General features: G+C 59.6%; 106 protein-coding genes and 4 pseudogenes (2 of these 110 running past the window's edge). 68 read left to right on the top strand and 42 right to left on the bottom strand.

The features are described 5' to 3' along the window. Window positions 1-1200, bottom strand: partial view of a M20 family metallo-hydrolase gene (locus tag C5B91_RS08740; protein ID WP_115819680.1) — the 5' portion only. Its footprint begins 57 nt before the window's first position; only the first 1200 of its 1257 coding nucleotides appear in the window; the start codon lies at window positions 1198-1200; its stop codon lies beyond the left edge, outside the window. Window positions 1201-1329: 129 nt separating this feature from the next. Next, window positions 1330-2592 (bottom strand): amidohydrolase, encoded by a 1263-nt coding sequence (locus tag C5B91_RS08745; RefSeq protein ID WP_049967498.1) that lies wholly within the window; start codon window positions 2590-2592, stop codon window positions 1330-1332. A 181-nt stretch (window positions 2593-2773) separates the two neighbouring features. On the opposite strand from C5B91_RS08745, the gene C5B91_RS08750 reads away from it, so the two are divergent. The 6 genes from C5B91_RS08750 (at window position 2774) to C5B91_RS08775 (ending at window position 8954) form a co-directional block, all read left to right on the top strand. Continuing rightward, window positions 2774-4516 (top strand): ABC transporter substrate-binding protein, encoded by a 1743-nt coding sequence (locus C5B91_RS08750; protein WP_008096154.1) that lies wholly within the window; start codon window positions 2774-2776, stop codon window positions 4514-4516. A 75-nt stretch (window positions 4517-4591) separates the two neighbouring features. After that, the gene (locus C5B91_RS08755; protein ID WP_008096151.1) at window positions 4592-5551 is read left to right on the top strand and encodes an ABC transporter permease; all 960 of its coding nucleotides are present in this window, start codon (window positions 4592-4594) and stop codon (window positions 5549-5551) included. Window position 5552: 1 nt separating this feature from the next. After that, window positions 5553-6557 carry an ABC transporter permease gene (locus C5B91_RS08760; protein ID WP_115819679.1) on the top strand — a complete coding sequence of 335 codons (1005 nt, stop codon included), beginning with the start codon at window positions 5553-5555 and terminating at the stop codon, window positions 6555-6557. Then, window positions 6554-7630 (top strand): ABC transporter ATP-binding protein, encoded by a 1077-nt coding sequence (locus C5B91_RS08765; RefSeq protein ID WP_008096147.1) that lies wholly within the window; start codon window positions 6554-6556, stop codon window positions 7628-7630. The genes C5B91_RS08760 and C5B91_RS08765 overlap by 4 nt, the downstream gene beginning before the upstream one ends. Next, the gene (locus tag C5B91_RS08770) at window positions 7627-8745 is read left to right on the top strand and encodes an ABC transporter ATP-binding protein (RefSeq protein WP_008096145.1); all 1119 of its coding nucleotides are present in this window, start codon (window positions 7627-7629) and stop codon (window positions 8743-8745) included. Before C5B91_RS08765 ends, C5B91_RS08770 begins: the two co-directional genes overlap by 4 nt. Further along, window positions 8742-8954: a hypothetical protein gene (locus tag C5B91_RS08775; protein ID WP_004976015.1), complete on the top strand. Its 213-nt coding sequence runs from the start codon at window positions 8742-8744 to the stop codon at window positions 8952-8954. Before C5B91_RS08770 ends, C5B91_RS08775 begins: the two co-directional genes overlap by 4 nt. Window positions 8955-9415: 461 nt before the next feature. On the opposite strand, the gene C5B91_RS08780 is transcribed toward C5B91_RS08775, so the two are convergent. Together C5B91_RS08780 and C5B91_RS08785 are read right to left on the bottom strand one after the other, a co-directional pair. Further along, on the bottom strand, window positions 9416-10876 hold the full coding sequence (locus C5B91_RS08780; RefSeq protein ID WP_115819678.1) for an FGGY family carbohydrate kinase: 1461 nt from the start codon (window positions 10874-10876) through the stop codon (window positions 9416-9418). A gap of 346 nt (window positions 10877-11222) precedes the next feature. Further along, the gene (locus tag C5B91_RS08785) at window positions 11223-11984 is read right to left on the bottom strand and encodes an IclR family transcriptional regulator (RefSeq protein WP_008096140.1); all 762 of its coding nucleotides are present in this window, start codon (window positions 11982-11984) and stop codon (window positions 11223-11225) included. Between the two features lie 212 nt (window positions 11985-12196). Here C5B91_RS08785 and C5B91_RS08790 point away from each other — a divergent pair, with 212 nt between their 5' ends. From C5B91_RS08790 to C5B91_RS08815, 6 genes are all read left to right on the top strand, one after another. Beyond that, window positions 12197-12622, top strand: a complete 426-nt coding sequence (locus tag C5B91_RS08790; RefSeq protein WP_004967184.1) for a secondary thiamine-phosphate synthase enzyme YjbQ — start codon at window positions 12197-12199, stop codon at window positions 12620-12622. 2 nt (window positions 12623-12624) lie between these two features. Then, on the top strand, window positions 12625-13401 hold the full coding sequence (locus tag C5B91_RS08795) for a class I fructose-bisphosphate aldolase (RefSeq protein ID WP_115819677.1): 777 nt from the start codon (window positions 12625-12627) through the stop codon (window positions 13399-13401). 28 nt (window positions 13402-13429) lie between these two features. Then, window positions 13430-14107: a triose-phosphate isomerase gene (locus C5B91_RS08800; RefSeq protein ID WP_008096132.1), complete on the top strand. Its 678-nt coding sequence runs from the start codon at window positions 13430-13432 to the stop codon at window positions 14105-14107. A gap of 107 nt (window positions 14108-14214) precedes the next feature. After that, a complete protein-coding gene (locus C5B91_RS08805; RefSeq protein WP_008096130.1) occupies window positions 14215-14511 on the top strand; it encodes a PTS sugar transporter subunit IIB in 297 nt (98 codons plus the stop codon). Between the two features lie 172 nt (window positions 14512-14683). Continuing rightward, window positions 14684-16126 (top strand): PTS galactitol transporter subunit IIC, encoded by a 1443-nt coding sequence (locus C5B91_RS08810; protein WP_049913649.1) that lies wholly within the window; start codon window positions 14684-14686, stop codon window positions 16124-16126. A 115-nt stretch (window positions 16127-16241) separates the two neighbouring features. After that, on the top strand, window positions 16242-16703 hold the full coding sequence (locus C5B91_RS08815) for a PTS sugar transporter subunit IIA (protein ID WP_115819676.1): 462 nt from the start codon (window positions 16242-16244) through the stop codon (window positions 16701-16703). A 64-nt stretch (window positions 16704-16767) separates the two neighbouring features. Here C5B91_RS08815 and ptsP read toward each other — a convergent pair whose 3' ends face one another. After that, window positions 16768-18450 carry a phosphoenolpyruvate--protein phosphotransferase gene (gene ptsP / locus C5B91_RS08820; protein ID WP_115819675.1) on the bottom strand — a complete coding sequence of 561 codons (1683 nt, stop codon included), beginning with the start codon at window positions 18448-18450 and terminating at the stop codon, window positions 16768-16770. Window positions 18451-18578: 128 nt separating this feature from the next. On the opposite strand from ptsP, the gene C5B91_RS08825 reads away from it, so the two are divergent. Then, on the top strand, window positions 18579-18860 hold the full coding sequence (locus C5B91_RS08825; RefSeq protein ID WP_081909148.1) for an HPr family phosphocarrier protein: 282 nt from the start codon (window positions 18579-18581) through the stop codon (window positions 18858-18860). Window positions 18861-19410: 550 nt separating this feature from the next. Here C5B91_RS08825 and C5B91_RS08830 read toward each other — a convergent pair. Together C5B91_RS08830 and C5B91_RS08835 are read right to left on the bottom strand one after the other, a co-directional pair. Next, entirely contained in the window at window positions 19411-19737 is a 327-nt protein-coding gene (locus C5B91_RS08830; protein ID WP_008096119.1) for a hypothetical protein, read from the bottom strand. Next, the gene (locus C5B91_RS08835) at window positions 19737-20084 is read right to left on the bottom strand and encodes a transcriptional regulator (protein ID WP_008096117.1); all 348 of its coding nucleotides are present in this window, start codon (window positions 20082-20084) and stop codon (window positions 19737-19739) included. The genes C5B91_RS08830 and C5B91_RS08835 overlap by 1 nt, the downstream gene beginning before the upstream one ends. Window positions 20085-20366: 282 nt before the next feature. Between C5B91_RS08835 and C5B91_RS08840 the strand changes: the two genes are divergently transcribed. The 3 genes from C5B91_RS08840 to C5B91_RS08850 are packed head-to-tail and all read left to right on the top strand — an operon-like array spanning window position 20367 to window position 23646. Next, a complete protein-coding gene (locus tag C5B91_RS08840; RefSeq protein ID WP_049913648.1) occupies window positions 20367-21833 on the top strand; it encodes a hypothetical protein in 1467 nt (488 codons plus the stop codon). Continuing rightward, the gene (locus C5B91_RS08845; protein WP_008096114.1) at window positions 21830-22507 is read left to right on the top strand and encodes an ABC transporter ATP-binding protein; all 678 of its coding nucleotides are present in this window, start codon (window positions 21830-21832) and stop codon (window positions 22505-22507) included. Before C5B91_RS08840 ends, C5B91_RS08845 begins: the two co-directional genes overlap by 4 nt. Next, complete coding sequence (locus C5B91_RS08850) at window positions 22504-23646, top strand: ABC transporter permease (RefSeq protein WP_115819674.1); 1143 nt, start codon at window positions 22504-22506, stop codon at window positions 23644-23646. Before C5B91_RS08845 ends, C5B91_RS08850 begins: the two co-directional genes overlap by 4 nt. A gap of 105 nt (window positions 23647-23751) precedes the next feature. Here the strand turns inward: C5B91_RS08850 and C5B91_RS22385 are convergent, their stop codons facing one another. Continuing rightward, window positions 23752-23901: a hypothetical protein gene (locus C5B91_RS22385; protein WP_181950676.1), complete on the bottom strand. Its 150-nt coding sequence runs from the start codon at window positions 23899-23901 to the stop codon at window positions 23752-23754. A gap of 156 nt (window positions 23902-24057) precedes the next feature. On the opposite strand from C5B91_RS22385, the gene C5B91_RS08855 reads away from it, so the two are divergent. After that, the gene (locus C5B91_RS08855; protein ID WP_050459383.1) at window positions 24058-24309 is read left to right on the top strand and encodes a DUF456 domain-containing protein; all 252 of its coding nucleotides are present in this window, start codon (window positions 24058-24060) and stop codon (window positions 24307-24309) included. A 184-nt stretch (window positions 24310-24493) separates the two neighbouring features. On the opposite strand, the gene C5B91_RS08860 is transcribed toward C5B91_RS08855, so the two are convergent. Continuing rightward, window positions 24494-25702 carry a nitrate/nitrite transporter gene (locus C5B91_RS08860; RefSeq protein ID WP_008096111.1) on the bottom strand — a complete coding sequence of 403 codons (1209 nt, stop codon included), beginning with the start codon at window positions 25700-25702 and terminating at the stop codon, window positions 24494-24496. Between the two features lie 514 nt (window positions 25703-26216). Between C5B91_RS08860 and C5B91_RS08865 the strand changes: the two genes are divergently transcribed. Then, the gene (locus tag C5B91_RS08865) at window positions 26217-27545 is read left to right on the top strand and encodes a glycerate kinase (RefSeq protein WP_115819673.1); all 1329 of its coding nucleotides are present in this window, start codon (window positions 26217-26219) and stop codon (window positions 27543-27545) included. A 263-nt stretch (window positions 27546-27808) separates the two neighbouring features. On the opposite strand, the gene C5B91_RS08870 is transcribed toward C5B91_RS08865, so the two are convergent. Continuing rightward, complete coding sequence (locus C5B91_RS08870) at window positions 27809-28549, bottom strand: IclR family transcriptional regulator (protein ID WP_004975960.1); 741 nt, start codon at window positions 28547-28549, stop codon at window positions 27809-27811. A gap of 339 nt (window positions 28550-28888) precedes the next feature. After that, window positions 28889-30028: a TAXI family TRAP transporter solute-binding subunit gene (locus C5B91_RS08875; protein ID WP_255409914.1), complete on the bottom strand. Its 1140-nt coding sequence runs from the start codon at window positions 30026-30028 to the stop codon at window positions 28889-28891. Window positions 30029-30204: 176 nt separating this feature from the next. On the opposite strand from C5B91_RS08875, the gene C5B91_RS08880 reads away from it, so the two are divergent. From C5B91_RS08880 to C5B91_RS08890, 3 genes are all read left to right on the top strand, one after another. Beyond that, window positions 30205-31266 carry an isocitrate/isopropylmalate dehydrogenase family protein gene (locus C5B91_RS08880; protein ID WP_049905139.1) on the top strand — a complete coding sequence of 354 codons (1062 nt, stop codon included), beginning with the start codon at window positions 30205-30207 and terminating at the stop codon, window positions 31264-31266. Between the two features lie 3 nt (window positions 31267-31269). Further along, complete coding sequence (locus C5B91_RS08885) at window positions 31270-31692, top strand: universal stress protein (RefSeq protein ID WP_004975953.1); 423 nt, start codon at window positions 31270-31272, stop codon at window positions 31690-31692. A gap of 218 nt (window positions 31693-31910) precedes the next feature. Further along, window positions 31911-33890: a TRAP transporter fused permease subunit gene (locus tag C5B91_RS08890; RefSeq protein ID WP_081605230.1), complete on the top strand. Its 1980-nt coding sequence runs from the start codon at window positions 31911-31913 to the stop codon at window positions 33888-33890. 456 nt (window positions 33891-34346) lie between these two features. Here the strand turns inward: C5B91_RS08890 and C5B91_RS08895 are convergent, their stop codons facing one another. From C5B91_RS08895 to C5B91_RS08905, 3 genes are all read right to left on the bottom strand, one after another. Beyond that, the gene (locus C5B91_RS08895; protein ID WP_008096110.1) at window positions 34347-34991 is read right to left on the bottom strand and encodes an SDR family oxidoreductase; all 645 of its coding nucleotides are present in this window, start codon (window positions 34989-34991) and stop codon (window positions 34347-34349) included. Between the two features lie 75 nt (window positions 34992-35066). Continuing rightward, window positions 35067-36479, bottom strand: coding sequence for a PAS domain S-box protein (locus C5B91_RS08900; RefSeq protein ID WP_115819672.1), 1413 nt, complete (start codon window positions 36477-36479; stop codon window positions 35067-35069). A gap of 32 nt (window positions 36480-36511) precedes the next feature. Then, on the bottom strand, window positions 36512-37951 hold the full coding sequence (locus C5B91_RS08905; RefSeq protein WP_081909217.1) for an ATPase domain-containing protein: 1440 nt from the start codon (window positions 37949-37951) through the stop codon (window positions 36512-36514). A 109-nt stretch (window positions 37952-38060) separates the two neighbouring features. Here C5B91_RS08905 and C5B91_RS08910 point away from each other — a divergent pair, with 109 nt between their 5' ends. From C5B91_RS08910 to C5B91_RS08925, 4 genes are all read left to right on the top strand, one after another. After that, window positions 38061-38744: a transcriptional regulator gene (locus C5B91_RS08910; RefSeq protein ID WP_008096103.1), complete on the top strand. Its 684-nt coding sequence runs from the start codon at window positions 38061-38063 to the stop codon at window positions 38742-38744. A gap of 126 nt (window positions 38745-38870) precedes the next feature. Continuing rightward, window positions 38871-39884 (top strand): NADP-dependent oxidoreductase, encoded by a 1014-nt coding sequence (locus tag C5B91_RS08915; protein WP_115819671.1) that lies wholly within the window; start codon window positions 38871-38873, stop codon window positions 39882-39884. A gap of 157 nt (window positions 39885-40041) precedes the next feature. Then, entirely contained in the window at window positions 40042-41253 is a 1212-nt protein-coding gene (locus tag C5B91_RS08920) for an ABC transporter substrate-binding protein (RefSeq protein ID WP_115819670.1), read from the top strand. A gap of 84 nt (window positions 41254-41337) precedes the next feature. Next, on the top strand, window positions 41338-42573 hold the full coding sequence (locus C5B91_RS08925; RefSeq protein WP_115819669.1) for an ABC transporter substrate-binding protein: 1236 nt from the start codon (window positions 41338-41340) through the stop codon (window positions 42571-42573). Window positions 42574-42586: 13 nt separating this feature from the next. Here C5B91_RS08925 and nhaC read toward each other — a convergent pair whose 3' ends face one another. After that, window positions 42587-44056 carry a Na+/H+ antiporter NhaC gene (gene nhaC / locus C5B91_RS08930; RefSeq protein WP_115819668.1) on the bottom strand — a complete coding sequence of 490 codons (1470 nt, stop codon included), beginning with the start codon at window positions 44054-44056 and terminating at the stop codon, window positions 42587-42589. A 373-nt stretch (window positions 44057-44429) separates the two neighbouring features. Here nhaC and C5B91_RS08935 point away from each other — a divergent pair, with 373 nt between their 5' ends. Together C5B91_RS08935 and C5B91_RS08940 are read left to right on the top strand one after the other, a co-directional pair. Beyond that, window positions 44430-45233: an IclR family transcriptional regulator gene (locus tag C5B91_RS08935; RefSeq protein ID WP_008096093.1), complete on the top strand. Its 804-nt coding sequence runs from the start codon at window positions 44430-44432 to the stop codon at window positions 45231-45233. 246 nt (window positions 45234-45479) lie between these two features. After that, window positions 45480-46805 (top strand): aspartate aminotransferase family protein, encoded by a 1326-nt coding sequence (locus C5B91_RS08940; RefSeq protein WP_115819667.1) that lies wholly within the window; start codon window positions 45480-45482, stop codon window positions 46803-46805. Here the strand turns inward: C5B91_RS08940 and C5B91_RS08945 are convergent. Continuing rightward, a complete protein-coding gene (locus C5B91_RS08945; protein WP_115819666.1) occupies window positions 46784-47542 on the bottom strand; it encodes an IclR family transcriptional regulator in 759 nt (252 codons plus the stop codon). The two genes, C5B91_RS08940 and C5B91_RS08945, sit on opposite strands and share 22 nt — an antisense overlap. Before the next feature lie 267 nt (window positions 47543-47809). Here C5B91_RS08945 and C5B91_RS08950 point away from each other — a divergent pair, with 267 nt between their 5' ends. The 7 genes from C5B91_RS08950 (at window position 47810) to C5B91_RS22390 (ending at window position 55071) form a co-directional block, all read left to right on the top strand. Beyond that, window positions 47810-48835, top strand: a complete 1026-nt coding sequence (locus C5B91_RS08950; RefSeq protein WP_115819665.1) for an alcohol dehydrogenase catalytic domain-containing protein — start codon at window positions 47810-47812, stop codon at window positions 48833-48835. A gap of 60 nt (window positions 48836-48895) precedes the next feature. Beyond that, window positions 48896-50329, top strand: a complete 1434-nt coding sequence (locus C5B91_RS08955; RefSeq protein WP_115819664.1) for a substrate-binding domain-containing protein — start codon at window positions 48896-48898, stop codon at window positions 50327-50329. Between the two features lie 4 nt (window positions 50330-50333). Then, complete coding sequence (locus tag C5B91_RS08960) at window positions 50334-51272, top strand: carbohydrate ABC transporter permease (RefSeq protein ID WP_115819663.1); 939 nt, start codon at window positions 50334-50336, stop codon at window positions 51270-51272. Continuing rightward, the gene (locus C5B91_RS08965; RefSeq protein WP_115819662.1) at window positions 51272-52159 is read left to right on the top strand and encodes a carbohydrate ABC transporter permease; all 888 of its coding nucleotides are present in this window, start codon (window positions 51272-51274) and stop codon (window positions 52157-52159) included. Before C5B91_RS08960 ends, C5B91_RS08965 begins: the two co-directional genes overlap by 1 nt. 121 nt (window positions 52160-52280) lie before the next feature. Continuing rightward, window positions 52281-53450 (top strand): ABC transporter ATP-binding protein, encoded by a 1170-nt coding sequence (locus C5B91_RS08970; RefSeq protein ID WP_115819661.1) that lies wholly within the window; start codon window positions 52281-52283, stop codon window positions 53448-53450. Between the two features lie 107 nt (window positions 53451-53557). Continuing rightward, the gene (gene dgoD / locus C5B91_RS08975) at window positions 53558-54709 is read left to right on the top strand and encodes a galactonate dehydratase (RefSeq protein ID WP_115819660.1); all 1152 of its coding nucleotides are present in this window, start codon (window positions 53558-53560) and stop codon (window positions 54707-54709) included. Between the two features lie 215 nt (window positions 54710-54924). Then, window positions 54925-55071 carry a hypothetical protein gene (locus C5B91_RS22390; RefSeq protein WP_199519520.1) on the top strand — a complete coding sequence of 49 codons (147 nt, stop codon included), beginning with the start codon at window positions 54925-54927 and terminating at the stop codon, window positions 55069-55071. 43 nt (window positions 55072-55114) lie between these two features. Here C5B91_RS22390 and C5B91_RS08980 read toward each other — a convergent pair whose 3' ends face one another. The 4 genes from C5B91_RS08980 to C5B91_RS08995 all read right to left on the bottom strand — a co-directional run bounded on the left by C5B91_RS08980 (window position 55115) and on the right by C5B91_RS08995 (window position 59489). After that, on the bottom strand, window positions 55115-56488 hold the full coding sequence (locus tag C5B91_RS08980) for an ATP-binding protein (protein WP_115819659.1): 1374 nt from the start codon (window positions 56486-56488) through the stop codon (window positions 55115-55117). Between the two features lie 397 nt (window positions 56489-56885). After that, complete coding sequence (locus C5B91_RS08985) at window positions 56886-57686, bottom strand: nucleotidyl transferase AbiEii/AbiGii toxin family protein (protein ID WP_115819658.1); 801 nt, start codon at window positions 57684-57686, stop codon at window positions 56886-56888. After that, entirely contained in the window at window positions 57683-58516 is an 834-nt protein-coding gene (locus C5B91_RS08990) for a type IV toxin-antitoxin system AbiEi family antitoxin (RefSeq protein ID WP_115819657.1), read from the bottom strand. Before C5B91_RS08990 ends, C5B91_RS08985 begins: the two co-directional genes overlap by 4 nt. A 193-nt stretch (window positions 58517-58709) precedes the next feature. Then, window positions 58710-59489 (bottom strand): hypothetical protein, encoded by a 780-nt coding sequence (locus tag C5B91_RS08995; protein WP_115819656.1) that lies wholly within the window; start codon window positions 59487-59489, stop codon window positions 58710-58712. Between the two features lie 310 nt (window positions 59490-59799). Here C5B91_RS08995 and C5B91_RS09000 point away from each other — a divergent pair, with 310 nt between their 5' ends. Further along, complete coding sequence (locus C5B91_RS09000) at window positions 59800-60240, top strand: type IV pilin (RefSeq protein WP_115819809.1); 441 nt, start codon at window positions 59800-59802, stop codon at window positions 60238-60240. 650 nt (window positions 60241-60890) lie between these two features. Here C5B91_RS09000 and C5B91_RS09005 read toward each other — a convergent pair. Beyond that, entirely contained in the window at window positions 60891-61424 is a 534-nt protein-coding gene (locus C5B91_RS09005) for a metal-dependent hydrolase (RefSeq protein ID WP_115819655.1), read from the bottom strand. 210 nt (window positions 61425-61634) lie between these two features. Here C5B91_RS09005 and C5B91_RS09010 point away from each other — a divergent pair, with 210 nt between their 5' ends. Next, complete coding sequence (locus C5B91_RS09010) at window positions 61635-62879, top strand: glycosyltransferase family 2 protein (RefSeq protein ID WP_115819654.1); 1245 nt, start codon at window positions 61635-61637, stop codon at window positions 62877-62879. 86 nt (window positions 62880-62965) lie between these two features. Further along, a pseudogene (locus tag C5B91_RS09015) lies at window positions 62966-63683 on the top strand (IS5 family transposase); the annotation flags it as partial. A 59-nt stretch (window positions 63684-63742) separates the two neighbouring features. Here the strand turns inward: C5B91_RS09015 and C5B91_RS09020 are convergent. Next, window positions 63743-64675, bottom strand: a complete 933-nt coding sequence (locus C5B91_RS09020) for a hypothetical protein (protein ID WP_115819653.1) — start codon at window positions 64673-64675, stop codon at window positions 63743-63745. 114 nt (window positions 64676-64789) lie between these two features. Continuing rightward, window positions 64790-66244: a flippase gene (locus tag C5B91_RS09025; protein ID WP_115819652.1), complete on the bottom strand. Its 1455-nt coding sequence runs from the start codon at window positions 66242-66244 to the stop codon at window positions 64790-64792. A 443-nt stretch (window positions 66245-66687) separates the two neighbouring features. On the opposite strand from C5B91_RS09025, the gene C5B91_RS09030 reads away from it, so the two are divergent. Beyond that, window positions 66688-68301 carry a hypothetical protein gene (locus tag C5B91_RS09030; RefSeq protein ID WP_119712788.1) on the top strand — a complete coding sequence of 538 codons (1614 nt, stop codon included), beginning with the start codon at window positions 66688-66690 and terminating at the stop codon, window positions 68299-68301. A 105-nt stretch (window positions 68302-68406) separates the two neighbouring features. Here C5B91_RS09030 and C5B91_RS09035 read toward each other — a convergent pair whose 3' ends face one another. From C5B91_RS09035 to C5B91_RS09045, 3 genes are all read right to left on the bottom strand, one after another. After that, window positions 68407-69567, bottom strand: coding sequence for a glycosyltransferase family 4 protein (locus tag C5B91_RS09035; RefSeq protein ID WP_115819650.1), 1161 nt, complete (start codon window positions 69565-69567; stop codon window positions 68407-68409). 2 nt (window positions 69568-69569) lie between these two features. Continuing rightward, the gene (locus C5B91_RS09040) at window positions 69570-70826 is read right to left on the bottom strand and encodes a sulfatase (protein WP_115819649.1); all 1257 of its coding nucleotides are present in this window, start codon (window positions 70824-70826) and stop codon (window positions 69570-69572) included. A gap of 65 nt (window positions 70827-70891) precedes the next feature. Continuing rightward, window positions 70892-71101, bottom strand: a complete 210-nt coding sequence (locus tag C5B91_RS09045; RefSeq protein ID WP_006601208.1) for a helix-turn-helix domain-containing protein — start codon at window positions 71099-71101, stop codon at window positions 70892-70894. A gap of 112 nt (window positions 71102-71213) precedes the next feature. On the opposite strand from C5B91_RS09045, the gene C5B91_RS09050 reads away from it, so the two are divergent. The 5 genes from C5B91_RS09050 (at window position 71214) to C5B91_RS09075 (ending at window position 76255) form a co-directional block, all read left to right on the top strand. After that, on the top strand, window positions 71214-72176 hold the full coding sequence (locus C5B91_RS09050) for a LysM peptidoglycan-binding domain-containing protein (protein WP_115819648.1): 963 nt from the start codon (window positions 71214-71216) through the stop codon (window positions 72174-72176). Window positions 72177-72234: 58 nt separating this feature from the next. Then, on the top strand, window positions 72235-73383 hold the full coding sequence (locus C5B91_RS09055) for a glycosyltransferase family 4 protein (protein ID WP_115819647.1): 1149 nt from the start codon (window positions 72235-72237) through the stop codon (window positions 73381-73383). A 69-nt stretch (window positions 73384-73452) separates the two neighbouring features. After that, complete coding sequence (locus tag C5B91_RS09060) at window positions 73453-73983, top strand: hypothetical protein (RefSeq protein WP_233514241.1); 531 nt, start codon at window positions 73453-73455, stop codon at window positions 73981-73983. Next, window positions 73976-74476, top strand: coding sequence for a metal-dependent hydrolase (locus tag C5B91_RS09065; protein WP_115819645.1), 501 nt, complete (start codon window positions 73976-73978; stop codon window positions 74474-74476). Before C5B91_RS09060 ends, C5B91_RS09065 begins: the two co-directional genes overlap by 8 nt. Window positions 74477-74968: 492 nt before the next feature. Next, window positions 74969-76255: an RNA-guided endonuclease TnpB family protein gene (locus C5B91_RS09075; RefSeq protein WP_115819644.1), complete on the top strand. Its 1287-nt coding sequence runs from the start codon at window positions 74969-74971 to the stop codon at window positions 76253-76255. A 47-nt stretch (window positions 76256-76302) separates the two neighbouring features. Here the strand turns inward: C5B91_RS09075 and C5B91_RS22395 are convergent. After that, window positions 76303-76463 (bottom strand): annotated as a pseudogene (locus C5B91_RS22395) (nucleoside-diphosphate sugar epimerase); the annotation flags it as partial. 628 nt (window positions 76464-77091) lie between these two features. After that, on the bottom strand, window positions 77092-77400 hold the full coding sequence (locus C5B91_RS09090) for a hypothetical protein (RefSeq protein WP_115819641.1): 309 nt from the start codon (window positions 77398-77400) through the stop codon (window positions 77092-77094). Between the two features lie 959 nt (window positions 77401-78359). Between C5B91_RS09090 and C5B91_RS09105 the strand changes: the two genes are divergently transcribed. Beyond that, the gene (locus C5B91_RS09105; protein WP_115819639.1) at window positions 78360-79004 is read left to right on the top strand and encodes a hypothetical protein; all 645 of its coding nucleotides are present in this window, start codon (window positions 78360-78362) and stop codon (window positions 79002-79004) included. Window positions 79005-79186: 182 nt separating this feature from the next. Next, the gene (locus C5B91_RS09110; protein ID WP_233514239.1) at window positions 79187-79714 is read left to right on the top strand and encodes a hypothetical protein; all 528 of its coding nucleotides are present in this window, start codon (window positions 79187-79189) and stop codon (window positions 79712-79714) included. A 118-nt stretch (window positions 79715-79832) separates the two neighbouring features. On the opposite strand, the gene C5B91_RS09115 is transcribed toward C5B91_RS09110, so the two are convergent. Next, window positions 79833-80750, bottom strand: coding sequence for an NAD-dependent epimerase/dehydratase family protein (locus C5B91_RS09115; protein ID WP_115819638.1), 918 nt, complete (start codon window positions 80748-80750; stop codon window positions 79833-79835). A gap of 141 nt (window positions 80751-80891) precedes the next feature. Next, window positions 80892-82115 (bottom strand): RNA-guided endonuclease TnpB family protein, encoded by a 1224-nt coding sequence (locus C5B91_RS09120; protein WP_115819637.1) that lies wholly within the window; start codon window positions 82113-82115, stop codon window positions 80892-80894. A 465-nt stretch (window positions 82116-82580) separates the two neighbouring features. On the opposite strand from C5B91_RS09120, the gene C5B91_RS09125 reads away from it, so the two are divergent. Next, window positions 82581-82988 carry a hypothetical protein gene (locus tag C5B91_RS09125; protein ID WP_115819636.1) on the top strand — a complete coding sequence of 136 codons (408 nt, stop codon included), beginning with the start codon at window positions 82581-82583 and terminating at the stop codon, window positions 82986-82988. A gap of 213 nt (window positions 82989-83201) precedes the next feature. Continuing rightward, window positions 83202-84812: a BCCT family transporter gene (locus tag C5B91_RS09130; RefSeq protein ID WP_115819635.1), complete on the top strand. Its 1611-nt coding sequence runs from the start codon at window positions 83202-83204 to the stop codon at window positions 84810-84812. An 80-nt stretch (window positions 84813-84892) separates the two neighbouring features. Here the strand turns inward: C5B91_RS09130 and C5B91_RS09135 are convergent, their stop codons facing one another. Further along, a complete protein-coding gene (locus C5B91_RS09135; RefSeq protein ID WP_233514236.1) occupies window positions 84893-85492 on the bottom strand; it encodes a cupin domain-containing protein in 600 nt (199 codons plus the stop codon). Between the two features lie 99 nt (window positions 85493-85591). Continuing rightward, entirely contained in the window at window positions 85592-86566 is a 975-nt protein-coding gene (locus tag C5B91_RS09140; RefSeq protein WP_115819634.1) for a winged helix-turn-helix domain-containing protein, read from the bottom strand. Between the two features lie 298 nt (window positions 86567-86864). Between C5B91_RS09140 and C5B91_RS22080 the strand changes: the two genes are divergently transcribed. Further along, complete coding sequence (locus C5B91_RS22080) at window positions 86865-87014, top strand: hypothetical protein (protein ID WP_158544183.1); 150 nt, start codon at window positions 86865-86867, stop codon at window positions 87012-87014. Here the strand turns inward: C5B91_RS22080 and C5B91_RS21920 are convergent. After that, window positions 86997-88250, bottom strand: coding sequence for an RNA-guided endonuclease TnpB family protein (locus C5B91_RS21920; RefSeq protein ID WP_147298784.1), 1254 nt, complete (start codon window positions 88248-88250; stop codon window positions 86997-86999). The two genes, C5B91_RS22080 and C5B91_RS21920, sit on opposite strands and share 18 nt — an antisense overlap. Window positions 88251-88615: 365 nt before the next feature. Here C5B91_RS21920 and C5B91_RS09150 point away from each other — a divergent pair, with 365 nt between their 5' ends. Then, window positions 88616-89770 (top strand): Fic family protein, encoded by a 1155-nt coding sequence (locus C5B91_RS09150; protein WP_115819633.1) that lies wholly within the window; start codon window positions 88616-88618, stop codon window positions 89768-89770. 56 nt (window positions 89771-89826) lie between these two features. Here C5B91_RS09150 and C5B91_RS09155 read toward each other — a convergent pair whose 3' ends face one another. Next, entirely contained in the window at window positions 89827-91185 is a 1359-nt protein-coding gene (locus tag C5B91_RS09155; RefSeq protein ID WP_008096046.1) for a Cdc6/Cdc18 family protein, read from the bottom strand. A gap of 626 nt (window positions 91186-91811) precedes the next feature. After that, entirely contained in the window at window positions 91812-93047 is a 1236-nt protein-coding gene (locus C5B91_RS09160; protein ID WP_049967532.1) for an RNA-guided endonuclease TnpB family protein, read from the bottom strand. Window positions 93048-93101: 54 nt separating this feature from the next. Here C5B91_RS09160 and C5B91_RS22400 point away from each other — a divergent pair, with 54 nt between their 5' ends. The 6 genes from C5B91_RS22400 (at window position 93102) to C5B91_RS09190 (ending at window position 98627) form a co-directional block, all read left to right on the top strand. Continuing rightward, window positions 93102-93239, top strand: a complete 138-nt coding sequence (locus C5B91_RS22400; protein WP_008096044.1) for a hypothetical protein — start codon at window positions 93102-93104, stop codon at window positions 93237-93239. 599 nt (window positions 93240-93838) lie between these two features. After that, on the top strand, window positions 93839-94156 hold the full coding sequence (locus tag C5B91_RS09165; RefSeq protein ID WP_049967533.1) for an RPA12/RPB9/RPC11 RNA polymerase family protein: 318 nt from the start codon (window positions 93839-93841) through the stop codon (window positions 94154-94156). Between the two features lie 61 nt (window positions 94157-94217). Further along, complete coding sequence (locus C5B91_RS09170) at window positions 94218-94607, top strand: RidA family protein (RefSeq protein WP_049967534.1); 390 nt, start codon at window positions 94218-94220, stop codon at window positions 94605-94607. A 462-nt stretch (window positions 94608-95069) separates the two neighbouring features. Then, on the top strand, window positions 95070-96344 hold the full coding sequence (locus C5B91_RS09175; RefSeq protein WP_115819632.1) for an RNA-guided endonuclease TnpB family protein: 1275 nt from the start codon (window positions 95070-95072) through the stop codon (window positions 96342-96344). 453 nt (window positions 96345-96797) lie between these two features. Continuing rightward, window positions 96798-98054, top strand: a complete 1257-nt coding sequence (locus tag C5B91_RS09180; RefSeq protein WP_049967536.1) for an RNA-guided endonuclease TnpB family protein — start codon at window positions 96798-96800, stop codon at window positions 98052-98054. Between the two features lie 231 nt (window positions 98055-98285). Then, window positions 98286-98627 carry a sensor histidine kinase KdpD gene (locus C5B91_RS09190; protein ID WP_115819631.1) on the top strand — a complete coding sequence of 114 codons (342 nt, stop codon included), beginning with the start codon at window positions 98286-98288 and terminating at the stop codon, window positions 98625-98627. A 6-nt stretch (window positions 98628-98633) separates the two neighbouring features. Here C5B91_RS09190 and C5B91_RS23080 read toward each other — a convergent pair. Then, a pseudogene (locus C5B91_RS23080) lies at window positions 98634-98750 on the bottom strand (histidine kinase); the annotation flags it as partial. 165 nt (window positions 98751-98915) lie between these two features. Between C5B91_RS23080 and C5B91_RS22405 the strand changes: the two are divergent. From C5B91_RS22405 to C5B91_RS09205, 4 genes are all read left to right on the top strand, one after another. Next, entirely contained in the window at window positions 98916-99059 is a 144-nt protein-coding gene (locus tag C5B91_RS22405; RefSeq protein WP_199519532.1) for a hypothetical protein, read from the top strand. Then, window positions 99034-100314, top strand: coding sequence for an RNA-guided endonuclease TnpB family protein (locus C5B91_RS09195; protein WP_049967538.1), 1281 nt, complete (start codon window positions 99034-99036; stop codon window positions 100312-100314). The genes C5B91_RS22405 and C5B91_RS09195 overlap by 26 nt, the downstream gene beginning before the upstream one ends. Before the next feature lie 495 nt (window positions 100315-100809). Beyond that, window positions 100810-102582, top strand: a complete 1773-nt coding sequence (locus C5B91_RS09200) for a dockerin type I domain-containing protein (RefSeq protein ID WP_115819630.1) — start codon at window positions 100810-100812, stop codon at window positions 102580-102582. A gap of 202 nt (window positions 102583-102784) precedes the next feature. Further along, window positions 102785-104101: a hemolysin family protein gene (locus tag C5B91_RS09205; RefSeq protein WP_049967540.1), complete on the top strand. Its 1317-nt coding sequence runs from the start codon at window positions 102785-102787 to the stop codon at window positions 104099-104101. On the opposite strand, the gene C5B91_RS09210 is transcribed toward C5B91_RS09205, so the two are convergent. After that, window positions 104102-104536: a PIN domain-containing protein gene (locus C5B91_RS09210; protein WP_049967541.1), complete on the bottom strand. Its 435-nt coding sequence runs from the start codon at window positions 104534-104536 to the stop codon at window positions 104102-104104. It lies immediately after the preceding gene. Next, a complete protein-coding gene (locus tag C5B91_RS09215; protein WP_081909167.1) occupies window positions 104537-104788 on the bottom strand; it encodes an AbrB/MazE/SpoVT family DNA-binding domain-containing protein in 252 nt (83 codons plus the stop codon). Between the two features lie 227 nt (window positions 104789-105015). On the opposite strand from C5B91_RS09215, the gene C5B91_RS09220 reads away from it, so the two are divergent. Both C5B91_RS09220 and C5B91_RS09225 read left to right on the top strand, forming a co-directional pair. Beyond that, window positions 105016-105534 (top strand): CNNM domain-containing protein, encoded by a 519-nt coding sequence (locus C5B91_RS09220; RefSeq protein ID WP_049913635.1) that lies wholly within the window; start codon window positions 105016-105018, stop codon window positions 105532-105534. 183 nt (window positions 105535-105717) lie between these two features. Continuing rightward, window positions 105718-107145, top strand: a complete 1428-nt coding sequence (locus C5B91_RS09225) for a transposase (protein ID WP_233514235.1) — start codon at window positions 105718-105720, stop codon at window positions 107143-107145. On the opposite strand, the gene C5B91_RS09230 is transcribed toward C5B91_RS09225, so the two are convergent. Next, window positions 107111-107908, bottom strand: coding sequence for a TrmB family transcriptional regulator (locus C5B91_RS09230; RefSeq protein ID WP_049967547.1), 798 nt, complete (start codon window positions 107906-107908; stop codon window positions 107111-107113). The genes C5B91_RS09225 and C5B91_RS09230 overlap by 35 nt on opposite strands. 388 nt (window positions 107909-108296) lie before the next feature. On the opposite strand from C5B91_RS09230, the gene C5B91_RS09235 reads away from it, so the two are divergent. Then, on the top strand, window positions 108297-109097 hold the full coding sequence (locus C5B91_RS09235) for a TrmB family transcriptional regulator (RefSeq protein ID WP_049913626.1): 801 nt from the start codon (window positions 108297-108299) through the stop codon (window positions 109095-109097). Window positions 109098-109134: 37 nt separating this feature from the next. On the opposite strand, the gene C5B91_RS09240 is transcribed toward C5B91_RS09235, so the two are convergent. The 3 genes and pseudogenes from C5B91_RS09240 to C5B91_RS09250 form a co-directional block, all read right to left on the bottom strand. After that, window positions 109135-109437, bottom strand: a complete 303-nt coding sequence (locus C5B91_RS09240) for a HalOD1 output domain-containing protein (protein ID WP_008095999.1) — start codon at window positions 109435-109437, stop codon at window positions 109135-109137. A 135-nt stretch (window positions 109438-109572) separates the two neighbouring features. Beyond that, window positions 109573-109713 (bottom strand): annotated as a pseudogene (locus C5B91_RS22645) (RNA-guided endonuclease TnpB family protein); the annotation flags it as partial. 49 nt (window positions 109714-109762) lie between these two features. Continuing rightward, window positions 109763-110422, bottom strand: a complete 660-nt coding sequence (locus C5B91_RS09250; RefSeq protein WP_049967548.1) for a bacterio-opsin activator domain-containing protein — start codon at window positions 110420-110422, stop codon at window positions 109763-109765. A 102-nt stretch (window positions 110423-110524) separates the two neighbouring features. Here C5B91_RS09250 and C5B91_RS09255 point away from each other — a divergent pair, with 102 nt between their 5' ends. The 6 genes from C5B91_RS09255 to C5B91_RS09275 all read left to right on the top strand — a co-directional run. Continuing rightward, window positions 110525-110866 (top strand): hypothetical protein, encoded by a 342-nt coding sequence (locus C5B91_RS09255; protein ID WP_115819629.1) that lies wholly within the window; start codon window positions 110525-110527, stop codon window positions 110864-110866. A 720-nt stretch (window positions 110867-111586) separates the two neighbouring features. Beyond that, the gene (locus C5B91_RS09260; RefSeq protein WP_115819628.1) at window positions 111587-112291 is read left to right on the top strand and encodes a heme-binding protein; all 705 of its coding nucleotides are present in this window, start codon (window positions 111587-111589) and stop codon (window positions 112289-112291) included. 913 nt (window positions 112292-113204) lie between these two features. After that, window positions 113205-113345 (top strand): hypothetical protein, encoded by a 141-nt coding sequence (locus tag C5B91_RS22085; protein WP_158544182.1) that lies wholly within the window; start codon window positions 113205-113207, stop codon window positions 113343-113345. A gap of 58 nt (window positions 113346-113403) precedes the next feature. Further along, the gene (locus tag C5B91_RS09265) at window positions 113404-113784 is read left to right on the top strand and encodes a hypothetical protein (RefSeq protein WP_115819627.1); all 381 of its coding nucleotides are present in this window, start codon (window positions 113404-113406) and stop codon (window positions 113782-113784) included. Window positions 113785-113872: 88 nt separating this feature from the next. After that, entirely contained in the window at window positions 113873-114661 is a 789-nt protein-coding gene (locus C5B91_RS09270; protein ID WP_233514234.1) for a winged helix-turn-helix domain-containing protein, read from the top strand. Between the two features lie 110 nt (window positions 114662-114771). Further along, a protein-coding gene (locus C5B91_RS09275) for an NAD(P)/FAD-dependent oxidoreductase (RefSeq protein ID WP_115819626.1) crosses the window boundary here: on the top strand, window positions 114772-115343 show its beginning. 1135 nt of this gene lie beyond the right edge of the window; the window shows 572 of its 1707 coding nt (coding positions 1-572); it begins with the start codon at window positions 114772-114774; the stop codon falls past the right edge of the window.

A 115343-nucleotide genomic window follows, 5' to 3' on the forward strand; every position in this document is an offset into this window, starting at 1 on the left:
GTCCACCCAGTCGGTCCATTCGCGCGGGTTGTGCGAGAGGCCGTCCGCCGACGGAGCGAACAGGAGTACGGCATCGGTGACGCTGGCAACATTTGCAGTATCGTGCATCGCCGCGGAGTGCATCCGTTTCGCGTCGATATCCTCGGTCGCGGCGGCGTCGAGGGCGGCGTCGACGCAGTCGTCGGCCATCCGACTCGGACGCTGGTCGCGATAGCGGTCGAAGCTCGTCTCGACCGGGTGGGTGGTTTCGAGGCGCGCGAGCGCGGCGTCGGCTCGCTCCGCGATGGCGTTCATCGCCCGGTAGTTCACGTCGCGGATGTCCATCTGCAGCGTGACCTCGCCGGGGACGATGTTGCGGGCGTTCGGGGTCACGTCGAACTGGCCGACGGTCCCCACGGCGGTGGCGCTCTGGTTCTGCGCCACGTCGTCGGCCGCGGCCCGGAAGTCGACGACGAACTCGCTGGCGGCGACCAGCGCGTCGCGGCGCTCGTCCATCGGCGTCGCGCCGGCGTGGTCTGCCTCGCCGACGATGTCAGCCGCGCAGGTCGTGATACCGGTGATGGCGTCGACGACGCCGACCCCCGCGCCCGCGGACTCCAGCACCGTTCCCTGTTCGATGTGGAGTTCGGCCCACGCGTCCCACGCCGCGGCGTCGATGGTGTCGGTCCCGCGGAAGTCGATAGCGTCGAGGTGGGTTTCGAGGGTCGTGCCGTCGGCGTCGCGGAACGCGAGCGCGTCGTCGGCGTCGCGCGCCCCCGTCGCCACCGACGACCCGAGCAGGCCGTGCGAGAAGCGCGCGCCCTCCTCTTCGGTGAACGAGACGACGTCGATGGGCCGGTCGAGGCTCACGTCGGCGTCTCGTTCTTGGAGCGTTCGGACCGCTTCGAGCGCCGCGTAGACGCCGAGCGGGCCGTCGAAGATGCCGCCCTCGGGGACCGAATCGAGGTGACTGCCGGCGGCGACGGGGGCTGCGTCGGGGTCGGCTCCCGCTGGGACCCACCGCCCGGCGACGTTGCCCACGGCGTCGATGCGGACCGAGAGGCCGGCGTCGCGCAGTCGCTCGACGAAATATTCGCGGGCGCGTCGGTCGGCGTCGCTTCCGGTCAGGACAGTTCGGCCGCGTCCTGCCGGCGCGTCAATGTCGCCGAAGCGGGCGTTCGCTTCGATGTCCTCGCGGAGTCGTTGCTGGGAGACCTGCATATGCGGCTCAACTCGCAAACGATGTCTAATAATTGTGCGTGTTCGTGGCAGATTCTACGGGACGCTGGCGGCGACGACGGGCGAGAGACGCGGCTGCTCGGGGTCGAACAGCCGGGTCGAGTCGCCGCGTTAAAGCGTTCGAATCGTCTGACACACCACGTCGACGCCGATGTCGAGGGCGTCTTCGTCGATGTCGAACCGCGAGGTGTGGTGGCCGAACTCGTTGCTCGCGCCGATGCCGACGTAGGTCGCCTTCCCGCCGTGTTCTTGGACGCGTCGGATGAGGTAGGAGGCGTCCTCGCTGCCGCCGATGTCGAGTCGCGGGACCGTCTCGGTCACGTCGTCGAGGTCGGCCGCCGACGCGAGGACGGCCTCGACCATCTCGTCGTCGGCCGTGAACGTCGACGTCTTCCCGTACAGCCCCGTCTCGACCGACACGTCGTGCATGCCCGCGGCGTGGTCGAGCACGCGGCGGGCCTTTTCCAGCATGTAGTCGTTGAGTTCGGCGGTCCTGCCGCGGACCTCGACGCGGAGACGCGCCTCTTCTGCGATGATGTTCTGCGGGTTGGGGGACTCGAACTTCCCGACGTTGATGCGGGTCGCACCGTCGGCGTGGCGCGGAATTCCGTAGAGATTCTGGACAGCCGCGGTCGCCGCGTGCAGCGCGTTGCGCCCCTCGTTGGGCGCGTTGCCCGCGTGGCTCGGCGCGCCCTCGAAGGTCGCGTCGAGTTTCGCGTTCGAAAGCGGGTTCTCGTAGGCGGCGATGACCGTCCCCGTGGGGTTGCCGAGGCCGAGGTGGAGCGCGAGGAAGTAATCGATGTCCGCGAGCAGGTCGGTCTCGCTCATCGGCTTGCCGCCGCGGCCGCCTTCCTCCGCCGGCTGGAAGAACAGCCGAAGCGTGCCGTCGAACCCGCCGTCGTCGTCGAGGTCGCGGGCGATGCCGAGGCCGATGGCGGTGTGGCCGTCGTGGCCGCACGCGTGCATCTCGTTGGGGTGCGTGCTCGCGAAGCCCAGTTTCGCGGGACGGTGTGCCTCGTCGCTCGATTCGGTACGTTCGAGGGCGTCCATGTCGACGCGGACGCCGACGGTCGGCCCGTCGCCGAAGGTCTTCTCGGCGACGAGCCCCGTGATATCGCCCATCCGGTCCAGGTAGGCCTCGGGTGCGCCTTCCTCGCGTGCGCGCTCGATTGCGGCCGCGACCGCGTCGTCGTCGGGGACGCCGAGTCGCTCGTCTTCGGCGACGGCGTCCGGGCCGAGGTGGAGTGTGAACTCGCGTTCGTCGAGCGCGGCGGCGATGAGGGCTGTCGTGCGGAACTCCTTCCACCCGGACTCGGGGTGGGCGTGAAGGTCCTGTCGTAACTCTCGCAGGGAGAGCGTGCTGGCGTACGCCATGAAGCCGACATTGCAACCACCCCGTTAAACTGTTTGGGAAGCGGTAGCACAATCTCGCCGGGCTCCACTGAGATATAGTACCAAGATTGTGAGGGGTTGCCAAAGATATAAATAACGGTGTTTCATGAGCTAAGGTATCACGCGTACCGCTACAAGGGTGTGTACGTAGCTCCGAAAAACAATGGCAGACGACAACATTACCGAGATAAACATGGACAGACGGCAATTTATTGCGGCCGCGAGCGCGGTCGGCGTAACCGGGTTTGCGGGCTGTACCGGCGGCGATTCCGGCGGCTCCGACGGAACCGAGACGAGCGGCGGGAGCACCGACGGCGGTTCGTCGGGCGACTCGGGCGAGACCGTCCGCGTCAACGTCGCGCTCGCCGCGGAGCCGTGGAACTTCGACCCCGCGCTCTGGACGGACACCGCGACCAGCACCATCGGCGGCCTCATCTACGACGAGGTCATCGAACTGACGCCCGACTCCGAACTCCAGCCCGGCCTCGTGACCGAGGTTCCCGACCCGGTCGACGGTGGGACGGCCTTCGAGTACACGCTGCGCGAGGGTATCACGTTCCACAACGGCGACGAGGTGACCGTCGAGGACTTCAAGTACTCCGTCGACTGGATTCTTAACCCCGACAATAAGTCGCCGGTCAAGAGCCGCCTCCCGTTCGTCGAGGACACCGAGATCGTCGGTGACCGGACGCTCCGGCTCAACCTCTCCCAGCCGTTCGGGACGCTCAACTGGTGGCTCACGCGCGGGCTGGAAGGTATCGTCCCCGAGGGCTCCCGCGGCGACACCGCGGACGGGAAGGGACCGAGCGGCCTCGCGACCGACCTCACGAAGGACCCCTCCGGCGCGGGCACCGGCGCGTTCAAATTCGTCGAGTGGAAAAGCGGGAGTCACGTCCTCCTCGAGAAGAACGAGGACTACTGGAAGGAGGGCGCGCCCGCCGTCGACGAGTTCAAGTTCGACTTCATCGGCGAGGACTCCACGCGCCTCGCAAACCTCCGTTCGGGCCAACTCGACCTGACGGACAAGGTCCCCCCGAAGGACTTCGAGAGCCTCAGCGGCCAGCCGGACATCACGACCGAGTCCGTCCCCGGCAACTTCACGCAGGTGCTGTACGTGAACATGATGGAGTCCGAGGGTAACCCGATGAGCAACCGGCACAACCGCCGCGCGGTGCTGTTCGGCATCGACCGCGAGGAGATTCTCGACGAGATTTTCTACGGACAGGGCGCGGTCCAAAAGGGACCGTGGTACCCCGACAGCGACTGGACCTCGCCGAAGCTCAAGGAGATGCAGATGTACGACCCCGAGAAGGCCAAGAAAGAACTCGAACTCGCGGGCAACCCCGACGGCTTCGAGATGGACATCATCGCCACCAAGGGCTCGTGGTTCAAAGACGAGGCCGTCGTCATCCAGAACCAACTGTCGAAAATCGGCATCGAAGCCAGCGTCACCGCCGTCGATAAGTCCACGCTCCTCAACCAGGTGTACAGCACGGACACGTGGCACGCCGCGATGGAAGACTGGGCGCAGTCGATTCCGGTCGCCACGTCGTGGCTCGACGCCGGCTACGCCGACAACAACCACAACCACAACAACTGGCACCACCCATCCGACGACCTCGAAGACATCTACGCGCCGAGCGGCCCCGCCGCACCCGACGACGCCGAGGGCGATTTCTCGAACGGTCACGAGTGGTACGTCTCGAAGCTCCGCGAGGCACAGGCCTCGACGGACGAACAAGAACAGAAGGAAATCGTCTGGGAACTGGAGGAGTACCTCGTCGAACACGGCATCCAGATAGACATCGCCTACGTGAACAAGCTCGAAGCGTGGCGCAACGCCGTCAACGACTACGACGTGGGCACGTTCCAGGACAACTACCGCTTCGTCTCGAAGGGTGAGTGAGGAGCCGATGCACACGCGTTCGCGTCAGACTCGTCGACCGCAGACGGCGACCCGGGAGGTGACTCGGCCGTGAGCATGTTCCGGTTCGTCCTCAAACGCCTGCTGTTGAGCGTTCCCGTCCTCCTCGGGGTGAGCGTCGTCGTCTTCGCGCTCGTCCACCTCGCGCCGGGCGGTCCGGTGCGGGTGATGCTCGGCCCGCTCAGCAGCGAGGAGCTCGTCAGGCAGATTCGACTGGAGATGGGGCTCAACCGCCCGCTGTACGTCCAGTACGGCATGTGGGTGTTCGACGCGATACAGGGCGACTTCGGCGTGTCGTGGACGGTCAAACAGGGGACGCCCGTCACCGACATCATCGTCGAGCGCATCCCGCTGACGGTCGAGCTGTCGATTCTCAGCATGATTACGGCGGTCCTCATCGCCATCCCGGCGGGCATCATCAGCGCCGTCCGGAAGGACAAGCCCGCGGACCACGCCGCGCGCATCGCCGCGCTGTCGGGTATCTCGATTCCAGACTTCTGGCTGGGTATCATCCTCATCATGATCTTCGCGGTGCAGTTTTCGTTCCCGTGGGCGACCGGCGGCTGGACGCCGCCGTGGGTCGACCCGGTGGCGAATCTCCAGCAGTTGTTCCTCCCGGTCATCACGCTCGGGACGGCCTACTCCGCGCTCATCGCCCGGATGATGCGCTCGGAGATGCTGGACACGCTCAGTCAGGACTACGTCAAGACCGCCCGCGCGATGGGCATCGGCGCGCGCGAAATCGTCCTCAAGGACGCCTCGAAGAACGCGCTCATCCCCGTCGTGACGGTCATCGGCGTCGGCCTCGGCCAACTGATGAACGGCGCGATTCTGACCGAGACGGTGTTCAACCTCCCCGGTATCGGCAAGCTCCTGATACTGGCCATCGACCGCCGCGACTACCGCATCATCCAGGCGCTCATCCTGTTCATCGCGAGCGTGTTCGTCTTCGCGAACCTCGCGGTGGACGTGCTGTACGCCTACCTCGACCCCCGCATCAGACACGATGGAAACTAACATGGCAACGACAGACCACACGGACGAGGCGGTGCCGGCCGCGCAAGCCCCCGGTACGCACCACAGTCAGTTCGAGATGTTCTGGAAGGAGTTCCGCCAGAACACCCTCTCGCTCGTGGGGACCGCGATTATCCTCACGATGCTCCTGACCGCGCTGTTCGCGCCGTTTCTCGCCCCCCACGACCCGACGACGCAGTTCGAGGCACCGGACGGCGAACACAACCCGATGCCGATGGGCACCGAGATGATCGTCGAGAACGACGCCGGCGAGGTCGTCGGCACGACGACGGCCTACCTCGGCACCGACCACCACGGTCGGGACATCCTCTCGCGCATCATCTACGGGTTGCGGACGCTGATGACCGTCTCGCTCGGCGTCGTCGGCTTCGCGATGGCGCTCGGCGTGACCGCCGGCGCGATTGCGGGCTACTACCGCAACACCTGGGTCGACGAGGTCGTCATGCGCTTCATGGACATCCTGTTTTCCTTCCCGAGCCTCATCCTCGCCATCGCGGTGCTCGGCGTGCTCGGGGTCGGAAGCACGGAGTACGGCTCGTTCACCCTCCCGAACATCGTGAAGGTCATCGCCGTCATCGGCGTCGTCTACATCCCGAGTTTCGCGCGCGTCATGCGCGGGTCGGTCCTCAAAGAGATGGAAGAAGACTACGTCGACGCCGCGAAGTCCCTCGGCGCGAGCGACCGACACATCCTCGTGAAGGACATCGCCGTCAACACCCTGCCGACCGTCGTGGTCCAAGGGACGCTCTACATGGGAACGGCCGTCCTCGCCAGCGCCGCGCTGTCGTTCCTCGGGCTGGGCATCCAGCCGCCGAACGCGAGCCTCGGGTTGATGCTGTCGAACGCCCGCGGCTACCTCTACAGCGGCGAGTGGTGGTACTCGGTGTTCCCCGGCCTCGTCATCGTCGTCACCATCCTCGGGTTCAACCTGCTCGGTGACGGCCTGCGCGACGCGCTCGACCCCCGAAACGACGGAGGCGAGCGATGAGCGCCGAACCGGACGAACAGCCGGTGCTCGAAATCCGCGACCTCGTCACGCGGTTCTACACCGACGAGGGAACCGTCAAGGCCGTCGACGGTTCGTCGTTCGACCTCTACGAGGGCGAGACGCTCGGCATCGTCGGCGAGTCGGGCTCCGGCAAGTCCGTGACCGCGCTGTCGATGCTCCAACTCGTGGACAGCCCCGGTCGCATCGAGCGGGGGAGCGTCCGCTACCGCGGCGACGACCTGCTCGAAAAAAGCGAGGCCGAAATGCGGTCGATTCGGGGCAACGACATCGCGATGATGTTCCAAGACCCGATGACGAGTCTCAACCCCGTGTTCACCGTCGGCGACCAGATTAGCCGGGTCATCAAGACCCACCAGGACGTGTCGGACGCGACGGCCCGCGAGCGGACCATCGAACTCATGGCCGACGTGGGCATCCCAGAGCCGACCTCGCGCGTGGACAACTACCCGCACCAGTTCTCCGGCGGGATGCGCCAGCGCGCGCTGCTCGCGATGGCCATCTCCTGCGAGCCGGACGTGCTCATCGCCGACGAACCGACCACCGCGCTCGACGTGACCATCGAGGCGCAGATATTCAACGTCCTCGACAAACTCCAGGAGAAGTACGGGATGAGCATCATCCTCATCACGCACGACCTCGGCGTCGTCGCCGGGACCTGCGACCGCGTCGCCGTCGCCTACGGCGGCCGCGTCGTCGAGCGCGCCGGGGTGGACGCCCTCTTCGAGAACCCGCGACACCCCTACACCCGCGGCCTCATGCGGTCGATTCCGCGGCTCACCGACGATACCGACCGGCTGACGCCCGTCAAAGGCGACGTGCCGAACCTCACGGACCTGCCGTCTGGCTGTTCGTTCCACCCGCGGTGTCCGCACGCGACCGCCGAGTGCGAGTCGTACGACCCCGAGCTCCGGGAAGTCGAACCCGGCCGGGAAGCCGCGTGTCTCCACGCGCGCGGCTACAACCTCTCGAAGTCGACCATCGAAACCGAAGGCGTGCAAGCTGACGGCGGTAGTCCTGTGACTCCCGCGACCGACGGAGGTGCATCGCAATGAGCGACGACCCGCTGTTGTCCGTCTCGGGGCTCCACAAGTACTTCACGCAGAACGACGGCTTCATCGACCGCCTACTCGGGGCCGACGAGACCGTGAAGGCCGTCAACGGCGTCTCGTTCGACATTGAGCGCGGCGAGACGCTCGGACTCGTCGGCGAGTCCGGCTCCGGCAAGTCGACGACGGCGCGGTCGGTTCTCCGGCTGGACGAACCCACGAAGGGGACGGTTAGCTACGACGGCACCGACCTGACGGCGCTGTCGGACCGGGAGATGACGGAGATGCGAAAGCGCATCCAAATCGTCTTTCAGGACCCCGCGTCGAGTCTCAACCGCCGGAAGACCGTCGGCCAGATAATCAAACAGCCGATGGAGATTCACGGCCTCTACGAGGGCGAACGCGACGCCCGCGTGGACGAACTCATGGAGACGGTCGGCCTGCCGCCGCAGTACTCCAACCGCTACCCGCACGAGTTCTCCGGCGGCCAGCGCCAGCGGGTCGGCATCGCCCGCGCGCTCGCGGTCGACCCCGACTTCATCGTCGCCGACGAGCCCGTCTCCGCGCTCGACGTGTCGATTCAAGCGCAGATACTCAACCTGCTCGAGGACCTCCAAGCGGAGTTCGACCTGACGCTTCTGTTCATCGCTCACGACCTCAGCGTGATTCGCCACGTCTGCGACCGCGTCGCCGTGATGTACCTCGGCGAAATCGTCGAACTCGCGGACGCCGACGAGCTGTTTTCGAATCCCCAACACCCCTACACGCGGGCGCTGTTGGGCGCGATTCCCCAGCCGGTCCCGGAGCTGGCGCGCCAGCGGCAGGTGCTCGAAGGCGAGGTTCCCTCGCCGCTCGACCCGCCGTCCGGTTGTTCGTTCAATCCGCGGTGTCCCGAGGCGACCGAGGAGTGCACGTCGGTCGACCCGACGCTCGACGACGTGGCGGGCGCCACCGGCGGCCACCAGGCCGCCTGCATCCACGTCGACGAGTTCGAAGTCGGTGCGGGCGTCCCGAGCGCCGCGCAAGACGTCGACGAGCGGTTCAGCATCGAGAACTTCGACGCCGAACCGACGCTCGCGACCGATGGCCGGGGTCGGAGCGGGGGTGACGACGACAGATGAGCATCGCGGTCAAACCGATGCTCCGCATCGTCCTGACGTTCGCCATCGTGTGGTTCTACCGCGGGCTGTTGCCGCCGCTGTCGCCCGTCGCGAGCACGGTCGCGCTGGTCGTCCTCGCGGTGCCGACGTGGGTGGTCGTGAGCCGCCTGCTGTTCAACTCCGGCGGGGCGCTGGCGATGGTCGACGACGAGTTCGACCGCGGGGGGTAGCAATCGACGGGGGCATCGTCCGTATCCTGTCCTCGAAGTACGATATAAAAGATAACTGACTATAACTCAATAGTTCAACACAGTAGGTAGTACCACTTGAATTTTTGAAAATTTCTGAATATAGATGTTTGAGGGGCCGAGAGTGGAACATACTGGGATTTCGAATCTATTCCATCATCTAGTACGTTCGAGAGATACCGAACCCCCAAAACGCGATATATCGCAATATTCGCTCGGTACTACGAGATATTGAGAATCACCCGACAACCCACCGAACGAAACTACTCGTTGAATCTGACATGTACTGAGATATGCCAGAACTGTCGTTTGGAATCTGGACGTAGCCACCCCAAGGTCAGAGTCGCTCGCCATCTCGACTCCGCCCGCTCGTTGTGAATCGAGCGCACGACGCAACTGGCCCGCGATGAGGTGTCCGGGCTACCGAACGGCCGCCCTCGGCGTCACTCCCGTTGATAGAACTCCGCGATGTCTCGCCATCGGTCGAAGTACGTCTCTTTTTGGGTATTGAAGTCCGCACCGACCGACGGGTCGGGCTCGATAACGTCGCGCTCGCGGAGGAGGTTTTCCGCTGCCGTCTCGACGTCGCTGTAAATCGACGTGATGAGCGCGGGGGCCATGACCGCACCGGCGGTCGTCCGCGGTTCCATCTCGACGACCGGGCGGTCCCATATCGACGCGCGGAGCGTGTTCCACCAGTCGTAGTTGCCGTCGAGCGTCGGCGTCCCGTCGTTGATGACGAGCACGCGGTCGATGTCAGTGTTGAAGTGTTCTTCCACCAGCGAGATGTAGGTCCACTCGGTCAGGATGATGCCGGTAATGAGTCCGCGCGCCAGTCGGCCGTGGACTTCCTCGGTCGACAGGGAGTTATCGTAGTTGAGGCCGAGGAGCGACCCCGCGACGTCGGCGTCGAAAAACGGGCTTCGGTTGCCCTTGAGAAACATCTCGTAGCCGTGGCCGCTCGGGACTTGTCGGGCAAGTTCGAGCCCGCGCTCCGGCGTACAGTTGAGGATGCGGTCGAAGAACCACCGGAGGAGGTTGCCGGTGTCGAACGACGCGCCGGGCAGATAGCCGTCGATGGGATGACGGTGGTAGTACAGCGCCGGATGCGGTGAGACGGATTCCGAGACGTACTTGACGACGCTCGACGCGCCGAAGGTGATGCTGAAATCCCCCGGTTTGACGCCGCCGTTCGCCAGCACCGACGCGTTGCCGTCGGTGAGCCCCTGAAAGAGTTTGATGCCCTCGAAGTCGGTCCGCTCGGCTAACTGACCGTCGGCGACACCGATGAACGACCCCGGGGGTCGAATCGCCGGAAAGAGCGACCGAGGCAGGTCGAGCGTCTCGAACAGCGACTCGAACCACGTGGGAAGGGGCGTCGTCACGTCGGCACCGAACTTCAACGCGTTCGTCCAGTCGGTCTCGATGTCGCGCCACGGCGTCGACGCGTCGAACCGGAGCCGATACAACAGCCACGTCGTCGGACTGAGAATCCACTCCACTCGCTGGAACTTTTCGGGGTGTTCCGCGCGAAGCTTCAGAATCTTCGGCAGGGGGCTGGTCGGAGAAAACGCGATGTTCTGGTTAATCGAGAGGCCGGACAGGTCGAGGTCGCGGAGCTTCGACGCCTGTTCGGGCGCGGAATCGAAGTACATCTGCGGTGGGAACACCGGCTCGCCGTACTTATCGACGAGTACGGCCGTCCCCGACGTACTCGCAACCGAGCCGATACCGGTCTGTGGCAGCGCCGGTGCCGCTTCGTGGAGCGCTCGCTCCCACGCGAGCGTCGTCTGCTCGGCGACCGGCGCCTCATCGCCGGCGAGACGTTCGCCGTCGGTGCTGTACACATCGACGTGCACGCTCGCAGTACCGAGATGAACGCCGACTAGTTGCGGGCTCTCCATACCACGGGGTCACGTAGGACGCAGTTAAGTCCTTCCGAGGGTAGTGACCCGTCGAGCGCCCGAGCGCGCAGTTTGGCCGACTGACCGCAGCGGAGTTCATTTGGTGGGTGTTAGCATACAATCTGGTCGAGAGCACGTTCAATTGACATCCGTTTCGATGACGTTGTCATTCCGAGAGTTGACACCGAAATATGCGCGATAAACGAACAAACACGAACTATCGTCGGCATTCTCTCTATTCTGTATCTAAGAACAGCCGTTCACCCCGTCTGAACCGCATCGTCAGGGCCGGCGGCGGCCTGCAAGCGTAGTCGAAACGAGCATTACAAAAATATACATGTAATCCCTAGTGATTCGCGTGGAGTTCGATGACGTTGGCGGCGCTCTGGACGATGTCGGGAACCTCGTCGGTGAACCGTTCGTTATTCATGCGGCTGACGGGCTGCGAGACGCTGATTGCACCCAGGACGGTCCCGTCTTTTGCGATGATGGGTGCGCCAACGCACCGGAGCCCTCGGATGAGTTCCTCGTTGTCCACGGCGTAGCCCCGGTCACGGACCGTCGCCAACTGTGCGTCGAGTTCCGCTCTGTCGGTGATTGTCTGGTCGGTTTCCGCGGGAAGGCCGTGTTCGTCGATGATGTCGTCGACGCGCTCGGGAGGGAGGTGCGCCAGTATCGCCTTTCCGAGTCCGATGGCGTGAAGCGGCCGTCTGAGGCCGGGATAGATGTCTAAATCGACCGCCCGCTCACCCTGTTCGGAGGCGAGATAGACTCCCTGTCCGTACTCCTCGACCATCAGGTTCGCGAGTTCGCCCGTCTGGGACGCCAATCGGTGGACCTCGCGCTTCGCCACCTGATACAGCGGGTGGCGGTGCTGTACGTACCCCCCGAATCCGAGCAGGCGGAGACTCAGATCGTAATCGGTCCCGTCGCGGACGACGAACTTCTCGGCTTCGAGCGTGCTGAGATGGTTGTGGACCGTGCTCTTGTTCATATCGAGTTCCCGAGCAAGGAACGTCACGCTGCTTGACCCGTGTTCTCGGAGCGCGTCGAGCACCCGAATCGTCTTCCGACTCGTTTCGACCCGGTGGGGCGCGTTCTCTGTCATGACTGCGTGTCGTCGAGGCAACCCTAAATAGTTTGTTCCATTGAGTAGAACAGCTGTTCGACTCGGCGAGACAGCGGGGCGAACCGTCGACACCGTTCGAACGGCGGAGCAAGAAGCGTGGAACCGAGGTATTTGGTGTCTAAGGGCCGCTGTGCGGTGTTCGGAAAACTGTCGGCAAAAACTATTTACGCTCACTCTCTGAGCTACGGTGTATGGAGATACAGACAGAGAGCTTCTCCATCGAGAGCCACAGCAGGTTCGAGATTCTGAGCGTCACTCCCGAGGTGGAAGCGACCATCGAGGACCTCGGCGTGACCGATGGACTCGTGTACGTGTCGACGCCGCACACGTCTGCGGCGCTCTCGACCAACGAGTACGAAGAGAAGCTCCTCGACGACATGATTGACAAGTTCAAGGAGATCGCCCCCCCGGACGAGGGCTACTACCACGACCTCGACCACATCACCGCGGGCGAGCAGCCGAACGCTCACGCGCATCTCATCTCCGCGATGATCAAGCGACCGGTCCTTCTCGTCCTCCGCGACGGAGAGCTCGACCTCGGGACCTGGGAGGAGGTCATGTTCTTCGAACTGTGCGGCCCGCGCGAGCGAACGATTACCACGACGATTCTACAATAGCCATGACGGACCAACCACTCGGACGATCGGTGACTGTCGCTATCGACCACGGCCTCCATTGGGGTTCCCTCGAGGGGTTCGAGGACCCCGCGGCGCTCCTCGACACGGTGTTGGACGCCGGCCCCGACGGTATCCTGGCGAGCGTTCCCTTCCTGAAGCGCTTCGAGGACCGAATCGCCGCCGCCGACGTCCACACCATCGGCACGCTCGACCTCCTGTACGACTCGACGATGCCGGGCGATATCGAAAACGCCGAAATCCACTCTCAGGTGTTCAGCGTCGAGGACTGCGCCGACGTGGCCGACGCCGCGAAGGTCGCGCTCGTCTTCGGCCGGGAGGACCCCGACGTGCTGAAGGAGAACGCCGAGTTTGTCGCGGCCGCGGCCGAGGGCTGCGACGACGCGGGGATTCCGCTCATCGTCGAGCCGACCCTCTGGGGGCAGCGCGCTGACGACGAGTTCGACACCGATTACCTCGCCAACGCCAACCGCCTGGGCTTCGAACTCGGCGCGGACATCCTGAAGACGCCGTATCCACCCACGGGCTTCGAGCGCATCGTAGACAACGCGCCGGTGCCGACGTACATCGCCGGTGGCCCCACCGTCGAGACGGACCGAGAGGTACTGGAGATGGTCCACGGTGCCGTCGAAGCCGGCTCGCAGGGCGTGATGTTCGGCCGCAACGTCTGGCAGCGAGACGACCCTGCCGCCATCATCGACGCACTCTCGGCTATCGTCCACGAGGGCGCGACCATCGAAGAGGCGGAGACGTTGCTATGACCCGCCGAACCACCCCTCAAACCCACTGATGAACCTTCCGTACCCCCACTTTCAGGTCAACTTCAAGGTGTACCCGGACACGAGCGGCGAGGACGCGCTCTCGTTCGCGCGGATGCTCGAAACGATAGAGGCGGAGACCGACGCGCGCTTCGTGTTGACGCCCCAACTGCCGGACATCCGACTGATAACCGAACACACTGACCTCGCCGTCACCGCGCCCGCGATGGACGCCGTCGAGCCCGGTCGCGGGATGGGGAAAATCCTCCCGGAGACCGTCGCGGACGCGGGGGCCGACGGCGTCGTCATCAACCACGCCGAGAACCGCGACACGCTGTCCGACCTCGTGTGGAAAATCGAGCGTTGCCGCGACCTCGATCTCGACTCGGTCGTCTGCGTTGACAGCATCGAGATGGGTCGCGCGGTCGCGGAGTTCGACCCCGACTCGATGATATACGAGATGCCCGAAGACATCTCGTCGGACCGCGCGATCACGCAGACCCACCCCGACCGCGTTCGCGACTTCATGTCGATGGTCGAGACGGAGAACCCGCGCACTCGCGTCCTCGTCGGCGGCGGCATCTCGACCGCCGAGGACGTCCGCCTCGCCTTCGAACAGGGTGGCCATGCGACCGGTGCAGCGTCGGCCGTGTCGCTCGCGTCGGACCCGGAGTCGCTCCTCCGCGACATCGCCGCGAGTTTCCCCTGAGACGACCGCCGACAGCGGGCCGCCCCGTCTCGCTCCGCTCGGTGACTGCGGCGCGTCAGACCGGCGCAATCTTTTTAGTGATCATCGATGATGTGCAATACACGTCAATGACAACGAAAAACATCCTCGTAGTGTGTGGCACATCGGTCGCAACGTCGACGGTCGTCAAGGAAGCGTTGAAAGAGAAGCTCCCGGAGCGTGGTCTCGACATCGGGACCATTGCCAAGGCGAAGGCGACGGAAGCTCCTGGTAAGGTCTCCTCGGGGAACTTCGACCTCATCGTCACCACGACGCAACTCAACAAAGACAAGTTCGACATCCCGGTCATCCACACGACGGCGTTCATGACCGGTATCGGTCAAGACGAGGTCCTCGACGACATCGTCGCGGCGCTCCAAGACTGATTGATACGTCGCCGACGCTGATTTTTCACGAACGATAGCAATGTTTATGTGGGATCACTCTCATCCTGAGACAGGGTTGTGAGTTAATAGCATGGCAGTACCAGAAGTACTCTTACAGAGTGGTGTGAGTTCCCTGTTGAATTCTATCAACAGCGTAATCCAATCGTTGGGCGTGAGCGTCCTCCTTCCGATAATCATCTTCCTCATCGCGCTCGCGTTCCGGGTGGACGTGTTGAAGGCGGCGCGCTCGTCCATCCTCATCGGCATCGGCTTCATCGGCATCAATCTCGTCATCGGGCTGTTCAGTGAGAACATCAGTCCGCTGGCCCAACAGATGGTCGAGGTGACCGGTATCACGCTGCCGGCGGTCGACGTCGGCTGGCCCGCCGCCGCAGCCATCGCCTTCGGTATCGCGGAACTCGGCGTCTGGATGATTCCGCTGTTCGTGGCGATGAACCTCGTCCTCTTCGCTATCGGCTTCACCTACACGCTCAACGTGGACATCTGGAACTACTGGCACTTCGCCTTCATCGGCGGGCTGGTCTACATGAGCACGAACAACTGGCTGTACTCGGTGGCAGTCGGGCTGACACTGGGGCTGTTCGTCCTCGTGGCCGCGGACTGGACGCAACCGGCCGTCGAAGAGACGTTCGACACGCCCGGCATCTCCATTCCGCACGGGACCTCGGCACCCTACGCCGTCGCCGCGATTCCGATTCACTGGGCGGTGGATAAGACGCCGCTCGGGAACATCGAAGCCGACCCCGACGCGATTCAAGACCGGTTCGGCATCCTCGGTGAACCAATCTTCGTCGGTCTCGCTATCGGACTCGTCATCGGTATCGCCGCCTACAGTAACGCGCTCTTCGTCGCCGAGAGCTGGTACGCCATCCTCACCGCCGGCATCTCGTTCGCTGCGGTGATGCATATCCTCCCGATGATGGTCGGCATCCTCATGGAGGGGCTGACGCCGCTTTCGGAGTCGATTCGGAACTACATGACCTCGCGGTTCGAAGACCGCGACATGGCGATCGGCCTCGACTCGGCCATCCTGATCGGCCACGAGTCAGTCATCGCGTCCAGCCTGCTCATCGTTCCCATCGCCATCGTGATGTCGATCATCCTCCCCGGCAACGACGTCCTGTGGGGAATCGACCTGGCGACGTTCCCGTTCTTCTTCGCGCTGATGGTTCCCATCATGAACGGCAACATCGTGAAGATGGTCGTCACGGGGACCATCCTGCTCATTCCGCTGCACTACATCTCTTCCGCGGTGGCTCCCCTCCTGACGCAGGCGGCGGGAAGCGCGGGCTTCGACCTCGGTGGCCGCGGGCTCATCACGTCGCCCGTCGCTGACGCGGGGTCGCCCGCGACGGGCATCCTGGCCCTCATCCCGGCACCGGTCGCCCTCGCGGTCGGACTCGTCATCGTCCTCGGCATCTGGGTCGCACTTCGGACGTGGCCCCAGCGGATGTACATGGTCGCCGGTGCGTCCGAAGAGAAAGCGCAGGAGACCGTCGAACGTCGTCACACCGGCAAGGGCGGTGGCCTCCTGCCCAACAAAATCGGCTCGACTGTCGACACGGCGGGCGCAGAGGGTCGCTCCGACGACTAACCGCGCAGTTCCCCGTTGACGTCCGCGGCCCGACCGCGACGAGACACCGTGCTTCGCCGAACCGTCGGCGAACCGGTACCAACACTTTTCTCGGAGACCCGCGTACGACTCATCGATGCGAACCGAAAGCCTCGAACTGACTGGCGAGACGGACGAAGCGGTCCTCACGGAACTTGGCGCGTACGCCTACGACCAAGGCTGGGCCGACGAGAGCTACGCCGACGCCCTTCTGGCACGCGAAGCCGACTACCCGACGGGACTCGATATTCCGACGATGGGATTCGGCATCGCCATCCCCCACGCCGACCCCGACCACGTCACAGAACAGGCCGTGCTCCTCGGACTGCCGCCCGCGGGCGAGTCGATAGCGTTCCGAAGCATGGACAACCCCGACGAGCGCGTCGCCGCCGAAGTCGTCGTGTTACTCCTCGTGACCGACACCGACGGCTACTCGTCGTTCCTCTCGAACCTCGCCAAACTCTTTCAGGCCGAGGAGTTCGCCGAGATGACGAAGCGCCGCGACGCCGACGGCTTGCTCGACCTCGTCGTCGAGCGCTGTGTCGATTTCGACGGCTGAAAAGACGAGACGCCATGGAGTGGCGCGTCACGACGAGTGAGCGGCCAGTACTCCACTCCAGTTCTCAGTCGATGAGCGCTCGCACGTCCTCGCGGGTCTCGGCGCGGAGGGCCGCCTCGGCGAGCGCCGCCGCCGACTCGTCGTCGATGCCCTGGACGCCCGCTTTCACGTCGGGAACCGTCACGGCGCTCATGCTCAGTTCGTCGAGGCCGAGCCCGACGAGCAGTTCGGTGAGGGCCGGGTCGCCGGCCATCTCACCGCACATACCGACCCAGGCGTCACCTTCGTGGGCGGCCTCGACCGTCCGCGCGATGGCGCGGAGGACCGGCGGGTGAAGCGGGTCGTGTAAGGAGGCGACGCGGTCGTCGTCGCGGGCCGCAGCCATCACGTACTGCGTGAGGTCGTTCGTCCCGATACTGAGGAAGTCGAGGCGGTCGGCGAACTCGTGGGCGAGAAAGACCGACGCCGGCGTCTCGACCATCGCGCCGAGTTCGGGAACCGCGTAGTCGACGCCCGCCTCGTCCAGTTCCGCGGCGATTGCGCTCACTTCGTCGAGAAGCGCGTCGAGTTCGGTGACTGTCGACACCAGCGGGAACATCACGGCGAGCTGCGCCGGCCCGGCGGCCGCACGCAGAATCGCGCGGACGTGTTCTTCGAACAGTTCGGGTCGCTCGCCCGGCGCGAACCGGACGCCGCGAACGCCGAGAAACGGGTTGTCACCGGGGTCGGAGTCGACGTACGGAATCGGCTTGTCGCCCCCGATGTCGAGCGTTCGGACGACCACGCGCGACCCAGCGAACGTCTCGCACACCTCGCTGAGTGCCTCGTACTGCTCGTCTTCGTTCGGCGGCGTCTCCCGGTCGAGAAAGAGGAACTCTGTTCGAAAGAGCCCGACGCCGTCCGCACCGCGTTCGGCGGCCGCCACCGCTTCCCGCGGCGTCCCGACGTTCGCGGCGACTTCGACGTGCCGGCCACCGGCCGTCGTGACGGGGTCGTGCTGAACCGTCGCACCGCTCGATTCCCGCGCCGCGGCGACGGCGTCGGCGTCTGGGTCGACGGTCACGTCGCCCGTGGTGCCGTCGACGACGAGACGCGTGCCGTCAGCAAGGTCGAGCACGTCGGTGCCGACGCCGACCACCGCCGGAATCGCCAGCGACCGTGCCATGATGGCGGCGTGGGAGGTTCGTCCTCCCTCGACCGTGACGAACCCGGCGACGGCGTCGGGGTCTAGCTGTGCGGTATCGCTCGGGGTGAGTCGCTCTGCGACGAGCACCGTTCCCTCGGGGAGCGCCGAGAGGTCGACCCGGTCGCGGTCGAGCAGGATGCGGAGCAGTCGGTCGCGGACGTCGCGGAGGTCGTCCGCGCGCTCGGCGAACATCCCGTCTGCGGCCTCGAACGTGGCGATTGGGTCCTCGAACGCCCGCGAGACGGCGCGCTCGGCGGTGACGCCGTCGTCTTTGAGTGCGGTCTCGACGCCCTCGGTTATCTGTGGATCGGCGAGGAACTGCTGGTGCGCATCGAATATCTCCGCTTCTTCCGCGCCGACGCGCTCGGCCGTCCGAGACCGCTCGCGGGCGAGTTCGTCCGCCGCCGTCTCCCGTGCCTCTTCGAACCGCCGACGTTCGGTCTCGGGGTCGGCCGCCAACCGTTCGTCATCGTCGAGGTCGACTGTCGAATCGTACTGGACGACCGTGCCGACACCGAGCAGTGGCGTCACCCCGACGCCCGAGATTCGGCGGTCGCTCATCGGTCCCTCGTAGCTATCGCTGAATACGCTGCGCTTGCGAACATCGCACGCGTCTAGTCCGTGTCCGCCGGCAAAAACGCTCGCCTAGCGGAAAAGCCTTAGTGCCGGCGTGGGAAATGCGCGCACGGATGGCAGCGAAATCAGCGACAGTAGTCGTAGAGCACGAGACCGGTCTCCACGCGCGCCCCGCGTCGATGTTCGTCCAGACGGCGTCGAAGTTCGAGACGGACATCTCCGTGCGGAAAGCTGGCGGGGAGACGGAAGTAGATGCGAAAAGTAGCATCGCCGTCCTCTCGCTCGGTGTCGGCCCGGACGAGGAAATCGTCATCACCGCCGACGGCAGCGACGGTGAACAGGCCATCGAACGACTCGTCGAACTCGTCCAGAACGACTTCGACCTCGATCAGTAGACGGCCGCCCGGGCTCGCGGCCGATTCGACGCCTGGCGACGTGGTGGGCGCGACTGGCGGCAACAAGGGCGCCTGCATTCACGTCGACGAGTTCGACCGCGGGGGGTAGTGCCCTCGTGGGGACCTGTGTCTCTCGCTTCGAGAGCTGAACATATAATAATTGGATAAAACAAACAATAAACTCTTATCTGACACTTTAGAGGCAATCCAGCTATTACGTAGAAATAGTCGTTCCCAATCCCTAACATGTGTGTTTAGGGATTATCTGAGTGGAGGAAGGAACTCTAATATAATATCTGTATATAAGCAGTTCTGGGCCGCATAATTCTCATTAGTAGGTATCTGTGGATAGAAATGACAGCAAGAATATGAAATATATAACTACATCAATGATATTTGGTATGATGTTCCCTGAGACGAACAGTCTCTCCACTCCGTGGACGGTTCACAACCGAGAACGACGGAGACCGAGTCGCCTCCGGTGCTGGACGGGTTCTGAAGCGCGTGCGAACGACACGGAAGTCGGAAGCGTCTCGGACTCGGTTGACCCCTAGGACCCACTCCGAAGCGCAAGTGAGTAGATGATAAACGACAGTCCGACGATTTGGCTTATCGCGGTCCCGAGCGGCAGATAAAACATGTAGATGTCGACGTGGAGCCCAAACGAGGCGGTGGCGAGCGACATGAGCGGTGGAATGACGGTGACGAACGCGAGGCCGACCGCGAGAAACAGCATTCGTCGGTTCGCGTTCCGACGGTATCCGTGGTAGGCCTGGAAGACGATAAACAGACCCATCACGATTGTGACGAAGAACGCGACGAACAGCGTCACGTAGCGTATCGGCAGCGTAAGAAGGTCAATCTGAAGCGGTTGCATCACAGTTCCTCCCAGATTCGCGTGAAGCGGTCCGCCATCGTTTCGGGCTCCCGTTCTTCGATTGTGAGTTTGAGTTCATTGTTCTCTAATTCCACCGTGAGGCGCTTGAGTCGTGCTTTGTAGACGCTGTAGTGGTGTCCATCGCCTTCGAGTTCGGTCTGCTCTTCGAGAAGCCCGCAGTCGATCAAGCGCTCGGTGCGCCGGTAAATCGTCGGGAGCGACGCGTCGCACACTTCGCTAAGCTCTTTGGCGGACTTCGCTGTCGTGTCTGTCGACGTGAGGATGGTTCGTGCGTATTCGTCGTCGAGGAGGCGGTAGACTTCCTCCGATGCGGACTCCTCACACACAACGGGATATCATCGTGAGTGATGTTTATCGGTGCGTCGATTTTCTGGCCCAGAAAACGTGCGTCGCCCTATATGCTCTCGGGGCGAGACGGCAGTCGGACATCTGTGACCCGGTCAAACTTTCCGACCCAGAAAATCTGTGTCGGTGTTTAATCACCTATCTCCCGCTTGCTCTCTCGTGAAACGACAGCCAGCCTCCGATGGCCATGTTCGAGTATTGCACTGCCAATCGAGTGGACGACGACTCGCACGTCGCCGGAGCGTAATCGAGGTGGAGTCTCGGTGAAGCGACTCTGCTCCGCTGTGTTCGCGTTGTTGTTGCTCACGTCGTCGGTCGGTGCCGTCGCGAGTACGGCAGGTGCGACCCAAGTCGCCATCGATGCCGACGCGTCCGTGAGCGACCCCGCACCGGGCGAACCGTTCGAAGTCACCGTCAACCTGAGCAACGTCGGCGACGAGTCGGCCGAGGTGACCGACGTGTATCTCCGCGATCCGAGCGGGGCCGAATACGCGCGGGCTGAAGATCTCGGATCGCTCATCTCGGGACGCGAGATGAGCGTTCCCATGAGCGTCACCCTCGACGAAGAGGGGAGAAAACGGCTTACTGTTCAGGCGGCCGTTAGAGGACAAAGCGGTGAATACACACGGGTGAGCTACCCGATATACGTAGACGTCGAGACCCCTGACGAGGCCGCGATTTCGTTCGAATCCCTTGACCCCGTCGCGAGTGACGAGCGTTCCGTCGGGGTGACCGTCGCCAACGGTGACACCGACGCGATTTCGAACGTCAAGCTCACGCTCGGCGGCGACGCGAATGTGGACGACCCGAAGCGCGTGAGCGCCTCGCTCGCGCCCGGTTCGCAGGCCGACTACACGTACAACGTGACATTTCCCGAAGCCGGTGAGCACACGCTCCGCGCCACGGTCCAGTACAAAACCGCGACCGGAGCAACGCGGACAGCGACCGTCGAGAAGGCGGTGACCGCCGAAACCGCTGATATCGACACCGGTCTCACCGCGACGGTGGCCGAGTCGAACGGGTCGTCGGTCATTCAGACGACGCTCACAGAGTATGGGAACGTCGGCCTCACCGACGTTCAGTTCCGGGCGGTCGTCGACGGAACGGTGGTTGAACGCGCCCTCGTCTCGGACGTCGACCCCAAGTCGTCGCAGACGTTCGCACTCAGCGGGACCGACATTCCCACGGGTGCGGTAACCATCGTCGCCGCGTACACCGCCGGTGGTAACGCGCACACGACCGAAACGACCATCGACTACAACCCCCGCGAGTTGTCGAACATCGAACTGACCGGTATCGAAGCGACGCGGAGCGGTTCGACCGTCACGCTGAGCGGCGAAGCCGCGAACGTCGGGAGCAGTGACGCAGACTCCGTGCTCATGAGCGTCGGCGACGCCGCCGGGGTCAGCCCGGCCGCGCCGAACGGCGAGTACTTCGTCGGCACCGTCGAGTCGAGCGAGTTCGCCACGTTCGAACTGACTGCCGATACGGGTTCAAACGGCTCAGTCGACAGCCTTCCCGTCGAAATCCGCTACTCTGCGGGCGGTGAGCAGTTCGTCCGGACGGTCGCTGTCGACCTCGCATCGAGCGAGTCGGCCGCGCAAGGCGATGCGGCCGCGAGCAGTAGTTCCGGTGGTGGCAGCAGCGGTTTCTCCGTGGCGGCGCTCGGTCTCGCACTCACCGTTGCGGTCGGTGCTGCTGGTGTCTACTGGCGGCGACAACAGTCATGAGCGTCATCGAACTCGAGGATGTCATCAAGCGCTATCAGAGTGGTGTGGAAACGGTTGAGGCGCTCAAGGGCGTGGACTTCAGCGCCGACCGCGGCGAGATGGTCACCGTCATCGGCCCTTCGGGTTCGGGCAAGAGTACCATGCTCAACATGATCGGACTGCTCGATACGCCCACCGAGGGCCACGTCCACCTTGACGCCCGCGACGTGACCGACTTCAGCGAAGACGAACTCACCGAAGAACGTCGGACGGGAATCGGGTTCGTGTTCCAGGACTTCCACCTGCTTCCCATGCTGACGGCGGTCGAGAACGTCGAACTCCCCTCGATGTGGAACACCTCGGTAGACAGGCACGACCGCGCGGTTGAGTTGCTCCGTCGCGTCGGTCTCGGCGACCGCTTAGACCACACGCCCGACCAGTTGTCCGGCGGCCAACAACAGCGTGTCGCGGTCGCGCGGTCGCTCATCAACGAACCGGATATCCTCTTGGCCGACGAGCCCACGGGGAACCTCGACCAGGACACCGGTCAGACGATTCTCGAAGAACTGACGCGGCTGAAGGAAGACGAGAACGTCGCCATCGTCGCGGTCACCCACGACGACCAGATGCTCGACTACACCGACACCACCGTCCGCATCGTCGACGGCGTCATCCAAGAGGTGGCTCAGCCGTGAGTATCGCCGATTACCTGTGGCGGTATCCGAGCGCGCTCATGGCGTGGCGCAACCTCGGCCGCAACCGAACGCGAACGGTGCTGGCGGCACTCGGCATCGTCATCGGCGTGATTTCCATTGCGTCGCTCGGGATGGCGGGTGCAGCACTCCAACAGCAGGCGACCTCCGATCTCGGCTCTATCGGCGGTGATGTGACGGTTGCCTCCGGCGCGGACAGCGCCAGCGACGGCGTCACCCGAGCGCAGGTCGAAACGCTCCGAGACATCGTGAGTGATGCGGAGGTGGTCCCACAGAAGTCGAACTCGACGACGCTGACCGCGCGAAACGGCGAGGAGGCGCGGATGAGCGTCACGGGGGTGACGAACGCGGCCGCGCTGTACAACCTCACGAACGGCGACGCACCGAGTCGGCTGGCTTCGGGGGCGCTCATCAGCAACGGCACCGCCGAGACACTCGACCTCGAACTCGGCGACCCCGTCGAGTACGACGGTCAGATATACCGCATCAGCGGGTTCCTCGAGGGGTCGGGTGGCTTCGGCGGCGGTGGCGGCCAACTCGTGTTGCCGATGTCGGCGCTCTCTGAGCAGGACGGTTACGACACCGTGACCGTCGTCGCCGGCAATAGCGACGCGGCCACGGCCCTCGCTGACGTGATCGACTCCCAGTTCAACGAGGAAGACGACGAGGAGCTACGCGTGAGCACGTTCGGGAGCTTAGACAGCCTCGAAACGTTCCTGAACACGCTCAACTACGCGCTGCTCGCTATCGGTGCCATCTCGCTCGTCGTGGCGAGCGTCGCCATCCTCAACGTGATGCTGATGAGCACGGTCGAACGCCGCGGCGAAATCGGCGTCCTCCGGGCCGTCGGGATTCGCCGTGGTGAGGTGCTCCGGATGATTCTGACCGAGGCCGCCCTCATGGGTGCTGTCGGCGGGTTGATCGGGGCGCTCGGGTCGCTCCTGGTCGGGCTGGTCATGTTCCAGTTACTCACGGGTGACGCGATGGCCGTGTTCAACTGGAGCAGCTCTCAGTACCTCCTGTTCGGGTTCGCATTCGCCGTCGTGGCGAGCGTCCTGAGCGGTGTCTACCCCGCGTGGAAGGCCGCCAACGACCGCCCGGTCGACGCGCTTCGGAGCTGAGGCGTCGACCCCGTTTCGCCGACACCCGTCGGGGGGTTCGGACTCGGACGTCAAACGGGTGGAAAAACACGTGCTGACGTGCGGCCTAGAGGGAGAGGAACGCGCCTAATGGAGCGCTCTCCACACCAGACCGAGGAGGATGAACGGTACGAACGGTATCATGAGCACCGAGATTCCAGCGACGAGGAGCGTCCCGATGAGGCTCATCTCGGTGTTCGAGTAATCGGTTCGAACAGGGTTGACTGCGCGAGCCATACGTGGTCGTCTGACGCACAGATACATAAAGTAACTGAATAGTTAATATATAAATGGTCGCGGGAACGGGAGCGGCAGGTGTGGGGAGGACGCACGACGCGGCGGATCCGTTGTGATTTCGGGACGTTTATTTCTATCAATAGGACAACATTAAATATGAGTCAAATAGACTGGACCGCTCTCCTGATGGTTGGTGGTTCATTTCTCGTCGGTGCTGTTGGCTTCCTCCTGCTTGGTCCGGTCGGATTCTTTATCGGACTCGTCGGCACAATATTCGTCGGATTCCCACTCAAATCTGCCTATGAAAACTACCAGTCTCGAATGGCAGCACTAGAGGAGCGCGTTGCGAAAACGGAATCAACAGTTGAACAGCTCAAGATAGATGACAGTCCAGACGAGGGCGAATGATTGCGAGAATCTGTTAGAACCTATTTCTACTCTAACTCTCGTGAGACTACCGTTCACTCCAATTGCGTGCTGGGATTGGCGATTTGATAGCCTGACTGATGACCGACTCGCCCGCTGTATTCAGCACGGTCTCGACAAACCATCAGCGGCGGTATATCCCAATAGAGCCGACACGGCGGTGGGCTCACACCCGGCTCGGTTCCGGCGCTCGAAGCGCCAACAGGACGCCGGCGATGGCGACGCCCCCGGCGGCGACGAACGCCGGCGCGTATCCCGCGTAGTCGATAATCGCGCCGGCGGCGATGGGGGCGGCGAACGCGCCCAGGAGGCCGACGCTCGTCAGGAGCGAGACGGCCGTGGTCCGCACCGCGGGGGCGACGAGTTCGGCGATGTACGAGAAGATGAGCCCCGTCACGAGTTGGATGGCGAAGCCGACGACGACGACCGCGCCGACGACGAGGCTGAGTTCCGAGACGAACGCGAACGCGACGACCGCCGGCGTGGCGACGGCGAACGACGAGACGATGACGCGACGGCGACGACCGCCGAACACGCGGTCGGTGACCACGCCGCTACTCGACCGTGCGACCGCGCCGATGGCGGGGAACAGCGCGGTCAAGAGGCCGCTCGCGGCCAGCGAGATTTCGAACTCGCTGGCGAGGAAACTCGGCAGCCACGTGTTGACGAAGAGGTACAGCGAGTAGGCGAGAAAACAGAGCGCGCAGACGGTCCAGACCGCCCGGCTGCCGAACAGTTCGCGGAGCGCCGCCCGGTCGGGTGCGGGCGCGTCGACGCCGGGGACGCGCCGGCGGGTCGCGAGCAAGAAAACCACGACGCCGACGACGGCGACCGCGGCGTACAGCGGGAGAATCGCGGGCCACCCGGCGACGTTCGCGATGAGCGGGCTCCCGAACTGTCCGAGGGCGAAGCCGACGGGCGCGCTCGCGGTGAACACGCCGACCGCGGTCGCGCGCTGTTCCGGGGGGACCGCGCTGCCGACCACGTTCGCGCCCGCGTTCCAGAACGTGACGTACGCGAGCCCGCCGAGCACCCGTGAGACGAGGAGCCAGCCGTACGCCCCGGCGGTGGCCGCGTACCAGCCCCACCCGCCGGCGACGACGAGGGCGACGGTCGCGAGCGCGACCACGCGGCGCACCGAAAAGCGGTCGAGGACGACGCCGATGGGGACGCTCGTGACGACCGCCGTCGCGTACATGATGCTGACGAGCCACCCCGCCGCGCTCGCGCTCAGCCCGAGGGACTCTTGAATCACCGGCAGCACGCTCGCCGGGGCGATTTCGTAGGCCGCCGCCGCCGTCGAAAGCAGGAAGAAGCCGACGACGATGCCCAGTATCTCGCGTCGCGTGCCCGCCGTGTCCGGTGTCGTACTCACGGTTTCGCTACCTGCTCGGCGTGGACTGAAATCGTTTGTCGTTCTGCTGTGCTGAGCAGACGAGCCACACGATAGTTTTGTGCTTTTTGTCGATTACTACCGTTCTTCGAGCACGGTATTGTCTCGGGCCAATTGACACAGACTAATACAATACTCCAACACTAGTGTAATCTATTTTTGCTCGATTATCTGGGACGACTGTCGATGTGAAACACTATAGGGAAATACATAACGGTGAAAATAGCTGAGATGGCTGATTAAATGTGAGACATACATAGTTTATTGAGGGTGTCTCGAGATATATGGTGAAAACTACGATCTCCTGGGTGACTGGCCCATACCTGAAAACTAGTGTTTGTATTGTTATTTATTTTCAATATTGATAGATGAAGTTACTATCTCCGAGCGGAGGAGAATAGTCTCGTGTAGACACGACAACGTCGCGCAGCTATCCATCAACACGAGACACGAAACGCCAGTACATTTTTGAGTTCTTGGTTGAGAGTATCCACTGATGTTTGCAAATCGGGCTGCCCTTGCAGCTACATCCGAACACAAACTCGTACTCGACTGCCTTGAGGCGGGGATTCGCGCTGCACACCCGCAGTCGGTTATCGAGCGGACTGTTTCGGTAGTAGACAACACGTTACACGTCGGTGAGCACGACTACGACCTCGACGACTACGACCGCCTGCTCGTGTTGGGTGGTGGTAACGCCGCTGGCCACGTCGCTGCGGCCCTCGAGACGTGCTTGTCCGACCGAATCGACGACGGACTGGTCGTGACAGACGATCCTGTTTCGCTCTCGAGGGTCAGCTGTGTCGAGGGGTCTCACCCGATTCCAGATGGGTCCGCCGTTTCGGGGACCGCCGAGCTATTGGAGCTCGCGTCGGACGCGACGACAGACGATCTCGTGCTCAGTATCGTGACGGGTGGGGGGAGCGCTCTCCTTCCTGCCCCAGCGGGTACACTCACTCTTAGTGACGTACAGGCAGTCACCGAGACACTTCTCAGGGCCGGTGCGACGATTGGAGAGATCAATACGGTTCGAAAACATCTCTCAGCAATCAAGGGCGGCCGTCTCGCGGTCGCTGCCTCGCCAGCGGATGTCATCGGGCTCGTGTTCAGCGATGTTGTCGGGAACGATTTAGGTGCAGTCGCGAGCGGCCCCGTCTCGCCGGATCCGACGACATATGGCGACGCACAAGCGGTGTTCGACCGCTACACCATCGAACCGCCTGAACCGGTTGTGCGCCACCTCAAAGATGGCTGCCAAGGGGGGCACCCAGAAACGCCTACAGAAGACCACCCGGCTTTCGCTAGTGTGGACGTTCACGTCTTGGCAGATAACGGAACTGCGTTGGAGAGTGCCGCTGAAGTCGCTCACGAACACGGGTACGAGCCGATGATCTTGTCATCACATGTCCGAGGCGAAGCGAGCGAAATCGCGAAAGTACACGTCGGTCTCGCAGAGGAAGCACTCGCCGCGAAACGACCGGTCGAACCACCAGCGGTCGTCCTTTCTGGAGGCGAAGCGACGGTTACCGTTTCGGGCGACGGACATGGCGGTCCAAACCAAGAGTTCGCGTTGAGTGCTGCACTCGAACTCGATGCGGCGGGCGTCGTCGTTGGAGCGGTTGATACGGATGGCATTGACGGCAATACCGACGCCGCTGGGGCACTCGTCGATGCCGAGCTACTTGACGACCAGGAGAGTGCACAGGCTGGGCTCGCACAAAACGACGTCTATCCACACCTTGAGGCCGCTGAGGCACTTCTTCGATCGGGGCCGACCGGGACAAATGTAAACGATCTTCGTGTGATGGTCATCACGTCGACGTGAACCGCCTCGGGGTCAAGCCCCGGGACTTCCCGTGGGTAGACCCGACATTCTGTGTTTCCCCTTCGTGGGCCGTGGTCCGCACGAGAATGTCTCAATCGTGACCCAGCATCGAGCCGGTCGGCATCTATCTACGCAACAACACGTATTATATAAAGTTCCATCTCGTGGGATATGATCGTCGATGATAGATTATGTAGCAAGGGATTACAACGATATCTTTGTAATGTATAGCACGAACATCGCTTCACCCGCACGGCAGTCGTCTACTGGTATTTCATATTGAGCTCGACCTCGTTGACGACACCCAGGAGTTTGTCTGGCAGTTCTTCGCGGTAGAATTCACCTTTGAACCGGTTCTGTGGACCGGAGATACCGATCGCACCTAACGGCTGTCCGTTCGGCTTGATAACTGGAACTGAGACGGACCGGAGACCCTCAATATACTCTTGATCGTTGAAACTGACGCCCTCGTCTCTGATCTCGCGGAGTTCGTCGTAGAGCTCGTCTTCGTCCGTGATGGTGTTCTCGGTGACTTTTGGGAGCCCATGACGCTCGATAATGCGAGCGATTTGGTCGTCGGTCAGTTGAGCGAGAATCGCTTTTCCGCCGGAGGTCGCGTGGATTGGCATTCGCTTTCCGAGCTGCGTGTTCGTCTGAACGGCGTGTTCTCCGGTTTCTCGATAGATGTACACGAGGTAACCGTGTTCTTCGATCATGAACTGAGCACGTTCGTCAGTTTCCGAGGCGAGTGCTTTGACTTTCGGTTCGATCTGAGCGAACGCCTCGTGTCGGTTGTTTACACCCATACCGATGTAAAGAAACCGGGAGCCGATATAGTAGAGATCTCCCGTCTTCATCACGTACTCTCGTTCCTCGAGTGTCTTGAGATGCCGGTGAACCGTGCTCTTGGGCAGCTCTAACTCCGTCGCCAGTTCCGATACTCGAGCCCCGTTTCGGTCTCGTAGTTCCTCGATAATCCTGAACAGCTTGTGTGTCGTTTTCATGGTTTGTGTTTCCGTTAGTCGTGATTCTCAGCGATGACACATAAAGTTTCACAATGTGGAACAGAACACTCGGAGTCTCACTTCGGATTGGCGCGCGTGTCTCGCCGTACACACGTAGTGTTCGTGTGAGTCACACCCACACATATTCACTCAACAATCATTACGGTTGTTCGCGTGTCCATCCATCCGTCTTCGAACGCAACGAAGTGAGACCCCATACTGGCCGCCAATCAGCATCGAGTGTGTGCCATGATACGGAACTTTATATACGAACATACTGAGTACGAAGTACAATCGGTGACTATCATAAAAAACGAAACGTCCGTCAGTTTGGTTTCGTTACGCTTCGTCGCCGACGGTCCAGGAGTCGTCCCACACGTCTTGTTCCTTGTAGAACTCAGCAACACCCGGGTGGACCGGATGTTCTGGAATGACTGCGGTGGCCATATCTGCCGGGTCAGAGTGGTCAGCGTACGTCTGGTCGGCCTCTCGGATCGTCTCGCCGTGTTCGTGACTGATCCGAGCCAGTTCGTGTGCGGCGTCTGCTGGCACTTCCGGGCCGAGCAGACACTGCAGGTCAAGATTCCAGCTGACGATCGAGTCGGTAACCTTCGTGACCTCCTGATTCCACCCGTACGGCTCGATTTCGGCTAAACGTGCGCCGCCGACCTCTTCGATGGCCTGTTTGAAGTCGTCGGCGACATCGACGAGATAGACGTCGTTTCGAGCGTCGATCTGCTTTGCCCAGCCAGTCAGTTCGACGCGATTCGACCCGTACACCGCAACAGCGTCAACGCGTCCCTCTTCGATCGCACCAGGGATGTCGCTCGTGTTGACGTTGATGATGTCGACTTCCTCCCACATTCCGGCGACTCGCATCACCTCTTCGGTGAGTAGTCGCGTCCCGAAGCCCGGCTGAATCGGGTAGACGGTTTTCCCCGCGAAGTCTGCGGTCGATTCGATTCCAGAGCCTTCCACGGCAACCCAGAAGATGTCGAGACCGTTGAACCGGAACGACTGATAGCCGATGTTGTCGACCGGTTCATCGTTGAATCGGTCCGTTTCGTTGACCGCTTTGTTGATCGTGTTGTTGTCCGTCGCGATGGCAGGGATGTTGCCCTGGTCGTACTGGTACATGTTGGCGACGTTCCCCTGGGTCTGCTCGACGGTCATTCGGAGGGAGTCGCTGTGCTCGTTGAGTGCTCGAGCAAGTGCTTGCATCGAGTTGAACGCCGTACTCCCCTGTGAGGAGCCGCCCATCCGTAGTTGGTACGAGCTACCACCTGAGCCACCGTCCGAACCCGAATCATCGCTCGAGCCGCCGTCCGACCCTGAATCGCCGCCGGATCCACTGCCAGACCCACTGTCGGATTCGCTGTCGCCACCGAGACAGCCGGTGATTGCAACGGTCCCGGCACCCGCAGCGGCTGCTTTGAGAATACTCCGTCTAGTCCGTGCGCTGTGTGCTTGCTTAGACATCCGCTCTTGACGTTCATGTACATCGATGATAAACCTTGTTGTTAATTCCAATATTTGATTGGTACTCAAATTATCGTCAGGGGGTCGGTCCTGTGGTAGTCGGCCTGAGAGCGAGATACCCCCTTGGTTGGTCGCCACCCAAATATTTTTATCAAGATAGAGCATCAATCGGACCGATGTCGTATGACATAGCGGTGATTCCAGGCGACGGTATCGGAATTGAAGTGACAGAGGCAACCGAGCCACTTCTCATCGAACTTGCTGCGGCCCACGACGTCGAGATCGAGACGACGTGGTTCGACTGGGGAAGCGAGCGGTATCTCGAAGAGGGTGCGCTCATGCCCGACGACGGTTTGGAGACGCTCAAAGAGTTTGACGCGATTCTGCTCGGTGCGGTGGGTCACCCAGACGTGCCGGATCACGTTACGCTCCGTAACCTTCGCCTCCCGATCACCAAGGGATTCAACCAGCACATCTGCAAGCGCCCCTCGTATCTCTTTGATGGGGTCGAAAGCCCGCTTCGTGGCTACGAGGGCGGCGATATCGATCTCGTTGTCTACCGGCAGAACACCGAAGGCGAGTACGCCGACGTCGGTGGACGCGAACACCAAGGATTCGGGAACGAAGTCGCAGTCCAGTCAGCGGTCTACACACGCGAGGGGACCGAAGCGATCGTCCGGGCCGCGTTCGAGGCCGCGACAGAGCGGAGTGGAAAACTAACCAACATCACGAAGTCGAACGCACAGGCTTACGGGATGGTGTTCTGGGACGAAATCGTCGAGGAGGTTAGCGAGGAATACCCGGACATCACCGTCGAACGACTCCTCGTCGACGCCGGGAGTATGGACTTCGTTCGTCGTCCCAACGAGTTCGACGTCGTCGTCGCATCTAACCTGTTCGGCGATATCCTCACCGACATCGGTGGCATCATCTCCGGGAGTCTTGGGATGGCCCCGTCGACGAACATCAACCCAAGCGGGGAGTTCCCCTCGATGTTCGAACCGGTTCACGGGAGCGCCTTCGATATCATGGGAGAAGGCATCGCGAACCCGGTCGGGATGCTGTTGTCGATGTCGTTGATGTTCGAGCATCTCGAAGAGGACGACCTCGCCGAGACGCTCTGGGACGGCGTCGGTGCACAGCTAGCAGATTCGGACGCACCGCGGACCCCGGACATCGGTGGCTCGGCAACGACGCTGGATGTTGTGGGCGACCTCGAAGAACGACTCCTCGAGTAACCCATGTATCACGTGCTACTTGCGGTCGACGGGAATGAAGACCGGACGGCAGCCGCCGTCGACGCAGTTGCCGACCTCCCCGCTGCCGAGTCAGCCGTCACCGTCACGATCCTCAACGTGTTCGAGGAGTTCGATGCAATCGACGACAGCGGTGGACACGTGACGTCGGAGGAACTCTTCGAAAAGTACGATCCGCCATCGAGCGTAACTGTCGCCCGCGAGAAACTGGACGAGCACGGAATTGACTGGACGTTCGAGGCGGCTCACGGCGACCCAGCGGCGACGGTCGTACAGACTGCAGCGGATTGTGACGCCGATGCGATTGCCATGGCGCCCGCCAGTCGCTCTCCGGTTGGGAAAGTGCTCTTCGGGAGCGTCACACAGGGCGTCCTGCTTGACGCCGAGTGTCCAGTCATCGTTGCCTAGTTCCTGACCGCCCGACAGCCTGCAACCTGCCCCACTCCCGTTTTCGTCAGCTGAGATTGCCTCCCAACGACTTCAGTCACGCTCCCCGGAAACTGAGAGCCGATGTACTCGGACGTCTCAGGTGCGGATTCGTTTGTCTGCTGTCACGCGAGACGTCGCCATATGACTGAGCCTACCATAACTAATTTATATGTTTGAATCTACTGTGAGAGTGAACCATGGTAGCAAGACGTATCCAGCGATTGAGATCAACAGACCTGGAAGACGCGGTGGGTGGGACGGTAACGCTCGCTGCTCTCGCGTTGTGGGCACTCGTTATCTTCTATGCCTACACCGTGTCGATGCCGCGGGCACAGTATGGTGTCCTGTTCATTGCCGGTGCAATCGGGGTGTACATCCTCAACGAACTCGAAGACGTCATCGCTGATCGGGACTATCTCGACGCAGCCCTGTTACTCGGGTCGTTGGTAATCACCATTGCCATCACCGTCTACGTCAACCTGCACTTCAGGGAACTGTACATCGACCGTGTTGGCTACGCGTTTCCACACGAGTACGCCTTGGCAGCTGCATTCCTTGCAGCAATTGTCTACCTCTCGTGGCGTTCGTTCGGGCTGACGTTCCTTAGCATCCTTGTGGGTGCGCTCCTGTACGGCTACTTCGGTGATCTGATTCCCGGTATCCTCGGGCACAGCGGGTTGAGCTACAGCCGACTGCTCCTCTTGCTCGCACTCGATATCACCGGCTTCTACGGCTTCCTGACTCAGTTAGTCGCGGCGTGGATCGCGCTCTTCTTGCTTTATGCGGGGCTGCTGGAGAGCTACGGTGCGTTCGACCTCATCTTCCGTGGAGCCGTCCGAACGTCGAAGTACATCGACTCGGGCGTTGCACAGACCGCTGTCGTCGCAAGTGCAGTTATCGGCTCGATCAACGGTTCACAGACCGCAAACGCCGGGATGACCGGGTCATTCACAATCCCGATGATGAAAGAAAACGGCATCAAGCCCTCGACAGCAGGGGGGATTGAGGCGGTCGCATCCACGACTGGGCAGGTTCTTCCACCAGTTATGGGTGCGGGGGCGTTCATCATGGCCTCGCTTCTCGGCATCAGCTACGTGACCGTCATCACCGCGGGGCTCATTCCGGCGATGATCATGATGGTGTGTATAATTCTCGCGGTTCACTACATCGCGAGCAATCAGCTCGACTCGATCGACGTCGACGCCGTCCTCGACGAGCTGGAAGACCGGACTCGTCGGGACACCCTCGTCGACACGGTCAAGTTCATCATCCCATTCGGCGTGTTGGTGTACACGCTCGGCGTCATTCAGCTAACTGTGATGACGTCCGCGCTGTACACCGCGGTCACGATGTTGATCACCGGCATCACATTCCCCGTCTTCCAGGCGGCGTACGAGTCGCGCTCGGTGACGGCCGCGACTCGAGAGACGCTCTCGGACACGGTGGCTGGCTTCCGGCGCGGTGCGATCATCACGGCACCCATCGCCATTATCCTCGCGGCGATCAACGGCGTTGTTGACATTCTCATGACTACGGGCGTCCCCGGAATCCTCACCCTCTCGATGATGGATATCTCGGGTGGCATCATGCTCGTCGCTGTTTTGATCTCGATGGTAATCTGTATCCTCCTCGGGTTGGGGATGCCGACGACTGCCGCCTACACCGTTGTGGCACTCCTCGTGGCCCCGACGCTCGTCAGTCGCTTCCTCGTCCCAGACCTGGCTGCCCACTTCTTCGTCTTCTACGGCGCGATTCTCTCGGGACTCACGCCACCGATTGCGACGTGTGCCGCGGTCGCCGCCGGTATCGCGAATGCCGACTTCGTCGAGACGTGCTACGAAGCCATCAAAGTCGCCGCCCCACTGTTCGTCTTGCCGTTCTCGTTCATCTACCACCCTGTCATCGTCTCAGGGGTACTCAGCGGCGGTGCCGTCTTCACCGGGTTGCTCATCTTGCTGGGCGGTATTAGCATCATCCACGGAATCAACTACCGCTTTGGCTACGGCAAATGGGCGCAACTCGGCACTCGAGTGGCGTTCTTCGTGGTTGGTGTCCTCACGATGGTGTACCCCAACTCGACAGTTCAGTACGCGGGCGCTGGCGTGATTATCACGCTCTTCGTCGTCCAACAGCTCGCGACTCGTAACGTTGCTGTCGGCGACACCATCAACAACTAGGCACATCGATGTACAATCGTCAATACAAGACACCGACCGGTAACTGGTAGCCGGGAGAAACACGTACCACTCGTCGATTTTACTCCCGAGGACAGTTGTCGTCTCTTCCCCACAGCACAGACTGTGGGATGTCCTCTTACGTGGTTGCCACTTCTCGCTGACCACGTTTCTTGACTGTATCTTCTGATATAGTTAGGTGGAGAATCAATATAGTTGTGCTATTTTTGTGCATTTTTATATTAGCGTACCATTCTCGAGACTGTGCGTACAAAATATTAAACTGCAGATAGTAGCCACTACCTGTCTGAATCTACTTCGAATCCCCAATAGAAGTATTGGATTTCCGGGTTTGTTACTCTATCTGTATCAGCAAAAACTGACTCCGCTATCTCACTATTGTTTATTTATTGCACTTCTATTGCTTGTGTTGGGTGTCACTATTCAGATAATCCCAACTCAGTCGTCTCCGCGGAGCGCCCGTTCGATGGGCGTCTCGCCACCCGTGAGATGCAGCGTCTCGCCGACCGTCCGGTCGATGTCAAGACAGGCGACGACCGCCTGCGCCACGTCGGCCCGCGGAATCTCGGGCGTGTCGCCGTCGAGACTCTCGACGGTCAGCGAGACGGCCTCGGTGCCGTCCGCGTCGGTAAGCCTCGTGGGGCGGAGAATCGTCGCATCGAGCGACGACTGTTTGAGGTAGTCGTCCGCGCAGCGCTTGGCGACCAGGTACGGGCGTAGGGGCTCGGGGCCTGCGAGCGGGTCGCCAGCACCGATGGAGCTCACCATCACGAAGCGGTCGATGCCCGCCTCGACGCAGGCGTCGACTACCCGTCGAGCGCCCCAGAGGTCGACCATGAGCGTCTTGTCCGCGCCGGTCGACCCGCCGGAGCCGGCGGTGAACACGACCGCGTCGGCCCCATCGAGCGCCGCTTCGAAGTCGCCTTCGAGGTCACCCAGTCGCGGCTCGCCACCGCGGTCGCGGACCGCCTCGAACTGCGATTCGTCCCGGACGACGCCGATGGGGTCGTGGCCGGCGTCCGCGAGTCGGGGGAGGAGCTGTCGTCCGATACCGCCGTTCGCGCCGATGACTGCGACCTGCATGGTTCGCCGTCGCGTAGTCGGCCGGGCCAGATAGGGGCTGGGGTCGGCGAAGGTGGTCCGCGAGAACAGCGCGACTCAGTCCGCAGGTTGCGGGAGCGAGACCGTGACCACACTTCCCCGAGTGCTGTCGGTGCTGATATCGAGCTCGCCGCCGATACCGTCGACGACGGAGTTCACCATCCACAGACCGAGCCCGCTCCCGTGACGTAACGCGGTCTCTTCGCCTTCGAGCATCGCAAGCTCCTGTTCGGAGATACCGGTTCCACGGTCTTCGATCCGAACCGTTACGGCTGATTGTGCCTCAGTTACGGAGATGTCGACGAGCGGCGCGTCCTGCGTCGAGTGGACGATCGCGTTCTCACAGAGTTCGTACAGCGCGGTCTGCAGATACGAGTTTCCGAAGACGTGCGCACTCTCAGGGGCGGTCAGCTCGATTCGCGCATGCGGATACTCGTCGGAGAGCGCTGCTCGAATTCGGTCGAGTACCGCAACGACGTCAAGTGACTGTAACTCATCTCCCGCCTGGAGCGCGTTACTGACGGTTCTGGACTTCTCGCTGAGATCGAGCAACTCTTTGGAGCGGTCGACGACCTTCGCTGCGAACGCACTGACGTCGTCGTCGGCCGTCGATTCGGAGATGAGTTCGCCGTACCCGCTGACGACGTTTATGCTGTTTCGGATGTTGTGTCGCAACACCCGATTGAGTACACGGATCTGCTTTTGTCGCCGGACCCGTTCGGAGATGTCTCGAATTAACAGCAGCACCGACTGTTGTTCGGCGTTTTCGATCGCCGCTGCAGAGGCCTCGGCGTGGACGCTCTGTCCCCACTGTGTGGTACAGATGAGTGTTTTCGTGACGCCAGCGTCCTGTTGGGAGAGGTGCTCGGTGAACTCGGTGAACTCACAGCCGTCTTCGAACTGGATGACGCCCGACGGGTCGAGTCGCTGTAGTTCGAACTTGGAGTAGCCGAAGAGTTCGCAAGCGGCCCTGTTGCACTCGACGATCTCGTTCGACTCGACATCGACGACGATGATGGCCTCCTCTGCGGACTCGAACAGCCGTTCGTATCGCGCTTCGATTTGTTCGTACTGGGTCGTCAGCTTTCGAGATTGTACCCGTCGGATACAGAGATTTTCGAGACGATAGTTGAGGACCTGCTCGTTGATCGGTGCAGCGACGATATCGTCGACGACGGCCTGCTCTCGCTGCCACACCTGCTGTGTACCCCCGAGGCTGAACGAGGAGTCCTGACGCTTGATCACCACGACCGGACAAAACGTCGGATGTTCGGCCTGTTTGTGCGCTAATAGCTGAGAGCCGTATTTCGGGAGGAGGCGGTCTTCAATCAGGTAGCACGACGCGGGTTGAATCTCGTCGTCGACGACGACATCGTACTCCGACAACAGCAGGTCGCGGATTGCTGATTGGTCTTGTTCACCACTCACGAGCAACTGAACCGTCGTCTCGTCGTGTCTCGTCTCAAACATCAGTTAAGACCGCCAAACAGTCGTGGGACAGCTCACTCGTCGAAGAGTCCGCGAGTGATGTCTGGGGCCGTCTCAAAGGGCCCGTGCAGTTGCAGCCCCTGTGCATCTTCGATCGTGAACCGGTGAAACTGGTTATCGAAATCGCCGAGGCGCTTTTTCAGCACGCCAATCATCCGTTCCATCCCTCCTGCCTGCTCGACGTACGACAGAAACACGACGTTGTCCGCCAGGTAGCTGGCACCTGCGCTCGTCGGCGACTCAACCCCGGTCACTCTGCCAACTTCGTCTGTGATGATGACCGAAATATCTCGCTGCTTCAACGTCCGTGTGAGTGTGTGAAGCCGTCGGACGAGTTGCATGTCATCACCCCGAATCGACATCTTGTAGCCCGCAATGCCATCGATCAGCACGACCTCTGGATCCCGTCGTTCAACGGCATCGAGCACGAGTTGTGCGAACTCTTCAGGCGAGCGTACGAGCGGTTCGATACCGTGTAGCTCCAACAGCCCGCGATCGACGAGGTCCCCGACAGGCGTCCCGAGTTTTTCAGCACGGTAGCTGAACTGGTCCGTCGACTCCTCGAAGAGGAACCCGAGGGTGGTTTTGCCTTGGCTGGCAACGCCGTGTAAGAACTGTGTTCCAGTCGTCGTCTTCCCGACGCCGCTCGGGCCGCTAATGAACGTTACAGAGCCCTCTCGGATACCGCCCCCCAGCAGTGCATCGAGACTGTCGTTCCCCGAAGTGAGGACGTTCGGGTCGAACGGCGTTGTTCGCTGTTGGGGGGCGATCCGTGGATATACTTCGAGCCCCTGCGCGCGGATCTCAAGTCCGTGTGTCCCAGCCTCCTGACCGAGCCCGCGGTGTTTCTTCACTTCGAATCGGCGTCCAGCAGCTCCATTTGTGAGATCGAGCAGTCCGTCACTCAGCGACTCGGCGTCCTCCGGCCAGTTCCCGCTGTCGTCACTTCTGGTCGTGAGTGTCCCGACGACTGTCGTCTCTCGGTCACGGAGATACCGCATGAGCGACAGGAGGCGTTTACGGTACTGGTACTGGTCTGTCTCGATATACTTGAGCTGCGTTATCGGATCGATGAGTATGCGTGACGGATTGTACTCCTCGATCGCGTGCATGATGTCTTCGGTGAGTCGTTCCGACTGTACATCACCCGGCTCGACGAGATCGTACGATTGGTCTTCGGTGAAAAACTCGGTTTCCGGGCCGAGGTCGAGAAAATGCGCCCCAGAAATGTCGATATCGACTTGCTTCGCATTCAGCAAGACGTTCGCTTTCGATTCTTCACCGTGCATATAGACAACCGATTCACCCGCCTCGAGACCGGCTTCGAGGAAATGTGCACCAAGCAGCGATTTTCCGGCACCTGGCTCGCCTCTCACCAGATACATTCTTCCCCTGGCAAACCCTCCATGAAGAACCGTATCCAGCCCGGGGATTCCTGAACTGATGCTGTCCATCGTTTCTATCTCCGTGTACCAGAGTATATTCGTTCTGGTACCGGACTGGTACACATGTGAAAATATACCAACACATGGCCTATAACACCGGCTCGCTGTATATGAGATAATGGAACGAGACAGGATCGAAGCGGCACGCTCGTTCGTCCTCAGTTCCAAATACCGAAAGCACGTGCTAAAGGGGTTGGCGAGAGCTACCCTTGCGACCCCAACCGAACTCGCAGAAAACACGGCGCTCCAACGGTCACATCTCTCCAGGGCGATTTCGGAGTTACGCGAGGAGGACATCGTGGAACTCCACGCGCCAGAAGAGCGAACTGTTGGACGGTACTACGGGCTGACTGATTTCGGTGAGGAGGCGTGGGAGCATCTCCGTACGGACATTCTACAGGTGGAGTGGCAGGACCCCGATCCGACGACTGAGACAAGCAGCCGGCTCGTCGAAACAGTAACCCATCGACTCGGAGACAAACTCCGGTTCGTCGGCATGTACGATGGAGATGCAGCCAGACTCTTGTACGCCGATGATGACGCACTCGCCGAGTACACAGAACAGGAACTGACAGACGGTGCCCGAGAACTGGCGTTCCGCCGGGTTAATTTAGATCTGAATATCCCAAATAAAGAGTGCTGGGCACAGGTGTACTTTTTCGACCCGGAAGCATTACTCATCGCCCAAGACTCGGATGGAACCTTGTATTCCGTCAGTTTCGCACCGTACCAAGATGTCGATATCGCTGGCCTTCTGGACACGATCGAGTCGACGGTTCTGCAGACGGGACACGGCGATTGACGTCCGCTCCGCGCTCAGACAGCGCAAAACGACAGACAGTTCCTCGCCACCCAACACCGCCCCGTCGAACCGGACGGTGCTGCTGGAAGCAACACCGTCGTTACCGTCGGGGGTTGGTGTTCGAGTATGCGAGAGACGAACCGCGAGTGGATTTTTGCCGAGCGCCCCGAGGGCGAACCGGACATGGACAGTTTCGAACTCCGCGAGGGAGAGGTCCCGGACCCGCGACACGGGGAACTCCTCGTACGCGTGCGATACCTCTCTGTCGACCCGTACATGCGCGGCCGGATGCGAGACACGGAGTCTTATGCCGACCCGTGGTCGGTCGGCGAGCCGCTGCAGGGCGGCGTCGTCGGCGAAGTCGTCGAAAGCGAAAGCGAGGCGTACGACGCCGGCGACTTCGTGACCGGCAACGGCACGTGGGCCGACTACACCGTCCTCGACGCCAGCGAGGTCGCGCCCGTCGACCCCTCGGTCGCGGACCTCCCCGCCTATCTCGGCGTGCTCGGGATGCCCGGCCGGACGGCGTACTTCGGCCTGCTCGAGGTGGGCGACCCCTCGCCCGGCGAGACGGTCGTCGTGTCCGGCGCGGCCGGCGCGGTCGGCTCCGTCGTCGGCCAGATTGCCAAGTTCAACGGCTGTCGCGTCGTCGGCTTCGCGGGCTCCGACGAGAAGGTGTCGTGGCTCACCGACGACCTCGGCTTCGACGCCGCAATCAACTACAAGGACGTCGACGACTACCGGTCGGCGCTCGACGACGCCGCGCCCGACGGCGTCGACGTCTACTTCGACAACGTCGGCGGCCCCATCACCGACGCGGTGTTCACGAAGCTGAACCTCGACGCCCGCGTCGCCGTCTGCGGACAGATCGCCCACTACAACGACGAGGGCGTGCCGACCGGCCCGCGAAAGCTCCCACAGCTCATCGCGCCGCGCGCGAAGGTGCAGGGACTGCTCGTCGGCGACTACGCGACGCGATTCGGCCAGGCGAGCGAACAGCTCGGGTCGTGGGTCGCCTCGGGCGACCTCGAACACCGCGAGACCGTCGTCGACGGGCTGGAGAACGCGCCCGACGCGTTCCTCGGCCTGTTCTCCGGCGACAACATCGGCAAGCAGGTCGTCGCCGTGTCGGAACCCTAACTCGGCTAATACCGGGCGTCGCCGTGTCGACACCCCCAAACTGAGAAGCGATGCCGAACACACTTCGAGCGGCCGCGCTGGGTGGGACGCGACAGCAGCGGCGGCCAACACCGCGGAACCGAAGTGATTATGTTAGTTTAGGCGAGCCTAAAAATGCATGCCAACAGATGACAACGGACGCGGAGGTCCGACGCGACGAGACTACGTGAAGTACGGTGGGGCGGTCCTCGGCGGCGGGTTGTTTGCCGGCTGCTCGCAGCGCGACTCGACCGCGACGCAGACTGAGACCGCAACGCAGACCGCGACACCGACGGCAACCGAGACGGCCACGCCGGAAGACACGTCGTACACGGTGACGATGGCTCCCGCCGGCGACGTTGCGTTCGACGCCGTTCCGGAGACATGGATGGCGTACTACAGCAACTACGGCGACATGGGCATCGCCCTCGGCAAACTCGATTCGCTGGAGGCGCTCGTCTACCGCGAGGGGTGGCCGCTGCAGTTCTACGACACGCTTCCCGGCGTCGACGTCTCGTTCGATGGCGTTCGTCAGCTCTCGTCGGGGACGTTCGACAAAGAGGTGTTCTACGAAGTCGACGCCGACGTGCATCTGCTCGACCCCCACTTCGTCAGCCTGAAACACGACGGCTTTTCGGCCGCGGACTTCGACGAAATCGCGTCGAACGTCGGCCCGGTGGTCGGCAACTACATCCGGCGGCACGGCCAGGACTGGCACGACTACGAGTACTACTCGCTGTACGAGGCGTTCGAGAAAGTCGCCGAGGTGTTCCACGAACGCGAGCGCTACGAGGGGATACGGACGGTCCACGACACGCTCATCGCCGACATCCAGGCGAAGCTCCCCCCGGAGAGCGAGCGCCCCGAAATCGGCCTCATTTCGTCGTTCTCCGACTTCTCGGAGGGGTCGCTCGACGCGTACCCCATCGGTGCCGGAAACGGGAAAAAGCAGTATCAAGACCTCGGAATCGTCGATGGGTTCGGTCCCCACATCGACGGGAGTTACGCGAGTTGGGACTACGAGCAGTTGCTCGAAGCCGACCCGGACATCCTGGTCTTCCCGTACGGCTTCGCCAGTCTCTCACACAGCGAGTTCGAGACGCGGATGGACCAGCTTCGCGACCACCCACTCGGCCAGCAGCTCACCGCGGTCCAAAACGACCGGCTCTACCGCGGCGGCACGTCGTATCAGGGACCGATCATCAACCTCATCCAGACCGAAATCGTGGCCAAGCAGTTCTATCCCGAACAGTTCGGCGCGTGGGACGGCATCGAGACCCTTCACGACGAGGACGCACAACTGTTCGACCACCAGCGCGTCGCCGACATCATCACCGGAGAGGTGTCGTAAGCCGACTGTTCAGCTCGTGCCAATAATTTTTAGCCCCGCCTAAACTTCGAAGCACCTATATTGGTTTAGGTGGCCCTAATTCGTATGAACGAGACGGACGAGAACGCGGGTCCGACGCGGAGAGACTACGTGAAGTACGGTGGCGCACTTCTCGGTGGGGGACTCCTCGCAGGGTGCGCCGGTCAGTCGGGCGATGCGACGTCGACGACGGCGACCAACACGGAGGCGACCGATACGGACACCGCCGGGACGACGACCGCGACGCCCGAATCGAGCTACGAGGCCGAACTGTCGCCGGTCGGGACGGTCACACTGGACGAGCCGCCGACGAACGTGTTCACCCACTTCCCGTGGTTTCCGGACATGGCGAGCGCGCTCGGACAGGGCGACACCGTCAACAACCTCTGGTGGGACGGCACCGTCGCGGGCCTGGAGTACTTCACCGCCGGCTTCGACGACTTCGAAATCGAGTGGGCCGACGCGGCGGGCGAGTACGGCTTCACGAAGGAGCGGCTGTACGAACTCGACAGCGACCTCCACCTCGTCGACCCCGCGTGGGTGTCCACGCAGGACAACTGGAGCCAAGCCGACCTCGACGAGGTCGCGGACAACATCGGCCCGTGGTTCGGCAACTACTACAGCAATTTTAATTCCGCGCCCCCGGAGGAGTGGGCCGACGGCTACGAGCACTACGACCTCTGGGAGCTGTTCGACCGCGTCGCGTCGCTGTACGGCGAGCGCGAGCGCTACGAGGCCCTGCAGTCCGTCCGCGACGACCAGCTCACCACCGTCGAAGACGGGCTTCCGGGCGACTCCGAGCGCCCGACCGCCGCGTACCTCTCTCTCTCGACCGACCTCTCGAGCATCTATCTCCTTCGCCTGAACGCGCCCGGCTACTGGAACGCTCACACGCGGCCGCTCGGCGCGGTCGACGCCTTCGGCGACGAGGAGTTCACGGGGCCGTTCCAGGAGGTCGATATGGAGGCGCTGTTGGAGGCCGACCCTGACGTGATTCTCACGCTGTGGACGGTCACCGAAACCGTCGACTTCGACGGGCTGAAACAGAACCTCCGGGACGACCCGGTCGGCCGCGAACTGGCCGCCGTCCAGAACGACCGCGTCTACCCGCAGGGTACCCGGTGGCAGGGCCCGCTCATGAACCTGTTCCAGACCGAGATGACCGCCAAACAGCTCTACCCCGACCAGTTCGGCGACTGGCCGACCTACCAGGACGGCGACGACTACCCCGACTTCGGGGCCGACGAACAGTTGTTCGACCACGGGCGAGTCGAGGAAATCGTCGCGGGCGAGAATCTGTAGGGGCGGTTCCTCGTCAGTCGTCGGTCGACGAGGGCGAGCCGGGACGGTCGCCGGCGTCATCGGGGGCCGCGCCAGGTTGGTAGGTGATCTGCCAGCCGGTCACGCCCATGAGGAGCAAGACGAGCGGCGACAGCAGGCCGAAGAAGTAGTACGGCGCGTACTCGAGGGTCCCGACGCCGAGCGTACCGGCCATGAACAGCGCCCCACTGTTCCACGGGATGAGCGCGCTCGTGGTCGTCCCCGCGGACTCGATGGCCCGCGAGAGGTTCTCGCTTTGGAGTCCCTGTTCCTCGTAGAGATTCCGGAGCGTGATGCCCGGGACGACGATGCTGATGTACTGCTCGGCGGCGAGGACGTTCATCGACACCGCGGAGACGGCGGTCACGCCGGTCAGGCTCGCGACACCGCGGCTCAGTCGGCCGAGGTGGTGTGCAAGCACGGCGAGGATGCCGGCGCGTTCGAGCATCCCGCCGAGCGACAGCGCTGCGATGGCGATGGTGACGACCCACGCGCCGCCGATCATACCCCCGCTGGCCAGCAGGCCATCGACGAGTTCCATCCCGGTCGACGGCGAGGTCCCCGACTGCGCGATGGACCACACGGCCCCGAAGGCGGTTCCCTGCATCACGACCGAGGTGATTGCGCCCGCGAACACGCCCGCGCCGAGCGCCGGCAACGCGGGAACGCCGTAGAGCGCGAGACCGAACGTGATGATGAGCGGGGCGAAGGTGAGCACCGAGATCGCGTACGACCCGGTGAGCGCGCCCTGAATCTCGGCGATGCGTCCCACCGGGATGTTTCCGGAGGCTTGGACGCCGAGGACGGCGTACAGCACGACGGCGATGCCGAACGCGACGAGGGAACTGTCGCGCATGGCGTTGACGTGGTCGAACAGGTCGGTGTTCGTGACGGCGGCCGCGAGGTTCGTCGTGTCCGAAAGCGGCGACTGTTTGTCGCCCATGTACGCTCCTGAGAGGATGGCACCCGCGGTCATCGGGGCTGGAATCCCCAGTCCGGCGCCGATGCCGATAAACGAGACGCCGAGCGTGCCGGCGGCCGTCCACGACGACCCGATTGCGAACGTGACGATCGACGCGAGCACCGCCGTGATGGGCAGGAATATCGTCGGCGTCAGCAGGTCGAGGCCGTAGTACATCAGGCTCGGAATCGTCCCCGCGGCGACCCACGTCGCGATGAGCGCGTAGACGACGAACATGATGAGGATAACCTGAATCCCCATGTGGAGGCTGTCGGTGATGCCGTCGTAGAGGTCCGCCCAGGAGATGCCCAGCCAGTACCGACTGAACAGCCCGGTGAAGGTGATGCCCCATAACAGGGGGAACTGCGGGTCGAGGCCGTAGACGACGATGCCGACACCGAGGAAGACGAGCATCCCGAAGACGGGGACCAACGCTTCGAGCAGCGACGGTCGCTCGTCGGCGTCGAGTTCCTCGTACAGGCGGGGCTCGAACGCTAACCCCATCGTGGCACCTCCACCGGTCGCCGTCTATCGCCCGCCCGACTCGTCGGTGTTCCGCCGACGAGTCCGCCCGAGACCGGGGCGGCGCGGTCGGCGCATACCGTTGGTCCGCGTTCACCGACCGTCGTTGGAAGCCGATACGTGCGCGCTCGCACCCGGCCCACCGCGGGTGCGTCCCGGCGGCGGCCAGATGGTTGATAATCCATACCACTCGAACAATCATGAATGTCCCATATAAATTTTTATTTGGAGATTTTGGCGCGTAATGTTTGGGAAAGACAAACACGATTGCGTCGATAGCAGACAAACGGCGTTATCAGTCGAATCGTAGTTTGATATAACAGAACTAATGGCACTCCACCGAGTCCGGGTTCGTATGGACGACAGTCGCCCCGCGGACGGCCCGCGACGAATCAAATCCGTACAGACGGCGAGCGAGATTCTGGCCGCGATACAGCGACGGCCCGACCCGACGTTCAGCGACGTCTGCGACGAACTCGACGCCTCGAAGGGGACCGTCCACACCTATCTCGCGACGCTCGAAGAAGAAGGATTCGTGGCGAAGGTCGACGGCCGCTATCGCCTCGGCCTCCGACTGGTCACGATGGGCGAAACCGTGCGCAACGAGACGCCGCTGTACCGCGCGGGACAACTCGAGGTGGACAAGCTCGCGGACGAGACCAGCGAGTACGTCCACCTGACGGTCGTCTCCCGCGGCAAGGAGGTGACCATCTACGAGAGTCGCGGCGACAACGCGGTCGCGACGGACTATCACCTGCGGATGCGCGAGGCCCCGCAGTACCTCCATTGTACGGCGACCGGGAAGGCGATGCTCGGCCACTTCGACGACGACCGCGTCCGCGACATCATCGACGATCAGGGGCTCGTCGAGCAGACCGACAACACCATCTCCGACACCGACCGGCTGTTCGACGAACTCGAGCGGATTCGCGAGCGAGGCTACGCGGTCAACGACGAAGAGGAACTTCGCGGCATGCGCTCTATCGGCGCGCCGATTCGCGGCGTCGACGGCGACGTCTGCGGGGCGGTCAGCGTTACTGCGCCGACGAGCCGACTCTCCGGGGACCGCTTTCGGTCGGAAATCCCCGAACTCGTGATGCAGGCGGCGAACATCATCGAGGTGAACCTCGAAACGACCACGTTCGACCCGTCCCGATGACCCGGACTTTGACGATGCCAAACGCCCTGTGACGCCGGCGCGTGGCGAGTTTCTTCACGAGGGGCTCCCTCGGCGCGAACCGCCGCCGATTCGCGACCTGCGACGCGTTCGCACGCGCCGAGATAGTTCGTTATTACCAAACTACTCTCTCAAAGAATCAGACGATTGGTTGCTGAGTGATGATTTTGAGGTCGTTACTCATCTTTCTAGGTAGATTTATGTTACATTGTCCATCAGAGTGTTCGTATGGATCGAGACTCAGTCGAGCCGACCGTCACGTCGCTCCCGGGACCGAAGGCCTCAGAGTGGGTCGAGTATCACCACTCAACCGCCGCGACGAGCACGTACGTCTACGAGTTCGTGTGGGACATCACCAAGGACGCCGTCGGTCCGTTCTGTACCGACCCCGACGGCAACGTGTTGCTGGACTTCACGAGCCACGTCGCGGCCGCCCCGCTCGGCTACAACAACCCCGAACTGCAGTCCCGCCTCGACGACCTCGACCTCGTCGACCCGATGAAAATCGCGGGCCAGGACTTCTACGTGAGCACCGGTGGGTCGCCCGAGACGGCGTCGCTGCCCGGACCGGCCCACCTCATGGACCGCCTGACCGACCTCACCGACCACTACGATCTCGACACGGTGTTCCTGTCGAACTCCGGGGCCGAGGCGGTCGAAAACGCCATCAAAATCTGTTACGACGCCTGCGAGACTCCGAAGTACGGCATCACCTTCGACGGGGCGTTCCACGGCCGCACGCTCGGTGCGCTGTCGCTCAACCGCTCGAAGTCCGTCCACCGTCGCACGTTCCCCGAAGTGAGCGGCATCCACGACGTACCGTACTCGATGGCGGGTCTCGAGACGCTGCGCGACAAACTCGACGACACCCACGGTCACCTCCCCGCCGACCAGGTCGCGTTTCTCATCCTCGAACCCGTTCAGGGCGAAGGTGGCTATCACGTCCCGAGCGAGGAATTCATGCGCGAGGTGCAGGCCATCTGCGACGAACACGACATCCCCGTCATCGCCGACGAGATTCAGTCCGGCGTGGGTCGGACCGGCGAGCTGTGGGCCTCGGACCACTACGACCTCGAACCGGACGTCATCACCAGTGCGAAGGCGCTTCGCGTCGGCGCGACGGTGGCGAACGAAGAACTGTTCCCGGACACCGAAGCGCGACTGTCATCGACGTGGGGTGCGGGCGACATCCTCGCGTCGATTCAGGGGACGCTGACGCTCGACGTCATTCAGGAACAGGACCTCATGGCGAACGCCACGGAGAAGGGTACGAAGCTCCGTGCAGCTCTCTCGCGGCTCGCCGAGCGGACCCCCTGTCTCACCGACGTGCGTGGTCTCGGGCTGATGACTGCCGTCGAATTCGACACCAAGGACCGTCGCGACGCGGTTCTCAAGGCCGCGCTGTCCGAGGGGCTTCTCACGCTCGGCTGCGGTAAGCGGTCGCTTCGATTCCTGCCGCCGCTCGACGTGACCGACCGGGAACTCGACCTGGCACTCGAGTGCTTCGAAGCCGCCCTCGACAGCGTCGCAACTCACCGCGTCAGGTCGACCTGAATCGATTTCGCGGTGCTGATGACCTGTCCGGTGATGTCCTCTTCGAGGTACCGACCGGTGAGTCGACTCGCCGGCCCGCAGACGCCGATGGCCGCCGCTGGCGCGCGCTCAGTCAGGGCAATCGACGTACCCACCCCAATAACCCCCGCAGATTGTTCTTCTCTGCAAAACGAGATGCCGTTCTCGCGAATCGTTCGGAGTTCGCCCCGAAGCACGTTCCGGTCAGTAATCGTCTCAGCCGTCTGTGCATCGAGGCCGTGTTCGTCGAGGATATCGTTGACGCGCTCACGACCGAGCGACGCGAGCATGGCCTTGCCGGGAGCCGTGATGTGGAGCGGGATGCGGGTTCCACACGCGAACTCGGGCTCCCAGTCGTTTGGCCCGTGAGCCATGTACGCGCAGATGCCGACGCCGTCTTCCTCGACGAACAGCGTCGAGACCTCGCCCGTGACCCGCGCCAAGTTATCGAGGTGCTGTCTCGCTGCGGTGAACACGCCGAGATGGGACCGGACCTCCTCGCCGAGGGCTAACAGGCCCATCGACGCGAGGTACTTCCGGTCTCGCTTCGTCACGTAGCCAAGTTCCGCGAGCGTGTTGAGGTGCGTGTGTACGACGCCCTTCGAGAGCCCGACGTCGGCCGCGAGTTCGGTGACTCCGAGCGCCTCGTCGGACGCGACCAGTCGCTCGAGGATGCGAAACGAGTTCATCGTCGCATCGACCGTCGTTGTCCCCGTCATCTCTGTAGTGCTACGAGCTATCACACCTATATAGAATTTGTTTTTCAGAGCAGAACGACGACCCAGACCACACACGCTCCAGCACGCGCACAATTGTTAATTATTATAGCTTATACAACAAATGGCCGGCAATAGCTACCTCGTTTTGCTCTGCAGAACAATCTGAATCGCCCGATTTTCGGTAGTATAGCTCTCTAAACGAGCGGTTTCGATTCCGGCCATGGGGTTTTATCAATCAGTTTTTGAACGGATTGTCACGGTCGAACAATGAAATCTGCCCAACTAACGGATACCCACACGGTAGCGATCACCGACACAGCGCGACCGCGCCCCGACGCCGACGAGGTGCTGGTCGAGATACACGCCTGTGGGGTCTGTACAACCGACCTGCACATGTATCACGGCAACCTCGACGTTGACCTCCCGATGGTTCCCGGCCACGAGAGCGCGGGCGAAGTCGTCGATGTCGGGTCGGACGTTGATGCCTACGAGGTGGGCGACCGGGTCGCCATCAACCCGTCGGTGCCGTGCCACGAGTGTCGCGCCTGCAAGGCCGGCCGGGAGAACCTCTGTCACGACCTCACCTCGCTCGGCGGGGCAGCGAAACACGTCATCGACGGTGCGTTCGCGGAGTATGCGGCCGTCCCCGTCGGCAACGTCGAGCCAATCGGCGACCTCGATTACCGGACGGCCGCGTTCGCCGAACCGCTCGGCTGCGTCATCAACGGTGTCGACCAGGCTGACCTGACGAGCGGCGAGACCGTGGTCGTGGTCGGCGCGGGATTCATCGGCCTCCTTCTCGTCCAGGCGCTTCGGGCGAGTGGCGCGGGGACGATTGTCGTCTCCGAACCGGTCGACGACCGCCGAGCGGTGGCCGAGGCGGTCGGTGCCGACCACACTATCGACCCGAGTGTCACGGACCCGACGACGGTGATTCCGAACCTCGTCGGCGACGTCGACGTCGCCGTCGAAGCCGTCGGCCTCCCCCAGACCATCGCGCAGGCGCAGTCGCTCACCGGGCCGGGTGGCCGGACGCTCATCTTCGGCGTCCCCCCGAAAGACGCGACGATCGAACTCTCGCCGTCCGAACTGTTCTTCGAGGAACGCGAGGTCGTTTCGAGCTACTCGCTCACGCCGGACACGTTCGCGCGAGCAGTGCGACTGCTCCAGAACGGCCGCATCGACGTGGACACGCTCGTCACCGACGAGTTCGGCCTCGCCGGCCTCGAGACGGCGTTCGACCAGATGGAGGACAACCGCGGGCTGAAGAAGATTATCTATCCCACGCGGTGACGCGGCACGGCGCGACTGACCAACCAGACACACCACACACACCACAGCACATCAGATCCAATGACGAACGACCACAACCGACGACACTTCATCAAGACGACGGCAGTAGCGGGGCTCCTCGGCGGCCTCGCCGGCTGTACCCGCGGCGGCGAACAGGCACAGAACAGCGGCGACTCGACTGACGGCGGCGGCACCGACGGCGACACTTCGACTTCGTCGTCGTCCGAGCCCGCCATCCCGCTCAGCGAGTACGACGCCGACATCGACTGGACGCAGTTCGAGGGCTCGCAGATCAACATCGGTGCCGTCCAGCACCCGTGGGTCTCGGCCATCAAGCCGGCGATTCCCGTGTTCGAGGAACTCACCGGCATCGACGTCGTCTGGAACATCCTGCCCGAAAACCAGTTCCGGACGAAGCGCCAGACCGACGTCAGCACCGGAGCCGGCCAGTTTGACGTCTTCTTCATGGACCAAGTGGTCAACCAGTACCGCAACGAAGGCTGGCTCCAGCCGCTCGACCCCTACTTCGAAGACGAAAGTCTGTACGACGAAGCCTGGTACCAGCCCGACGACCTCTTCGAGGCGTCGCGGTGGCAGGCCCACGGCGGCGGCTTCAGCGACAACTGGACCGGCCTGCCCATCACCGTAGAGGTCCAGACCCAGTTCTACCGGACCGACCTCTACGAGAAACACGACCTCGAGGTCGCGGAGACACTCGAGGAGTTCCGACAGAACGCCCAGACGATCCACGAAAACGAGTCGGACGTCGTCGGTACTGTCGGCCGCGGCCAGAAGGGCTACGGGATGAACATCTACGTCCTGAACACGTTCCTCCGCGAGATGGGCTCGTCGCTCTGGACGGAGTTCCCGACTGACTCCGGCCTCGACTCCTCGGGCGTCATCGACGCGGCGACGTGGTACACGAACCTCCTGCGGGACTACGGTGCTGACGGCGCGTCCACGCAGTCGTGGTCCGACGTGCTGTCGACGATGCAGGAGGGTCGCGCGGGTCACATCGTCGCCGACGCGAACCTGTTTTGGCCCGGCCTGACCGGCTCGGAGTCGTCGATTGCCGACACCGTCGGCATCGCGAAGGTCCCGAAGCCGGCCGACGGCGAGTTCGCACCCAACGCGTACAACTGGCAGATTTCGACGTCGAAGAACGCGGCGAACTCGAAACAGGCGTTCCTGTTCATGCTCTGGGCGACCTCGGAACCGACCAACACGTGGATGCACCTCCACAGCGACGCCGCCTTCTCCGTCCGCCAGTCGGTCTGGGAGAACGACGAGTTCCGCTCGCAGGTCGGTGAGGAGTTCGCGCAGGTGACCCTCGAATCGCTCCAGTCGGCGTCGCCGGACCCGTTCGACCGGAAGTACCCCGAGTGGGGACAGCGCTACTCCGAGGAACTCCAGCGGGCGCTCGCGGGCCAGAAGTCCGCCGAGGCGGCGATGACGACGGCCGCAGAAATCGCAGAGGAGATCTACAGCGAGTGACGCCATGAGCACGCAAACGCAGACCGAAACGACGACGACGAGCGAGACGGGTCTTGCGAGGCTCCGGGAGCTGTGGAATGACTACCTCCCGTACTGGTTCATCGCGCCGATGGTGCTGGTGATGGTGCTTATCACCTTCTTCCCCGGCGCGTACGACCTCTACCTCAGCGTCATCGAAGAACCCACGTTCGACGTCTTCGCGGCCGAGTTCGTCGGCCTGAGCAACTACGCGACGGCGTTCGGCCGCGGCGGCGCGCTCCACTCGTTTATCATCACGGTGACCGTCGTCGTCAGCGCGCTCGCCCTCGAGAGCGTCCTCGGGTTCGGCCTGGCTGCGCTCGTCGCCGGCGTGGAGTCCGAGCGACTGCAATCGTTCTACCGGGTGCTGTTCATCGTCCCGATGGCCGTCGCGCCCGTCTCGCTCGCAACCATCGGCCGCATCATGCTGAACAGCGAAATCGGGGTCATCCCCTACCTCATCGAGGCGACGACGCCCTTTGCGGCCCCGGCGTTCCTCTCGGAGATTCCGCTGTTGACGGTGGTCCTTCTCGACACGTGGAACTGGACGCCGTTCATGTTCATCATCTTCTACGCCGGCCTCTCGTCGGTGCCTGACACGCTCATCGAGGCATCGAAGGTCGACGGCGCGCCGCTGTGGCGTCGGTACCTCCACGTCATCATCCCGTACATGAAGCCGGTGGTGTTTGTCGCCACGCTCATCCGGATGATTGACCTCTTTCGGACGTTCGGCGTCGTCTACGGGCTGACCCAGGGCGGCCCGGGGACGGCCACCCAACTCGTGAGCATCAACATCTACGAACAGATGTTCATCAACAACTCGCCGGGGGTGGCAGCCGCGATTGCAGTCGTCTACCTCGTCTTCGTGGTCGCCATTGCGAACATCGTCATCGCCAAGGTCGGCTTCGAGGGGGTGTGGGACTGATGGCGTCCGAGAACCAGTCCCAGTCGTCCGTGGACACCGGGTCGCAGCGACTCGACAAAGACACCCGAGAGACGCTCGTGGGAGTCGCCCGTCACGGCCTCCTGTTGGCGTGGTCGTTCGTCGTGTTGTTCCCGCTGTACTGGCTGGCGTCGATGTCGCTGAAACCACCGGGACAAGCTAACGCGCTGCCGCCGGACTGGGTCTTCCTGCCGACGGTGTACAACTACATCCGGCTCGCACAGGACGGCGCGTTCCTCGCGGCGTTCGCCAACAGCGTCGTCATGGTGTCGGCGTCGGTCGTCCTCGTGTTGCTTATCGGCGTGCCCGCGGCGTACGTCCTCTCGCGATACGACATCCCGATGGAGCGGGACGTGCTCGTGTGGATTCTCTCCTCGCGGATGCTCCCGCCCATCGCCGTCGTCATCCCGTTTTTCGTCATCTTTCGGGAACTCAACCTCTTCGACAGCCGAATCGGGATGGTATTCATGTACGTCAGCATCAACCTCTCGCTCGTCGTGTGGGTGATGAAGGCGTTCTTCGACGGCATCCCCGAGACGCTCGAAGAGGCCGCTCGCGTCGACGGCGCGACCCGGTTCCAGGGCTTCCGCAAGGTCGTCCTTCCAGCGGCGAAACCGGGCATCTTCTCGGTCGCGATTATCAGCTTCATCTTCGCGTGGATCGAGCTTCTGTTCGGGCTCGTCTTGACGAACTTCAAGGCCGTCCCGGTGACGCTGTTCGTCTACTCGTTTATCGGCTCTCGGTCCATCGAATGGGGGATGCTCGCCGCGGCCTCGATGGCGATGATTCTCCCGGTCGTCGTCTTCCTCGTCGCGGTGAACAAGTACCTCGCCGCCGGGCTGAGCTTCGGCGTGGTGATCAAAGAATGACACAGACTGGGCTCTCACACGGCCGACGACCGTCGGCACGACAGCGCGCATCGCTCGCGAACCACACCACCACCCACGCGGCAGGGGCACACAGCCGCATCACGAACGCGGAGACACACACATGGCCAGTATCACGCTAGACGACGTAACGAAGGAGTTCGGAGACGGCGGCGACGCGGTCGTCGCCGTCGACGACGTGTCGCTCGACATCGAAGACGGCGAGTTCGTCGTCTTCGTCGGTCCGTCGGGAAGCGGCAAGTCCACCCTGATGCGGATGGTCGCCGGCCTCGAAACGCAGACCGACGGCGACGTGTACATCGGCGACACGCTCGTCAATCAACTCGGGCCGCGCGCCCGGGACATCGCGATGGTGTTCCAGAACTACGCGCTGTACCCGAACATGACCGTCGAGGAGAACATGTCGTTCGGGCTCAAGATGTCGACCGATCTCTCGGCCGACGAAATCGAAGCGACGGTGACCGAGACGGCCGAGATGATGGGCATCGAGTCGCTTTTGGACAACACGCCCGGTGAACTCTCGGGCGGCCAGCAACAGCGCGTCGCGCTCGGCCGCGCCATCGTCCGCGACCCCAACGTGTTCTTGATGGACGAACCGCTGTCCAACCTCGACGCCAAACTCCGGACGACGATGCGCACCGAAATCAATCGCCTCCAGAACGACCTCGGCGTGACGACGCTGTACGTCACGCACGACCAGACCGAGGCGATGACGATGGGGGACCGCCTCGTCGTCCTCAACTACGGCGAACTCCAGCAGGTCGGCACGCCGCTGGAGTGTTTCTACCGGCCTGCGAACCGGTTCGTCGCCGGCTTCATCGGGTCGCCGTCGATGAACTTCTTCGAGGGCGAGGTCGTAGACGGCACGCTCGTCGCCGACGGCTTCGAGTACGACCTCACAGAGCGCATGGAGGCGAACGTCGGCGACCGGACCGCGGTGACGCTCGGCGCCCGCCCGGAGGACTTCACGCTCTCCGAAGCGCCCACAGACAACGGCTTCGAGGTCGTCGTCGATGTTGTCGAGCCGATGGGAAGCGTCTCGTACGTGTACGTCCGGTCGGTCGCGGCGTCTCACGACGAGACGTTCGTCGTCGAAGTCGACGGGCAACAACCCATCAGCGAAGGCGAGCAGTTGCACGCGCACGCCCCGCCGACTGACGTCCACCTGTTCGACACCCAGACCGGCGAGACGATTCACCAGCGGGAACTCACCGACGACGCGGAGAACGCGCTCTCGCAGCCGCTCGAAAACGCGACCGTCGGGGCCGACTGACCACGCTCGCGTCGACAGCGCCAGTCTCATGCTCACGGCCCGGACGCTGCCGTCAACACGCGGTGGTTCTCCCGCGCATTGAAGTATCCACTCCGGATTGTGCGACCATGCACATCACGGATTACGAGCTGTTCGCGGTGCCCCCGCGGTGGTTGCTGCTCAAACTGGAGACGAGCGACGGCCTCGTCGGCTGGGGTGAGCCCATCGTGCAGGGTCGTCTCCGGACGGTCCGTGCCGCGGTCGAAGAACTCGTGGAGGTGTACCTGCTGGGGGAAGACCCGCTTCGGACCGAGTACCACTGGCGGAAGCTGTACCAAAGCGGGTACTATCGCGGTGGGCCCGTTCTCATGAGCGCGCTGTCCGGTATCGACCACGCGCTGTGGGACATCAAAGGCAAGCACTACGACGCCCCGGTGTACGAACTCCTCGGCGGCCACGTCCGCGACCGGATTCCTGTCCACCAGTGGGTCGGCGGCGAGACGCCGGAGGAAGTCGCGAAAGAGGCGATTCAGCGGCGTGACCAGGGGTACACGGCGCTCAAGATGAACGCGACCAACGAGTTCGGCCCGCTGGAGCCGCCGGCCGCGGTCGAAACCGCCCGCAAGCGCGTCGCCGCCGTCCGCGAGGCGCTCGGCGACGACCTCAACCTCGGCGTCGACTTCCACGGGCGCGTCTCGAAGTCGATGGCGTCGCAGTTGATCGAGGCGCTCGAACCCTACGGTCTCATGTTCATCGACCAGCCCGTCGGTCCCGAACACTCCGAGGCGCTCGCCGCGCTCGCCGAGGGGACGACCACCCCGCTCGCGACCGGCGAGCGATTTTACTCGCGCTACGATTTCAAGCCGCTGTTGATCGAGGGGTCGGTGTCGGTCCTCCAGCCGGACGTCACCCACGTTGGCGGCATCACCGAACTCCGGAAGGTGATGACGATGGCCGAGGCGTTCGACGTGTCTGTCGTCCCCCACTGTCCGTTGAGCCCGGTCGCCTTCGCCGCGAATCTCCAGGCTGGCTTCGCCTCTCACAGCGCGGTCATGCAGGAACAGGACCTCGGCCTCCACGACCCGGACGAGAGCGTCGGCCTCGCGTATCTCGACGACCCCCACCAGTTCGACTTCGACGACGGCTTCGTCAAACGGCCGACCGACCCGGGACTGGGTATCGACGTGGACGAGGCGTACGTCCGCGAGCGCTCCCAAGACGAGGTCAACTGGTACAATCCCGTCTGGCACCACGACGACGGCCGACTCGCCGAGTGGTGAGTGGGGTGTCGATTGATTGCTTGTGGACCTGACCGTCTACGTTCGCATCGAAACCCACTGAAACTCGGCTACAGGGACAGAAAACGTCTAGAAACACTTTTGAGAATAAGGTTAGCTAGGAAACATGAGTGGTATGTTGCAACAATCCGAACCTCTCGTGGACCGGACCGTGCGTGGCCTCCGAACGACTCGTGGCGAGATACGCACCCGGGGCGATGAGTGAGCCGACATCGTTCGTCGAGCAGACGAAAGTCCATCTGCACAAAGCGCTCGAAACAGACGATCCCGTCGAGAAGGACTTCCACCTTCGGAATGCGCTGCAACTCTGTGCGTGCGACGGCGTGACCGACCAGTCGGACTAGCACCGTCGATTGACGCCGTTGTCCTCGTGGGTTGTGTAGTTCGTTACTCGAAGAGCGCCATCACATCCGCGGGAGTGAATAGATGGAGATCCTCTCGCTCCGTTGCATACTCCACGAGTTCATCAGTGAAGCCAGACCGTGAGAAGAGTGCATACTCGATGTCTCGATCTGCGCCCTGCCAGCGGACCTCCGGTTCAGTCGCTTCAAGCTCATCGACAAGCGACTGACTAACGGGATTGTTCGTCCACTTGCATTCTCCGAGCAGGAGTGTGTTAGTTTGTGGATTCAGCCCGACGACGTCGATCTCTGCTTCCTTGTACCACCACCGGCCGACCCGAGCACAAGCGACGGGGAATGCTGCCGTGCTGACGGCCTGTCGACAGACTTCCTCAAAGGCGAAACTCGTGTGTGTCGAGAGTGACTCAGCGATTGAATCCCGTACCGGCCCGGTTCGACTTTGTTCGAGCGTCCCTCGGTTCGGCGACACGTATCGGAACCAAAACCGGACGAATTGGTCGGTCAATCTGTACACACCGCGCCCGTCGGGGTCGGTGACTGGTGTCTCGCGCTTGACGAGGGCCAACCGGGTGAGGTTCTGGAGATATCGGGTAATTCCACTCGCGTTCTTGTCGATGTTGTTCGCAATGTCCGTCACACGGGTCGCACCACTGGCAATCGCCTCAAGAATCGCCATGTACGTCGTCGGCTCTCGGAGTTCCTGTCGAAGGAGGAACTCAGGCTCTTCGTAGAGGAACTCCCCTTTCGAGAGAATGTGTCGTTCGATATTCGTGAGCAAGTCATCGTTATCATCGAACTGCTCGAGGTACGCAGGGATACCACCCAGTACGCTATATGCCTGGATGGCCGTCTCGGCATCGTACTGGGGAAAGAATTTCCTCACCTCGCCGGCAGCGAGTGGTTCGAGTCGCCACTGACCGGTTCGACGTCCATACAGTGGGCTCTCGTAGCTCAAGACGCCTTCTTCCATCATCGAAATCGACGACCCCAACAGGACGAGTGAAATGTCTGTGTCAGCCACTAGTTCATCGACGACGGTCTGAAACACCGACGGAATGGTTTCATCGGCTTCCACGAGGTAGGAAAATTCGTCGAGTGCGACAACGAACGGGCCATCAACCCGGGCTTTGAGATACCGGAACGCATCCGCGAAGTCGTCCACATCGGGGGGGACATCATCGAAGTGCTCCGCACAGTCCCGTGCGAACTGCGTTGCGTTGTGTGCCGGCCCCCGTTGGTCACAGAGATAATAGAGCGTGTCCTGGGTGAGCGACTCGAGCGCAGTTGTTACGAGCGTCGTCTTGCCGACTCGGCGGCGACCGTACAAGACGAGCAGTTGACGGTCGTCTCGCGTGAGGTGGGACGTCAACCAGTCCAGTTCGTTTTCGCGGTTAATCATTATGCAGTAGATTATATTATCGTGTGCATAAGGATGTCGGGGGCGTCGACTCAACGTACTTGAGTTCGATGCTCCGTCTAGATTCATCTATTTACTGTGGTCTGTTTTGAATATAATTTGCTTCTCGACATATTTGGGGTTAAGAGTTGCCGATTCTTTTTCTCCAAAATAATGAGGGAATTATTGGCTATTTGTGGCATATAGTTCCCTACTATCGAGTTTATAGGGGAATTTAATTCAGATACAGTTGTTTAGAGATTTCAATTGATCGCCGCCACGCCAATTTAATCAATTACCTAGAATATATTTTGTACTGATAATTGATATCGCTATCTGGTCTTTCTCAGGGGGACTCACCGCACGCCGAGTCAGCGCGCTGCGAGCGTACACCACAATGTCAATACCTGCTGACTAGTGAATCGATGTACTCTTCGAGTTCGTTATACACAGAACCGAACTCCGGGAGATCTGCGACCAAGTCTGGGAGTGTCTGCTGCCACCCGTCACGGATTTCGTCCCGTTTCGCAGTTGGCAGCCCGTCCCGCAGTTTGATATCTAGTCCATCGTGTTCACACTTCTTCGAAAATGCTGGGAGAATACTTGAGTCGTTGATCTCTGCCTCGGTGATCATTCGGTAGAGGTCGTAGTAGTCACGAGCTTGGGATCGCTGATAGAGCGCTCGCAACTTCTCCGCAAAGATCTCTTCCAGACTGTATGCCGTCAACCTGAATTCGGGGACATCTTCGTAGTAGTGATGATGATCCACGGAGCCAAACGCAACGTATTCGTCGATCATCACGTCGAGACTCGTCGTGTTCTTGTGTCCGAGGACAGCAGTGTATTGGATGTCGATATCGACGTAGTGCGTCGGATATGCTTCTTTCTGTAGTTCGCGGTGCTTTGTCACCTCGAAATCGATACCAGAGGCTCTGGTCGCGTCCGCTAGTGTGTCTTGCAATTCTGCTTTGCTCCCGCGATACGCCCCCTCGACACCGAAGTCAAGGTCTTCCGAGTAGCGCCACGTCTCGGGGAAGTACAACTTGCTCAGCGCGGTTCCGCCCTTGAACAGCAGGTTGTCGCCGTAGGAACCCGTATAGATTGCCCACAGAATCCACGAATTGACGTAGTTCTTTTCTGCGTATCCGAGGCGAACATCCAGTTCTCTGGCCAACGTTCGTAGTTGTGCTTCCGAAATCACGAGCGATCCTCCGGAAGGAACGATTCGGGGCTGACGTTCAATCGAAGTTGGTACTTACTGTCACGGGTCCCCTTCGCTTTTCTTGTTGGGTCAAGTAGCGGGTATCCTGTCGTGAAGTTCTCGACGACGCTCGAGTATCCAGGAAGATCGATATCCAACTGGTCGGCGAGGTAGACGATTCGTTTCGTTGCGGCACCGTTTCTCACTCGTCGCAGGTATTCGATGACTCGTTCCCACGAACACCGCGTATCAGCTGCGTTCTGCATCGCCTTTGCAAGCTCACCGATGCCGCCACAGAATTCCGGATGATCGGCACAATCAACGAGGGTCTTTTCGATACTCGAAATGTTCACTTGGTTCGTCCCGACTGCAGTCGGTTGAGAGCCGAAGAATTTCTGCTCGGTGACCGTTACTGGTCGATACGTAACCCCGTGGATTTCACGCTTCTGGGCACGCGTTGTCGTCACGATGTACACGGTTCGGGACAACTGTTCGGACAGTCCGTGGTGATTCATCGCGCTCCAATATCCGATGTACATCGGCTCCACGAGCGCGGATGCAATCACGAACTCGTGTTCGGTATAGACAGGATTTTCGCCCGCAGCGAGCGGCATAATGAGATACTTCCCGTGTGCGATTCGCTCAAGCCAACCTTTCTCTTTGAGCGCATACGCCATGTCCTTGGCCGACTTCCGCGGGATATCGAGGGCGTTCGCGATGTCACCAATCGAGATAACCTGTCTGTTCTCGCTTGCGAGCCGTGACAGTACCTGTGACTCGCGTGTCGACAGGCTTTTTCGTTGAGTTTTTTCCTCGCTTGTCGGTGCCATAGCCACTTTGCTTACATAGACTCTAAATCCGAATGAGAATAAAGCTACTCGTTTAGATTTTTATTGCAAAATGTCGTCTATGAGTGCTCCCATAGTACATACAGTCTAATTAATATGTGAAAAAATATGTTTAGAGCTGCAGGGAATGATCTCGTTACCGGACGCCGTGTCCGATCTCATGGGAACAAAGTAGTTACCGCACGCCGAGTCGACGCGCGGCCGTCGCCGATAGATACACGCCATTCGTACCGACCGAGACGGGTTCGTCGGTCACTCGCGAGACGAGCGCCGCAAGTTCACGACGAAACGACTCGCTTCGCTGTTCGAGTAGCGGGGTCGTCGCCTTCCCGTCGAGTTCGGTCCCCCGGCTATCGACATAGAGTTCGACAAAATCGACTTGAATCGACAGTGGCGCATCATCGAGATACGTGGGGAGCCTGAGCGTTTCGTGGCTGGTCTTTGGCCCGACCGGCGCACCGGCCGCGGCGAGCACGCGACCCAACACCGCGGCGTCGCGTCGCGGGACGAGTTCGGTCGCGCGTCGGTCGTCGTCAGTGTGTACCGTTCGGTGGCCCGCGCCGAGCGTTGCGAGCGCGTCAGCGACCACGTCGCGGGTGGCGTCGTCGACGACGAACGACGGCCGGTAGTTCTCCAGGGCGATGCTCCCCGTCGCGAACACCGCGGCGACGAGTCGGTTGAGTGCGCGCGCGGCTGGCTGGCGGAGTGACTCTGGGAACCAGCCGTTATCGATAGCCGTGTTCAGCCCGCGGACCACGTCCGGGATGCTTCCGTCCATCCACTCGCGGACGCGACCCCGCGGGAGGTCGAGCGCGGTACTGACCGCGGTCGACCCCCTGTCGGGGTTGGCCGCGGTGTAGTCTAACGTCTCGCGATACTGCAGTACGTACTCCCACGGGTCGTCGACCGGCGTTGTGTACGTCCGCGCGACTGCTGGCTCCGTCGCAAGCGGCATGAGAGCCTGAACGTGTTGCTCAGAGATAACTATCGCGATTCGAGACATTCAGGACGGACGTAACAATGGCGGCTCGTGAGACCGGTTCTGATGGTTGGTTCGGTGGGTCTCCTCTCGAATTGTCTGTGTTTGTGATTGTTCCGTGCTATGAGATAGTCACTCAATCTATCTTTATTAGCATGCCCAACATATGTTTGGTTGTAAGCCCACAGGGGTCGCGTACACGCAGCAGGTACCTCATCTGTTCGTTGCGTGCGACACGCGTCGACTACGCGTGGACGGCCGTCTGTTCGGGCACAGGAAATATACAATGCAACTTACCAACCTCTTCAAAGACGACTCCGCTGTTTCGCCCGTTATCGGTGTTATCCTGATGGTCGCGATTACGGTCATCCTCGCGGCCGTCATCGGGACGTTCGTTCTCGGCCTCGGCGACCAAGTCGGCGACACTGCCCCGCAGGCGAGTTTTAGCTTCGACTACGATGATGCGACGCCTGAACTCATCATCACCCACGAAAGCGGTGACGCCATCGACCCCGCTCGCCTGAAAGTCATTGGCGGTGGCCTCGACGCAGCGTGGCCAGCTGCTGATACCGGTTCTGACGACAACGTCAACGCAGGCGACTCGACGACGTTTGACAACCCCACCGACGGCCTCTCAGTCTCCTCGGGCAACACTATCCGCATTGTCTGGACCTCCGAATCCGGCTCCAACTCTGCAACCCTGCAGAGCTGGACGTACAACGGCTAAACAGTCCTTCGCTTTTTTCGGGAGCGCACTAATACCCCAGAGAGAATTCACCGTGCCGTCGCGCGCAGTCGCAGACACGGCTCGGAGACGTCGTCCAACCACGCAGGTGAACGTCACCGATTCAACCGAACAACATCATCACACTCAGGACAGTCCGCGAACACGCCAGTCTCGTCGTCTTCCGTCTCGAACTCGATTAACACGTGATACTCGTGGAGTTCCGTCTCGCAGTCCGGACAACGGCCAATCGTCGTTGACTCGTCGATCATAGGGTGGCTGGGAGCGTGTGTCGTACGTGCGTGCTCCTAGCCTTGACTACCGGAACCACGAGTATATCGATTGGGATTGCACTAACCCGTGTTCGCACGAGATCGACGCCGACCGGGGAGTGGTCTTCGACGACACGCACGCCAACCACCGAGAGAAGACCGCGGGGACCAATCCCCTGCAAGCGTCGCGAGTCGGTGACTCACCGACCACTGTGGTGGTCACTCAGATGCGCAGTCGTCGTTCGATGTTGGGTGCCGAGCTGACAACTCGTTCCTACCCCCAATACTGGCGTATGTTAGCATGGAACAAAATAGTTGGGATTCTAACTATTCTCGTCGCGGCTTGTGAAACAAACATATGTACGTTATATCTTTGGAGTGTCACGCCGCCGGTCGCCGGCGTCGTCGATAGACGCTCACGAGCCAGATGGCTACGGCACCGGCGAACAACAGATACTGGAACTGCATCTGTGGGCTGTCGAACCCCGCGTTGAGAATCCGGACCCACGGGGCGATGTCGTCGCTCGGGTACTGGAGGGCTGGGACGACGGGCCACAACAGAAAGCCGAGTTCGCGCCACTCCTGGCGGACGACAAGGAGATAGGAATCACCGAGGAGGTGCGACCCGATTGCGACCGCGAGCACGCGCGCTTCAGTTCCGTAGCCTCGACGCGAGAGATACCGGACGCCCAGGAACACGACGGGGACGACGATGAGGAGTGAATGTGCGAGCGATCGGCCGTTGGGGAGCACGCCCGCGTAGGCCAGCGGCTTGTCGATAATGTCCGGCAGTTGCGTCCCTATCGCGAGGAGGGCGAGCGTCAGGCCGTGAGGGTAGCGGAACTCCCAGTCACGCACGCGAGCGAGGGCCACGACGGAGAGATAGCCGAATGCGAGGTGGCCAAGGGGATACACACGCCGATACAGGCGCGTCCCGCCCATAAACTCATTCATCGAAATTGTTTTCGCATATATATTATCAATATTATATTCTGTCTACACAGAGTGCTCAGACGATAAACTCTTTACGAGCCTCTCCGAGTCAACACAATAGAAACCGTTCGTGGAGTGCACCGAACACTGCACAGTGATTCGGCGGTGCTCACAAACAGGTGGTCAATCTCTATGGGAACGTCAAGCGCACACAACGACACTCAGCATGCGAAACAGCTGGGTAACGGCAAACACGGTACGTCAGCATCGGATATCCAACTCAGCGGTGATGAGTTGCTCCTGTCCGCAGACAGCGAGATCACGCCCACGCTCTCGGTCGTGATGCCCACCCTCAACGAAGAGGGCGGCATCGCCCAGTGTATCGAGTGGGTCAAAGCCGCCCTCGAGGACATGCAGATTTACGGCGAGGTCGTCGTCGCCGACAGCTCGGACGACCGCACGCCCGAGATTGCGGCAGAGAATGGTGCGGTCGTCATCGAACCCGACGGCAAGGGCTACGGCTACGCCTACCTGTACGCCTTCGAGCGCGTCCGCGGCCAGTACATCGCCATGGGCGACGCCGACTGTACCTACGACTTCAAGGAGCTTCCCAAGCTGTTGAACATGGTTCGGTCGGGTGATGCGGATATGGCCATGGGCTCGCGGCTGGAGGGTGAGATTCTCCCCGGCTCGATGCCGCCACTGCACGAACACGTCGGCAATCCGTTGTTGACGAAATTCCTGAACGTGTTTTACGGCGCTGGCGTGAGTGACGCGCATAGTGGGATGCGTGTCTTTACTCGAGACGCTTGGGAGACCATGGAGTGTTCGTCGACGGGCATGGAGTTCGCCAGCGAGATGATTATGGAGGCCGGCGCGAAGGACCTCGAGATCGAAGAGAAGCCGATTACGTATCACCCGCGTGAGGGTGAGGCCAACCTGGAGAGCTTCCCCGATGGCTGGCGACACGTTCGGTTTATGTTGGTCAATGCGCCCGGCTACCTGTTTTCGGCACCCGGCTTCGGCCTGTCTGTGGTTGGTGTGTTGGCGCTGGTGCTGGCGTGGAGTGGTCTGGAGATCGGTGGTGCGCAGTTCGGCATTCACACCGGGATTGGCGGTGGGTTGTTGACGCTCGCTGGGTTTCAACTGATGCTGTTCGGAGCCTTCTCGACGGTGTCGTCTGACCCGGTTCGTGGTGCGTCGGATCCGTTTACGACGTGGTTCACGAAGCGGATTTCGCTCGAGCGAGGGGCGACGATTGGCTCGCTCGTGTTCCTCGGTGGGTTGGCCTACGGTGGCTACCTGGCCGTCACGTGGGTGACCAGTGGGTTCAGTGCGCTGCCGATCGCGGTTGCCGACGTCGTGGCGACGGTTGCTGTGGTCGTTGGCCTCCAGATGGTGTTCGGGTCGTTCCTGTTGGGGTCTATAGACCAATAAACACTATTTGGCTCTGGTGAATCACTAGACGGCGTCGGTTTCAACGTTAGAATTTGGAAGACGAAGCGGGAAATCGGCGATGATCTATGTCGAAAATCTCCCGCTTCACCAAGAAAGCGGTCACGTTAGCTAAAAATGTTGTTGGCGGCTTCGCCGACTACACCCTCCTGTCGCTGCACCGTCTGCGGATTCACCTCGATGAGTCGTACCGCAACGCCCTCGACCTGCTGAGCGAAATGCAGCATATTTGTGAGGAAATCGGCCTCGAAGAGGGCAATCTTCCTGATCACTCGACGCTCGTTAAGGCGTTTGAGAGGTTTCAGATGAAGTCTGGCGAGTGCTGCTCCGGTGCTGCTCCGACTCTCGTCGGAACTGCACGACCTCTCGAGTCACGCCGCCATTGATGCCACGTTTTTCGACCGCGAAAACGCTAGCAAGCACTACTGCCGCCGCACGAATTACCGCGTTCAGACGCTCAAAGCGACGGCTCTCGTCGATACTCAAACGCAAGCTGATCTCGACATTCATTGTACGACCGAAAAAACCCACGACACACAATTCGGCTGGCAGGTCGCCTCCCGCAACGCAGGCGACCTGTACAGCCTCGCCGCCGACAAAGGCTACGACTGATGCAGTTACGCGAAAAACTACGCGAAGAAGGCGTGAGACCGCTGATTAAACATCGCATCTTCCGGCCCATCGATACCGCCAGAGATCGATGTGTGAACCGTCTTCTCGTCGATTAAATGCACGCACGGCGACGCCGTGCGTGCGCGAACGTGGTACCGTGCATTTCGTGAACTCCAACACAGTGAAATCAACCGTTGTATGGCGATTCACCAGAGCCCACTATTTAAAAACAGTCATTCGACGTATCCTAAACTAGCTAGTCTGTCATTCACTATATTCTGTTGTTCACTAGTACGGTCTGTTGTATTTTTCTCAGAAACTACCTCTTTCCTCTCACCCTTGGTGTTCAACACTAACCATGGCACTTCCACAAGCTCAGGGGTCCAAATATGCGGAGGGTGGCCCCATTCTCTGGTTGGTATTGGTTTTGAGCGTTCACCGAACATGTTACCATGGTCTGATGTGACAATAGTCCTTCCTACCAGGTTCTCCACTAGTTTCTCTACCTCTGGGAGCGCAGTTTCGAGATTCTGCGAATATGCATCCCACAACTGATCACGGGTTAGGTCAATTTCACCGGTCATCACTTGCATCCATGTAGTGAGGTCTTCTGGCTCATCGGACCCAATATGACCCTTATCGAACGTAGTCTCAGAATGAATAAATGGGTAATGTGGTTGCATATAGTGAATAATCAAACGCTTGTTTGGGTATTTTTCTGCCGCCTTGATGGATTCATTTGTTGTGGTTTCTGGTAAAACAGTACCTAGTTCGTCGTTCCAGGACTCACCAGTCCACAAATTTATCACATCATGAAATTCTACGTCTATTTCGTCTTGGTGTCGGTAGAGCATGGGGTTTGTAGTCACGTAAACGGTATCTAATAGTGACTTATTGTCGAAATTGCCTTTAAGAAACTCTGGGGTTGCAGATCCCCTGGAAGTGAATTTCCCCAACTCACCCTCTAAATAATTCAGATCTTTAAACAGGTCATATCGGCAGGCGTCAAGGATAATCAGGTTATCCCAGTCTTTTTTGAATATATCTTCCCCGTGTGGGTTGTAGTCACTATCCGTAATCTTCTGATTGTACATTTGGGAAACCTTCCTAAAGAATAAGGAAGGTGTAGAGACACCCAACCGAATAGCCTCCACTAACTTTGACATGGATATACCATCGTCAACATCTGTTATTTATATTTTGGTGATAGATGTGCATTCCAAACTCTCTAACAACTCTCGGAATAGACAAATTTGTAGTAGATAAAAACCCGCAGCCGATTATCTAATCTTTTCGACTAAGATCAAATCTTGCTTTGAAAATAAGAACACTTTTGATAATATTACAAACACGATTCCAGAGACAATAGCTCCTGAGGCCAACATTGAAACAACACCTGGTGCGACCTCACGACTAATAAACATCGGTAAGGTACATACCAAAATCACGGGAATTGCAATTAAAGTACGCCGAGTAAAAGGCCAAATACCAAGAATCCATTTTATTTCAACCACTCGGAGTATATTCAGTAGAACCAAAGACAGCGAAGTAGCTACTGCAGCTCCAGTCAGCCCATACCAAGATATAAATAGGTAGTTCAATATCAAATTCAAAGTTGCTATTATCGTAGTGTTAGCCATCTCAATTCTTTCATTATCTGTCATCGAGAGCAGAAAACCCGCGGGGCCAACACTAGCCTCGATCCCCCGAGCAACTGCCAGGATAGAGAGTATTAATTGTGCAGCGGTGAATTCTGGGCCGAATATCAGAAGAATTTGTCTTGAAAATATGACGACAAATAGTGATCCAAAGATAGAGACGATAGCAATCCACTCTGTAATTACTGTGTATGTTGTATCTAATTTACTTTTGTTTCCTCCATGATACAGCTCAGATATGATCGGCGGGAAAATAGAGTTTACAGTAGACAGGGCAAATATTAACAGAATTGCAGTTTGGTAGGCTGCTCTGTAGTACCCAACCTCTGTGGGTGAAACAAAGAAGCCCAGCATAAGAATATCTGACCACATAATTAATGGAGTCATTATTGAAGCTGTAAGTAACGGTAGTGAATATTTTAGTGTTCTTTTATATTGAATTCTGATCGAAGACACATTGTCAAGAATCCCGATTTTCTTTAACAAGAAGAGTCCTACAATAGCAGAAAAGAGAATTGATAATACATAGCTAATAGCAACTGCATATATGTCCTCAAAGTAGTATATCGCGAGTGCTGCGAACATCAACGCAGAGCCAGAATATGATAATTCACGGATGATGACGCTGTACTCAATGTTCTTGAATCCACGAGCTGCAGCTTCTGAAACTCGCATTATACTAAAGATCGGTAGCCCTATAATCAAAATTTCAACAACACCTATAACAAGCGGGTCAAAGTTAGAGACAAATTGGTTTGGCAAATTGCGGAGTATCACGACAAAGAATACTCCCGTAATGAGTGACGCAATTAGTGAAAACAGAATAAGACCTAGTACCTTACCGTCTTCCTCTGATTGAATGTGCTCAGGAATAAATCTCTGGACAGCACTCTCAAGCCCTAACCTAGAGACTGCACCAAAGAGGCTTAGCACAACCAATCCGATTGAGAACGCTCCTAACGCATCCGCACCAAGGAGTCTTGCAATTAGAACCGTTAATCCATATTGAAATCCTTTGCCTAGTACTCGGCCAATAAATGCAATGGAAGCTAACTCAGTCAGACTATTTCGTACCACGTTGGGTCATCTGTATTATGCCATCTCATGTATTATTTTCTATCAGGATAAAACGGTATAATTTGGGACGTGCAGACATACCTCAAAGAATTGAAACCGTGTCATATGCACTAATTCGCAAGACACCATGACATGTGAAGAAGTAAAACGGTAGCGACCGAAGCGTTTGTCTCCGTCCAGATATATAAATTAGGGGCTCTGTTGAAACCCTCTTGCCGTCTTGCGATTTCTTGAGAGACTAGTTTTTACTGTGATCTACGGAAACTAGCCAGAAGGAGCGCTCTCTCCAATGTCAACCTTGAAGGATTTCAACAGAGCCAAATTAGGCTATATTTCCATAAGTGGTCAACGCAGCGAAGTAACCTGGTCGCAAAGATGACCTAGCGTTTCCACTTTGGTGTTACTCCGGAAATCATATATCTATACCACCATACGTTTTGACTATGAATGCATGGGTCCGCATCCATCACTCGGCGGCCCTGCTTGCGATAGCCGTTGCTTCGTTCGGGTTCGCGACAGCCTCAACTCAACTTCCGAGACCGTGGATTCTCTTTGGAGGGATCGCTGCAGCCGTCGGAATTCTGACTCATCGAGTCCTCCGGTATGACGTCCCCTCTTGCATTGAGTCAATTTCGATAATAGGTGAGACCGTCCTGATTGCATACTTCCTTCGCGTGACCGGCTACCTCCATCTCGCAGCGTCAGGACGCGACACACAGATGTGGGCCGGTGGGATTGGGCAAATCGTTGAAACTGGCTATGTCAGTCCAGGTGGGATGTACGGGGCATCTCCGGTCTACTTTCTTGAAGTCGCAGTGTCGGGAATCATCCTCGGACCCATGTCTCGGTCGGCCAGTGTGCTCGGTGAACACAACATCACGATTGCCGTGGCTTCGCTTCTCCCTGTTCTAGTTGCTGCGATTACGGTTCGGTTCGCGGGTCGACGAGCCGGCCTGATCGCGGGCCTGCTCGCGACGGTGTTTCCGCTCTACCTTCGAACGGCGACACTCTACGAATCTGAACATCTCACGCTCCCGTGGTTCGCGCTTCTCGTGTTGCTCTTCCAAGTTTCCGCTACCCGACGTGACCGGTTGGTGAGTACCACATTTGCCCTCGTACTGGTCGCCTCGGCTTGGCTCCATTTCTTCTATGCGACCGTGTTCGTTGCACTCTTCTCTGGCGCAATAATCGTCCGAGACCTGATGGAATCGTTTCCGTTCCTACCCAACAGTCGGCCGCAGATTCCTGTCCTCGGTGTCATAACTGGAGGTGTGCTTCTGTCGTTTCACATCCTTTGGTCAGGATGGGCGGGCCACGCTGTTGGGGTTCTCTCCAGTCTGTTCACCATCTCGGTCCCGACAAGCCTCTCAGGCCTTCTCGTTCCCTCAACAGGCGCTGCAGCTTCAAGTGTCGGTGGGGGCGGAGAAAGTGGTGCTAGTCTCCTCGCAACGGTTGTGAAGTATCTTCCACTTGGTCTGCCGGTGGCTCTGGCCGGTGTCGGGGGCCTCTACGCGCTCGCCCGGCCGAAGCGATACAGTATGGAGGTAATCGCCATCGCAGTTGTGGGTGTCGGTGCGACCGCCGTCCTGCTTGTGGCTCAACTTGGATACAACCTCCACTTTCGGATGTTCTACTTTGTCGGGACATTAGCCCTCGTCTTCGCAGGCGCTGTTCTCGTCCGCGGATCTGACCTCAACCTCGATCACTGGGAGATTGCCCCACTCGTGCTCTCGCTACTGGTTCTTTCAGTGGCTATAACCGGCCCGATTTCACCGATGGGGAACAACGTTGACCCCGGAATAGACCGAAGCGAGTCTGTTGGTGAGTTGTGGGCCACTAGAAGTACAACGTGGATGCAAAAAGAACATCTTGGTACGTTCGCGAGCGGTCCGGAACCACTAGAAGAGCGAACTGATGCATTCATATCTGGTCCAAAACCAGGAAGGTTTTCAAAAAACCCGTCTCCCCTCGTCGTAGATGACGCTAGTTGTGAATCCGAGTCTGTTGTGTGGGATTCTGGTAGTGTCTACGGCTGCATTAATGAAACAGCCCGTTAATTTTCACACGAATTGCCATCTATGTAATTTCCGAAGGAAGTCACTTGTCGTGTATTTTCCTCAAGATCGGTGCGACTGAGGGAATAAATGCATTTGTGCCCTCCATCACATAACTTCCTTACTGTAGACTCTTTCTACCTTAGTGATAGCTGATTCCCAAGAAAGTGATGTGGAATCATTGAGTGTAGCTTCCGTTAAATTTCTTCGAGTCGATTCATCTGAACACAATGCTGTAATTGCGCGTGCGACAGAACCGACATCTCGTCGAGCGACTATCCCAGAATCTTCTTGAACTGCTGTTGGAATCCCGCCAGCATCAACGCCAATCACGGGGGTTCCACAAGCTACTGCCTCTAACAATACCAACCCGAACCCTTCGTACCGAGACGGGAGAATAAACACGTCCGCGGACGAATACAGTTTTGGCAATTCTTCGTCGGCTACATAACCGAGGAACCGAATACGATTTTCAATACCCAATTCAGCAGCTAAGTCGCGCAGTCGCTCCTCATGGCGACCAGTCCCAGCAATTAGAAATTCAAGGTTTGGATCGTTGACTTGGGCAACTGCCTGTAACCCTAACCTAAGGCCCTTCCGAGCACCTAACCGGCCGACATATAGTAAGGTCGTCTTGTCCGGATCCACAGCCGGATGCTGCTCATCACGCGGATAGAACCAATCCGTATCGACACCGTGCGGAATCATTTCTACATCTGCCACATCTAATCCATAACTGGTTGTCAACTGCTCGTAGGCGTGGTCGCTGATAGCGATGACCTTGTCTGCATCGTGACCAGCAAAGTAGTCCATGACGACGTTCATCGGATGGAAGAAGAACTTCAACAGATAATCCGCAGGTGTCTCTAGTGCAACTGCTTTCGTCTCTCCGATTGATGTCCCATGACTCGTCACCACCACGGGTGTATCGATATCGTTGAACGGTGTGACAGCAATAGTCGACGCGGGCATAAGCGTCCCGTGAACGATGTCGTATTCCTCAAAATCAACCGCCTTTCGAGCTTTGTAGCTGAAATATATTGTCTCAAACGTGACGAGTTTCTTCCGTGCCTTGCAGATTCGGTGGACTGTAACGTTATCTTGTGTCTCGACGGTCTCGTTGGGGTCGTCAATCCATTGCGTATATACGTCAACGTCGTGCCCCCGTTTCCCGAGCCCATTGGCGAGCTCGTAAGCGTACGTCTCTCCTCCACCGACCCCAGGCGGAAACTGTTTGGACAGGATACAGATGCGAAGCGACTCGTCCATTCCTATTTGTACCCCAACGCTTCCAGTCGACGCTCGATCTCCTCGTCGACGTCCTCATCGTCACCCGTAGACTCGCCGTTCTCGACGGCGACTCGGGCCTCAACATGCTCACGGAGTTCCGACTGCAGCTCTGAGCCACCTGAGTCAGTAAATTCGATTTCCCCAGACTCACGGTCCCGTTCACAGAAGCACACGTCCTCAGCAGTCCGAACCGCGTACCGTCGAAGGTGACTGTCCTCGTTCTCACCACGTGCCTGAGAAAAGACGCGCCGGTCCGTATCCGTAACTGGATCAACAAGTGAGAGCCCCGATTCACCACCGAACGCTGATTCAATCGTCGACACGATATCCAGCGTACTTGCAGGCGTCTCCACCACACCGGACTCACCGTTTGGCTGCCGAACGATAAGCGGCACATGCGTAATCTCGTCGTGGAGGTACCGTGGGTGTTCATAGTAGTCGTGTTCGCCGAAGGCGTCGCCGTGGTCGGCAGTAAAGACCAGCAACGAGTTCTCCAACAGACCACGCTCACGAAGCGCGTCGAGGAACTCACCGATGCGCTCGTCGTTGTAGCGAATCTCGGCGTCGTACAGGTCGATCAATAACTGCCGCTCGTCGTCTGTAATCGAATCAGGATTCTTGATGGCCCGCTGGTAGAGCGACTGAGCATTCCGCCTGGAAATCGTCTCATCTGTGTAGAGCGTCGCGTACTCACCCGGCGGCTCGTACGGACCGTGGGTGTCCATGTAGTGGTTCCAGAGGAAGAACGACTCGTCGTCGTCAAGCGAATCTAGCCACTCCAACGAGCGTTCGTTGATCTCCTCGGCGCGGGCGTAGTGGCGATTCCGAAGTTTGTCGAGCGCCCGCTGCGCCAACGCGATGACCTTGTGCTTCCCGAAGTGGAGGTCGTCGTCGAATGTGTCGAACCCTTGGTCGAAACCGTACGCACGGGAGACGAACGGATTCGAGTGGAAGCCAGCCGTCGCGAAGCCCTCCTCAGAGAGTGTCTTTGCGACAGTATCGGTCGCGAGTCGGTACTTCGCGTCGATGGCGGTGTCCGGATACTCTCCAGTCAACAACGCCGGGACCGCCTCACGCGTATGTGAACTCGCGCTGTAGGCATTCGTGAAGTGAAGCGAGTCGGCTGCGAGGTCATCCAACACCGGGGAGGTCTCTCGATGGTAGCCGTGACACGAGAGATGGTCGGCCCGAAGGGCGTCGGCTGACAGGAGGATGATGTTATCCCAGTCAGTAGTCATCTGGAAGGTATCTACTCGTGACAGGATTTTATTCTTCCGGAGGAAACAACTCCGAGTTTTCGAAGCTACTCAGTTTGTTCAGGGTCCTGGACGAGTTCGTACAGTCCCGTGTGTACTTTGGTGACGTATCCGTGTTCTACGAGGCGGTTGAGTCGGTTGGTGACGTTCTGCCTGCTGTAGTCGCGTTTATCCGCGATATACGACGGTGTGCAGCGTCCTTCTCGGAGCATACCGAGAATCGCGCGGTCGGTTGGATTGAGTTTGATGGTGGTCATTTACTCGTCGTACTCGACACCGCCACTAAAACCGCCAGCATACGAGCCGTTAGTAATACATTGTATTGATACATACGTAAACAATATGTAGTAGGCCGCCCTCAATCGAAGTATGCGATACGAATGGTTAGACGAGCAGGTAGACGAGATTATCAGACTGTACGTTGACGAAGACCAGTCGATGCAATCGATTGCTGACGAGTTCGATGTGTCGTCGGGGACAATCCGAAAACGGTTGTTGGAAAACAATATCTCGACCCGCCCTGAAGGGAGTCGATACGTGTGGTTAGACGACCACACCGAAGACATTGTTGAGCGGTACACAGAAAAGGGAGAATCACTCCAGACGATTGCGACTAACTATGGGACGTCGGCCGACGCAATCAAACGGCGGTTACTCGAATCGAACGTCGAACTTCGGGACCCTCCCTCAGAACCAGACGATCTTGGGTTCACACCTGCTCAGGTCTCAATCGTCGTTGGCGAACTCCTCGGAGATGGTTGTCTCTATCAGATGGAGTCCGGGTCATGTGTGTTCCAAGTCACGAATAACAAACGGGAACACGTCGCGCACGTCAAACGACGGCTCCCTGACGGACTTATTTCGTCTGGTCAACCGTACTCGGTGACGCGGTCGAACGCATTCACCGATGGCGACTACACTCAATGGGTAATTCGGTCACGCGTGCAGCCCCTCTTTCGGGAACTGTACGACTCGTGGTACGAATCGTATGAAGACAGGCACCGTAAAGTCGTCCCAGAGAACTACAAGCTGGACGAGACAGCTCTCCTGCATTGGTATTGGGGCGACGGAAACTGCATACTTCGAGACAGTGGTGCTCCGCGGGTCTCGTTTGCAACCCATGGATTCCCCGAGGATTCCGTGAAAACACTACAGTCGGAACTTGAATCACTCGGCTATGCAAATTATACCGTCAAGCAGAAGGGTGTCACGAATGGGTCTGGACTGGGGATCCGCCTCCGGGATGGGTCTTCTCGACACTTTATCGGACAGTTTGGACCACGGAATGTGGTGTCCGAATACGATTATAAATTCCCGACAGTCGAACGGTAGGCGGCAGTAACACGTCTGACCGAAACAATGTTATTTTCGGTCGTCCGTCAAATACACAATGCGAATCTGTTTTGTTTCGAATGTCGTTTACCCCTATATAAAAGGCGGCGCAGAAAAGCGTATCCACGAAATCGCCACTCGACTCTCACAGCGAGGCCACGACGTGACCATCTACGGCCGCCACTTCTGGGACGGCCCGAAAGAAACCACCCACGAGGGCGTTACCCTCCGTGCAGTCGCCCCCGAGACAGAACTCTACACCGACGACCGCCGCTCGATCACCGAAGCGCTCGACTTCGCCGCCCGTCTCGCCTACCCACTCGCCAAACGACTCCACAACGAGAATCACGACCTCGTCGTCGCCTCCGTCTTTCCGTACTTCCCTGTGCTCTCCTCGAAGCTCGCCGCCCTCGGGACCGACGTGCCCGTCGTCACGACCTGGCACGAAGTGTGGGGCGACTACTGGGACGACTACCTCGGCGTGCTCGCTCCGTTCGGCAAGTTCACCGAACACCTCACCGTTAGAGTCCCCCAACACCCTATTGCCGTCTCGGGCATCACTGCCGACCGCCTCGCCGATATCGGCCGAAACAGAGACACCATCGAGGTCGTCCCGAACGGCATCGACGTCGACCAGATTCGGAACGCCCTACTCCCCGACGACGGCGACTCGTTCGACGTGCTGTTCGCTGGACGGCTCATCGCCGACAAGAACGTCTCCATCCTCCTCGATGCCTTCGACCGCGTGGCCGACGAGTACGAGGATGTGACGCTGGGCGTCGTCGGCGACGGGCCAGAGGCCGACCGTCTCGAAGAACAGGCGAGTGAGTTGGACCACGCGGACCGGGTTAGCATGCTGGGCTTCCTCGACGAGTACGAGGACGTGTTGGGTCAGATGCGCGCCGCGGACGTGTTCGCCTCGCCCAGTACGAGAGAAGGATTCGGCATCACCTACGCCGAAGCGATGGCCGCCGACTGCACGGTCATCGGCGTCCAGCATCCCGAATCCGCGGCGAGTGAGGTCATCGGCGATGCGGGCTATCTCGCTGAGCCGACTGTCGACTCAGTCGCAGAGTCGTTAGCCCGAGCACTCGCAGGCGAGACGCCGCCGACCGAACCGACCACACGCGCCGAGAAGTACGATTGGGACAGCGTCGCCGACCAGGCCGAGGCGGCGTATCGTCGGGCGGTTAACGGTAGCTGGTAGCTGTTGAGGTGAACCAAGAGACACACCACAGTCGTGAAACTTACCGGCCAACCTCTAAACTGAACACCAATGACTCAACCCCCGCGTCGACGTGTCCTCGGCATCCTCGCCTTACTGGGGTGTCTGTTCGGACTCATGGTCTGGTTTGGGTCACTTGCACCTGCACCAGGGGTGGGTGCATACCCCGGGTCCGAAGAGTTGGGTACAGACTATAACGCGTGGGTCGGCGACCAGGTGAGTCTCACGGGTACGGTCACCGATACTGACCCGCTCACGATCAGCGCTGAGTATGGAGCTGGCGAACAGGTCCGTCTTCGCGTCACCGACGCCGCTGTTGATGCACAACAGGGTGACAGTCTCTCAGTATACGGCGTCGTCGAACCAGATCAGACGATTCGTTCGTTGAACGCCTACACCGTCCCGCCGGGGAACTACCTGTACATGTACGCAGTTTCGTTCCTCGCTGGCCTGTGGGTGCTTGGGAGAATCATCCGGTCGTGGCGTCTTGACGAGACGTGGTCGCTCGTGCCGCGGGAGACTCCACTCGGGATAGGTGACTTCACCACCCAATCTACGCAGTCGGAGGACTACGATGCCTGACCTGCTCTCACACGCCCTGCTCGCATACACGATCGCCACGGTCGCCTCGTGGCGCTACGAGTGGATCACGCGTCCGTACGTCACCGTCGCGATGGCTGGGTCGTTCATCCCCGACATGACCAAGGTCAGGTTACTGATTCCAAGCGCTCGAGTCGAACAATTGCTCGGGATACCGTTTGATTGGATTGGCCTTCACACCGCAGGTGCAGCCCTGTGTTCGGTCCTTATTGGTGTTCTTCTCGTCTCCGAGTCGGAGCGCAGCCGTGTGTTCGCGCTTCTCTCAGTCGGTGCTGTGTCGCACCTCATCGCGGACGCGTTCCTATTGAAACCGACTGGGTTATCATATCCACTCCTCTGGCCCTTTACTCGCATCCATCCGCCGACTCTTGGCTTGTACCTGAGTACGGACTTCGAACCGGCACTCGTCCTCGGGGTAGTTGCACTCGTCGCCTACGGCGTTACCCGATTCAAGATAGATCAAGGGCGTTCGTAATCCACTCTCTCACTAGTTTACCAGGTGTCGCTGTCCGGCAGATGCTCAAGTACACCTAGGCGATGGTGAATCGACTCACTCTCACCGAATCACGAATCGGATGCCTGACACCCCTCGCAACGAGTGACAAAACCGACTGGCAAGCCTACGCTGTCAGCTGCCCTGACTAGAACGAGACACTACCAACCGAACCCACGAAACGCGCCGAGAAGTACGATTGGGATAGCGTCGCCGACCAGGCCGAGGCGGCCTACGAGCGCGCTATCGACGGTCGCTGGTGAGGGTCAAGCATTCGTTTGAGGACACATAGTCATCCGAACACCAATCGAATATTGATAGCAAACCAGATTCTGGGTTTAGCAGTCGGGTTTCTGTGTAGACACACTCTGAAAACGTAGTGAGGTTCCCAGTCGCACCGCTCGGAAGCGATTACTCACTACGTGTCCACTCGCATGTGTATGTTTAAAAGCGATGACGGGGCCAACCCCTACTGTGACGGGGATAATTCGCACCGTGAAAGTGAAGCTCGACGTGCCTACTGAGCGGTGCGATGATCTCCATCAAACCAAAGACCAATTTCTTCACTGCGCTAACAGAGCAGCTGACTGGGCGTGGAGATACCCTCACGACTATTGCGTGACTTCGTATCTGGAAGCACATGATGCGCTCTATCACTCACTCCGTGAGGAAACAGAGCTCGTCGCAAATCTCGTCCAGAAAGGAATCCGACGCGGTATTGAGGCTACCAAAGCCGGTGTCGCACGACTCAAGAATGGCGACAAGACGAGTCAACCACACTTCAAGGCGTGGAGCATTCTTTACGACAAGCGTTCTGCGACGTTCCACCGAGACCGCGTTTCGCTTGCCACAGTTAACGGCCGGGTTGAGTGTGACTATGTGATTCCGAGAGAACCTGATAGCACACCGATTGGGAACTACCTCTTGAACAAAGAGTTCGAGTTTCGCATGGCTACGTTGCAGTACGACAAGTCCACAGAGTCGTTCTACCTTCACGCGAGAATGATGCAGGCTGTTGATGAAAGTGACTCCAGCACACCACAGTCTACCGATGCCAAGCACCAAACAGTCCTTGGCGTTGATTTGAACGTAGACGGTTCTCTCGCTGTGACCTCAACAGGTGCGTTCATCGGGAACGCTGATGAGATGAACCACCGTCGCCGTGAGTTTGAAAAGACTCGTGGCTCAATGCAGCAGTCTGGAACGCGGTCGGCGCATCTAGCGATTCAGTCGATAAGTAACCGCGAACACCGCTGGATGCAAGACCAACTGCACCGCGCCTCGAATCTAATTCTCGAAGAAGCCGTCGCTCACGGCTGCACGCACATCGCATTTGAGAATCTAACAGATATTCGAACGCGAATGGGCGGCGTGAAGCGGTTTCATGCATGGGCGTTCCGTCGCCTGTACCAGTATGTTGCGTTCAAAACAGAGGTCCTGAATGTCGGAATTCGACAGGTTAACCCAGCATACACGAGTCAACGCTGTTCAAAGTGTGGATTCACACACAAGTCGAATCGGCGATCGAAACACCGGTTCGTGTGTCAGAAGTGTAAGTGCGAACTGAATGCGGATTACAACGCGAGCAAGAATATCGCTCGCAAACTCGTGAAGCAACTCCACTCGGGGCAAACGACTTCGAGTGGAGGCGCACCCAGTCAGTGTGCGCTTGCGTCAGGGACGCTGAACCTGAACGGCGAGTACATCGCTTACTCCAGTACGGAGGCGGAAGGGGAGTCCACTGACAAGCCTATGAAGTGAGTTCTAGGCTACTGACACGAAATGTACTCTCACTCTCGTCGATTCACCTACTCAAGATACGGCTCACAAACCTTCTGCACACCCTCTTCGAACGAGATCTCGGGCACCCTCCCAGTCGCCTCGTGTATCTTCGAGTAGTCCGCCTTCGTGTCGTGGACGTACACCTCGAGGGTTTCTCGACGTACTCGGGTTCGACGTCCGCCCCCAAGCACTTCGTTGATTATCTGTAGATGCCTGGGTGAAACGAGACTCTGCTCGGCCAGGCCGAAGCCGCCTACCAACGCGCCATCGACGGTCGGTGGTGACACCGCAAACCCCCAAACCATCGCCTGAGCCGACGGCTCGTCCGAGGATACACCCGAAACGGTACCCCCTGAATACCTTCTCCTCACGAGTGCTCCCGTCTCGGTATTGCTGGCCCTGTCTGTACCGGAATGCAGTAGCTGGGTGCTGGAACCAAGAGCACCAATCACTCAGCCAGGAACGTCACGAGCGACGTCGTGACCGTAAAAACAAAGTACTCCCATGTGGTATGCTAGCATGGGTTGTAGAGGCAGCCCAGTACGTCCCACCAGCTGAACATCAGCTACACCCATCACTCTTCCATTAGGTGAGCAAATAGTGGGCTTTCCCACTATTCTTCAGTCACCTCCGTCGACAGTCGTGTACTTCAATCCGCTCTGGCAGCCCCACCACCCCACACGCAGGACACGCTACGAGCATCGTCGGTAACTCCTGACAGGACTCCAACGCGGCGTGCAGATGCGCCTGCACCTCTGGCTCAGTCGTCCGCGTCAGCGCCTGAGTGAGGTGCATCTGTAACTCTTCGTGGGCACTCATGCGCGAGGGTTCTCCTTCCGCTCGGTATCTACTCGAAGCCCGAGGTGTGCAAGCTGGCCCATCGAAGCCCAGCCACGCTTCTGGGAGACGAACGCCTTCCACTCGCGAAGCGGCCGGCCATCGAGTGGCTCGTAGTGATCGAGGGTTCGGCCATCAAAGACGACGACGGCGTCGGCAGGACGGAAGTAGTGGTGTGTAAAGCCCTCGGCGTCGATACCAAGGGTGAACGAGCGTGCGAGGGCGTTAGTTAGGTGGTCGGCTAGCGATACGGTACGCTCTTGTGTCGCGGTGTTCGTAGTTGACATTGGCTTACTCTGGACTGAGAAGCCACCCGGTCACGTGTTACAGCACGTGGCCTTTCTGCGAAAGGCGAAACCGGTACTTCTCAGTTACAACTCTGTTCTTGAGCAACTTAATGCTATGCATTGTGCCCAGCTAATTTGCATATTGATAATGCCATGGTTTATAGCATATCGTAGTCTAACTGCGACTATGAGCGCCTCAAACCTTACTGGGACAGACAAAGCGATTCTCAACGTGCTCAAACGAGGACGCGATGGCAATCGTCCGTGGGGAATTGCGACGAAAGGCTATCTCGTCGATGAGACCGGGTACTCACGAAACAGTGTGTATAATCGCCTCGAAGTACTCGAGGCTCGCGGCTACGTGAAATTGGTCCACGAACCAACTCGGCTCTTCGAATTCGTGAGTGATCCGCGAGAAGACTAGGAGCAGCGTTCAGGTACTACAGTTCGGATGCGTCGACATCACCAGATAGATAGCCACGTCCGATTTCGCTAATCTCGTATTTTCCTCTCTCAACCCGGTCCACAAGCCCTTTTTCTGCGAACTCTGACAACCGATTATTCACGTGTGTTCGAGTAAATCCAGCATTGAACGCGATTATGCTCGGTGAGAGTACAAGACCAGAATCACCCAGAATCTCAAGAATCTGGTCGTCAGTCGGCTTCATCCATTCCCCCCGTTTGCGCATACCGGAGCAATCAACACTATCGTGTTAACCGAACCGATGTATAATACAATATACACTATTAGATATCATTTGTTTACTTATTAGTAAACAGATTGAAGTGGATCGATTGCGTGGAGTGACCTAACGACTCACCGGGTCATCAGGTCCCCTCAGAAAGGACCCGTGTTGTAGCACGGATCCGGTGCGGTCTAACCCCAACCGCATGTCTCCGAACACACCACCCACGCAAAAAGGTCTCGTCGCACAGCCATCTCGCACGGAGGGCCACGAATGACCAAGCCCTCCATCGAAGACCTCGCCGCCCGGATCGACGAACTCGAAGACCGCGTTGACGAACTCGAAGCTGACACCGAACAACTCGAAGCGACTGTCGACGCCCAAGCAGAGACAATCGCGTCCCAACGCGACCAACTCGCCCACTACGAAACTCGAACCCAAGAACTCGAAGCCGAACTCGACGCCGCAACGGACCACCGCAAGCATCTCCAACAGCGTCTCTACGCCGTCGAATCACGAGATACCCCCACCGACGAAACCACCCCAACCTCGCCGCTCCAACAGCTCATCCGACTCCCCTCGAAAGCGCGCTCGAAACTCACGGCCAATCAAGAACGCGCTCGCTTCATCGCCAAAGACATCAGGGAGTACGCCACGAACGTCCCCGCAGGCTTCGCACTCGACTCGAGTACCATCCGAACCGTCCTCCACGCGAAGGAAGGCCGAACCCCTCACACCCAAACCGTCAGTCGCGTCATGGACTTTCTCGATGACCTCGGCAAAGAGGGCGTGAAGATCGTGAAACGCCGCGGGACCAAACGCGTCATCTTCTCCGAACACGTTGTCTCGGAACTCGCAGAGACAGCACCGTCATCGGGGAAGAGTAGCATCACAGACGTTGTGATGGGGTGGCGCTGATGAGCGTGTGATCAACCGTCGATAGTCGACCGCACGCCGCCACGCTGTCGACACCCACCGCGGAGACAGCCCCCACAGCTAGCAGCAGCACCCGAGAAAGCCTCCCTGTGAACAAGGGTAGTGTGACTGAATGAAACGAGTTCGAGGCTCCGACCCAACTGAGACAGATCACAACGGATGTGATGAGAATCGACGTTGCCCATCCTGCCGAAATAGCCAACTACGAGCCGCGAGTGGACTCGCTCACGATGTCGGTCGAATCGTACGGTCCCACTCGTCCAGACCCGCTGACTCGATTCATGGCCGCCTGCCAGGGTGCTGGGATTGCCTCCATCGCATCTCCAACGGTCGGAAGTGCGTCGATCCTCGCCGTGAGTGCAGTCACCCACTGGACGCCGGGTGAGCTAGTGGTTGGGAATGAACATCTCCTGTTGTTGCTGTTCGTGTGTGCAATCGCCGTCGGCTTCATCGCAGGGTCGTACTGGCCGGTGGTCGATGGCCTCCCACAGAAACGCGAACACGAACTGTACTGGGTTCGAAAGCGCTTCACGATGTGTCTCTTTGGCGGCCTCGGGTGTTACGGTGTGTTCTCGCTCATGTTCGTCGTCACGGTCACAGACCTGCTGCAGAATATGGTCGGCCTTGGCGCGGCGATTCTCGTGTGTACCTATCTGTATGCGTACTCCACGGACCGACGTGGGGTGAGGTGAGCAGTCGAAGTCACGGGCCAAGACACCACGAGAATCGAACGATCGGGACGCCCAGCTTCTGACCGTCCGAATCGTTCAAGTAAATTCGAAACCCCCGGCCGAACCACGAACGCTTCCGTCAGTCGAGATACGGCTCACAAACCCGCTCGACACCTTCCTCGAACGAAACCTCGGGCTCCCACCCAGTCGCCTCGTGTATCTTCGAGTAGTCGGCTTTCGTGTCGTGGACGTACACCTCGAAGGGATTCTCGACGTACTCAGGCTCGACATCCGTCCCGAGGACCTCGTTGATCATCTCGATCATCTCGTTGAACGAGTAGCTCTCGGCAGTCCCGAGGTTGTAGATGCCCTGGAGTCGCTCATCCGCGGCAAGTTCGATCCCGCGGACGATATCGTCCACGTGGGTGAAGTCACGGGTCTGCGAGCCGTCGCCGAACAGCTCCGGCGATTCGCCGTTGGCGATTTTGTCGGTGAACTGCGCAACTGTATTCGCAAATTCGCCCTTGTGCTCTTCAGCACCGCCGAAGCCCTGGTACACCGAGAAGAAGCGCATCCCAGCTAACTGCATATCGTAGTGGTGGTGGAAGTACTCGGCGTAGCGCTCACGACCGAGTTTCGACGCTTCGTAGCCCGTCCGGGATTCGACCGGCATATCCTCGGGCGAGGGTTCCGTCCGCGAGCCATAGATCGACGAGGTCGTCGCGTACACAACTGTGTCGCAGCCGTCCTTTCGCGCCTGCTCGACCGTGTTGACGAAGCCTTCGATGTTCACACGGGCACCCTTCGTCGGGTTCTCCTCGTGCATCTTGTACGACGACAGCGCCGCGAGGTGGAACACCACGTCGACGCCCTCGGTCGGGAGGTCGTCGTCGAGGACCGTCATGTCGTGGAACTCCACGGCATCATCCAGATTCTCGGGCGTGCCAAGGTAGAGGTCGTCGATTGCGATGACGTCGTTGTCTTCCGCAAGATGGTTCGCGAGATTCGAGCCGATGAATCCGGCACCGCCAGTAACGAGGACTCGTTTGCCGTCCATACGTGGTGGCTCTCGCCAAGTGACAAGAACCTATCGTCAATCTGGTGTGAGTCAGGCGAGACCGTTTGTGTTCCTCAGGAGTGGTCCGACTGGTTACACACCTCGCACCGAGTGACAGAAGAGCTTGTGAACTACCCCACCCTACCGCTCGCCTGACGGCTCGCGCTTGAGGGTGGGGCTTCCTGTTTCCACGACGCGCTTTGCATCCACAACCGAGGACACAGGGAGCGCAGTCTCCACAGGCGTTACTTCGGAGCGTCCCGCTCCTAACCACTTCTTGATACCGCGAGAAAGAATATTCCACGCCGCGTTCGCGTCTCTGTCCGCTTCAAACCCACACGCCGGACACGAATGCTCGCGCACCCACAGCGGTTTCTCAGTCGAAACACCGCAGGACGCGCACTCCTTGGTCGTTCCACGCGGATTCACCGCCACGAAGTGCGTTCCTTCGCGCTCACACTTGTATTCGAGCATCCGCAGGAACGTTCCCCACGCCGCACCTGCGCGGTTTCGAGAGTTGCCCGGTAGTTCGACCAAGCCCTTCGCGTCGAGGGCTTCCACAGCCACGAGGTCGTGCTCCCGAGCGTAGTAGTTCGAGAGTTTGTGGAGGAAGTCCCGCCGTTTGTTCTTTAACTCGGCGTGGCGTTCGGCCACAACGCGGCGCTGTTCCTCCCAATTCGCAGACCCGTGTTGCTTCCGCGAGAGGTCACGCTGTGCGCGTTCCAACCGCTCACGTTCGTCGGATAGGTCGAGGGATTCGACGGCGGTGCCGTCCGTGTCGTGAGCATACTTGAGAATCCCAACGTCGATGCCGACGCGCTTCTCGGGTTTCTCGGGCTTCGCAGGCGGGTCGTGCGGGGTTTCGACACCGAGGGCAGCGTACCACTTGCCGGTGGGTTCCTGTTTGATGGTGACGGTCTTGATTTCGGCGTCGTCGGGCAGGTCGCGGTGGAAGGTGAGCGGGATTTCTCCGAGTTTCGAGATCCACAGTCGGGTCCGACCGCTCGTGTTCTTGAGCTTGAAGCCGGATTGACTGTAGGTGAAACTGCGGTACTCATCCGGTGCCTTCCACTTGAGGGTGCCGACGCGGTAGCCGCTCTCTTTGCGCCCGCGAAGCGTCGAGAGATTGTCGTACAACCGTTGAACGACTTTCTGAAGAACCTTCGAGTGAACGCTTTTCAGGTCGTTCCACCACTTCTTGAGGCTCGGCAGAAGCTTCTGTTCGCTGTATGCTGAGGTGTCGTCGCTCCGGTTGAGACGGTGGAGGAAGTGATTGTAGACCTGTCTACAGGTATCGACAGTCCACGCTAACTGCTCTTCGAGAGCGTCGGACGGTCGGAGTCGATACCTGTAGTTGTAGTTCATCTACGAGCGTTCTTCGATAAGTTCGTCAAGTTTTCCACGAACGAACGACGAGAGGTTGAGATGGTTCTCCTCGACCCACTCGGCTTGGTCTTCGCGGATGGTGATGTTCTTCCGTCTCACTACATACGCACTATGTGTACTTGTGCGCATAATTATTGCGATTGTGGGCCTGTGGGCCAAGCGTCGAACGTGTCAAAGAGCCGTGCGGCGCTGTATCCCTCCCTACTGCGGTTCTCTTTGGCGAGAGTTGTGTTGCCGTTCTGTGACCACGGGCGTCACAACGCCACTATTCGCTCGTCTGTCACTCGGTGCGAGGAGTGTGGGCCAGCCAACCGTGGTTACACTATCACCCGCCGGAACGCCCTCCGTGCGTGCGGCATTGCCGCCCTCAGTTCGTTCGCTGGGTGTTCGGCCCTCCCAACAGACGATCAAGACACAGAGCAACCGACGTACGAGCGACTTGACGTGACGCCAGTCTACGTCGCCGATGGACTGGACCTCTCGATGCCTACAGCAATCGAGACGGTGAACGCACCGCACAACGCCGATCTGCTCGTCCTCCCCGCTGATACAACCACCGACGCCGAGCAGGCGGTCGAGTGGCTGACCGACGACCGAGTGCTGGCACTCCTCGGAGAGACTGCTGAAACAACGTGGCTGTCGTGGGTTCGAAGCGACGCGTTCAGAGACGCGTTCAACACGCAGGGATACTCCGAGAGCGAACCAGCCCCAACACTCGTCGTCGGTGCGAAAATCGGCCTCGATACGACGACGTCTCGGTACTCCTGGGGGAGCGAACCAAGCACTCGCGACGTTCTCGAAGCACTCGACGACTCACTCGTTGCGATTGAAAAACGGACGCCGACAGGGTGACGCGACTGTCCCTCACACCTCGCACCGAGTGACAGACTGCAGAGACTCCCATAACATTGTCCGAGTGACACGTTTTCCGGGGCGCTACTGTAAATCCGTCGTCAATTCCCGCAATTCGTTGGAAGACCGGCACCGTCGAGAACAGCGTTGACTTAAACAGGAGCCATATTCAACCCGAAATTAGAGACACCATGACGGAAGACATCATTCCGAATGGTAGAAAATAACACCCCAATAAAACGGTTCGTCGACGAACTTGACTTCACCATCTTCGGGATTGGATTCTCGGTGTCGCTGCTCGCGATTGTCGTGTTCTTCAGCAACCCGACTGCCTCTGCAAACGCGATGGGGCAGATCAATACGTTCCTCTGGACGGAGTATATGTGGGTCTACATCGGAACGATGTTCCTGATGGTCATGTTCAGCCTCTGGCTGATGGTTGGCCCGTGGGGACGAATCAAACTCGGCAAGCCAGACGAAGACCCCGAGTTCGGGTTGCTGTCGTACTTTTCGATGATGTTCTCGGCAGGCATTGCAGCAGGGATCGTTTTCTGGGGCCCTGCAGAGGCGTTGAGTCACTACCAGACGGTGCCGCCACTCATCGGGGGCGAATCCCAATCGGCGACCGCGGCGGTCGGGGCAATTCAGTACACCCTCTTTCATTGGGGGATCTCGTACTGGGTTCCGTACCTCATCGTCGCACTCCCGATTGCGTACTACGCGTTCCGTAAGGATGCCCCGATGCGGGTGTCGACGCTTATCGCGCCATTCGTCGGCGTCGACAAGCTTGACGGCGTTCTAGCGAAGGGAATCGATATCCTGGCGGTGTTCGCGACGATTGGTGGGATCGCAACCACGCTTGGATTCGTCGGAGAGCAGTTCCTCACTGGGCTGGCGTACAACTTCGGCGTCTCGATCGGTGATACCGGGACCGTGCTGGTAATTACTGGGCTGACGGTTGCGTTCACCGCCTCGGTTGCACTCGGCGTCAAGAAGGGTATTGCCCGAATTTCACGATTCAATATGGGCGTCTTCGCCGTCCTGACGGCCATGACGTTCCTGTTGGGGCCAACCAACTACATCATGAATACGGGGCTCCAGGCGATGGGACGCTACTTCGTTGGATTCCTCGAGATGTCGTTGTACACCAACGCGACGGGATCTGGTGAGTGGGTCGGCAACTGGACTGTCTTTTACTGGGCATGGGTATTCTCGTGGGCACCATTTGGTGGGCTGTTCGTAGCCCGGATCTCACGCGGCCGGACGATCAGGCAAGTCGTCGCGACGGCACTCGTGGGCTCAACCGTTGCGACCACGCCGTGGTTCCTCACGATGGGCGGGAGTGCGATTTTCTTCGAACGGCAGGACATCGCACCGATGCTCGAGATGGTTTCCGAACACGGTGTTGCCGTCTCCGGCTTCCCGTTGTTCGGCTCGTTGCCATTCGGTGGCGTGCTTTCGACCGTGTTTCTGTTCCTCGTTGTCACATTCTTCATCACGTCTGCAGACTCCTCGACACTCGCACTCGGGATGCTCACGACAGGTGGGAAGCAGCACCCCTCGACTGTCAACCGCGTCATCTGGGGTGCTCTCATGGGAGGGCTTGCGTCGCTACTCATCGTCGGTGGCGGCATCGACGCGCTCCGCTCGTCGGCAATCATCACTGGATTCCCATTTGCGCTCATCTCTGTCGTCGCCATCGCTGGCATGCTTCTGGAATTCAATCAGGTTGAGCCACTCCTCTCCGGCACGAGCGACTCGACGGGTGCCGAGCGACCGAGTTCGCCGAACCGGGCAGAGTCGAGCATCGACGACGACGACTAACTGGCGTTCCCCATGCGTGGGACGCCCCTTTACCGACCAACAACTGAGAAAACCGCGACTGGGTGGGCTGCACCCAGCGACTACTCACAGGTTACTGGGGGAACGAGCACCGTCGCCGGCGCGCCGACTGGCACGCCGAGGAACGTCGCGTAGGCCACGGCGGTGTCGCGCTGGCTCGGATTTGACGCGATGTGGATGTTTCCCTGCCCGGGGTCGATGAAGGCTTCACCCGCCGAGTAGGTCCGGGCGATGCAGTCACGCTCGTTGATGAGTTCGAGCTCGCCTTCCACGACGCTGACGATGACGGGCCCGGGGTGGGTGTGCCAGCCCGAGGTTCCCTCCGGCTCCCACGTCACCTTGGCGAAGATGGTCGTCGACGCGTCCCGTGGCAAATTGGAGACGATGGTTCTGTCTCCATCCTCGTACTTCAGCCGGAACGTCGCGGCAACCTCGTCGGGGAACGGTGCGTGCCCCGCGAGGAGTTCGACGGTAAAGCCCACGGGGCTGTCGACGTCGCGGTCTGCTTTCGATTCCCCATCGTGATCTATCGGGTCGGCGGCAACGGGAACGCTCATTCCGAGCGCGGCGACGGTCAGGGCGCTGGCCTTCAACACGGTCCGGCGCAACACACCGTCGGGCTGTTCAATCGCGCTTCGTCCAACCGGTTCGTGTCTGGTCATTTCTCCTCGTGCGTACTGACGGCCGTTCAGGCTATATATGTAAGCTGAATTATATTTCTATCCAGGAACGGACTGGAATTCGTTAGCCTGAGCCACCTGTCATGACTGCTCTCGAGAGAGTCTGTGAAGAGTTGTGACTGCCCCCTTCTCGTCTAGGGTCGCGACCAGTCGGTCTCCGTCGGCCTCGAGGACCAGCTCCAGTTCGAACGGGGTCTCCGAGAGAACGGTCTGGCGGTGGACTAATTCCAGTTCGATCAACAGCCAGTCGTACCAGGGGTCGTAGCCATGGTCTTCGAGGAAGACGAGCACTCGCGGCTCGGTGAGCAAACAGCGGTTGCTTGGGATACTGAATCGCTGGCGACAGACGTCACAGACGATGTCGTACTGGACCTCGAAGATGGTGTCACACGACACACAGCGGTGACCCGGGTCCACGTGGTGGTCCCGACAGACGTGAGGCGTCGCGCTCGTGGTTCCGGTACAGTCGGGACAGACGCCTTCGATTGCGGACATAATCTGGTGTTTCACCATGACGTCGAGTGCCCGGTAGAACTCCGCGGGGTCCCGACGGCGAGTGCCGACTGGCGAGAGCGATTCGGTCAGGCTCAACGTCCCATCGAAGCCGGTGCCACCGAACGCTCCTTCACACTCGGTGCATCTGATCGCAAAATATCCACGGGTCAGCTCCGTGTTGCACTCGAAGACGGTTTGGCCCCCACAGAGTTCACACGGCTTGTCGTTCGGGACGGCGTCGAACACGAGTTCGTCGGTGAACGCGCCGGCGAGGATGGCGCTGACCACACGCTCGCCCTCCCGTCGGAGAACATACCCGTTTGCGACGTGGTGGACGAACCGGCCGAGGAGGGGCTTGAGGTGGTAGTTGAACTGCGAACCGTCCCGCATCCCGAGCGTCTTTCGTAACGCTGAGAACGTCATCGGGTGCTGCGGAACGTGTTCGTCGAGACGCCGGTGTTCCCAGAGCGCGAATAGGATGGCGAGTCGCGTCTCGTGGCCGAGAATGGCAAACGCCTGCTCCGGTGTCGGTCCGTGTTCCGACGCTTCGTCGGCGGTCATACTGGCATCCCACTAGGTGCCAACAGTGGTTAACAATTGTTAACAAACTACATGCATGTGTTCCCGGATTCGCTTGGCAATTCATCGGTCGCGGACGGGAACACAAGCTGACTCGCGCGCTCGATTCTCTAGCCACCACCCTTGGTGTCACAGCGCCAATTGGTGAGCGTATGGTCCAAGAAGACCCATCAGGACCCGGATTCGGCAGTGCAGTCGGGAGAGAGACGGTCGACCAAGACGCGTCGCAGGGCCAACGAGACGCCAGTTCGTCGGGCACCGGGTCGACACCCTCGAAGCGATGGGCTACGTCGACGGTGCCGGTGGAACGGGCGACGGTGGGTCGTCGCTTCTCACGTCGACGGTGAAATCGATGCTGTGGGTTGGGCTCGAGATTCTTGCAGTTGCTGCCCTTCTCGCGGTCATCTTCGGGTCATCGACCCACGACTGAAGTCGTGGGCTTGTCCGTGGACTCCCGGTCTGACGACGAAACGTCGTAGGCAGTGTAATCGCCATTCCCGTTCAACATTCCAGACTTGAGGGCGAGATGACCGTCGCCCAACCCATCGGGACGTTTGCCCGATGGTAAAGTTAGCAACTTGAAACCGATGTTCTTCGAAGCGTTGTAATCGCCGTCAACCGAGTACCCACAGTCGTTGCACTCAAACCACCCGTCCGAATCGCGGTTCGTGCTGGACTGATGCCCGCATTTCGAGCAAGTCTGACTCGTAAACGCAGGCGGTATCTTCTCAAGACGAATTCCATACTCGCTAGCTTTGTACGCGAGCATTTCTTGGAGTTCGTGGAACGCCCAGTTGTGCATCTGACGCTTCACTTGGTCGTCCCAATTACTCATCCGCTCGCGGATGTGGGTCAGGCGTTCGACGGCGATGTACGAACAGTCGTGGGCGTCTGCCTCCTCCACGATGCGTCGAGAAATCGTGTGCAGGCGATTCAGCACGAAGCGGTTTTCTCGCCCCGACAGTCGCCGGAGTTCCTGCTTGGCGGAGCGAGTGCCTTTGTGCTGAAGGCTACGACGCACGCGGAAGTAGTGGTTCTGACCCCACAACAGTTCGCCACCATCGTAGAACGACCCCGTGCTGGTCACGGCGACGTTCTTCAGGTTCAAGTCCACGCCCAGTATCTTGTCACCGTCGCGTTCTTCTACCTCTTTCTTGATGACGATGTGGAGGTAGAACGCATCCTCGTCTTCGCGGTAGTGGAGCGTCCCCATCCGCTTTTCGTAGTCGTCATCATCGAGGTAGGACTTCTGGTAGTCTCCGAGTACGTACTCAACGGCGACTCTGCCGTTGATGGTGGAGAGGGTGGCCGACCTGTCTTTGATGGTCAACGTCCGTTTGTCGTAGACGGCTGACAGCTCGTTGAATCGCGGGAGTGGTCGGCTGTTGCCCTTCTTCCAGTCAGCAACGGTACTTTTCATCGCTTCGACGGCTTTCGAGTAGGCCCGCACACAGAGGTTTGCGGGCAGGTCTGTCTCGTCTCGCAAGTCGTGGTACACTTGGTCGTGTATCGTGGACTTGTTGAGGATGAGGTAGCCGTCGTTGTTCCTGCCGTGCTGGACAGTGTAGTTGCAGGCGTGGTTGAACTGGTCGATGGTCTGATGGAGGTCGTCTCGTCGGTCGTCCGGAACCGAGAGTTTGACCGGGATAGTTCGTTTGACCTCCATCTGTGACCTCACATACGAGTGGTGTCTTATATATTCTACGACTGTTGTGGGGGAGTCGGCTTGCTATCGATCGTGGTTTGGTTCGACTCTTGTCGGATTCCTCCCACGGCTAAAGCCGTGGGCTTCTTCCCCGAATCTGTGTGAGGTGTGTCTCTTCCACCCACACACCGGTTTGCACGTGTTTTGCTGAGACAGACACATCTCGTCTGTCGAAACTGATGGCTCAAACGTGAGCAACAATTCCGACGCACCCACATACTCCAGAACGATGACTCCATTTTGACTGAAGAGATATACTCGGTTCACTATCCAAACCACGTTAAGACCAATATGATTAAGCCGATACAAATACTGTCTTAGTCAAAATGAGGACTCGAAATCTGCCACCAGACGCACCCGGTCGCTATCTTGAGTCCCATCCGAACCCCTACTACATTCCGGACAAGTTACCGCTGTCGTCAAAAATTGAGATGGACGACGAGCTTGCATCGTCCGTCGCGGATGCGATGTTCCAACTCGGACGGATCGATGGTATCAGTCCCACCGTCGACTTCTCCCCGGTTCTGTACACCTCGCTGCTCCGACTCGAGGCAGTCGAAACAGCGGAAATCGAAGGCGCAGATGTCGATGTCGACGAGGTGTACGCGTATCACACGCGCAGTCGGTCCCAAGAGACAGTCGACGTCAGTCGCGACCTCCAAGAGGTACTCAACGCCGAACGAGCACTCAACGAGGGATTCGACGCGATGAGAGATAGCGAATCGATTACGCTCAGTCTGCTGCAGTCGCTCCACGAGACACTCCTCGAAGGCGTTCGGAACGAGGGGGACGTCGTCGGTACATGGCGGGAAAGCGACGTCCACATCCCGTCACCACGTGGCAGCCAGCCGCCGTTTGTTCCACCGCCACACGGCAACGTGCCTGAGCTGATGGACTCGCTCGAAGCCTACATCCAGATGAGAGGTCAGCACCACCCCCTCATCGACCTCGCTATCGCACACTACCAGTTCGAGACGATTCACCCCTGTTCTGATGGGAACGGCAGACTCGGACGGATCCTCATCGTCCTCCAACTGCACGACGCGGGGTATCTGTCGGACCCCTATCTCTATCCGAGTGCCTACTTTAACCGGAACAAACAGGCGTACGTCGAGAAGATGCGCGCAGTCAGCGAGGAGGGGAACTGGCGTGACTGGATTCTGTTCTTCCTCGACGGAATCGAAGCCCAGGCGAGAGACTCCTACGAGCGGACGTTCGAACTCATCGAGCTTCGCCGGGACTACGAGACGCGCTATCCGCACTCGAAAACGAGCCACAAACTCGCCCGGAGTCTGTTCGACCTTCCGTACTTCACCGCGAACGAGGTCCAATCGCGCTTCGACGTCAGCCGACAGACGGCGTACAATGCAATCGAGGAACTGGAAGCAGACGGTCTCATCGTCGAAACAACCGGGAAACAGCGCAACCAGGAGTACAAAGCAGTCGACGTCTTCGATATCCTCGAACGCCCGACGGTGTGAGGGCCTCTACACGACTGCAGTCGTGGGCGTTCTCCTCGAATCGTCGTTCCCCTCACTCACCGAGACGAGTTCGCGAGGAACCGCCTGGCTGCTGACCGGAGGTTCGACGAGTCGAGTTCGGCAAACGGTGTGTCGTCTTCTAAGGTGTCGAGGACTGCATCAACAGGCTCGGAGAACGCAAATTGGAGGTAGACCCCACGTTTGAAGCCACCACTCGTGCGATTGCTTTCGAGGACGCCATACGTCCCCGCTTTGTTGAGGTGGCTGTTGACGGTTTCTTGCGTGTAGATATCTCGCGACGAGCGGTTACAGAGCTGCTGATAAATGCTGTAGACTGCTGGACTCGGTGCAACACCGCCATTGACATCGGCGACAATTGCTGCGGCGTACAGAGAAAGCTTCTTTTGGACGGTCATTCCGTCGACGATTTCGAGGACGCGATTCTTCAACACAGAGTCGTTGGCCCGATGGACGTGTTCAGCGGTGACGACCGAATCGCCGTTCTGATTCGCAAGCTCACCTGCGTCTCGAAGTAGGTCGATTGAACGACGCGCGTCCCCCTCGTTCTTCGCACCGTAGGCAGCAACGAGTTCGATCACGCCCTCGTCGAGTGCGTTATCTTTGAACGCGTCACGTCGCCGATTGAGGATTTCGATGAGTTCGTCCGCGTCGTAGTCGGAAAAATGGATCCCGTTCGGGTTGTACGAGCTATCCGTTCGGCTGTCGACGTTTTCGCGGAACTTCGGATGATTCGTGATGACGACCGTCGAGATAAGGGTCTCGACGTGCTGTTCGGCCATGACACGACTCAGGCTGTACAGAAGCTGAGAATACGCCGGCTCCGGATCGGTAGAACGTCCGGTGAGCGTATCGATTTCGTCGAGAATGAACACGAGCGAGTCGAAGTGTTCGTCGACGATTTCGTAGAGGCGCACATATTTCGCATCCGTCGATACACCCTTGCGCGGTATTTCCCACGCGACGCCCGCTTTCGTTGCGGTCTGGTGGCCAAGTTTCCAGACAGCGCGGTCAAGGGTGTGTGACTCCATCGTTTTGAAATTCACCGAGACGAAGTCGAAGTTGATACTGTTCTGCCTCGCTCGGTCTTTGACCTTCTCGGCGACGGCCTTTACTGTCAGGCTCTTTCCGGTTCCACTCGGGCCATACAGGAGTAGGTCCGGTGGACGCTCTCCATCGAGTGTATCACGGAATGCACGCGCCTCGGCTGCTAACTGCTCATCGCGACCGTAGATGCGGTCGTGGTCGACGATGGTATTCGGGTCGACCAACTGCTTGTTCCGGAAGACCGTCGTGCTCTCGCCGTCAAGAATATCGTCGACAATCGACGTCTCGGAGTCTTGACCGTGGTCCCCATCACCCCCGCCCCCGGTCGTATCATCGTCGTCCGTTTTCATTCGTTACTAGATATCTAGACTAGGGTGTAATAACCCTTTTCGAAATGAATGGGGTGTGTTCGAAATGAAGACACCGGTGTCGAAATGAATTCTGAGGAATCTGGGTACTGGTGGGTTAGAACGCCACCCCCACACCGTGTTCGAGATGAAATGTACAGCGGGTCTGCGCTGACACAGCTGATATCGGCATGGTGAGGACTCAAACAGCGATTACTGAGCGACAGCACACCACAATCGAAATGAAATGGGCTGGCAGTAGGTGAATCAGTTGAAACAGGCGTTGAACCCCCCTATTCCGGGGGTTGGACGGAAAATTCATTTCGATTACGGTGTGTGAGGGTGCCAACAATTGGTCTCGGATTGAGGAGATTTCATTTCGATCACGGTGTGGGTCCCCCTCACTGTGTCACCTTCTCATGGATGACCATTGACCCCGCGACGTGCTGAAGAACACTTGCAAAACGGTGTGTGGGTCGCATATAAAGAAACAGAACACTCGGAACACATTGGAGGGTGGTCTTTTTTATGCACCGTCAGGGGCTACAGTCACGGGCGTTCTTGCGTGACATCCTCCCCGCCGTAAACGGCGGGGCTTCCCCTACGAGGGGAATCCGGTTTGGCAGGTTTCAGTCCGAGTACACCGAGAGCGTCATCTGTCCGGTTCTCGGACTCGTCTCTTGGTGGACTGTGGCGCTGTCACAGGCGCTCCCATCCTGTGGCGAGTCATCGCGTCCGGGTTCCCAACGGACGCTCTCTCCCCACGGGTTAGCGCGACCAGCGATGTTCGCCGCCGCGTTAATATCTGCTTGGAACTCCGATACGTGGCAGTCGTCGTGCGGACACACAAACTCCGCTTGCTGACCCCGCCGACCGAGACAACCGCAAGCGTGGCACGTCTGCGAGGTGTACGCCGCGTTGACGTACTCAACGCGAATCCCTGCCTCGGTCGCTTTGTCTTCGAGTCGGCCCTGTAACCGGGCGAACGCCCATGCGTGAAGGCGGCGGTTCATGTACTTCCCGTAGTCCAACCGCTCGCGGATGTGCGATAGGTCTTCGAGAACGATAACGGGGTTCTCGAACTGTTGGGCATACTCGACGGCCTGCCGAGACGCTTTCTCGACAATATCCGTCAGAGCGTTTTGGTAGTGGTCGAACCGTTCGTCCACGCGCCACTCAGCGGCGTCTCTCGACTGTAGCCGCCGGAGTGTGGTGAACATCTCTTTGCGAAGGTGTCGCGCCCGACTGCCGCTGACGAGCATTGGCTTCCGTGGTACGTCGCGTTTGAGGGCACAGCCCGTTATCAACGCGCTCTCGCCTACGTCGAAGCCGATATACGTCGGGTTGTCCGGGTCGGTCGATTCTTCGACCGGGTATTCGACAGTGACGTGCAACTCCCACGACGTGCGGTGTCGCTGTAGCCGCAACTCGCCCGCCCTCGCGTCTTCAGAGAGCAGGTCGAACCACAGGGATTCCTGCTCGGGGTTAATTCGAAGCGGAATCCAAAAGTTCGTCCCGCGTCCGGGTTGCGGGACCTGCCACACGAAGCCGTGTTCGCGCTCGTCTGAGTAGTCGAACTTCGCGGCCCGATTGACGAGTCGAAGCGGATGCTCGTCGTCCAACTCATCGGCGTTGTACGTCGAACGGAGTTTCGGGACGTAGGATTTAAGCGCGTCTTTGGCTTGGTACGGAAGTTCGTAGGGCGTTACAACGTCGTTGACGGCAGACATTGTATCCGCCCTGTTGTCGAAGGCGTCGTGGAGTGCTTCGCGGTAGGTGTCCAAGAGCCGCTGTAGGCGTTGCTCTTTGCCCGCCGTGGGTGTGGCGAGAGTGGCCAGTAGCGTCTTCGTCACCGTCTCAGACACACCCGTAGATAGAACGTAGATATAATTAAGTGTAACGGGGCGCAAGAATGAGATATGCCACACATCAATTTCGAGGTAGACGAGGAACAGTACGAGTCGCTGAAAGAGACGAAGAAACGCCACGGTCTAACGTGGAAAGGGATGCTACTCCACGCACAGCGGGAGTTGGATTCCGGCCCGACCACCGAGTAGCGGGTGGTCAACACCGTGTCGCATTCCCTCCCGGCCTAAAGGCCGGGATTCCCTGCTTGAATTAAGATGGCCAGCGATGTGGTCCTCGTTGGTCCGAGTTGTGTGCTGTCGTTTTGCGACTGCGGGCGTCACAACGCCGTCGCTCGCCTGTTTGTCACTCGGTACGAGGGGTGTGGGTTACCACGCTTGAATACGGTATCCTCGTGACCACAACCGAGGCACCGAGTTCACGACCGACTAGATTGTCACCTCACACCCTGTTCGAAATGAAATCTCTCGAGACGAGTCGACCACTTAAGGCCGGCTCAGACGCCGATCAAACCGAGATTCAAGCGGTGAATTCAAATCGAACACGGTGTGCGAAGAGACCGACCGTCGTGGGATTCCGCCTTCGTGATTGACTCGGAAAGTTAGAGGTGGAACTATTATTGTCTGACTTCTAACTTCGGAGCATATATTCGGTCTCTCGGGTAGGGTTGCTGTTCTCGAGCTTAACGCAACGAAAACCGGCCGACACAGCCAACACAAACAGGTACCTGAAACCCACGACGAATCGGAAATTAAGACATATATCTATCACCCATATACTCCCTCCAACGATGCAATTCTGTGACGAGTGTGGATCGCTAATGCACACGGCAGGCGACACGTGGGTGTGTCGGTCCTGCGAGCACGAGGAGCCACGGGACGCCCAAGCGGAAGCGGCGATGGCGATTCAAGATGGACAACAAAACAACGGCGCACCCGCCGTGGCCGACGCGACCCAAGACTCCTCCGAGACGATGCAGGAGCCCTGTCCGGCGGACGACTGCGACAGCGACCGGGCGCACTACGAGATGATGCCGAAGCCCGGCGGCTCCTACGAAGTGCGACTGTTCACGTGCGTCGAGTGTGGCCACAAGTGGCGCGAGTCTTGAGACAGTGGGTCTGCGTATTCATCACCCAAACTCATTTTAATGCCGTTTGTGAGTCTGAGCTATGGAGCGAAAACAAATCTCATCCGGGACTGAGTGGGAGTCCAAAGTCGGATACTCTCGGGCCGTTCAGACCGGCTCTCAAGTACACGTTTCTGGGACAACAGCGACTAACGGTGATGGTCAAATCGTCGGTAAAGGCGACGCATACGAACAGACGAAACAAGCACTCCAGAACATCGAAGACGCCCTTCGAGAGACTGATGCATCACTTGAGGATGTGGTCAGAACTCGAATGTTCGTCACTGATATCGATGAGTGGGAGGCGATCGGTGAAGCCCATGGTGAAGTGTTTCGTGACGTACGCCCAGCCACCAGCATGGTCGAGGTGAATCGCCTCATCGATTCGGAGTTACTTGTTGAGATTGAGGCGGTTGCGATTATCCCAAAGTAAGTCCCGACCCCATCGTTTCCGGAGAAAACTCACGCAGATGCAAGGGGAACCCCACAGCTTCAGGCGTGGGTCGATGGCTAGACCACCAGTCCCAGAACCCACCGACTGAAAAGCACCGACTCCGACGACAACCCGGCAGCCAGACTAGCCCCGAGCGCGAGATTGTCCAGCACCAAGCCGAGTGCGACGCCGAACCCGACCCCAATCGCAATCCACGTGCTCATCGTCGCTGGATCAATGCCCCCGTTCGTCCTGTCGCTAACCGCAGCAGCGCTGCGTTCGTTCCAATACGGTGTAAACGGAACCAGGCTAATACAGAATCGAGGAGAATACCTGACCCTTTAGGGTCAGGATGAATCCGACAACTCCTACACAATCCACCGTCGATAGCAAGGCTGGATATTCCACGCCAACCGACATTATTAAGAAAACGGCGTTCATAACCAGTTATGAATACAGAAAATGAGTCGAACCATCCGAACCTTCGAGGCCACTATACCGAACCAGCAACAGGTTCGTGATGACCTCGACCAACTCGGATGGGCCGCCTCAAAACTCTGGAACGTCGGTCGCTACTACACACAAGAACAGTGGGACGAAACGGGCGAGATTCCCGATGACGGAGAACTCAAAGCCGAACTCAAAAGCCACGGACGCTACACGGACTTGCATTCTCAATCCAGTCAGCGCGTTCTCGAAGAACTCGCTGAAGCGTTCAACGGCTGGTTCGGGAAGCGTCGGAACGGCGACGACCGTGCCCGACCGCCCGGCTACCGCAAAAACGGAGACTCCCACCCGCGTTCAACCGTGTCGTTCAAAGCGGCTGGCTTCAAGCACGACGCACAGTTCACCCGCGTTCGCCTCTCGAAAGGCCGTAACCTGAAAGAACATCGTTCAGACTTCATTTTGTGCGAGTACCAGACTCGCCCGGATGTTGACCTGACCGAGTGGGACATTCAACAGGTTCGTGCTGTCTACAAGCGCGACGAGTGGCGGTTACAATTCGTTTGTCGAACCACTATCGACCCGGAGCCGCCGGGTGAGGAGGTGGCTGGTGTTGACCTCGGGATTTGCAACTTCGCCGCCGTATCGTTCGGCGGGAAATCTGTGTTGTATCCCGGTGGCGCACTCAAAGAGGACGAATACTACTTCACGAAGAAGAAAGCCAAGTGCGACGATTCCTCGTCCCGTGAGGCGACTCGTCTTGATTGGAAGCGAACTGGTCGCCGGACACACTTCTTACACGCCCTCTCGAAAGCAATCGTAGAGGAATGCGTCGAACGAAGTGTTGGGTCGCTTGTTGTTGGTAACCTCGGCGGTATTCGAGAGAACGACGAGACGGGCGGGTCTCGGAATTGGGGAGACCACGGCAATCTCGACTTACATGGGTGGGCGTTCGACCGCTTCACGACGCTACTCGACTACAAAGCGGAAGCCGAAGGCATCAACGTGGAGTTGGTGTCGGAACGCGATACGTCGAAGTCGTGTTCAGCGTGCGGCCACACCGATGACAACCAACGTGTCGAACGTGGGTTGTATGTGTGCGAGGAGTGTGATACGGTTGCGAACGCGGACGTGAACGGTGCGGAGAATATTCGACAAAAGGTACTCCCGAGTCTCGCCACGGATGGCGGTGATAGGGATAACGGCTGGTTGGCACAGCCAGCGGTTCACCTGTTCGACCGTAGTGAGGGCGTTTTCGCCCCACGAGAACAGGTTGTTAACCGCGAACCGTAATATCCCAACTCAGCGGTGCGGTGCCGTGGGATTCCCGCGTCTTCAGGCGTGGGAAGAAGTCAAGTGTTAGCACACCACTAGTACTGGTAGCAGGAAATTCGCTAGTGACACGTACTGAGAGATCCTCTTCCCTGTCCGATGAGGAAGCACGAAGCCAACTCTATGCGCTCTTGCACCGCAGTATTCCCAGCAAGAAGGCTATCGATGAGGTAATCGAGATTGGAGCGAACTACCTCGATGTCAGCCATGGTCACATCACCGAAATCGATGAAGACGAGAATCGGTGGGAAGTGATTGGTTCATCGGCATTTTCGAGGTGGAGCCTCCGGCCTCAAGGAGCGAACGGAGTGAGCGAGTAGGCCGGAGAGGAAACCGGTATGGTGCGACACAACCGGCATACTGCGACGACCTGACTCCCAAGCATTTAAGAACCATCAGCAACACATCTGAAACATGGAGGTCCGGCGGACCGCACCCGTCAAACTCGTCGTTCCCGACGAGCGACGCGAGGATCTCCACGAATCCGCCCGGCAGTTCCTTCACTGTGCCAACCGTGCTGCTGAGTTCTGTTGGTCCGACCGCTCCTACACCGAGTGCGTCACGGTCAACACGACTACACGGGACGCGCTCTACGACGAACTCCGTGTGGAAACTAATCTCACCGCAAACCTCGTTCAGGAAGCCATCCGACGCGGCGTTGAAGCCGTCAAAGGCTGTGTCGAACGGTGGAAAAACGGGAAGCGAGTGAGTCAACCGGAGTTCACATCGTGGAGTATGCTCTACGACAAGCGGAGCGCTACGTTCTACCGGAACAAAGTCTCGCTATCGACTGTCAACGGCCGTGTTGAGTGTGAGTTTGAACTTCCCTCGGATAGCCCCACACCGTACGAACAGTACGTGCTGTCAGAGGAGTTTGAGTTCCGAGCGAGCACGCTTCAGTACGACGCAGTAGACGACGAGTTCTACTTCCATATCACCACCCGAAAGTACGACTCCGAAAGAGACGGCGAGCCGTCTGAGGTTTCGGCAGATACTGAGCACCAAACAGTCCTCGGTATCGACCTCGGCGTCAGCAGTCTTGCCGTCTCCTCGACGGGACGCTTCTGGCAGGGAGACGACTACGACCACTGGTGCCGCGAGTTCGAGAAACGACGAGGTGAGATGCAACAACGCGGCACGCAAGCCGCACACAACGCCTTGTTGCGCCTCGGAAAGCGAGAGGAAGCATGGCGGAAACAGTACATACACACCGTCGCTAATGAGATAATTACGGAGGCCGTCGAACACGATTGCGACGTGATCGTGTTCGAAGAGTTGACCGACATTCGAGAGCGGCTTCCACAGGCAAAGTGGCACCACATCTGGGCGTTCCGACGTCTGTACGAGTACGTCTCGTACAAGGCCCCGGAACGCGGTGTTTCGGTGGAGCAGGTCGGGCCGAACCACACGTCCCAACGCTGTTCTCGGACGGACTGTGGGTTCACGCACGAGGACAACCGCCACGGAGAGTATTTTGAATGCCTGAAGTGCGGGTACGAAGTGAACGCCGACTACAATGCAGCGAAGAACATCGGCGTGAGGTACGTTCGGAAGGAGACGCACAAACTCCGTTCCTCGCCCAAGTCGGGGAGCGGAGACGCACCAGTAGACGTGCGTTTGAATGGTGGGATGTTGAACGGTGAGAGTCACCAGCCTCTTGCTGGCGACTGATCGCCGGGAGTCCACATCAAAGCCCTACCCTCAAGGACCGAGGCGCGGAGCGCCGAGGGAGTAGGGTGGGGTAGTTTACTTGCCGAGAAAGCTCGAGAATTGGAAAAGTTGACGCGATCCGTCCCAGTCGCACGGCCGATAGATATCGTCCCGAAAGTGGAGGACGCGGTACGCGATGTCCGTGAGAGACACCACCCAGTGGACATCTCACTTAGTGTACCCGACCGAGCGATGGCGTTCGCAGACCCACAACTGGAAGCTGCTGTCTCAGAGCTGCTCACGAACGCGGCCAAACACGCTGGAGAAGATCCGACGATCGCTGTGGAGATCAATCGCGGGACAGATCGAACGACGATAGAGATCAGTGACGATGGTCCGGGACTGCCGTCAGGTGAACGCCGAGTACTGACTGGGGCTACTGAGACCGCGCTCGACCACGGAAGTGGTATCGGACTCGTCCTTGTGTATTGGATACTCACCAATCTCGATGGTGAGATCGAGGTACCACCGACCTCGTCCGGAACGACCGTCGAACTCCAGCTTCAGCAGGCGGCGTCGATCGCTCCCGAGTGAGCCGCGTTACCGCTCCGTCGCGCGTTCGAGTTTGATAGTGAATATCGCACCTTTTGGGTCGTTGGCAGACACGGATATCTCCCCCTCATAGATGTCGACGAGCGTGTCCACCAGAAACAGCCCAAGCCCCGTTCCATCATCCTACGAGGAGGGAATCTCGGCCTTCAGGCCGGGAGGGAATCTGACAACTGCTGAACTAACCACGTTCTGCCACTCAGACGGAATTCCGATCGTTATTTTTAACTTACGTAAAAACGTACGCTTACGCGGATGAGAGCCGACTTCGATATGGAGCGAGGCGGCCCACTTCACGAGGCCCTGAAGGAGTACGCCCGCGACCACGGGATACGCCACTCACGAGCGTACCCCGAACTCCTCCGCAAAGCACTCGAATCCGAAGGCTACGATGTCAACGACTCAGACGGCGAATAAGACGCTGGAAGCCACGCTCGCCCCGCCCACTCGGTGCAAAGAGCAACGCCTCCAGCAAACGCTGTCTGAATACCGGGACGCGCTCAACGACGCCTTCGAGCAAGACTGTACGACGATGAGTGCCACGAACGACGTGGTAACGCCGTACAACCTGCCGTACCAAGCGAAAGACGCCCTCAAGTCCTACGTCCCGAAACTCCACAACACGTACAACGCCAACGAGCTGGACGACGAACACCCGCTCCGATACGTGAATCGAGCCGGGAAGTTCGACCGTGACCCCTCGCGTGAGTACGAAATCTGTTGGAACGTTCCGCAACCCGGTCGCGGAACCAACTTCTGGATACCACTTCGACTGAACCCAGACCAACAAGAATTGTGGGACGATCTGCTCGATGACGAGTCGAGTACCAAAGTGGGCGAACTTCGCTTGCAGAAACACCGGAAGACGTGGACACTCCACGTTACCGTCGAATACGAAATCAAGAACACTTCAGGACTCCCCGAGAACCCGACTCGGGTGGGGTTCGATATTGGCGAGTCGATGTTGGTCGCGGGCTGTGCCCTCCAACACGACACTCCCACCAAACCTCTGTTACTCAACGGGAAGGAAGCCAAACGAATCCGCAAGGAGATGTTCACGACGCTCAAGCGCCTGCAAGAGCGAGACGCTTCTGAATGGCGTATCGAGGAACGCTTCTCGTACTACCAGAACCGCCTCACAGACATCATCGAGAAAGCCTCTCGGGAGTCTGTGGAGTACGCTCGTCAGTTCGACAATCCTGTCATCGTGATGGAGGACTTGACGTACATTCGTGAGTCACTGGACTACGGGAAATATATGAATCGACGCCTGCACTCGTGGGCCTTCGCTCGGTTGCAAGGACGAATTGAGGACAAGGCGAAGGACGCCGAGATTCCAGTCCGATACGTCCACCCGCAGTACACTTCACAGACGTGTCACTCGTGCAAGCACATCGGGTATCGACCCCGACAAGCTGAGTTCACGTGCAAGAATCCCGAGTGCCACGTTTCGACGTTTCAAGCGGATATTAACGCGAGTGCGAACATCGCACGACGCGTCAACCCGTGGGGAGAGAGCCTGCCGTGGAAACAGGTAGGCGATGACTCGTCACAGGACGGGAGCCGTTGTGACACGGCCACGACTCGGTGTGAGCAGAGCGAGACACCCTCGCAGATGACACTCACAACGGTTCGAGAGTCGAAACCCACTGCCAGCGTTGACGACGACTAACTGGCATTCCCACCGTGTGGGAAGCCCCGGCGTTTACGCCGGGGAGGATGTCACCCAAGCGGCGTCGATACTGTTCGAGGTTCTGTATGTACTGATCTGGCTCGGGCTCGCCCGAGTGCTCCTCGCTCGACCGGCGGCCCTCAGTCATTGTTGGGTAATTGTTGACTAGCTCAATATATGTTCGGCCGATCCAGTAGCGGCCGAAACCGGTCTTCGAGCGCGGCGACGTCGTTTACCGAGACCAGCGTTCGTGGCAGCGCACTGGAAACACCGGAGACAACCAGCTCGACCAACTGAAGGTCTCACAGCCCTACAACTGCCACACCACGCAACAACCACCCAGACCCTGTGGTGTCCCACAACTTTACATATACAAAACGTATCAACAACCGGTGAGGTCGGGGCAGCCGGTTCACAGCGAGTACGAACGCGTACGGTGCCGCGACGAAGGGAGTTGTCGAACACGGGACCAACAGACACGACGCTAATCCGATAATGGGACACAAACTCACACAGAGCACGGTTGCACTCTTGTTGTGCGGCCTCATGGCCACCGCACCGATTGCAGGCGCGACGACAGTCGACCACGAAGAACAGCCCACGAGACAACCAGCCCTCGAATCGACAGAGACATTCGCAATACAGAGCGGAAACGGGACCGAAGTGAACCCGTACGTCATCACCAACGCCTCTGGGCTAGCCGCGATACGCGACGACCTCGATGCCCACTACGTACTTGACTCGGACATCGATGCGACCGAGACGGCGACGTGGAACAACGGCTCTGGCTTCGAACCTGTCGGGACGTTCGGGACGCCGTTCACGGGCACGATTGACGGTGAAAACCATACCATCGAGGGGCTGACGATTGACCGGCCGTCGACGAGTGGCGTCGCGCTCGTCGGCTACGCCTCGGAGAGTTCGATAACGAATCTCCGACTGACCGACGCCACCATCACTGGCGACTTCACGACGGCCGCCCTCGTCGGGTCGGCAACAGACACTGTCGTCCGCGAGGTAACCATCACCGGGTCGGTGTCGGGTAGCGGGACCGTCGCCGGCGTGGTAGCGTCCACCGACGGCGGGACGGTCGAAGACGTGCATGCAACTGTCACAGTAGAGAGCCCCGGGAGCGCAGGCGGACTCGTTGGTGAAAACGAGGGAACCGTCAGCGATGTGGTCGTCTCAGGGCGTATCACCGGTGGCACGTACGTCGGTGGCATCGCCGCACAGAATCCCGGGACGATCGAACGCGCGGCGGTGAACGCGACCGTCGTCGGGACGACCGACGACACCAGCGTCGCGACTGGCGGGCTCGTGGGGTACAACTCGGGGAATATCACGGCGACGCACGCCCACGGGCGCGTGTCCGGCACGAACTACGTCGGCGGGCTCGTCGGGTCGAGTAACTACGAAAGCGGGGTTGTTGCGAACTCGTACGCGACAGCGAACGTGACCGGCGAGGAAACCGTCGGCGGACTCGTCGGCGGCCTCTACTACGGCAGTTCGGTCACGGGGTCGTATTGGAACGAACAGACGTCCGGGCAAGCGACCGCTGCGGCGGCGGGTAACGGAAGCGTCGGGCTCTCGACCGCCGAGATGACGGGCGAGGCGGCGACGACGAACCTGACTGCGCTGGACTTCGACGAAACGTGGCAGGTCGCTTCGGGTGCGTATCCGGACCTCGTCGGGGTGCGTGGCGACGAGTATCCCGTGAGCACGGAGACTGACGAGCCCACGCCGCTCGGTCTCAACGCGACGACCGAACTGGTTGACGGTGACCTCGTCCTCACGGTCACGGCGAACGAGTCGCTCGACTCGCTCGAAGCCGTCCTCGCGAGTTCCTCGACCGTCTACCAGGAGACGATTACGCTCGATGCGTTCTCGAAGACACAAAACGGGTCGACGCACGCCTATACGACGCGGTATATCGACACGGCCGCTGGCGAGTACACACTGGATGTGTCGGCGAGTGACGACACGGGGACCCAGGCAACGCTCGACCGCAGCCTCACGGTCGGCGACGAGTCGACTGCGCCGACAGTCGACCCGGTCGGAGATTTCGAATCGCCTCCGACCGACCCCGATGGTGACGGCGTGTACGAAGACGTCAACGGCGACGGCACTGTGACCGTCACCGACGTCCAGGCGCTTTTCACCCATCGAGACAGCGAGGCGGTCACCGAGCAAAGCGAGCGCTTCGATGTCACCGGAAACGGGGTGTTCAACATCGTCGACGTCCAGCGATTGTTCTATACGACGACCTGAGATCGCTCGCGGCGCTCCGCCGTGAGCGTTCGTCGTCTTGGTGTCTGGATGAGTCCGACTGCTGTGGCTGGGTCACCACGCTCTCTCCGTCCCAACGAGAAGCATACGAACCCGTACGTTGCCCCCGTGGGTCCGTAAGTGATACCCCTCGGTGTGAACGCCGAGGGGGATGTGATAAGTGTCCCTACACCCGTAACTGAGTATGGTGGATTTGTTCTCTCTCGGCGGACTGCTTCTCGCGTTCTTTCTCGTCATCATGAACGGCGTCTTCGTGGCTGCGGAGTTCGCGTTCGTCAAAGTCCGGCCCACGCAGGTGAACACGCTCGTCGAACGCGGCAAACCGGGGGCAGCACTCGTACAGGACGTCATTCAGAATCTGGACGACTATCTGGCGGTCAGTCAACTTGGGATCACGCTCTCCTCGCTCGGTCTCGGCTGGATTGGCGAACCGGCCGTGGCGGCACTCATCGAACCCGTCCTCGGCCGGGTGCTTCCCGCGGGGTCGGTCCATCTCGTCGCGTTCGTTCTCGGATTCGGGTTCATCACGTTCCTCCACGTGGTATTCGGCGAACTCGCGCCGAAGACGTTCGCGATTCAAGAGGCCCCGCGTATCGCGCTCCTCGTCGCCCCGCTCATGAAGTTCTTCTACTACGTGTTCGTGCCTGGCATTATCGTCTTCAACGGGACTGCCAACTACTTCACCCGCCTCGCGGGCGTCTCACCGGCATCCGAAAGCGAAGAAACCCATACTGAAGAGGAAATTCGGATGATTCTCACGCGGTCCGAAGAGACGGGCCACATCGACGTCGACGAGGTCGAAATGATAGAGAGCGTCTTCGAACTCGGCGACACGATCGCTCGCGAGATCATGACTCCACGTCCGGACGTCGAGACCATCCCCGCCTCGATGTCGTTTCCGGACCTCCGGTCAGTTGTCGCGACGGGAACCTACACGCGCTATCTCGTGCTCGACGAGAATGGCGACCAGCCGCTCGGATTCGTTCACGCAAAAGACATCCTGCGAGTGAGTGAAACCGAAACGGAGTTAGATGAATCGGTGACCGCGCGAGACCTTGCCCGGCCAGTCCTCACCATCCCGGAAACGCGACGGATCGACACGATTCTCGCCGACTTTCAGACGCGTGGGGAAGGCCAGATGGCCGTCGTCGTCGACGAGTGGGGCGTCTTCGAGGGGATTGTGACCATCGAAGATATCCTCGAAGAGATCGTGGGTGACATCCAAGACGAGTTCGATACCGCCGCCCAGGAGCCGTCTATCGAGAAGCGAGACGACGGCGCGTACGTCGTCGACGGAGGGGTCCCGATTCAGGACGTGAACGATCGACTCGACACCCGATTCGAGAGCGACGACGTCGAGACGATCGGTGGACTGGTCTTCAGTCGCCTCGGCAGGGTTCCTGTCGTTGGCGATCAGATCGATATGGACGGGTACATCATTCAAGTGGAGGCTGTCGATGAAACTCGAATCGAACGACTGGTAATCCAACTAACGGAGTAGTCAGTCCGGAGAGTATGGGTCTGTCGCCGTCTCGAGTCGGTAGACATCGTCTAGAGCGTCAAAATCATCGTCAAACGCATAGAGATATCCCAGTCCATGGGCCTGCATATACGCAACAATACACGCGTCGACGAACGAGAGTTGACGGTGGCGTCTGAAGAGCGCTTTTGCGGTCGCAGTCGCATCGGAGTTCACCGACGCAATATGGAACCGTGCGTTTTCTTCGAGTCGATCTAAGAAATCGACGGCCGCATCGTGTCCGGCGTGTGTCGTTAACCCATTGAGTGTCTCGGCTAGTACGTAATCGAGAACGACTGCTTCCGGAAGTGACGCATCGTCGATGCCCTGGAGAATGGGCCGTGCTTCGGTGTGCATCCCGTCTCGACGATACGCAGCAGCAAACAAAACGCTCGTATCGATTAGCGCTCGCGGCATTTACTCTGACCCGACGCCCCACGCGTCATGGTTCTCGGTGGCGTCCGTTTCTTCGTCGCCATCATAGCCATCGAAATCCGCAAACGTCCCACTCCGTTGTTGGACGACGCGAACTCGAATACTTCCGTCGTCTTCGAGATGCCAGCGAAGTTGGTCGCCATCGTCGATCCCCAGTTCTCGACGAATCCGTGCCGGAATATTCGCCTGGTTTCCAGACACCTTGCTTTCAGCGTCTACCGGGTCACTACTCATGACTGACCACTAGAATCGCTTGGTGAAAAACCTAGTGTGTTGCCACACTACTTTGCTCTGTTGACGTCCTCCGAGTGTGACGAGACGGACTTCCGATACCGGCCCAGTCCCCCTTCGGTACCGACAGCACGACGAAATCGCGTCGTCGCCGTCCAGCCAACCGAACAGTGCCAACAACTCCACGCCAACCACCGATATTCATACCCCTGCCGGCGTACGAGTCTGGTATGAATACATACTCGATTTTGGGACCATCACTCGTCGCTGTCGTGCTTCTGTTGTTGCTGAGTGCGTTCTTTTCCAGCAGCGAGTCAGCGATCTTTTCGCTCCCGGATGACTGGATGGAGACCGCGACCGAAGACAGTACAAAAGACAGCCGCACACTCCAACAACTCCGCTCGAACCCACACCGACTGCTCGTCACGCTGCTGGTCGGCAACAACCTCGTCAACATCGCCATCACCAGCATCGTCACACTGCTGGTTGCACGGTTCATCCCGCCCGGGTTCACCGTCGTGGTCGCCACACTCTCGGTGAGTGTGCTCATCCTCGTCTTCGGAGAAATCGTGCCGAAATCCTACGGCCTCGGCCACGCAGAGTCGTGGAGCCTCCGTGTCGCCCGCCCAATTTCGTACGTCGAACGCGCACTGGGGCCACTTGTGGCGTTGTTCGATATCATCACGCGATGGCTGACGACACTCATTGGGGGCGACCAACAGATCGAGAAACCATATCTCGACGAGTGAGCGACCATGCTCTGAAGGGCGTGGCATTCAGCACGGACTCTCGTTTCACAGAGATGCAAGGAGGAAGCCCACGGCTGAAGCCGTGGGAGGAATCCGACAATACAAACCACGAGCGATAGCAATCCGACTCCCCCACGCCAATCATATAGCTTATAAAGAACCTATCTAATATGTGAATTAACGATGAAGGTGATTCGCACCGTCAAAGTCAAACTCGACGTACCCAACGAGCGGTGCGACGACCTCCATCAGACCAAAACTCAGTTCCTTCACTGTGCGAACACCACCGCAGAGTGGGCGTGGAGATACCCGAACGACTACTGTGTGACCTCGAAACAGAAAGCCGAGAACGTCCTCTACGAACGACTCCGCAACGAGACGGAGTTGACGGCAAACCTCGTACAGAAAGGGATTCGACGCGCTATCGAGGCCACAAAAAGCGGTGTCGCCCGACTCAAGAAAGGTGACAACACCAGTCAACCGTACTTCAAAGCGTGGAGCGTCGTCTACGACAAACGCTCTGCGACGTTCCACCGCGACCACGTTTCGCTCTCGACAGTAAATGGTCGCGTTGAGTGCGACTACGTGATTCCCAGCGAAACTGAGGGAACGCCGATTGGCGAGTATCTGCTGAACGAGGACTACGAGTTCCGGATGTCAACGTTGCAGTACGACCGCTCTACGTCGGAGTTCTATCTCCACGCACGGATGCGCCGAACCATAGACGAGCAAGAGCAGTCTACGACTTCTTCTGAAGACGCCAAGCACAGAACAGTCCTTGGTGTTGACCTGAACGTGGACAACTCGCTCGCTGTAACCTCGACAGGCGCGTTCATCGGGAACGCCGACAAGATGAGTCATCGACGCCGAGAGTTTGAGAAGACTCGCGGGTCGATGCAACAAGCGGGAACGCGGTCGGCACACTTGTCGATTCAGTCGATGAACGACCGCGAACACCGCTGGATGCAGGACGAACTCCACCGAGCATCTAACCAGATTCTCGTAGAAGCCCGCGACCACGACTGTACGCATATCGCCTTTGAGAACCTGACCGATATTCGTGATCGGATGGCTGGTGCAAAGCGATTCCACGCATGGGCATTCCGACGCCTGTTCCAGTACGTCGAATATAAAGCAGAAATAGACGGCATCTCGGTTGAGCAGGTGAGTCCTGCGTACACGTCTCAACGGTGTTCGTCATGTGGGTTTACGCATGAATCAAATCGGCGGTCGAAGCACCAGTTCGTGTGTCAGAAGTGTGAGTACGAACTGAACGCGGACTACAACGCGAGTAAGAACATCGCTCGGAAACTACTCAAGAGACTCCACTCGGGGCAGACGTCTTCGAGTGGAGGCGCACCCTGTCAGTGTGCGCTCCCGTCAGGGACGCTGAACCTGAATGGCGATTTCCACGCCTCCGTCGACTCGACGGTAGAAGGGGAGTTCACTGACAAGCCCACGACTTCAGTCGTGGGTTACTGGCTTGCTGTTCGCCCACACTATCGGCTGTCTCCCAGTGGAGTTCGACACCCGGGACGACGAATACCTCCAGAATGGACAGTCGACAGGAGCCCCGCTACTCCGACAGGGCTGTGTCGAGCCGCCAGGTGAAGATCGCTCTCAGCACCACGACCAGACTGTTCGTGTCACCCTCCCCCCAGATGGCGGTCTCCGACCGCGGATCGGACGGGCTCGCGTCCGCGCCGTTGACGAGTGCGCTCACGAGTGTTTTCTGTCCGTCGATCATCATGACCCGTCCCGCCGACGTGTCCGACCAGACCCACAGCGACTCGAACATCCTCGCGCCGGGGATCTCGTCTTGGATGCGTTTCTGGACCTCCGTCGAAACCCCGGCGAGCTTGATCGAAACGCCCCGCTCTGCGGCCTCGCCTAACCCCTCGATCAGGTCCTCGGTAAGCAGCTCTTCGACGGTCATGTAGACGATTTCGTCGTCGGCGCTGGCGAAGAAATCCAGGACCCGTTCCGTGACTGCCGGCTGCCCCTCGACCGTCCAGACGCCGTGCTGCTCGACCCGTCGTTCGATGGGTTCGAGTTCACTCAGCGCCGTCCGAAGGAGGTCCGTGCGGTGCTGTAGCTCGTGTTCGAACGTCCGACTCGCGGTTTCGGCGGAGGTCGCCCAGAATTGCTTGGGCGACGACTGGAGGACGTCGACGAGTCCCCGGTCGTGTAACTCGTCGATGGCGTCGTACACGCGAGTCCGCGGCACCTCCGACACCTGGCTGACGTCTCTGGCCGTCCCCGTGCCGAGGCTCGCGAGCGCGACGAACGTCCGTGCAGCGTAGGCACTCAACCCGAACCGTTCGAGTTGCTCGATTGCGATGGCCTGGGGATTGTCGACTGGATCACTGCTCATGGATCTGGTGGCTGTGGGTCATTGTGAAATAGGCCACGAAGAGTGGCCGAGCCGACACGCAACAGTACGGTGGTTGGGACACAGAACTAGACTGCGTGCCGATGAAAGGGTTAGTTCCCACCCGGTATATCCTTTTTGTGATTAAACGGGTGACTATTCAATCTCTCGATTATCTGTACTGCTATACGGTGAACTCCCACTATATCCAGTGTAACTAGAATTATCACAACAGATTCTACGGTGCTCTCTTGTACAGCAGAGTAGGAGATTATCATGCCCAGATCAGGTCTCACCCGCACTTGCCGTCATGTGGGGAGTGACAATACCTATCCGTGTCGGGGGCGAACTCTTCAGAGAATCACGGGAACTCCCCGTGAGGTTGGGACACATGAATATGAACGATAGTTTGGAGGAAGCAATCGAGGTCCTCCAGCAACTCGGGTTGAAAGAATACGAGGCGCGATGCTTCGTCGGCTTGTCCCGCCTCCACACGGGAACGGCAAAGCGATTGAGTGAGATGGCGGAGGTTCCCCGAACGCGGGTGTACGATGCGATCCGAGTGTTGGAGGCACAGGGCCTCGTCGAGATACAGCATTCGAGCCCGCAGCAGTTTCGGGCGGTTCCACTCGACGAGGCGACCGAAACGCTCCGTGACCAGTACGAAGGCCGCGTTGAGCGACTCCACGATGCGCTGGACACGGTCGAAATGGTCGAACAAGACGACGAAACCCCCGTCCAGCAGGTATGGGCGATGTCCGGGCAGGACGCGATCAAAAACCGGACGGACCAACTCATCGAGGACGCATCCGAAGAGGTCGTTCTCGTCATCGGCGACGAATCACTCTTGACGGAGGATCTCGTTTCCAGCCTCAACGACGTTGGGAACGGAGTCGACCTTCTCATCGGCGCGTTGACGGAGTCACTTCAAGACCAGATCAAAACGGCCGTTCCCGACGCCACGACGTTCATCTCTGGCCTCGAGTGGTTGCAGGGCGAAGACGCGACTGAAAACGAGACGGCGATCGGCCGGCTCCTTCTGATCGACCGCTCGACCATTCTCGTGAGTTCACTCATGCCCGACACCAAGGACGAACAAGCGATATTCGGCGAAGGATTCGGGAATGGACTGGTCGTAATCGCCCGACGACTCATGGCACAGGGGTTGTTGACCGTCCGCGACCCCAAGTGATCTCGCGACGAGCGCCGAGCGTCGAGCGTCGACTCCGTTACCGGACGCAACTGTCAGCAGGTTCTTGATCGCGTTCGTCGCCGAACCGGTCCTCGAGCAACTGGAGCGTGAGATACTCGCCATTGTCGATCGTGATGCAACACTCGTCGTACACGAACGAGAGGCGGCCGCCCGTCCGAGGCGTTCCGTCGTATTGCGGGCCGAACAACGAATCTAACGCAGCCGGATCGATGACATCCGCCAGCGGTCGGAGAGCGCATGGTTCACAGCCTTCAACAGCGCTCACCGCGCGTACGACCGCCGTGCTGACCGATTCGTCCGGCCCGATTTCGTACTCCACAGTTCTGATTCGTGCTCGACGAGCAAAAGCTCCGAAGTTTTTCACCCGGTTTATCAAAACAGATTCGGATAGACGGGCTGGATGCGCATGTTGGTACTGCTCGGGTCGATAGGATGGTATACGAGTAAACTACTGTCAGTTACCCACGACTTCAGTCGTGGACTTGTCAGTGGACTCTCCTTCTGACTCCGTAATGGAGTAGGCGTGGAAATCGCCATTCAGGTTCAGCGTCCCTGACGGGAGCGCACACTGACAGGGTGCGCCTCCACTCGAAGACAAACTCGCTGGCAAGTGACGGGTGGGGTTCTCGCCTTGAAAAATCACCTCAACCCTGTGCAGACGCCGACTCGTTGACGACCGTCTGTTGCACGAGTTGCCTCACACCTCTGCGAAACCGTTCGGAGGCGGAACTGTCTGAGATATCAAGCTGGTCTCCCAGGTCGGCCAGCGAACACGTCCGAGGAATCTCCAGATACCCACACTCGGATGCGACAACCAACAGCTCTCGTTGCGCCTCCGTCAGCGACACGCTGGGTCCGTCTTGGTACGTCTCCTCGTAGAGTCGCTTGACCGAGATGTCGATCTCGTGGTCACGACAGAACTGCATGATGTGTCTGAACGCGTCTCGACTCGGGAACTGGGCGTGACACCGCCAGCCGTTGTTGGTCCCGACCGCACGCTGAAGGACGCCCCCGACCGAGATGAACTCGGGCATGAGATTCGTCTCGTCTCCGACCGGAGTGAAGTCCACCCGGTAGAACCGGCGGTCACCCGTATCGTCTAAGACGGTTGGATTCGTTACTGCGGGGTCGTCAGCGAGCGCCGCCTCGACCGCCGCGAAGTCGTCGCTCCGCACCGAAAAAAGCATCTGCGTCCGATCGTCTGGACCCCGATACGTCTCTTCCCACTCGACCTCGATGTCGGGGATCTCCCGTAACGGCGTGAGCAAAATCGGATGGTCGATCGTGAATTCTGCTATGAGCATTGGTAGCATCCCTCACTAGATGATAAAATGTGATGGTCATAGATAAACACCCGGGAGGCTCAGGCAGGAGAGTGATTGCGTCCTCGGGCGAACAACCGATAGATGTCAACCTTCGATGTGCCGTCGTCGCAGCAAGAATCGGATCGCCTCGGAGAGCTGTGCGGGGTCATCGCAAAAGAGCGTCGTCGTCACGTCCTGTACTACCTCCGTGACGTCGACGAAACGACAGTCGCTGTCGACCGGCTCGTCCAGTCGCTCGTCGAGCGGGCGGGTGACGACGACCGGGCGCGAGTCGAACGGTGTCTGCACCACGTCTCGCTGCCGAAACTCGTCAACGCGGGCGTCATCGAACACGACAGGCGAAGCGGCTGTGTCCGGTATCGGCCATCCCCACAGCTCGAACGACTGTTAGAGCAGGTGTCGGAACTCGAAACGGGAGACTAACGACGTTCAGCGACGGCATTGACGAATCCACCAAGTTTGTATAATGATTGAAATAAATTCGTATGAGAGTTGCGAGTCACTAGATCTACGCCGTGGGCAATAGTGGGTAGGGCATTTGTTTTAGACCGGCGAAATATCAACGTAATACTGCATACCTCGATAGTGACCGTTGGGAACCGGGCCGCAACTGCGAGTCGCGTGCCACGCCAAGCGGCGTTCACGGCCCACCACCCCCACGACTTCATCTGTTCTTGCAACGTTGACGTGGAGACTTGACGACCGACCGAAGCCGACGCAGTCGGGGAAAACACAAACGAATCGTACTATCCGGCGGCAGGGTGCGTTGTGGTGAGAAGCCGACGAGTGCCTGCAAACGAGAGGACGTTTCGTATGCTTCGAAGCACAGAATCACTCGTACACGCGCTCACGAGGTAGTTTCAGGGTAGCTAGTCCCTGCTCCAAAAGCAAACAAAACACACGAACTCCGGTTTTTTGTATCGGTGCAAGGCGTCAGGCCGCAAGTATTCGAGACACGGGGTACCCCACGACTTCATTCTGTTTTTCACCCGTCTCGACCGCGTTCACGCCTGAAATCGACGAGAGAGGAGTTCACAGTCACTGACGACGCTGAAACCCCGCACGGGAAAGGCGGCGTCGCGGGCGAGCATGCCCCCGCTGTCACACAAGTCGGCTTTTGCAGTCGCGTCGCCTACGCACGATATGGATTGGAAGACGAAAGCGAAACTGAGCGTCGGCATCATCGGTGTAGGGCTGGCCGCTGCGACGGCCTGGACGGCCCTCGACCGCGTGAAAAATCACGGTACTGAACGGGTCCCCTACAAGACGGTCGAGCGTATCGATGGCGTCGAACTCCGGCGATACCCGGAGACGATTCGCGTCCGGACTACCGCGTCCAACGGTCGAGAGGCGTTTTTCCGCCTGTTCAACTACATCGACGGGGCGAACGAAGGCAGCACGTCCGTCTCGATGACCACACCCGTCGAAACGGGTACGGACACGAGGGCCGCCGGAGACGCCGCCGGCGACGGGGCCAGCGAGACGGGCGAGTCGATCTCGATGACCGCCCCCGTCGAGACAACTCGGGAAGACGGCGCGACGATGTCGTTTTTCCTCCCTGCAACGTACACGCCGGAGACCGCGCCGGAGCCAACGAACGACGACGTGAAACTCGTCGTCGACCCGCCGCGGACGCTGGCCGCCCTCCGGTTTTCGTGGTGGGCTCCGAGGTTCCGTGTCTCGCTGAAAGAACGAACCCTCCGGACGACGCTGGCCCAAGCAGGCATCGAACCGACGGGTGAGCCTCGCCTCTTGCGCTACGACGCGCCCTTCACGCCGCCGTGGCTCCGGACGAACGAAGTGGTCGTCGAGGTGGACACGGTGAGCGTTCGGCGGGCGCTGACGTAACACCGGACTGGGCACGAGGTCGGGCCACCGGGGACGGCCGACTCGTGACTGGTCCGCTTGGCGTCGCTCGCCCGACTTGTGACCGATATTCGTGACCGGTGTGCCTTGGACACGCAGGCGCGGACGCACGCCAAAGCGACGTCGCCCCTGCGCCAGCCCGACGCATCCAATTCGTGTGGAGAATCCAACACGAGTGTGAACTGAAAGCGGACACGCCCAACGACCAGTCGTCCACGGCCGAGCCGACGCCACCGACCCGACCGCTTCGATACACCCCTGCCGAAAATACGGGTCGATTCTACACCCCTGGCAGCGTAGGTGAACCGGGACAGACGCGCTACACCCCCGACATTCAGGGGTGTACATGGACGCCGATTCTCCGCAAGGGTGTACTCGATTCGCGTCGATTTCTGACGCGTTCGGGGTGCCATCGACGCCGGCTGTGTGGCACTCGTCGACCTACCCGACTCCGGCCTGCAGCGCCTCACACCCGCTCAGAGACGCGTTTTTCGTCCACATTCTCCCCGTGCAAATGCCGTCTCGACGGCCGATTGTCGTCGCTCAGGCAGGGTCGAAAATCGTCGATTTTCCGGTACACCCGCTCGAAAGTGGGGTGTACCGCCCGATTTCGCGAGCGGGAATCGGGACCAAATTGGCGTCTACACGCGGCCGCGACATGCGTCGACGACAGTCCACACATACTCGTCTGTCGCCGTCTGCACGCTCGTTTCGGGCCGTTCGACCTGAAATGGGGGTTCGTCGATAGGGCCCGAATCTGGCTACGATTGCCGGCCGAATTGGAGTCGACGCGACGACGGCCACAGAGGACACGTTGTTGCGGGAGAATGTACGGGTGTAGACCCATCCCAACCACGGGAGTGGGTTTTTCCGACTCGGACTGCAGACGGGAAACATGGTTCCCGTCCAGTCGATACTCAAGGGACTCATCGGCCTGCTGTGTTTGCTGTTCCTCGTCGCCGGCCCCGTCTTGCTGTACATCCTGGTACGGAGCGAGGGACTGCTCGGTGACCCAGCCGGCCGGGGACTCCAGTAACAGATCCACGGCAAAGGACCGACGTATTTCCCCACCCAACTCGACACACGAGTACGGAATGGCCGACACCCACACACTCGGCGAGACGAGCAAACGGCTCGGGACGTACGCCCTCATCGCTGTCGCTCTCGGTGCGCCCTTCGGCCCGTTTTGGTACGTCGAGTCGACGGTGGGCCGGCAGGCCTCGTTCGCGCACATCGGCGGGGCACTCCTCGCCGGGACGCTCGTCCTCCTGTGTGGGCTCGTCGTCCTCGAACGCTACGCGGGAGTCCCTGCGAAAACCCTCGCGTCGTTCGACGGCTTCTTCCTCGGCCTCAACGCGGGGGTCCTGTACGGGGAGTGGCTCGGCCTCTTGGGGAACGCATCGGCGTTTCCCGGACTGGCCGGCGCGCTCGTGTGGTCGCTCGGTGTTCTCGAGATTCACGACCGGATTCGGTGACGTGTTCGAAAGCGACGTCAGCGAGGGCGACAACCTCCGGGGCCATGGCTGGAGGTACACTTACGGTTCGAAGGGTCGTTCCGAGAACATGACTCCTCACGGACGGGACCCACACCAGTTGCTGGACCAGGCCCCGCTGTTGGATGCGACCCGAGACGAACCGCTCGATAGGTCGACGCTCCAAGACGAACTCGATATCTCGCGTGCCACGGCCTATCGGTGGACGTCCGCGCTCACGGACGAGCAGTTGCTCGAACAGACGGCGGCGGGCTACCAGACGACGGGGGCCGGCTGTGCCGTGGCCGACGCCGTCTCTCGATTCGAGCGCTCAATCGCGGCGGCCGACCGGTTAGAACCCCTGCTCGCCCAGATTTCTGCGCCGGAGTTCACGCGCCACGTCCACCTGTTCGCCGACGCCGACCTCCATGTCGCCACGCCACAGCACCCGAACGCGCCCATCGAGCCGTGGCTCGAACACTTTGCGTCGTTCGACCGCTCTCGGAGTCTGGTCGTCGCCGGGTGTCCACCGAAGGTTACGGAACGGGGCATCGAGCACGCCCGAAACGACGTGGACTTCGAGGCAATCTGCACGCCGCTGGCGCTCGAAGCGGACCGAAACGCCTCGAAGAACGCGTTCGATACCATCGCGTCGGCCGAAGCGCCCGCCCTGTACACCCACTCCGGACTGCCGTTCACGATGGGCATCATCGACGACGTGGTCATCGTCGGCGGCTTCGACGACGAGACGTCGCTGCCCGTCGCCTCCGTCACGACCGACGACCCCGAGGCGCGCGAGTGGGCCGTAGACCTCTATCGGCGCTACAAGCGCGATTCGGACCGGCTCGACGTGACCGAGATGAGTCCCGAGTATCGGTGACCGACGCGGAGACACGGAGGCGAACCTGTTTTCGACCTAAGTAGTGTCTCACGTCCTGAGACGCCATCTCAGGGGATGACTATAATCGTGACCTATCCGTCAAACGGAACATGAACGGGACAGGTTCGACCGACGCAACCGGGAACCGACAGCACGGACGACGCGATGACCGGGCCGCCGGTGAGTCGTCGCCGACGGACTCCTACGACGTCATCGTCGGCGGCTCCGGGATGGCGGCGTCGCTCACCGCGATGATTCTGGGGAAACGCGGCCTCGACGTGGTAATGCTCGAAGCCGGGTCGCATCCACGGTTCGCCGTCGGCGAGGCGATGCTCCCGCAGAGTTCGATGTGGATGTGGATTCTCGGGGAGTACCACGGCATCCCGGAAATTCAGTACCTCAGCGACACGAACGACATCGTCGACAACGTCACGCCGTCGTGCGGCATCAAACACTCCATCGGCTTTGCGTACCACGAACCCGACCGCCCGGTCGCGGCGGACCACAGTCACCAGTTGATTCCGCCGAGCCTGCCGTTCTACAGCGAGAGCCATCTGCTGCGTTCGGAGGTCGACCACTATCTGGTCGAGGCCGCCCGGCGCTACGGCGTGGCATACCTCGACGAGACCGAAATCACCGGCGTGGACATCGGTCAAGACGAGGTGTCGGTGGCGACCGACTG

This window comes from Haloferax sp. Atlit-10N, from assembly GCF_003586325.1.
GTDB lineage: Archaea > Halobacteriota > Halobacteria > Halobacteriales > Haloferacaceae > Haloferax > Haloferax prahovense.

What these genes read in the sequence shown, in the direction of transcription:
- C5B91_RS08805 (WP_008096130.1), top strand. Translation starts at nt 14,215, where the DNA reads ATGACAACGAAAAACATCCTCGTAGTGTGTGGCACATCGGTCGCAACG.
- C5B91_RS09165 (WP_049967533.1), top strand. Translation starts at nt 93,839, where the DNA reads ATGCAATTCTGTGACGAGTGTGGATCGCTAATGCACACGGCAGGCGAC.
- nhaC (WP_115819668.1), bottom strand. Translation starts at nt 44,056, where the DNA reads ATGGGGTTAGCGTTCGAGCCCCGCCTGTACGAGGAACTCGACGCCGAC.
- C5B91_RS22400 (WP_008096044.1), top strand. Translation starts at nt 93,102, where the DNA reads ATGCCACACATCAATTTCGAGGTAGACGAGGAACAGTACGAGTCGCTG.
- C5B91_RS08800 (WP_008096132.1), top strand. Translation starts at nt 13,430, where the DNA reads ATGAACCTTCCGTACCCCCACTTTCAGGTCAACTTCAAGGTGTACCCG.
- C5B91_RS09090 (WP_115819641.1), bottom strand. Translation starts at nt 77,400, where the DNA reads ATGTCAACTACGAACACCGCGACACAAGAGCGTACCGTATCGCTAGCC.
- C5B91_RS22085 (WP_158544182.1), top strand. Translation starts at nt 113,205, where the DNA reads ATGGTTCCCGTCCAGTCGATACTCAAGGGACTCATCGGCCTGCTGTGT.
- C5B91_RS09150 (WP_115819633.1), top strand. Translation starts at nt 88,616, where the DNA reads ATGAGGACTCGAAATCTGCCACCAGACGCACCCGGTCGCTATCTTGAG.
- C5B91_RS08770 (WP_008096145.1), top strand. Translation starts at nt 7,627, where the DNA reads ATGAGCGACGACCCGCTGTTGTCCGTCTCGGGGCTCCACAAGTACTTC.
- C5B91_RS09220 (WP_049913635.1), top strand. Translation starts at nt 105,016, where the DNA reads ATGAATACATACTCGATTTTGGGACCATCACTCGTCGCTGTCGTGCTT.
- C5B91_RS08825 (WP_081909148.1), top strand. Translation starts at nt 18,579, where the DNA reads ATGGCAGCGAAATCAGCGACAGTAGTCGTAGAGCACGAGACCGGTCTC.
- C5B91_RS09040 (WP_115819649.1), bottom strand. Translation starts at nt 70,826, where the DNA reads ATGACTACTGACTGGGATAACATCATCCTCCTGTCAGCCGACGCCCTT.
- C5B91_RS08965 (WP_115819662.1), top strand. Translation starts at nt 51,272, where the DNA reads ATGGCGTCCGAGAACCAGTCCCAGTCGTCCGTGGACACCGGGTCGCAG.
- C5B91_RS09155 (WP_008096046.1), bottom strand. Translation starts at nt 91,185, where the DNA reads ATGAAAACGGACGACGATGATACGACCGGGGGCGGGGGTGATGGGGAC.
- C5B91_RS09260 (WP_115819628.1), top strand. Translation starts at nt 111,587, where the DNA reads ATGGATTGGAAGACGAAAGCGAAACTGAGCGTCGGCATCATCGGTGTA.
- C5B91_RS08895 (WP_008096110.1), bottom strand. Translation starts at nt 34,991, where the DNA reads ATGCAGGTCGCAGTCATCGGCGCGAACGGCGGTATCGGACGACAGCTC.
- C5B91_RS09060 (WP_233514241.1), top strand. Translation starts at nt 73,453, where the DNA reads ATGACTCAACCCCCGCGTCGACGTGTCCTCGGCATCCTCGCCTTACTG.
- C5B91_RS08795 (WP_115819677.1), top strand. Translation starts at nt 12,625, where the DNA reads ATGACGGACCAACCACTCGGACGATCGGTGACTGTCGCTATCGACCAC.
- C5B91_RS09270 (WP_233514234.1), top strand. Translation starts at nt 113,873, where the DNA reads ATGACTCCTCACGGACGGGACCCACACCAGTTGCTGGACCAGGCCCCG.
- C5B91_RS09215 (WP_081909167.1), bottom strand. Translation starts at nt 104,788, where the DNA reads ATGAGTAGTGACCCGGTAGACGCTGAAAGCAAGGTGTCTGGAAACCAG.
- C5B91_RS22385 (WP_181950676.1), bottom strand. Translation starts at nt 23,901, where the DNA reads ATGGCTCGCGCAGTCAACCCTGTTCGAACCGATTACTCGAACACCGAG.
- C5B91_RS22080 (WP_158544183.1), top strand. Translation starts at nt 86,865, where the DNA reads ATGGGCTACGTCGACGGTGCCGGTGGAACGGGCGACGGTGGGTCGTCG.
- C5B91_RS09195 (WP_049967538.1), top strand. Translation starts at nt 99,034, where the DNA reads ATGTCAACGACTCAGACGGCGAATAAGACGCTGGAAGCCACGCTCGCC.
- C5B91_RS08920 (WP_115819670.1), top strand. Translation starts at nt 40,042, where the DNA reads ATGCCAACAGATGACAACGGACGCGGAGGTCCGACGCGACGAGACTAC.
- C5B91_RS08950 (WP_115819665.1), top strand. Translation starts at nt 47,810, where the DNA reads ATGAAATCTGCCCAACTAACGGATACCCACACGGTAGCGATCACCGAC.
- C5B91_RS08790 (WP_004967184.1), top strand. Translation starts at nt 12,197, where the DNA reads ATGGAGATACAGACAGAGAGCTTCTCCATCGAGAGCCACAGCAGGTTC.
- C5B91_RS09175 (WP_115819632.1), top strand. Translation starts at nt 95,070, where the DNA reads ATGAGTCGAACCATCCGAACCTTCGAGGCCACTATACCGAACCAGCAA.
- dgoD (WP_115819660.1), top strand. Translation starts at nt 53,558, where the DNA reads ATGCACATCACGGATTACGAGCTGTTCGCGGTGCCCCCGCGGTGGTTG.
- C5B91_RS09255 (WP_115819629.1), top strand. Translation starts at nt 110,525, where the DNA reads ATGTCAACCTTCGATGTGCCGTCGTCGCAGCAAGAATCGGATCGCCTC.
- C5B91_RS22390 (WP_199519520.1), top strand. Translation starts at nt 54,925, where the DNA reads ATGAGTGAGCCGACATCGTTCGTCGAGCAGACGAAAGTCCATCTGCAC.
- C5B91_RS08935 (WP_008096093.1), top strand. Translation starts at nt 44,430, where the DNA reads ATGGACGACAGTCGCCCCGCGGACGGCCCGCGACGAATCAAATCCGTA.
- C5B91_RS08830 (WP_008096119.1), bottom strand. Translation starts at nt 19,737, where the DNA reads ATGCAACCGCTTCAGATTGACCTTCTTACGCTGCCGATACGCTACGTG.
- C5B91_RS08760 (WP_115819679.1), top strand. Translation starts at nt 5,553, where the DNA reads ATGGCAACGACAGACCACACGGACGAGGCGGTGCCGGCCGCGCAAGCC.
- C5B91_RS08995 (WP_115819656.1), bottom strand. Translation starts at nt 59,489, where the DNA reads ATGCCGCTTGCGACGGAGCCAGCAGTCGCGCGGACGTACACAACGCCG.
- C5B91_RS09035 (WP_115819650.1), bottom strand. Translation starts at nt 69,567, where the DNA reads ATGGACGAGTCGCTTCGCATCTGTATCCTGTCCAAACAGTTTCCGCCT.
- C5B91_RS08980 (WP_115819659.1), bottom strand. Translation starts at nt 56,488, where the DNA reads ATGATTAACCGCGAAAACGAACTGGACTGGTTGACGTCCCACCTCACG.
- C5B91_RS09030 (WP_119712788.1), top strand. Translation starts at nt 66,688, where the DNA reads ATGAATGCATGGGTCCGCATCCATCACTCGGCGGCCCTGCTTGCGATA.
- C5B91_RS09210 (WP_049967541.1), bottom strand. Translation starts at nt 104,536, where the DNA reads ATGCCGCGAGCGCTAATCGATACGAGCGTTTTGTTTGCTGCTGCGTAT.
- C5B91_RS21920 (WP_147298784.1), bottom strand. Translation starts at nt 88,250, where the DNA reads ATGGAGGTCAAACGAACTATCCCGGTCAAACTCTCGGTTCCGGACGAC.
- C5B91_RS08750 (WP_008096154.1), top strand. Translation starts at nt 2,774, where the DNA reads ATGGCAGACGACAACATTACCGAGATAAACATGGACAGACGGCAATTT.
- C5B91_RS09230 (WP_049967547.1), bottom strand. Translation starts at nt 107,908, where the DNA reads ATGAGCAGTGATCCAGTCGACAATCCCCAGGCCATCGCAATCGAGCAA.
- C5B91_RS09130 (WP_115819635.1), top strand. Translation starts at nt 83,202, where the DNA reads ATGGTAGAAAATAACACCCCAATAAAACGGTTCGTCGACGAACTTGAC.
- C5B91_RS09225 (WP_233514235.1), top strand. Translation starts at nt 105,718, where the DNA reads ATGAAGGTGATTCGCACCGTCAAAGTCAAACTCGACGTACCCAACGAG.
- C5B91_RS09135 (WP_233514236.1), bottom strand. Translation starts at nt 85,492, where the DNA reads ATGACCAGACACGAACCGGTTGGACGAAGCGCGATTGAACAGCCCGAC.
- C5B91_RS09140 (WP_115819634.1), bottom strand. Translation starts at nt 86,566, where the DNA reads ATGACCGCCGACGAAGCGTCGGAACACGGACCGACACCGGAGCAGGCG.
- C5B91_RS09250 (WP_049967548.1), bottom strand. Translation starts at nt 110,422, where the DNA reads ATGCTCATAGCAGAATTCACGATCGACCATCCGATTTTGCTCACGCCG.
- C5B91_RS08900 (WP_115819672.1), bottom strand. Translation starts at nt 36,479, where the DNA reads ATGTTTGAGACGAGACACGACGAGACGACGGTTCAGTTGCTCGTGAGT.
- C5B91_RS08910 (WP_008096103.1), top strand. Translation starts at nt 38,061, where the DNA reads ATGGAACGAGACAGGATCGAAGCGGCACGCTCGTTCGTCCTCAGTTCC.
- C5B91_RS08990 (WP_115819657.1), bottom strand. Translation starts at nt 58,516, where the DNA reads ATGGCACCGACAAGCGAGGAAAAAACTCAACGAAAAAGCCTGTCGACA.
- C5B91_RS08865 (WP_115819673.1), top strand. Translation starts at nt 26,217, where the DNA reads ATGTTTGCAAATCGGGCTGCCCTTGCAGCTACATCCGAACACAAACTC.
- C5B91_RS08890 (WP_081605230.1), top strand. Translation starts at nt 31,911, where the DNA reads ATGGTAGCAAGACGTATCCAGCGATTGAGATCAACAGACCTGGAAGAC.
- C5B91_RS09120 (WP_115819637.1), bottom strand. Translation starts at nt 82,115, where the DNA reads ATGAACTACAACTACAGGTATCGACTCCGACCGTCCGACGCTCTCGAA.
- C5B91_RS08940 (WP_115819667.1), top strand. Translation starts at nt 45,480, where the DNA reads ATGGATCGAGACTCAGTCGAGCCGACCGTCACGTCGCTCCCGGGACCG.
- C5B91_RS08955 (WP_115819664.1), top strand. Translation starts at nt 48,896, where the DNA reads ATGACGAACGACCACAACCGACGACACTTCATCAAGACGACGGCAGTA.
- C5B91_RS09265 (WP_115819627.1), top strand. Translation starts at nt 113,404, where the DNA reads ATGGCCGACACCCACACACTCGGCGAGACGAGCAAACGGCTCGGGACG.
- C5B91_RS09010 (WP_115819654.1), top strand. Translation starts at nt 61,635, where the DNA reads ATGGGAACGTCAAGCGCACACAACGACACTCAGCATGCGAAACAGCTG.
- C5B91_RS08905 (WP_081909217.1), bottom strand. Translation starts at nt 37,951, where the DNA reads ATGGACAGCATCAGTTCAGGAATCCCCGGGCTGGATACGGTTCTTCAT.
- C5B91_RS09050 (WP_115819648.1), top strand. Translation starts at nt 71,214, where the DNA reads ATGCGATACGAATGGTTAGACGAGCAGGTAGACGAGATTATCAGACTG.
- C5B91_RS08875 (WP_255409914.1), bottom strand. Translation starts at nt 30,028, where the DNA reads ATGTCTAAGCAAGCACACAGCGCACGGACTAGACGGAGTATTCTCAAA.
- C5B91_RS08765 (WP_008096147.1), top strand. Translation starts at nt 6,554, where the DNA reads ATGAGCGCCGAACCGGACGAACAGCCGGTGCTCGAAATCCGCGACCTC.
- C5B91_RS09180 (WP_049967536.1), top strand. Translation starts at nt 96,798, where the DNA reads ATGGAGGTCCGGCGGACCGCACCCGTCAAACTCGTCGTTCCCGACGAG.
- C5B91_RS08775 (WP_004976015.1), top strand. Translation starts at nt 8,742, where the DNA reads ATGAGCATCGCGGTCAAACCGATGCTCCGCATCGTCCTGACGTTCGCC.
- C5B91_RS09020 (WP_115819653.1), bottom strand. Translation starts at nt 64,675, where the DNA reads ATGTCAAAGTTAGTGGAGGCTATTCGGTTGGGTGTCTCTACACCTTCC.
- C5B91_RS09235 (WP_049913626.1), top strand. Translation starts at nt 108,297, where the DNA reads ATGAATATGAACGATAGTTTGGAGGAAGCAATCGAGGTCCTCCAGCAA.
- ptsP (WP_115819675.1), bottom strand. Translation starts at nt 18,450, where the DNA reads ATGAGCGACCGCCGAATCTCGGGCGTCGGGGTGACGCCACTGCTCGGT.
- C5B91_RS08970 (WP_115819661.1), top strand. Translation starts at nt 52,281, where the DNA reads ATGGCCAGTATCACGCTAGACGACGTAACGAAGGAGTTCGGAGACGGC.
- C5B91_RS08845 (WP_008096114.1), top strand. Translation starts at nt 21,830, where the DNA reads ATGAGCGTCATCGAACTCGAGGATGTCATCAAGCGCTATCAGAGTGGT.
- C5B91_RS09115 (WP_115819638.1), bottom strand. Translation starts at nt 80,750, where the DNA reads ATGGACGGCAAACGAGTCCTCGTTACTGGCGGTGCCGGATTCATCGGC.
- C5B91_RS08815 (WP_115819676.1), top strand. Translation starts at nt 16,242, where the DNA reads ATGCGAACCGAAAGCCTCGAACTGACTGGCGAGACGGACGAAGCGGTC.
- C5B91_RS08745 (WP_049967498.1), bottom strand. Translation starts at nt 2,592, where the DNA reads ATGGCGTACGCCAGCACGCTCTCCCTGCGAGAGTTACGACAGGACCTT.
- C5B91_RS09110 (WP_233514239.1), top strand. Translation starts at nt 79,187, where the DNA reads ATGAGAATCGACGTTGCCCATCCTGCCGAAATAGCCAACTACGAGCCG.
- C5B91_RS08880 (WP_049905139.1), top strand. Translation starts at nt 30,205, where the DNA reads ATGTCGTATGACATAGCGGTGATTCCAGGCGACGGTATCGGAATTGAA.
- C5B91_RS09200 (WP_115819630.1), top strand. Translation starts at nt 100,810, where the DNA reads ATGGGACACAAACTCACACAGAGCACGGTTGCACTCTTGTTGTGCGGC.
- C5B91_RS09000 (WP_115819809.1), top strand. Translation starts at nt 59,800, where the DNA reads ATGCAACTTACCAACCTCTTCAAAGACGACTCCGCTGTTTCGCCCGTT.
- C5B91_RS08785 (WP_008096140.1), bottom strand. Translation starts at nt 11,984, where the DNA reads ATGACAGAGAACGCGCCCCACCGGGTCGAAACGAGTCGGAAGACGATT.
- C5B91_RS08915 (WP_115819671.1), top strand. Translation starts at nt 38,871, where the DNA reads ATGCGAGAGACGAACCGCGAGTGGATTTTTGCCGAGCGCCCCGAGGGC.
- C5B91_RS08780 (WP_115819678.1), bottom strand. Translation starts at nt 10,876, where the DNA reads ATGGAGAGCCCGCAACTAGTCGGCGTTCATCTCGGTACTGCGAGCGTG.
- C5B91_RS09105 (WP_115819639.1), top strand. Translation starts at nt 78,360, where the DNA reads ATGACCAAGCCCTCCATCGAAGACCTCGCCGCCCGGATCGACGAACTC.
- C5B91_RS09170 (WP_049967534.1), top strand. Translation starts at nt 94,218, where the DNA reads ATGGAGCGAAAACAAATCTCATCCGGGACTGAGTGGGAGTCCAAAGTC.
- C5B91_RS09065 (WP_115819645.1), top strand. Translation starts at nt 73,976, where the DNA reads ATGCCTGACCTGCTCTCACACGCCCTGCTCGCATACACGATCGCCACG.
- C5B91_RS08960 (WP_115819663.1), top strand. Translation starts at nt 50,334, where the DNA reads ATGAGCACGCAAACGCAGACCGAAACGACGACGACGAGCGAGACGGGT.
- C5B91_RS09190 (WP_115819631.1), top strand. Translation starts at nt 98,286, where the DNA reads ATGGCGTTCGCAGACCCACAACTGGAAGCTGCTGTCTCAGAGCTGCTC.
- C5B91_RS08925 (WP_115819669.1), top strand. Translation starts at nt 41,338, where the DNA reads ATGAACGAGACGGACGAGAACGCGGGTCCGACGCGGAGAGACTACGTG.
- C5B91_RS09055 (WP_115819647.1), top strand. Translation starts at nt 72,235, where the DNA reads ATGCGAATCTGTTTTGTTTCGAATGTCGTTTACCCCTATATAAAAGGC.
- C5B91_RS09205 (WP_049967540.1), top strand. Translation starts at nt 102,785, where the DNA reads ATGGTGGATTTGTTCTCTCTCGGCGGACTGCTTCTCGCGTTCTTTCTC.
- C5B91_RS22405 (WP_199519532.1), top strand. Translation starts at nt 98,916, where the DNA reads ATGGAGCGAGGCGGCCCACTTCACGAGGCCCTGAAGGAGTACGCCCGC.
- C5B91_RS08755 (WP_008096151.1), top strand. Translation starts at nt 4,592, where the DNA reads ATGTTCCGGTTCGTCCTCAAACGCCTGCTGTTGAGCGTTCCCGTCCTC.
- C5B91_RS08855 (WP_050459383.1), top strand. Translation starts at nt 24,058, where the DNA reads ATGAGTCAAATAGACTGGACCGCTCTCCTGATGGTTGGTGGTTCATTT.
- C5B91_RS08945 (WP_115819666.1), bottom strand. Translation starts at nt 47,542, where the DNA reads ATGACGGGGACAACGACGGTCGATGCGACGATGAACTCGTTTCGCATC.
- C5B91_RS08885 (WP_004975953.1), top strand. Translation starts at nt 31,270, where the DNA reads ATGTATCACGTGCTACTTGCGGTCGACGGGAATGAAGACCGGACGGCA.
- C5B91_RS09045 (WP_006601208.1), bottom strand. Translation starts at nt 71,101, where the DNA reads ATGACCACCATCAAACTCAATCCAACCGACCGCGCGATTCTCGGTATG.
- C5B91_RS08870 (WP_004975960.1), bottom strand. Translation starts at nt 28,549, where the DNA reads ATGAAAACGACACACAAGCTGTTCAGGATTATCGAGGAACTACGAGAC.